This is a genomic window from Microbacterium sp. Se63.02b (genome assembly GCF_014171575.1).
In the GTDB taxonomy this organism is placed as follows: domain Bacteria; phylum Actinomycetota; class Actinomycetes; order Actinomycetales; family Microbacteriaceae; genus Microbacterium.
Genome location: NZ_CP050453.1, coordinates 3510662 through 3620101 on the forward strand (window position 1 = coordinate 3510662; position 109440 = coordinate 3620101).

Here is a 109440-nt window from a genome sequence, read left to right on the forward strand (position 1 = left end):
GCCCCCATCGCCCGTGAGGGCCCACAACCCCGGGATGCCGTCGACCGCTGCGGCCTCCGTGATGAGCCAGTTCGTCGACTCCAGCGCGGAAGGACCGTATTCGGATCCCGCGTAGCGCTCGCGGGATGCGTGCCAGTCCTGCCAGTCCTTGACGAAGCTCATCGGAGCGGATCCTCCCCTGCGAGGGCGGCGCCCGCAGGCGCCTCCTCGCTCATACGCGGATTACTGCCCCGAATCTATTGCGGCACTCCTCGCATCGATGCCGTCTCGTCACACGCCTTCACCGCGCGTAACGCCGCGTCACACCCGCACCGTCGGGGAACATCCGCGCCGATCGGGAGCGGCCGATCCGGAGAGGCCGACCGGGAGAGGTGGTCAGCGCGCGGGGATGTGCGCGTCGAGCCACGCCAGCACGTCGGCGCGCACCTCGGCCTGCTGCAGTTCCGCGAAGATCTCATGCCGCGCGTCGGGATACACGAGCGTCGTGACGTCGGTGAGTCCGGAGCGGCTGCGGTACTCGTCGGCGAGCTTGTGCACGCTGCGCGGCCCGCCGACGGGGTCGTCGCGTCCGACCAGCAGCAGCATCGGGATGTCGTGTCCGAGGTCCTTCGCCGGGCGCCCGTAGAGCCGGGCTGCCTCGATCGGACCGAAGAGTTTGAGGAGGGGGACGTCGGTGGTCAGCGGGTCGTCGGCGAAAGCGGCCCACACCGCGGGGTCGCGGCTGAGCCACTCGAGACCCGTGGCTCCCTCCCCGGACCACCGTGCGTTCAGGGGCGCGGCGTTGAGGGAGCCGGGCATCCGCAGCGCGGAGCCGGAGAGGATCACGGCATCCCAGGCCTCGGGGTGATCGTTGACGAGCATCTGCGCGAGGAACGAGCCCCACGAGTGCCCGAGCAGCACGAGCGGAAGGTCGGGATGCTCCTCGCGGATGAGGCCGGTGAGCTGCCAGACGGCCTCCTTCGCCGCCCGGAGTCCGCCGACGCCCAGTCGACCGAGCCGCTCGGGGCCGCCGTGCTGGCGGATCCCCGTGCGCCCGTGTCCTCGGTGATCGTCGGCGTACACGTGGAACCCGGCGCCGGTGAGGGCCCCGATCAGCGCACCGTACCTGCCGGCGTGCTCGCCGACGCCGTGCAGCAGCTGCACCACGCCGCGCGGCGTCCCTTCGGCGGGATGGACGTCGTAGACGATGTCGACGCCGTAGGCATCGGTGAACTCACGGGTATCCATCACGGTGCGAGCCTACCCACCACGCGTCGCGGCTGCCTACCGGCCGAGGGCATCCTTGATCGCGAAGGCGATGGCGCGATCGGTCACCTCGTAGCCGCCGACTCCGTCCGAGGCGGAGCCCATGCGCACGCCGCCCTCCTCGACCACGGTGCGCTTGGCGGAGAAGTGGATCGCATCGACGCCGGCCGCGGCGAGCACGGGGGCGCTCGTCGCGTCGACACCGCTGCCAGCCATGATCTCGATCTCGCCCTCGGCCGCGGCGACGAGCGCACGCAGGGTGTCGACACCGTCGATCGCGGCGGACGCGCCTCCCGAGGTGAGCACCCGCTGGAGACCGAGCTCGCGCGCACTGCGCAGCGTCGCGACCGGATCGGCCGTGACGTCGATCGCCCGGTGCAGCGTGACCGGGGCCCCTCCGGCCGCATCGCGCAGGCGGGCCATGGCGAACAGGTCGAGCCGCCCGTCCGCATCGAGCGCCCCGATGACGACGCCGGAGGCGCCGAGCGCGATCGCGTGACGCACATCGCGCTCGGCGACCGCCAGCTCGTCCTCCTCGTAGTGGAAGCCGCCCGCGCGCGGACGCACCAGCACGTGCACCTCCGGCCCGTCGGCTCCGGCCGCCTCGACCGCGAGTTCGAGCGTCGCGGGCGACGGGGTCAGGCCACCGAGCGCGAGTGCCGTCCCGAGTTCCACCCGGTCGGCGCCGACCTCCGCGGCGATGCGTACTCCGGCGGGGTCCTGCACGGCGATTTCAAGAGCGAGCGTTCGGGTCACTCCTCCATTGTGCCCGTGCCCGCCCCACCGGCGGTCGCGAAAATTAGATAGGCTATCTAAGTAATGTCTGCGTCCGATGAATCCCTCCACAGCACCGCCACCGATCTGCGTATGGCGACGTTCCGTCTGGCCAGGCGCCTCCGGTGCGTGCGCGCCGCGGACTCCATGAGCGACGCGCAGCTGGCCGTCCTCGCCGATCTGCGCATGAACGGACGCCGGACGATCTCCACGCTCGCACAGCGCGAGCGCGTCACCGCCCCGTCGATGACCAGCACGATCAACGGACTCGAAGAGCAGGGGTTCGTGGTCCGCACCCCGACGAAGACGACCGCCGCCGCGTGCAGGTCGACATCACCGCGGCCGGTGCCGAGCTCGTCGTCGAGACCATCCGCCGACGCGACGAGCTGCTCGCCGAGATGCTGCGCGAGGTCGACTACACCGAGGACGAGCTCGCCACGCTCCGCGAGGCCAGCGCACTGATGCGGCGGGTGGTGGAGCGATGAGCGCGATGTTCCGTTCGTTCGCGAACGTCAACTACCGCATCTGGTTCGCCGGCGCGCTGGTCTCCAACGTCGGCGGGTGGATGCAGGCGACCGCCCAGGACTGGGTCGTGCTCACGGAGCTGACCGACAACGACGCCACCGCGATGGGCATCACCATGGCGCTGCAGTTCGGGCCTCCCCTCGTGCTCGTGAGCCTGACGGGGTGGGTGGCCGACCGTTTCGACCGGCGGCACATCCTGCTCGCGACCCAGACGGCGCTGCTGGCGCTCGCGATCACCGTCGGCGTGCTGCTGCTCGGCGGCGTCATGACCCTGCCGATGATGTTCGGCTTCGCCCTCGGGTTCGGCATCGTGAACGCGTTCGACGCTCCGGCGAGGCAGGCATTCGTCTCCGACATGGTGTCGAAGGGCGACACCTCGAACGCGGTCGCCCTCAACTCGGCGTCGTTCAACCTGGCGCGCATGATCGGGCCGGCGGTCGGAGGGCTGCTGATCGTCGCGATCGGCTCCGGATGGGTGTTCATCGTGAACGCCGCGACCTTCCTCGCGATGATCCTCGCGGTGTCGATGCTGCGCACCGGCCTGCTTGCCCCGCGTCTGAAGAGCCGCAGTCGTGGCGGACTGGCCGCCGGATTCCGCTACGTATGGGGACGCAGCGACCTGCGGGTCGTGTTCGTCACGGTGTTCCTGATCGGGGCGTTCGGCATGAACTTCCCGATCTTCGCCTCGACCATGGCGCTGGAGTTCGGGGCCGGCGCCGACGGCTACGGGGTGCTCAGCTCGGTGCTCGCGATCGGCTCGCTGATCGGGGCCCTGCTCGCGGCTCGACGGGAAAGGGCACGCGTGCGCGTCGTGATCCTCGCCGCCGGCGGTTTCGGCATCGCGGCCTTCGTGTCGTCGGCGATGCCCACCTACGCCTCGTACGCCGTCACGCTCACGTTCACCGGATTCATGATCGTGACACTGCTCACCACCGCCAACGGCTACGTGCAGATCACGACCGACCCGGCGCTGCGCGGGCGCGTCCTCGCCCTCTACATGGCGGTGATCATGGGCTCGACCCCGGTCGGCGCCCCCATCGCAGGGTGGGTCGCCGACACGTTCGGACCGCGGGCCGCGATCATGCTCGGCGGCACGGCCGGATTCGTGGCGTGCGCGATCGGGGTGATCTGGGTCGCGACGTCCGGACGCCTCCGGCGCGCGGAGAACCGCCGCTTCCTGCTCACGCTCGACGAGACCCGACCGCTGAGCATCGTCGAGCAGGTCGATCCGATCGAGTTCAGCGACGAGGCAGCGGTGACCACGCCGATCCGCCGTCCGCGCGAAGGCGATCTCGAGGGCTGACTCCCGGCGCGCGGTTTGTCAACGCCCTCCACGACACAGGGGTCGCGTACATACGGTCGCAGCATGGACGAGAACACAGAACGCACACCCCACCCGCAGGACCCGGCCGAAGGCGCCCCCGGTGCCGGTGTGCCGGATGAGGACTCCGGCCAGGGCGACGGCACAGGCGGCGCGATCCAGGGCGACAGCTCCCGCGGCGAGTCGACCGGCGGGGCGATCCAGGGCGATGCCGGTCAGGGCCACCGCTCGGCGCTGGGCGGCGACGAAGGCACCGAGGATCAGCTCGACGCCGACAACGCCGCCGAGGAAGACACCCTGAAGACGCTCGACCCCGACTCTCCCCGGCCTGACCCACCGGGAGCAGCCCGGCCGCGAGCACCCCCACGAGCACGAAAGGTGTGACGGTCGCGGCCGTCCACGCCAGTCGGGTCCAGCGCGGCGTGGGGGCCACGTCGAGCGGCACGAAGATCGCGCACACGAGCAGGGCCGACCACGCGAGGCCCGCCACCACCACGACGGCGGTGTAGCCGCGCTCGACGCCGTCGAACGTCTCCGACCATCGGCTGAGCAGCAGCGGGGCGGAGGCGGCGATCGTCCACCCCCACGCGTTCAGGAACACCAGCCAGGTGACGGGCGGCGGCAGCGCCGTGGCCTTGCGCCAGCGGAGCACGGCGCGCGGAAGCGACCCGAGGACCATCGCGAGCACCGTCACGGGGATCAGCGCGAGCAGGCCGGGCGACCGAGGCATGAGCAGTCCGGCCAGCGCGGCCAGCACCACCGGCAGGATCACGTTCAGCCCCGACCACCACGACCACGCGGCTCGGTGGATTCCGCGCGCCGCCGTACCGCGGCGCGCTGCTTCGCTCGTGATCATGCTCCCCCGCGATGAGCCTAGCGACCCGCGGCTACACCCCGAGGACGAGCTTGAGCTGTTCGACCGCCCAGTCGAGCTCGGTCGCGCGGATCACGAGGGTGGCGCGATGCGGATCGTCTGGCCGTGGGTGTCCTTCACCAGCACACCCCGTTCGAAGAGCTTCTCGGCGACCTCGCGCCCCGTGCCCTTTGCCGGGTCGATGTCGACACCGGCCCAGAGCCCCCGCGATGCGCACGGCCGTGACCCCGGTGCCGATCAACGGCGCCAGCGCCTGTTCAAGGTGGGCGCCGAGCGCACGCGCCCGCTCCTGGAACTCGCCGGTCTGCAGCAGTTCCACCACGCGCAGCCCGACGGCCGCGGCCAGCGGATTGCCCCCGAAGGTCGACCCGTGCTCGCCGGGACGGATCACACCCAGCACGTCGGTGTTCCCCACCACGGCCGACACAGGGAGGATGCCGCCGCCGAGCGCCTTGCCCAGGAGGTACAGGTCGGGCACGACGCCCTCGCGGTCGCACGCGAAGGTCTCTCCCACGCGTCCGAGTCCCGCCTGGATCTCGTCCGCGATGAAGAGCACGTTCTTCTCGTCGCAGATCTCGCGGATGCGACGCAGGTAGCCCTCCGGCGGGATGACGACGCCCGCCTCGCCCTGGATCGGCTCGACGAGCACGGCGGCCGTGTCGGCGGTGATCGCCGCGGCGATGGCCTCCGCGTCACCGTAGGGCACCACATCGAAACCGGGGGTGTACGGGCCGAAGTCGTCGCGCGCGGACTCGTCGTCGCTGAAGCTGACGATCGTGGTCGTGCGGCCGTGGAAGTTTCCGGCCGCGACGATGATGCGGGCCCGACCCTCGGCGATGCCCTTGACCCGATATCCCCAGGCGCGGGCGACCTTGATCCCGGTCTCGACCGCTTCAGCGCCGGTGTTCATCGGCAGCACGAGCTCCTTGCCCGCGAGCTCGGCGAGGGCGGCGGCGAACGGTTCGAGCCGATCGCTCTGGAACGCACGGCTCACGAGCGTGACGCGGCCCAGCTGCTCGGTGACCGCGGCCACGAGAGCCGGATGCCGGTGCCCGAAGTTCACCGCGGAGTATGCCGCGAGCAGGTCGAGGTAGCGCGCTTGCCCTCGACATCGGTCACCCAGGCGCCCTCCGCCTCGGCGATGGTCACCGGCAGCGGGTGGTAGTTGTGTGCGACGTGCGGCTCGGTTCCCGCCGCGGTCGTCTCGTCGACGGCGGTCACTTCGCGCCTCGCAGTTCGAGCGTGCAGCACTTGATGCCGCCGCCGCCGAGCAGCAGCTCGGACAGGTCGACCGTGATCGGGTTGTAGCCGCGCTCGCGGAGCTGCTTCTCGAAGCCGGTCGCACGCGGCGAGATGATCACGTTGTAGCCGTCGCTCGAGGAGTTCAGCCCGAACACCGAGCCGTCCTCGTCCGACACCAGGATCGCGTCGGGGAAGCGGCGCTCCAGCTCGGCACGGCTGGCGTCGTCGAAGGCGCCGGGAAGGTAGGCGATGTTCGCCCGCTCGGGCCCGCCGTTCTCGACACCCTGCACCGGGTCGAGCACGGCGATCGCGGTGTCGAGGTGGTAGAACCGCGGGTCGACGAGGTTCAGCGACACGACCTCGCGGCCGAAGACCTCTCCGACCTCGCGGTGGCTGTCACCCGTCGACCGGAATCCGGTGCCGGCCAGGATCACGTCGCCGACGAGCAGGAAGTCGCCCTCGCCCTCGTTGACCTCCTGGGGCATCACGGTGTCGTAGCCGGCGGCGCGGAACCACTCCGCGAAAGCGGGGCCTCGCCCTGACGCTCGACGAAGCGGAACTCGGGCACGTACGCGCGGCCGTCGATCAGGAACCCGCCGTTGGCCGTGTAGACCATGTCGGGGTATCCGGCGAGCGGCTCGATGAGCTCGACCTCGTGGCCCAGCTCGACGTACAGGTCGTACAGCTTCTGCCACTGCGCGACCGCGTTCGCGGTGTCGGTGGGCCGTGAGGGCTCCATCCACGGGTTGATGGAGTAGTTGACGGTGAAGTGCTCCGGCTTGCACATCAGGTAATGGCGGCGGTGCGCGGTGCGCACGGGGGCGGTGGAGACGGCGGTTTCCGGCGTCGACATGGATGCTCCTCGAATGGACGGGCGCGGCGGACGCTGTCCAGGGGCCCGGCGGTCCTTCGACCCGCCGCTCGTTCAGAGCCGGCGGCGGGGAAGATGCGACTCGAGCACGCCGGAGTCCATTGTGCCATCCGCGCCCTGTGCGCCGCCAGAGGCCCGAGCCTGAGCCTCAGGACCCGTGGACGACGACCTTGCCCACGGTGTGGCCGGCCTCGAGGTGGGCGAGCGCGGCGGATGCCTCGGCGAAGGGGTACTCCCGCTCGACCACCGGCACCACGCGCCCCTCGGCCACGAGTTCGAGGAGCTTGGCCAGCACCTCGGGCCGGGGCGTCGCGGCGAGGGGACGGATGCGGCGCGCGCCCAGGAGAGAGCCGCCGCCCGCAGCATCCGCGGCACAGGACCGAGCACGTGCCCGCCGTCGCCGGTGACCAGCACGATCGAGCCGCCGTGGACGACCAGCCGCTGCAGCTCGCGCAGCGGTATCCCTCCCGCGATGTCGATGATCGCGTCGAAGCGGCCGGACGGAAGCTCGCTCAGCGGCGACTCCCGGTGATCGAACGTGCGGACCGCGCCGAGGCGCTCGACGAGCGGGGCGTTGCGTCTGCTGCAGGATGCCCAGACTTCCGCTCCGCGGAGCGCGGCCAGCTGCACCGCGAACGTGCCGACACCGCCGGACGCCCCGATGATCAGGACGCGCGGGGTCGCCGCCCTGAGGCCGACACGAGCAAGGTCGAGCGCCTGCCACGCGGTTCCCGCGGCGATCGGCAGGCTCGCGGCGGTCGCCGGCGCGACGTCGGGCGGGATCGGCACGAGGCGCGAGGCGGGCACGCGCACGTACTCCCCAGGCCGCCGCCGCCGACCAGTTCGCCGACGACCTCCTCTCCCACCTCGGCGCTGACCACGTCGGGCGCCACGGCGACAACGGTGCCGGCCACCTCCATGCCCCGCACCGGATGCTTCGGACGGGTGAGCCCGAAGACCGGCCGCACGAGAAGCGGGTCGCCGAGCAGGAGCCGCACATCGCCGGCGTTCAGGCCCGTGGCCCGCACCCGCAGCAGCACCTCGCCGTGGTGCGGCACCGGCACCGGGATCCGCTCGAGTGCCACTCCTTCGGCGGGCCCGTAGGTCTCACGGCGCCAGGCCGACATCGTCTCGGTCATGATGCTCCTTCTGGTGACGGCGGGGCGGGGTACTGGAAGATCTCGTCGAGGCCGACGCCGAAGGCACGGGCGATCTGGAAGGCCAGCTCGAGCGTCGGCGAGTACTTCTGCTGCTCGATCGCGATGAGCGTCTGCCGCGTCACGCCGATCGTGCGCGCGAGTTCGGCCTGGGTGAGCCCCGCCTGCTCGCGGTGCAGTCGGATGCTGTTCGAGACGAGGGTGGGTTTGACCATCAGACGAGCCCCCGCCGGTAGGCGATCACCCTGGCGACGCCGCCGACGAGCGCCGAGACCGCGAACCCGGCGAACATCGTGTTGGCGATCCAGAACACGTCGGCTCCGACTGCGCAGAGCAGGATGACGCCGAGACCGGCGATCACGACGAAGGCCTGCTCGACGCGCGAGCCCATGCGGTTGATGTCGCGGTCGCGGATGTCGGAGCGCCCGACCCCGTCGGGGTCCTTCGCTCCGGCGATCATCCCCCAGACGATGCCGATGACGATCGTCGCGACGATGCCGCCGCCGATCACCCAGAGCATCAGCGGGAACCAGTCGACCGCGGTGAGGGGCCCGCCGGCCGCCTGCTGGAGCACCAGCACGACGTAGACGACCATCGTGATCGGGCTCACGATGAGTCCCGCCCAGGCGTTGCGCTCTTCGTAGACCATGATGCCTCCGATGTAAAAGATTCTTGACACGCACAGCGTACATCCACACACTCGCGGGTGTCAAGAATTCTTTACATGCTCGCTGGAGCTTCGGAATAGTGATGTGCGGTGCGGTACTGGTGGCGGCCTCATTGCCCGCCTCATCCCTCCGAGTGCCGTGGGCATCGCGCAGGAATCAGGAGATCCTTCTCAGAGCAGAGTAGGTCGCCAAGCCAACTACTAGCGCTGCGCAGACGATAAGCAGAAAGGGGATGGCCTGGATGCGTTGGAGTCCCGCGAATGCGGTCAGCGCTACACCAAGGCCGGACTCAATGCTCCACAGGTTGCGCGTTGTGGGAGATTCGCCCGCCCTGGTGAGAATAGTGAGGAGTCGGCCGAGGACTATCACGATCAGGGTGGCGGTGCCGGCGAACATTAGGCCGGGCGCCCGCCACGGGGCGTGTTGATCAGGGGCCCAGTGCAGTACCACTCCTGCGCTTGGCGCGACAAGCGCGCACAACAATCCAGTCCCGATCGCGATCGCAACCTCGGTGCTGATCCGGCGTGCCGTGTTCACTCCGCGACCGGGACGAAGTACAAGCCGGCCAACCTTCCCTCGGCGCTCCACGTGCTCCGGCATGTCACAGTCCCAGCCTCGAACTCAAGCCGCGTCTCTGCCACCACATAGTCCCCAGAAATCACGGCCGCGGAGCCCGTGAAGTCCTCCCACTCGCCGAACGACGCAACCAGATCACCCCAAGCTCTCGCCAGCTTGTCCGGAGTCAGCACGACGGAGATCTCCGCACCGAAGTAGTTCGTGACGGCGTCATCAATCCGCGACTCCACGATCGCGCGGACTACCTCTTTCGCAAGTTCCGGGGCCTCACCCAAAAGCGCTCTCATCATCGCTCCACCTCTCGCTTCTGCTTCCTTGACCTTCGGCCCGAACCGTTGGAACGCGGCTTGCCGGGTCACACCCAGCCCCTGCCCGATCGCAGCCCATGTCACGCCAGCCGACCTGGCCCGCGACACTTCCGCATGGAGGCCCGACTCGGACAGTGACCGCAACGCTTCGAGAGCCACAACGCGATCCACGCTCCCGCGAGCGGAGACTGACACCGCATCGAGCGCGAGCCGCAATAGTTCCTCACGAGGCACGAGTAAACAATACCTTTACGCCAAGCGGCTGCGTCAATAAGTCGAGCATCTGTTCGCTGACGACTGTGCAATGACCCCTGACATGATTTTCTACAGCTTGTTGAGACAGCGACAGGTTCCCGCGGGCCGACGGACGACGACGCAAGGTTCCGGGGCCGGACGCGTCGGTCTTGCTGGTCGGGTTTTCACCGCCGTCTTGCTGGTTCTTGCCACCGGGTGACGGCGACACCCCTCAGATCACGTCGCTGCTCCAGGGATCGAGGTTGCCGTAGCGGTGCGCGGTGATCGAGATCGACTGCTCGTGCACGAACGGCAGCAGTTCGATGCGGGCGGCGGCCGTGACCTCGCCGTCGTACACCGCGAGGTCCGGATCCCCGCCCGAAGCCTCGGCCAGGGCGGTGTGCAGAGCCGCGACGGCCGTACGACCGCCGATCAGGCGCACCCTGTCGCTCGCCGGCAGCGCCGGGACTCCTCGACGACGGCGTCTTCGCGGAGCATCCGCTGCATCCACTCCTCATCGCTCTCGAGGAACACCGGTGCATCGAGGTCGCCCAGTGCGCGACGCACATCGCCGGGCAGTCCGACGGGTGTCGACAGCACGAAGTCGGCCCCTGACCGCACTCCGGCGATGACGACGCGGAGGAGGTCCTGCAGGGCGGCGTCCGCCGTCGCACGGATCTCGACGGGCACCGGGCGGTAGCGGAACAGGTTGCGCTCCACGCCGAGGTGAGAGACATCGCGCACCTGACCGAACTCGCGGTCCCAGGCCAGCGCATCCGACAGGGCGGAACGGCGCAGCCACTCGAACGACTCGTACTCGAGCGACGACTGGGCCGACTCGATCAGCGCGGTGATCCGGGAGTCGAGGCCGCGCAGATGCAAGGTGCTGGAGGCCGGACCACCCGGCTGCGAGCGCCAGGATCCCAGCCCGATCAGGTAGTTCGGGCCACCGGCTTTGGCGCCGGGGCCGACGGCGGAGCGCTTCCATCCGCCGAACGGCTGCCGCTGCACGATGGCCCCGGTGATGCCGCGGTTCACGTAGAGGTTGCCCGCCTGCACCCGGTCGAGCCAGTACGCCAGATCGTCCGGGTCCTGCGTGTGCAGCCCGGCGGTGAGGCCGTACGCGACGGCGTTCTGCATCTCGACCGCGCGGGCGAGCGTCGGTGCGTGCATCACACCGAGCACGGGGCCGAAGAACTCCTCGGTGTGGAAGCGCGAGCCCGGCTGCACACCCACGCGCACACCCGGGGTCCACAGCCGCCCGCTGCCGTCGTCCTCCCGAGACAGGGCGGGTTCGATCAGCCACTGCTCGTCGCCCTCGCGCTCGCTCAGCGCCCAGGCGAGCTTGCCGTGCGGCTGCTCGATCACCGGACCCACCTCGGACAGCGGATCGGTCGGGGGCCGACGTGCAGCGAGCGCACGGCATCCGCGAGCTGCCGGGCGAACCGCGCGGAACGTCCGACCGGACCGACGAGGATCGCGAGCGACGCCGCGGAGCACTTCTGCCCGGCGTGGCCGAACGCGCTCTTGACGAGGTCGGCGACTGCGAGATCGAGGTCGGCCGACGGCGCGATGATCATCGCGTTCTTGCCGCTCGTCTCGGCGAGCAGCGGCAGGTCGGGTCGCCACGAGCGGAACAGCGCCGCCGTGTCCCAGGCGCCGGTGAGGATCACGCGGTCGACCGCCTCATGCGTCACGAGCGCGCGTCCGAGATCACCCTCTTCGATGTCGACGAGTGCGAGCACGTCGCGCGGGATGCCGGCCTGCCACAGCGTCTCGGCGATCACAGCGGCGCAACGGCGCGCCTGCGGGGCCGGTTTGAACACCACGCCGGAGCCCGCGGCGAGCGCGGCGAGCACTCCCCGGCAGGGATCGCGAGGGGAAGTTCCACGGGGGCGTGACGAGCGTGACGGCGGCGGGGACGAAGACGGCGCCCGCGATCGCGTCCAGCTCCCGTGCCTTGGCGGCGTAGTAGCGGGCGAAGTCGACCGCCTCGCTCACCTCGACGTCGGCTTCGGCGAAGACCTTGCCCGTCTCGGACGCGGCGACCTCGATCAGCTCCGCCCGCCGGGACTCCAACGCGGCGGCCGCACGCAGCAGCACGTCGGCACGCTCGGCAGCGGGTCGGCCTCCCCACGTGGGGGCCGCGTGCTGAACTCGCCGCACGGTCTTCTCGAGGGTCTCCGCGTCGTCGATCCGTGCGGCGCCGATCGTCGCGACTCCGAGGTCCGAGACGGGGATGCGCTCGCGCACGCCGCGGGCCCAGTCGCGGTTCGCCGGGAGCGCCGGGTCGCTGTCGGCGGTGTTCCAGAACCCGGGCGCACCGCCCGCGTCCTGCTCGAGCTCTCGGGCGGAGTACACGGCTGTCTCCAGGAACGCTTCCCGACCGGCGTCGTCCGACCCGCGAGAGATCCCGAGCACAGCCTTGGTGAGGTCGGTCTCCGGCATCGGCGCGACCGGGGCGGGTCGCACGGACTCGTGCACCGGAGCGAGCCGATTCTGGGTGCGGCGCGGGCCGCTGCGGAACGTGGGGTCGGTCGAGCGGTCGAGCGCGTCGAGGAAGCGGTCCTGCTCGCGCACGAAGAGACCCTCGTCGTCTCCGAGCCGGAACGCGGCGGAGAGGAAGTTGTCGGACGAGGCGTTCTCCTCCAGGCGCCGCACCAGATAGCTGATCGCGACGTCGAACTCGGCGGGCGCCACCACGGGCACGTAGAGCAGCACGGGGCCGACCTCGCGCGACACGGCCTGCACCTGGCCCTGGGCCATGCCGAGGAGCATCTCGAACTCCACGGCATCCCGCACGCCGCGCTCCCCGGCGAGCAGCCACGCATAGGCGATGCCGAAGAGGTTGTGACCGGCGACGCCGAGCTTCACGGCGGCGGCATGCTCAGGCTGCAGCGCCCAGTCGAGGCAGCGCAGATAGTTCGCATCGGTGTCGACCTTGGCGTCGAAGGTCGCGGGCGTCCAGCCGTGCATCGTCGCCTCGACACGCTCCATCGCGAGGTTCGCGCCCTTGACGAGGCGCACCTTGATGCGGGCGCCCCCGTCGCGACGCGGTCCTGCGCCCAGGCCGTGAGCTCCTGCAACGCGGGGAGCGCATCGGGGAGGTAGGCCTGCAGCACGATGCCCGCTTCGAGTCCGGCGAGCCGCGGATCCTCCAGGATGCGCGTGAAGACCGCGATCGTGAGGTCGAGGTCGCGATACTCCTCCATGTCGAGGTTGATGAACGTGCCGTCGGCGGCCGCAGTGGCATACAGCGGGAGGAGCCGATCGACGACCTCGTCGACCACCTCGTCGAAGGCCCACATCGACAGGTGACTCATGATCGCCGACACCTTGACCGACACGTAGTCGACGTCGGGCCTCTTGATCAGCTCGTGGATGCCGTCGAGCCGGCGCCGCGCCTCCGCCTCTCCGAGCACGGCCTCGCCCAGGAGGTTGAGGTTCAGACGCGACCCCGAGGCGCGGATCCGCTCGATGGCCGCACCGAGCTTCGCGGGGCGCGCGTCGACCACGAGGTGCCCGACCATGTCGCGGAGCACGCGGCGCGCGATCGGCACGACGGGCGAGGGGAGGATCGGGGCGACTCCCCGCCGAGACGGACGACCGAGCGCAGGTACCAGGGCAGGAACTCGGGCACGATGGGGGCGATCCGATGCAGCCGTGAGGCCGCGGCGCTCAGACTCTCCGGCCGCATCACCCCGTCGACGAAGCCCAGCGTGAAGGGCAGTCCGTTGGCGTCCTGCAGCACGCCGGCGAGACGCGCGGCGGCGGGGTCGGGCTCGACGGCTGCGGCCTCGATGACCCAGCGCCGCGCGAGGTCGACGGCACGGTCTGCGAGGGGTGCGGATGCCACGGCATCCGCCGGGGATGACGACGACTCTGCCATGGTCCCACCCTAGGTCTGGATACCCCCGCAGAGCGGGAGCCCGCACCCCTCGCCGCGGCTCACAACGCCGCGATGATGTCCTCCACGCGCTGCTTGGCATCGCCGAACAGCATCTGCGCGTTGTCGCGGAAGAACAGCGGGTTCTGCACGCCCGCGTACCCGGCGGCCATCGAACGCTTGAACACGATCACGTTCTCGGCCTCCCACACCCTGAGCACGGGCATCCCGGCGATCGGGCTGCCCGGGTCCTCGGCGGCGGCAGGGTTGACGGTGTCGTTCGCGCCGATCACCAACACGACCGAGGTCGAGGCGAGGTCGTCGTTGATCTCGTCCATGCTCAGGACGATGTCGTACGGCACCTTGGCCTCGGCCAGCAGCACGTTCATGTGACCCGGAAGGCGGCCAGCGACCGGATGGATGCCGAAACGCACCTCCACGCCCCGCTCACGGAGCCGACGGACGAGATCGGCCACGGGGTACTGGGCCTGCGCGACGGCCATGCCGTACCCGGGGTGATCACGACGCTGCCCGCGGCGACCAGCATCTCCGCCGCACTCTCAGCCGTGATCTCGCGGTGCTCGCCGTACTCGGTGTCGTCTGCGGTCGAGGCCGCGATGCCGAAGCCGCCGGCGATCACCGAGAGGAACGAGCGGTTCATGGCCTTGCACATGACATAGGAGAGGTATGCACCGGACGAGCCGACCAGCGCACCCGTGACGATCAACAGGTCGTTGTTCAGGAGGAAGCCCGCCGCGGCGGCCGCCCATCCCGAGTAGCTGTTGAGCATCGAGACGACGACCGGCATGTCGCCGCCGCCGATCGAGGCGACCAGATGCCAGCCCAGGGCGAACGCGAGCACGGTGACCGCGATCAGGAGCCAGAGCTGCTGGTCGTTCACGAACCAGACGGTGAGCACGACGAACGCGATGAGCGCCCCGATGTTCAACCCGTTCTTACCGGGGAGCATGAGCGGCTTCGACGACATCCGCGCCGAGAGCTTCAGATACGCGACGATCGATCCGGTGAAGGTGACACCGCCGATGAAGATGCCGATGAAGACCTCGGCGTTGTGGATGCCGACCAGCTGCGGCGCGATCTCCGGGTGGGCGAGGTAGCCGTTCCAGCCCACGAGCACCGCCGCCAGGCCGACGAAGCTGTGCAGGAGTGCGATGAGCTCGGGCATCCCGGTCATCTCGACCACGCGCGCACGCCACAGCCCGATGGCCGCGCCGATCAGGACCGCGGCGACGAGCAACCCCAGACCGAGGAAGGCGCCGGTGCTCCAGGCGTCGGCGACCGTGAGAGCCACGGTCGCGAGAAGCGCGATCGTCATGCCGGAGATGCCGTAGACCACCCCGGCGCGGGCGGACTCGTGGCGGCTGAGACCCGCGAGGCTCAGGATGAACAGCAGGGCGGCGACGATGTAGGCCGCCCCCGCGAGGGCGTCGACCGTCATTTCCGGCCGCCCTTCGCCGATGTCCCGAGCGTGAACATGGCGAGCATCCGGCGGGTGACCGCGAACCCGCCGAAGATGTTGATCGATGCCAGCAGCACCGCGACGGCGGCGAGCACCTGCACGATCGGCAGGGGCGAGGTGATCTGGAGCATCGCGCCGACCACGATGACGCCCGAGATGGCGTTGGTCACCGACATCAGCGGGGTGCAGGGCGTGGTGCACCTTGCCGATCACGTAGAAGCCGATCACGACCGACAGCACGAGCACGGTGAAGTGCTGGGGCAGCGGAGCCGGCGCGAACGCGTTCACGGCGAACAGGGCGGCGACGCCGACGACGATGAGCGTGACCTTGCGCGCCGCGGACATCTTCTTCGCCGGAGCGACCTCGACCGGGGTCGCGGGCGCCTTCGCCGAGGGCGCCGCGGCGACCTGCACGGCGGGCGGCGGCCAGGTGACCTCGCCGTCGCGCACGACCGTGACCGAACGCTGCACGACGTCGTCGAAGTCGATCACCAGACGCCCGTCCTTCGCCGGGGTCAACAGGGCGACGAGGTTCGCCAGGTTCGTGCCGTAGAGCTGCGAGGCCTGCGCGGCCAGGCGCGATGCCAGGTCGGTGTAGCCGAGGATGATGACGCCGCCGTCGGTGACGACGCGTTCGCCCGCGACAGAGCCCTCGACGTTGCCGCCCTGACCCGCTGCCATGTCGACGATGACGCTGCCCGGCTTCATCCGCGCGACGTCGGATGCCGTGATGAGGCGAGGTGCCGCTCGTCCGGGGATGAGCGCCGTGGTGATGATGATGTCGACGTCGGCGGCCTGCTCGGTGTAGATCTCGGCGGCTCGACGGTCGTAGTCGGCACTCGTCGCCTTGGCGTAGCCGTCGGTGGAGGCGGCGACCTCGACGTCGACCGGAAGATAGCTGCCGCCGATCGAGGTCACCTGGTCGGCGACCTCGGGGCGCGGGTCGGTCGCGCGGACGATCGCGCCGAGGCTCGACGCCGCGCCGATGGCCGCGAGTCCCGCGACCCCGGCCCCGGCGACGAGCACCTTGGCCGGCGGCACCTTGCCCGCCGCGGTCACCTGACCCGTGAAGAAGCGGCCGAACTCGTGGGCGGCCTCGACGACGGCGCGGTATCCGGCGATGTTCGCCATCGAGCTGAGCACGTCCATCGACTGTGCGCGCGAGATGCGCGGCACGGCATCGAGCGCGAGCGCCGTGATGCCCGCTGCGCGAGCGACTCGACGAGGTCCGGACGCAGCGCCGGCGAGAGCAGCGCGATCAGGGTCGCACCGTCGCAGAGGAGTCCGATCTCCTCATCTCCCGGGGCCGTGATCGCGAGGACCACTTCGCTCCCCCAGGCCTCGGTACGGTCGACGAGCGCCGCACCCGCCGCCTCGTACTCCGCATCGGGGTAGGAGGCTGCCGTGCCCGCTCCCCGTTCGACCCTGACCGTGTGGCCCAGCTTCCCGAGCGACGCGATCGTCGCCGGGGTGGCCGAGACCCGTGCTTCGCCCGCAGGCTCCCGCACGATGCCGATGACTGCCACTGCTTCCTCCTCCGCCCGTCTGCGTCGACGGGATACCGGGCCTTCTGCGCCCCTGACTTTTCGCTCAGAGTACTGAGCGGCGTGCGGGAAACGCCCCCTGTTCGGGTCTGTGACGGGGAAAGAAGCGGAGTTCTTGCGGAAAGCGCAGGAGGAGTCGGTCGAGGTGCTGTCGGTCCTATGCTGTTGCCGTGACCACCCCGCCACCGGAGACCCCGACCCCCGGGCAGGATCCGGCCGTCGCCGCGTCGAACGCGAGCGCGCGGGCGAAGGTCCTCGGCTGGGCGCGGCGCAGCATCGACCTGATCCCGACGTCATGGCTCATCACCGGCGCCGGAGCCGTGCTGCTCGCGACCACCGCCGTCTTCGGCGGACTCGAGGCCGCGGCCGTCGATCCCACCCCGGTCGTCGAGATCGGCGAGACCTTCGCCGGCTCGGATCTGGAGATGACCGTGCTCGGGGTCGAGCTGCGCGACGAGCTGAGCGCGGAGAGCGGCCAGACCCTGGTCTTCCCGGACGAAGAGAAGGGCGAGCGGATCCTGGTCGTCACGGTCGACGTCACCAACACGTTCGACAAGCCACGACCGTCGACGGCGAACCCCCGCAATCCCCGGTCCTCGACGGCATCCGCATCGAGGGTCTCGACGAAAAGGGCGACGTCTTCCGCGCCGACGACGGCGAGCGCGCGCCCCGGATGCAGCCTGACGTCCCCGCCCGCATGCTGCTCACCTGGACCGTCGGGCCGGACGACTTCCACGACGGCGATGAGATCACTGTCACCCTCCCCGAGTCGGACCACTACGTCGGGCAGAGCGTGATGCGCGGCGACTACTGGGTGGACGTCCGCGTCGGAGCGACCCTGCCGGCGACCATCGACGAGGTGAGCGCACCGTGAAGAAGCACATCCTGATCTGGGTCGCCACGGCCGCGCTCCTCGTCTGCGCGTGGGGCGTCTCGAAGGCCACGCTTCCCGACGATGCCCCGAACGCCCCGTTCCCCACGGTCGCGCAGATCGGCGAGCCGGCCTCCACGCGCAATCTGGTCGTGACCGTGACCGACGTGCACCTCGCCGACCGGGTCGCGGATGCGGAGGGCTGGTCGGCCGACGGCACCTGGCTCGTCGTCGATCTCGAGGCCGCCACCGGCGTGACGCAGGATCAGAGCTCGTCCCGGCTTGCGGAGCTCACGATCGGCGACCGTACGTTCAGCGCGACGGATCGCGGAACCACCTTCGTCGATCAGCGCCTGGTCACCGGGGTCCCCCGCTCCGGGAGCCTCGCGTTCGAGCTCCCCGACGACGTGACCGGCGACCGCGCGACGCTCCGACTGGGCATGCCCGGCTCCGGCCTCGGCGACGTGCAGCGCGACACCGTGATCGACCTGCCGATCGACCTCGCCACGCTCCCCGACGAGGCCGAGGTGCTCCTGGACGAGAACGGCTGGGCCCGATGACCATCCCGCCGCCACTCGTGCCGCCCGCGCCCCAGGAAGACCCGGTGCCCGCGGATGCCCCGGCGAAGTCGCGCTCCTGGTGGCGGCGGAACACTCTGGCGCTGGTCGCACTCGTCGTGCTCTGCCGGCGACCGCCGTCGCGGTCGGGTGGCAGGAGTGGTACCAGTACTTCGGATTCGCGGCCCGCGCGGTCACGCCCGTGGTGGTCGCCGAAGGCGAGACGACCGATCTCGCCGGCGCAGGCTGGGGTCCGGTGCGCGGCGGAGAGATCGAAGAGCTCTCGGGTCTCGACGTCCCTCCGGACACGCGCCTGATCGCGGTCGGGGTGCCGGTGGATCCTGACGCCGAGGGGATCGGCTGCGATACGCCGACTCTCGTGGAGCAGTCGACGGGGCGCGAGTGGAGTCCCGTCCGCGCCGAGATCGGGTTGGACTGGAGCGCGGACGAACCGGAGACCTGCCTCAGCGAGCAGGACGGCGCCTACGAGCTGATCGTGCCGTTCGTGGTGCCCGACGAAGTCGAGGGCCCCTTCTGGGTCGACGTGCGCCCCTACGACGCCGGCGGCTCCTTCGTGAGGTTCGAGTTCGAGCCCTGACCCTCGACGCTGTCCCTGGCCGGTGCGGTGACCATCGCGGCGGCGACGGCGTCCACCGACGAGGGCAGGAGGCCGGCGGCATCGGCGACGGCGCGCATCTCCCCTTCCGCCTCGGAGACGCCCACCGTGTCGGTGCGGTCCTGCTGCCGCTTGCGGAGCCGCGCGAGGGTGGCGTCGTACGCCCCGCTGATCACCGCGATGCGCACCGGCTCCATCAGCAGGAGCGGCACGAGCGACACGAGGGGCGCGGCGATCGCCCAGAACACGAATTCCTGCGGCCCCACCAGCCGGGTGATGCCGAAACCGAGGTACGACTCGAGTGCCTTCACGATCACGTAGAGCAGCGCATACGACCCGACGAGCAGCGGGCCGGCGCGCCACATCAGCAGCAGCGCCCGCCCGATCGGCCGGAAGCGGGCACCGAGTTCCTCCCCGAGGTCCTTGAGCCGGCGCACGAGCGGATTCGGGATGACGGCGGCGTGGGCACGCACGCGGGCGATGAGCTCGCTCTCGACCCGCAGCTTCTCAGCGACGATCGCCTGCCCGAAGACCACGCCGGCGATCGTGAGCCAGGCGAGCGGGGCCAGGAGCACCGGGCCCGCCTCGGAGAGCAGCCAGCCGACCCCCTCCCACAACCAGCGCAGCGGGGCGACGGCATCCAGGACCTGCTCCCTGACCGTCTCGAGGAAGGCCATGGCCGCGCGGCTGTCGACCCACCCCTTGATCGCGTCGAAGATGTCGCCGAGCACCATCACCGAGAAGAAGACCCAGACGACCTCGAAGTAGACCGCTACCGGCGACAGCCACTTCGCGAGCTTCGGCGACCACTTCGACCAGGCCCAGCGTCCGGCGAACGCGAGCACGATGATCGAGATGGTCCACACGTTGATCGGCAGGTTCAGCACGGTGTCATCCGAACTCACGGGCGGTTCGCCGTTCGCGCTCGCCGTCCAGATGATGCCGTTGCGCACCTCGAGAGCGCGCATCGAGTAGGCCCGCACGTCCTCGCCCAACAGGCCCTGCGCCCAGTACACGGCGAAGAAGGGGAGGATGCCGGCGAGCAGAGCCGACAGGAACGTGCGACGCCGATCGGCCGCGGCCTCCGGCAGCGGAGCGACCTCCTGCAGGTTGCGCAGCCCGTCGCGCAGCACGAGGAACATCGCGACCAGGCTGATCAGCCGGGCGAGGATCGCGATCGGCAGCACCAGGAATCCGAGCGTCGCCGACGAGGCGCCGATGAACCCGGCGATCTCGGTGACCACGTAGTGCACCAGGACGCCGGCCAGGTACCACGCCATCAGCGCGGGCCAGTGCCGCCAGAGCACACGCCCGGTGGTCGTCAGGATCGCCAGCACACGCCTAAGCTACCGCGCCGGACGCACCACGACGGCGCAGGGCTCAGTTCCAGATGCTCGGCGCCTTCGTCCGCACGGGCGGGAGCGCGGACGCCGCAGCCCAGTCGTGCACCCACGCGTCGATCTCCGGCACGCCCTCGGGCTTGCCCACCGCGGCGAACAGCTCTTCGTTGCTGACGGTGCCGCCGGTGCGGCGCAGCATCCGCGCCCGCACGATCGCCCTGGCATAGACCTCGCCGTCGACCACGGCCCTGTGCTCCATGAACAGCGCCTTGTCGTCGTGGCCGATGAACCGCGACTGCACCTCGAACCGCTGCCACAGCTGAAGCGACTTGCGGAACGTGATGGTCTCGCTCGACACCACCGCGTACCAGCCGCGCTCCTTCATCGCGTCGAAGAGACCGGTGCGGATGAGCTGGTCCCAGCGCCCGAGGTCGAACAGCGACAGGTAGCGGCCGTTGTTCATGTGCCGGAGGATGTCGAGGTCCGTGGGGAGGGTGGTGACGCGCACACTGCCCACCGCGGTCGGATCGAGAGTCTTGCCCTGCCGTACGCGACGGCGAGCGCCGAGGATCACCAAGAGGGTGCGCCAGATCACATTCACGAGGATCGATCGTAGCCAGACGTGTACGAATCGCGAACATCGTTGTGCAGATCCTCCATGCAGCGGTGTCACGTCTCGTCACGTCTCCCCTCGATTTCCCCTTCTCGGACGCCGCGCGTAGAGTCACGACCATGAGCGCCGAAGCCCAGCCTGAAGTCATCGTCCGTCCGGTCCGTGATGTGGATGCGGAAGCCCTCGGTCGCGTGCACGCCCAGTGCTGGCACGAGACCTACGACCACCTGATCAGCAAGGCTGCGCTCGAGAAGGTCTCCCCTCGTCGCATGGCCGAGCTGTGGACGCACTGGGCCGCCCAGGGGCCCGAGTTCAAGATGAACGCCGCGCTCGTCGACGGCGAGATCGTCGGGTTCGTCGGCTCCGGCCCGGCCCGCGACAAGGACGCCCCGGCGTTCCGCGAGCTCTACTTCATCTACCTGCTCGACGCGTACCACTCCACGGGCATCGGCCAGAAGCTGTTCGACGCCGCCGTCGAGAAGGACGAGCCGCTGTACCTGTGGGTCGCCGAGGACAACCCCCGCGCACACCGCTTCTACACGCGCAACGGATTCCGCCTCGACGGCGCGACCCACACCGAGCCCTTCCTCGGGGAGACCCTGACCGAAGTCCGCTTCGTCCGCCCGTGAGGTGAGACTGGTCGCGGTCACCGGCGGCATCGGAGCCGGCAAGAGCACGGTCTCGCGTGCGCTGGCCGCGCGAGGAGCGCAGGTGATCGACGCGGATGCGACGGCTCGCAGAGTGGTGGACCCGAACGACCCCCGAGGACCGCGGGTACTGGAGCAGATCGCCGCCCTGCTCGGCGCCGAGGTGCTCGCCGACCACGGTTCACTCGATCGTGAGCGCGTCGCGGCCGTGGTCTTCCACGATGAAGAACTGCGGCACCGTTACAACGCGATCGTCCACCCGGCGATCATGCGGGCCACGGCCGAGGAGATCGACGCCCACCGCGACACGGAGGCCGTCGTCGTGCACGAGATCCCGCTGCTCACCGCCGACACCGCGGCCCTGCCATGGACGTACGACCTGATCGTCACGGTCGAGGCCGACGCAGAGGCGCGCGTGCGCCGGCTGCAGGACGGTCGCGGGTACACGCGCGAGCACGCGGAAGCCCGGGTGCGGGCTCAGGGCGGCGAGGAACGGCGCCTCGCGATCGCCGACGTCGTGATCCGCACCGACGGCTCGCCAGCCGACACCGAGCACCGCGCCGACGAGCTGTGGCGACGCTTGAGCACCTGATCCGTCACCTGCCGGCGACCGCGCGGCTCACCGGTACTTGCGCAGCTCCTGACGGGCGACCGAACGCAGGTGCACCTCGTCGGGCCCATCGGCGATGCCCAGGATGCGGGCGCTGGCCCACATGCGCGCGATCGGGGTGTCATCCGTCACGCCCTTGCCGCCGAACGCCTGGATCGCCCGGTCGAGCACCGAGCGGGCCGCCCGCGGTCCGACGATCTTCACGGCCGCGATCTCGATCGCCGCACCCTTCGCTCCGACCTCGTCGATCATCCACGCGGCCTTGAGCACCAGCAGGCGCGCCTGCTCGATCTCGAGCCGGGACTCGGCGATCCAGGTCTGGACGACGCCCTGATCCGACAGCGGACCGCCGAACGCCTCGCGCTGCATGACCCGCCGTGCCATCATCTCCAGCCCGCGCTCGGCCATGCCGATGCAGCGCATGGCGTGATGGATGCGTCCGGGTCCGAGCCGCGCCTGAGCGATCGCGAAACCGTCGCCCTCGCCGGCGAGCAGGTTGCCCACGGGCACCCGCACGTCGGTGAACACGATCTCGGCATGGCCCTGCTGGTCGTGATAGCCGAAGATCGGCAGCGAGCGGACGACCTCGACACCCGGGGTGTCGAGCGGCACGAGGATCATCGACTGCTGCCGATGCGCCTCCGCCTCCTGGTCGGTCTTTCCCATCAGGATGAGGATCTCGCAGCGCGGGTCGGCCGCCCCCGTCGTCCACCACTTGCGCCCGTTGATGACGTACTCGTCGCCGTCGCGCACGATCGAGGTCGAGATGTTGCGCGCATCCGAAGACGCGACATCCGGCTCGGTCATCGAGAAGCCCGAGCGGATACGGCCGTCCATGAGGGGGGCGAGCCACCGCTCCTGCTGCTCCGGGGTGCCGAACATGTGCAGGATCTCCATGTTGCCCGTGGACGGCGCCGAGCAGTTCAACGCCTCAGGGGCGATGTACGGCGAGCGGCCGGTGATCTCTGCGACGTGCGCGTAGTCGAGGTGGGTCAGGCCGGAGAGCGCAGGCAGGAACAGGTTCCACAGTCCTCGGGCGCGGGCCTCGACCTTGAGCTCCTCGATGATCGGGGGCACCTCGTGGCTGCGGGGTCCCTGCGCCTCGAGCTGCGCCTGATACACGGGCTCGGCCGGGTACACGGACTCGGTCATGAAGGTGTTCAGACGGTCGATGACCTCGTGTGCCGCGGGACTCGGTGACAGGTGCATCAGCTCTCTTCTCTCTCGTCGTGCTCGACGGCGTCGGTCGTGGTCACCAGGATCACCTTGCCGAGCGCTCCGCGCTCCATCACGATCTCCAGCGCTGCCGCGGCATCCGCGAGGGGATGCACGGCATGGACGTGGGGTCGCAGCTCTGCGCGGGCGTACCACTCGAACATGCGCGCCATGTTCTGCGCGTTGGACGCGGGGTGGCGGCGAGCCCATGCTCCCCACAGCACCCCGAGCAGCGAGCCCGCGCACACCAGGAGCCGGTTCATGCCGACCTTGGGGATCTCGCCGGAGGCGTAACCGACCGTCAGGTAGCGACCGCCCCAGGCGAGGGCACGCACCGCGGTCTGTGCGTGCTCACCGCCGACCGGGTCGTAGACCACGTCCACACCCCCGGCGCGAGTCGTCGCAGCTGCTCCTGCAGTTCGGCCCCGGAATAGTCGATGACCGCGTCGGCGCCGTGCTCGAGGCACAGGCGGCGCTTCTCCTCGCTCGACGCGGCGGCGATCACCCGGGCTCCGAGCGCCGCGGCGATCTCGACCGCGGCCAGGCCCACTCCGCCCGAAGCTCCGAGCACCAGCACGGTCTCGTCCTTCCTCAGGTCGGCCCTGTCGACGAGGGCGTGGAACGAGGTGCCGTACGCCACCGGGAAGCCGGCCGCGTCGACGAACGACATCTCGTCCGGGATCGGGAAGACCATGTCGGCCGCGACGAGCACCCGCTCCGCATACCCGCCCATGCCCGTGAAGGCGAGAACCCTCGCGCCGGGGCCGACGCCCGCGACATCGGCCCCCACCGCGACGACGACTCCGGCCACCTCGGATCCGGGTGTCAGCGGCGGCTCGGTCCTGGTCTGGTAGGTGCCGGCGACGATGAGTCCGTCGGGGAAGTTCACCCCCGCCGCACGGACGTCGATGACGACCTGACCCGGCCCAAGCGTCGGCGCATCGACCTCCTCGAAGCGCAGCACGTGCGGACTCCCCAACCGGTGGGCGACCTGGGCACGCATCAGGAGTCGCCCTCCGGCGCCACGAACGTGGCCCATGCCGTCGCCGCGATGCCGCCGGTCTGGCGGGTGCAGTCGAGCTCGACGTCGATCATCGCGACGCCGTCCTGCTCGTACTCGCGGACGACGCGACCGGTGCAGGTGAGCACGTCTCCCGGCCACACCTGCTCCCTGAACCGCGTCCGGAACGAGCGGACGCGGTCGGCACCCAGCCAGTCGGTGGCGTACGTGCCGAGGAGCCCCGCCTGCAGCATCCCCACCGAGAAGGGCGAGGGGTAGCCGGCGGCCTCGGCATAGGTCTGATCGTGGTGGATCGGGTTCATGTCCCCCGACGCGCCCTGATAGCGGACGAAGTCGGTGCGCGTCTGCGGGTCGATGACCCATGGCGCAGGACTCGGCCGAGCGATCATGACTCCTCCTTCGTGGCATGGGCGGTCTCGACGCCGGTCATGGTGGAGCGCGCGACGAGCACGCCCTCCTCGTCGACGAAATCGGTCACCATGACGACGAAGGTCAGCGCGCCGCCTCGCCGCCCCTTCTTGACGTACATGTCGGCGATCCGCGAGGTGCACTGGAGGCGGGTGCCGGCGGCCGGCGGAGGACCGAAGAACTCGTACTGCTGCTCGGCGTGCAGCACCCGTCTGCCGTCGAGCTCCGCCGCCTCCCACGGGTTGCCGGCCGGCGGCTGCCACAGGTTGGTCACCGTGAGGAAGGTGGGAGGGCTCACCGGGGTCTCGCGCTCGAGATAGGCCGGGTTGTCCGAGCGGGTCGCTCGCGCGAACTCCCGGATCTTGCCCCGCTCGACATCGAGCACATACGTCTCGCCCACGGTTCCCACCGCATCGAGGTTGGCCATGTCCGCTCCTCTCTCAGGCGTGCCGGCTGCGGATCGACACGGGAACGATCTGCTCAGACAAGGTCGACCATCTCCGTCTTCAGCTCTTCGACGGTCCACCGATCACCCTTGTCGATGACCTTGCCGTAGCTCCACGGCAGGAATCGGCGGATCTCCCCGCCCTTGGCGTAGAACACCGCGCCGCTCGCGGGGCAGTCCGCGGTGAGCAGATAGGCCACGAGGGGCGAGACGTTGCCGGGGTGGAACACGTCGAAGGCGTCGGGATCCTCCGGTGCCGCGACGAGCTCCTTGATGCCCGGCACGTCCTGCGTCATCCGGGTGCGGGCCACGGGAGTGATCGCGTTGGCCCGCACGCCGTAGCGACCGAGCTCCTGCGCGATGATCTGCGTGAGCGAGGCGATGCCGGCCTTCGCCGCACCGTAGTTGCTCTGACCCACCGCGCCGATGAGCCCCGACGTGCTCGAGACGTTGACGATCGATGCCGAGACCGCGTCGCCCGCCTTGGAACGGTCGCGCCAGTGGGCGCCGAAGATGCGGCACGGCGCGAAGGTCCCGCGCAGCTGCCCGGTGATCACGTCGTCCCACTCCTCCTCGCTCATGTTGACGAACATGCGGTCGCGCAGGATCCCGGCGTTGTTGACCAGCCCGTGCACCTCGCCGTAGACCTCGAGCGCGGTGTCGAGCACCTGCTGCGCGCCGGCCAGCGTGGTGATGTCGGCGGTGCTCGCCACCGCCGAGCCGCCCGCTGCGGTGATCTCGTCCACGACGGCTGCCGCGATCGTCTCGTCGGTGCCGCTCCCGTCGGCGCCGGTGCCGTTGTCGTTCACGACCACCCGCGCGCCTTCTCGGGCCGCGAGCAGCGCGTGCTCGCGGCCCACGCCGCGGCCCGCCCCCGTGACCACGATCACACGGCCGTCCAGTTGATTCGTCATCGATCTCTCCTCATCGGTGTCTGCGTCGCCGGTGCGGCGCCGTCATTCGGATGCGGTGGGGGCGTCCCGCCCGCGCCGAGTCGTTCGAGAACCGTCTGCGCCTCGGCCATGATCCGGTCGATCAGCTCGGCCACGCTCGGGACGTCGTCGATGAGTCCGACGACCTGCCCCGTCGCCATCACGCCGGTCTCCGCATCGCCGTCCCGCAGCGCCGCGCGATAGAGCATCGGCGCGTTGGCGGCCATGATCACCTGGCTCCAGGTCAGCCCCTCGTCGCGGCGCATCGCGAGCCCTTCGCGGATCATGTGCGCCCAGGGGGTGCCCGACAGCCGCTGGAAGGCGAGCGCGTTGCGCGCGGCGCGCAGCATGCGCTGCGGGCCGCGGGTCGATTCGAGGGCATCGATGGTCCCCGCACGGAGCACGCGCTGCGGCACGCCGTCGATCTCGAGGGTGACGACGGTGTCGGTGACCGACTTCGACAGGTACACGTCTTTCACGGCCTGCGCGACCGGGGAGTCGGAGGTCATCATGAAGCGCGTCCCCATGGCGATGCCGTCGGCGCCGTAGGCGAGCGCCGACACGAGCCCGCGTCCGTCGAAGTAGCCACCGGCCGCGACGACCGGGATATCGACGGCGTCGACCACCTGCGGCAGCAGCAGACTGGTGGGCACGGAGCCGGTATGGCCCCCGCCCTCGCCGCCCTGCACGATGACCGCGTCCACACCCCACTCGGCGACCTTCTCGGCATGCCGACGCGCCCCGATCGATGGCACGACGACCATGCCCGCGTCCTTGAGCCGGTCGATCAGCTCGCGCTTCGGCGCGAGGGCGAACGAGGCGACCTTCACGCCCCTGCGGATGAGGAGAGCGACCCGCTTGTCGACGTCTTCCTGGTTGGCGCGGATGTTCACGCCGAAGGGCTCGGAGGTGTGCTGCTGCACGTGGTCGATGGCCTGCGCGAGCTCGTCGAGCGAGAGCATGCCGCCGGCGATGATGCCGAGTCCGCCCGCGCGCGCAGTCGCCGCGGTGAGCGTGGCATCCGACACGTATCCCATGCCGGTCTGCACGAGCGGATACCGCACGCCGAAGAGGTCGGTGATGCGGGTGCGCAGGACCGGTGCCACCGCCGGGCCGGTCACACCCGCACCTCGTGGTCGCGCAGACCCCGCGGGTCGATCACGGTGCGGATCAGGTCGAGCTCGTCCGCCGTCGGCAGACGGGTCTCGGGCACCACATCGGGAAGCACGAGGTCGAACCCCGTGGCGGCGACCACGTCGTCGACGCTCACCCCCGGATGCACCGACTTCAGGCGCAGCCGCCCCGAGGCCTCCTCGTAGTCGAGCACGGCGAGGTCGGTGATCACATATCGCAGATCGTGGTGCTTCTGCGCCGACGGTCCCGCCGCCCGCGCATTGTCGTTGCCGACGCCCGACACCATGTCGACCGCCGGGACGAACACGCGGGTGCTGTGGGCGGGAACCCAGTAGCTGGTCGGGTGGTACACGGAGTTGCCGGGGCCCCGCGCACGCCCAGCAGCTGCACCGTGGGCTTCGCGTGGTCGCCGATGGCCGAGATGTTGGCGTTGCCGTACGCATCGAGCTGCGTGGGGATCATCGTGATGTGACGCTTGCCGTTCCACACGAGGGTGAAGATCTGGTTGAACGGCAACCAGGCCTCGACCTCGCCGTCGGCCGGACCACCGAGCGCCCAGGTGCCGCGCATCGCGGTGGCCTCCCATCGGAGAGCACGAGGTCCGGAGAGAACGTGGGCGGGCGAGGCGCACGCCGATCGCGGGGACCGTCCCGAACGCACTCGCGATGATCTCGCCGTCGTCGCGATAGGCATCGGCGCAGGCGACGGCGCAGACCTCGGCGCGGGTGGCGTCGCTCATGAGAGTGCTCCGTCCACGGTGACGGCGGGCCGGGCGAGATAGCGGTCGAGGAATCCCTGCCACTGCTCGGGGTCCTTCGCGGCGGCGACGTATTCGCGCTGGAGCTGTTCGTCGCGGTCGTAGTCGGGAACGCACGAGGTGAAGTGCGCACCACCGGGAGCCTCGACGACGCCGCTGACGAGCAGCCGGGGATGCGGATCGTCGCGGGGTGCGCGTCGGCTGTCAGCTCGGCCGTGGCGACGATGCGCTCCGCCGAGACGTAGGCGTTCTCGGCCGCGAGGCAGAAGAGGTCGTCGAAGTACAGGTCGGGCCCGAGGTACTGCGCGTTGCCGTGGATGTCCGCCCGGTTCATGTGCACGAGGGCGGCGTCCAGCGGGATCGCCGGCATCGCCACGAGGGTCTCGCCCTCGTAGGGATCGACGACCGTCTGCAGGTGGGGGTTGACGCGCATCACGTCGGAGCCGAGTCCCGCCCGGGTCGGCAGATACGGAAGCCGTATGCCGGCGGCCTGGAGACCCCACTGCAGCATGCCCTCGTCGTACTCCTCGACCTCGATCGTGCCGTTCTGGCGGGCGGCGCGGAAGTGCGGGTCGAGGGGGATGGAATCGAGCGACACGAAGCCGAAGACGACCTTCCTGACCTTGCCTGCTGCACACAGGATCCCGACGTCCGGCCCGCCGTACGACACGATCGTCAGATCGTCGAGATCGGACCGGACGATCTCTTTGACGAGCGACATCGGCTTGCGCCGTGACCCCCATCCGCCGATTCCGATGGTCATGCCCGACCGCAGCCGGCTGACCACCTCCGCTTCCGTCATCGTCTTGTCCACCACGGCGATCCTCACTGACCCGTCGACACCTAACAAGTGCTTGCTTTTCATCACCGTAGCAAATGCTTGATTGGTTGTATAGTCGGCGGAATGGAGACACCACACGAAGCACGCATGGAGCGGTCGGAGCGCACCGACCTGATCCTCGAGTGCGCCGCCGAGCTGTTCGCCGAGAGGGGCATCGCCGGCACCACCGTGCGTGACATCGCCGGGCGGACGGGGATCCTCTCCGGCAGCCTCTACCACCACTTCCCGTCGAAGGACGCGATCGCCGACCGCATCGTCACGCTCTACCTCGATGAGCTGATCGCGCGTTACGAGAGCGTGCTCGCCGCGGGGGCGACGCCCGCTCCACGCTCGGCGGGCTGGTGCTCGCGTCGTCACGGGTGAGCCGCACGAATCCCCACGCCTCGGAGATCTACCAGCGCGAGACCGCCTACCTGCGTCAGCTCCCCAGCCGCGACCGCATCCGCGAGGCCACCCGCACGATCAGGGAGACCTGGATGACGGCCATCGAGCGCGGCGTCGCCGCGGGAGATCTGCGCCGAGACGTGCCGGTGGAGCTGCTCTACCTGCTGGTACGGGATGCCGTGTGGCTGACCTCCCGCTCCTTCTCCCCTCCTCCGCGCTCGACCAGGACGGGATCGCGCGGTCGATCCTGTCGGTGTTCCTCGACGGAGCCACCGCGCAGCCGCAGGAGAGGACCGGCCGATGAGCGCGCACCCGACCGACCGGGGACTCCGCCCCGACGCCGTGTCGGCCTGGTTCGCCGCTCACATCGACGGGGCGTCCGGCCCCCTCACGTTCGCGCAGATCGCCGGCGGGCGCTCCAACCTCACCTATCTCGTGCAGAACGACTCCGGCGCGCGTTGGGTGCTGCGCCGCGCGCCCCTCGGAATGGGCGACTCCCGCTCGCACGACGTCCTCCGCGAGGCGGGGAGTGCTCACACGACTCGCCCCCACCCCGGTGCCGGTTCCCGCCGTGGCAGGGCGCACCTCGGATGACTCGATCACGGGCGCTCCCTTCTACGTCATGGAGCACATCGACGGCGTCGTCCTGCGCGACCCCGCCACCGTCGACGCGGCCGTGACCCCCGGCGACGCCGCGCCTTCGCCGCCTCGCTCGTGTCGAGCCTGGCCGACCTGCACGCGGTCGACCCCCGGGATGTCGGCTGGGGCGCACTCGCCGAACGCGACGACTACGTCTCGCGCCAGCTGGGCCGATGGCACGCGAACTGGGCCGCCGACCGGGTTCGCGTGCTCGACGACATCGGCCGCGCGCACGAGCGGCTGCGCGAACTCGTCCCCGTCCAGACCTCGGCACGGATCGTGCACGGCGACTATCGGATCGACAACTGCGTGTACGGGCCGGACGGCTCGATCCGCGCCGTGTTGGACTGGGAGCTCACCACCGTCGGCGATCCCCTGGCCGACCTCGGTCAACTCCTGACGTATTGGGCCGAGCCCGACGACGAGGTGCGGGCCCTGGAGAACTCCCCGACCCTCGCACCCGGCTTCCCGACGCGCGAAGAGCTGATCGGGATGTACGTCGCGGCCGCCCCCTCCGCGGACATCTCCCGCCTCGACTTCTACGTCGCCTACAACTGGTGGAAGGTCGCGTGCATCGTCGAGAACGTGTACACACGGATGGCACGCGGGGCGATGGGTGCGAGCGACCGCCCACCGGCCTCGTTCGCCGCGCAGGCCGAGCGCATCGCGGCGGAGGCATGGCGCCTCACGCGCGAGCTCTGACGGCCGGAGCCCTCACGCGGACGCGGCCGACAGGCGCCGGCGCGCTCTCGGTGCGCGCGTACTCGCGATGCAGGGCGGTCTGACGCAGGGCCGAGTGCAGCCAGAATCCGCGCATCCCCGCCCAGCCCGCCGTCCAGGTCATCCGCCGCGCGTACTCCCACACCGGCGCGTCACCCAATTCGTCCTGCAGGGCCGCGACCTCCGCTGTGCGGCGCAGGTGGTGCGCGATCAGCTGGGCCCGCCGCGCGGCGAGGCCACGGAAGCGGTACTCGTGGCCGGGCAGCACCGTGTACCGGTCGTAGGGCGCGAGCCGATCGAGCGAGTCGAAGTAGTCGCCGAGGGGGTCGCTTCCCGGCAGGGTGCCGATCCCGATGCCCGAGTAGATGCGCGGGAGCACGTGGTCGCCGGAATAGAGGAGTCCGCGCTCCTCATCCACGAGACAGACGTGGCCGTCGGTGTGCCCCGGCGTCGCGATGACGCTGAGCCTGTGCCTGCCGAGCTCCAGCACGGAGTCGTGTCCGATCGGCAGATCCGGCGCACCGGACGAGACCAGGCTCGGTCGATCGAACGACGCGAGCAGCTCGTCCCACTCGCTGTCGGGAACACCCCACTCGCGCAGCGTGGAGCGGTAGGTGTCGGCGTCGGTCGCCTCCGGTGCGGTCTCGCTCCGGAGCACGCGCTGCTCGACCGCCGAGAACACCACCCGTGCGCCGACGAGTTCCCGGAGGACGCTCGCAGCCCCCAGATGGTCGGGGTGGAAGTGAGTGGCGATCGCCGTCCGCACATCGCCGAGCCCCGATCCCGCGATGCGCAGCCCCGCCTTCAGCGCCTCGATTCCGGCGTCGTCCCCCATCCGGGATCGATGAGGTGGACGCCCCGATCATCGAGCAGGGCATAGCAGAGCGTGTGCGGGATCGTCCCCGCGGGGATGGGCACCGGGATCGCCCACATCGGGCGCGACCTGCTCCGCCACGGCCGTGGCACCGGCGTCCCAGGCCGTCAGCTGGGGACGCTCAGCGGTTCGACCACGGTCATCGCGCCCACTCCTCCAACCGACGGCGGAAATCCGGAGGGATGGGGATCGCCCGCTGCGCACCGTCCACCAGGACGATCGTGGTGGTCGCCCGGGAGACGAGCGCGTCATCGTCGAGGCGCACCATGCGGTAGTCGAGCGGGAACGACGTCGTGCCCGCCGGTCCGATCCGCAGCTCGAGGCGGATCTCGTCGAACAGTCGCGCGGCGACGAGATACTCGCACTGCGTGGCTCGGGTCACCGTCGTCCATCCGCGGGCCGCGAGCGAGTGGTCCTGTCGAAAGCCGGTGCGGAACAGGAAGTCGCTCCAGAGCGCCTCCATCTTGGGGAACCAGCTCGCGTAGTAGAGGATGCCGGCGGGGTCGGTGTCGGCGTACGTGAGCCGACGAGTGTCGCTGTGCAGCATTGCACCCCTCCCTGCCAAGCAAACGCTTGTCAGGCGATCGTATCGCGACGCGCGGGGCGTCACAAGTCTCGGCTTACCTAGCGTTTGTTTGGTACAGTCGCCCCATTCAGCCCCTCGAAGGAGACGGGAATGGTCGGCACCCACGACGAGCTCGGCGGTCGCAGCATCGCGATCACCGGAGCCGGATCCGGCCTCGGTCGCGCCTACGCCCTGGCAGCCTCGCGCGCCGGCGCTCGAGTGCTCGTCGCCGACATCGACGAGCGCGCCGCCGAGAAGGTCGTCGAGGAGATCGTCGTGCGCGGCGGCGACGCCGTCGCCCTCGCGGCCGACATCTCGGCAGCCGGAGCCGGTACCCGCATCGTCGGCGCGGCCCTCGCTGCGTACGGACGGCTCGACGGCTTCGTCGCGAACGCGGGACTGCTCAGCCCCGGTCCCTTGCTCGATCAGAGCGAAGACACCATCCGCCGCACCCTGGCGGTGAACATCGACGGCACGATCGACACGGTCGTCGCCGCCGCACGGGCGATGCGCGCGGGCGGGAGCATCGTCGTGATCGTCTCGGGTTCCCTCCTCGGCTCGGCGGACCTCGCGCTCTACGGGACGACCAAGGCTGCGGCCCTCGGACTCGTCTACGGCCTCGCCGTCGAACTCGAGGGGACCGGCATCCGCATCACGGGTCTCGCCCCCGCGCCCGCACCGGCATGTCCGGGCAGATGGGCACGGCCGGCGAAGACAAGGGCGGTGCGCCGGAGGGCGTGGCTCCCGCCGTCACGTTTCTGCTCAGCGACGCGTCGAGCGCCCTGCACGGGCACGTGCTCCGCTTCGACGGCGAGCGCCTCGCCCTGTTCCGCCCTCCGCACATCGCGCAGGAGGTCACCGCCGAGCGATGGGATGCCGCCACGATCGCCGCGGCGATCGCCGGACCACTGCGCGACGAGGTCGACGCAGCCCTGCCCGGAGTCGCACGCCGCGCTGGTGGCGGAGCCGACGATGTGCTACACGTTGATACCGCGCTCTCCGGCACCAGCTCGAGCGCAGAGGGGGGCTAGGTGCGTCGAATGCCTGCAGCCACGAAGAGCAAGGCGGAGCAGAGCTCCGAACGACGGGACGAGATCCTCGCGATCGCCGCACGACTGATCGCCCATCACGGGTACTCGGCGACGACCGTCCGCGACATCGCGGACGAAGCGGGCATCCTGTCGGGCAGCCTGTACCACCACTTCTCCTCGAAGGAGGCGATGCTGCAGGAGATCCTGCACGGCTTCATGAGCAGACTCCTCACGAAGTACGAGGAGATCGCCGCAGAGACGACCGATCCCCGCGCGGGGATCGACGCGCTCGTCGAGTGCGCCTTCGCCACGATCGATCGCGAACCCTCCGCCGTCGGGCTCTACCAGAACGAGGCCGCGTTCCTCGCGACCCAGCCCGGCTTCGAGTTCCTGGTCGCCGAGAGCGAGCGCATCGAGAAGATCTGGATCGATCAGCTCAGCTCCGGCGCCGAGCAGGGCATCTTCCACGTCGGAGACCCGTCGGTCACGTACCGTTTCATCCGCGACGCCGTCTGGTCGACCGTCCGCTGGTACCGACCGGGGGACGCCACACGGCAGCCAGCCTGACCGAGCAGTTTCTGCAGCTGCTGCACGGCGGCCTGCTCGCGCGCTGACACCGAGCCTGCTCGCGCGCTGACACCGAGCCGGCTCGCCTGCCGTCCCGAAGACGGGAGGGGCTGCACTCCGGCGACACCTCTCCCGCCTCCGCTGACTCACTCGGCCAGCACGCCCCGCAGATCGGCATCCGCTGCGGTCTGCGCCGCGACGATCTCGCGCACCGCACCCTTGGCCACCTTGCCGCCCGCGGCCCGCGGCAGCTCGTCCAGGACGACGATCCGCTCGGGATACAGGTGCTTGGAGATGCCGCGGTCCGACAGGTACTGCGTGATGTCGGCGACGGTGACCGCCGGGCCGTTCACCGTGACCGCCACGCCGATGCGCTCTCCGAACAGGTCGTCCGGCACCGGCACCGCCGAGGCCATCAGCACGCCGGGGTGCTGCTCGACGAGCTCCTCGACCTCGATCGCGGAGATGTTCTTGCCCCCGCGGATGATCAGGTCGCTCGTGCGACCGACGACACGCAGGTAGCCGTCGCTGTCGACCGTGACGAGATCGGGCATCATGAGGCGCCCGTCGTGGAACAGCTCCTCGTTGGCGGCGGGGTCGCCGTAATAGCCCATGCAGATCGTCGGCCCGCACACTCCGGGGCGACCGGGGCCGCCGGTCTCGGTGATGTCCCTGCCCTGCGCGTCGTAGAGGCGCATGTCCATCACATCGATCACGCGGCCCGCGGTGCGCAGACGCTGGTCGGCCGTGTCGCGCAGGCTCGTGTTGCTGATGGCGCCCGACTCGTTCGAGCCGTAGAACTGCAGCACCTTCGCCCCCACGCGTTCCTCGAACTGCAGCGCCCGTTCGTACGGGACGGCCTCGCCGCCGGTGAACATCGCGCGCAGACTGCCGAGCGACGCCGAGCCCAGCGCCGGCGCATCGAGCATCATCTTGAACTGCGTGCTCACGCACGCGAGGATCGTGACCTGCTCCGCGTCGATCAGACGGAACATCTCGTCGACGGTGAACCGCTCCATCAGGACGGTCTTCATCCCGAGCATGGCGGTCGCGTAGTGCGCGGTCCACAGCCCGAATCCGAACGGCCCCGGCACCGCACCGAGCATCACATCGTCTCGGGTGAAGTCAGCCGCTTCGAACGCCATCTTGGAGAACGCGATCATGCGGTTCGCGAACTGGGTCACGAGTTTCGGCCGTCCGGTGGTCCCCGAGGTCGAGTTCAACATCGCCAACTCGTTCGGCCCCGCCGCGCGCGCCCTGGTCTGCTCGACCGACGCGTGCGGGACCTCTTCGACCGTCGCCGTGCCTCCATCGAACCGGTGGACACGGACAGGGCCGGAGGGTCGACGATGATGAGGGTGTCGACGTTCCAGCCGTCCTCGGCGAGATCGGCGACGTGATCGAGGGCCGCGCGATCACGGTGGCTCTCACGCATCACGAGCACGGTGGCCTCCGACCGCGACATCAGGTGCCTGACCTCGTCGCGGCCGGACCGCGCCCCCATGCCGACCGCGACCGTTCCGCTGCGTTCGGCCGCGCACAGTGCGACGTGGAACTCGGCCGAGTCGGGCAGCAGCATCCCGAAGCGGGCCCCTCGGGGGATCAGGGCGACCAGCGCGGTCGCGAGCAGATCGATCTGCTCGTCGTACTCCTTCCAGGTCAACCGGGTGCCGTCGGCGACGTAGGCGATGCGGTCGGGGATCTCCCGCGCGTTCTCCGCCACGTAGTCGGCGACGGTCAGGTCACCCCACCACCCCTGTGCGACGTACTCGGCCGTCAACTGCGCGTCCTGTGCCGGGATGTTCATTCCGCTCCCATCTCCTGTTGGATGATTCCCATGGCGCGCTGATACCCCTCATCGAGGGCCGCGACGTCTTCATGGGCACCGCTGAGCTGCGCGCGCAGCAGCACGTAGCCGCGATCGATCACGCGCTGCAGCGGCCCGATCGCCGGATCGACGATCAGCACGCTGGCTCCCCGATCGGCGATCTCGCGGATCGCGTCGGCGAGCCCGCTGACGATCTTGGGCGCGAGGCCGGTCATCATCTCGTCGAGCACGAGGCAGTGGGGCTCGCCCATCAGCGCTCGGCTCACGACGAGCATCTGCTGCTCGCCGCCCGACAGCACTCCGGCGAGGCGGCTCTCGCGCTCCCTGAGCACCGGGAAGCGGTCGAGCGCCTCATCGACGGCCGCCTTCTTCAGACGGAGCATCTCTGCCATGACCTGCAGGTTGTCGCGCACGGTGAGCTTGGGGAAGAGCTGACGCCCCTGCGGGACGATCGCCAGCCCGGCCCTCGCACGATCGATCGATGCGAGCGACGACAGGTCGGTGCCTCCGAGGTCGATCCCGCCCGAGGCGGCGACGGCACCGTAGACGCCGAGCGCGAGGCTCGACTTCCCGGCGCCGTTGGGACCGACGACCGCCGTGATGCGCCCGGCAGGCGCGGTCAGCGTCGCCTTCTCGACGGCGGTCGCGGTGCCGTAGCGCACGGTGAGGGCGGTGATGGTGAGATCAGCGCTCATGCGGCGTCCTCCTCCGTCGTTCCGAAGTACACGCGCTGCATCTCCGGGCTCGCGAGGCAGTCCTCCGGCGCCCCCTCGAACACGCGTCGGCCCTGCGCGAGCAGCATGACGCGGTCGGCGAGGGAGGTGAGCAGATCGACGTTGTGGTCGACGAGGATGACCGCATGCCCGCGGGACTGGACCTGTCGGATCGCGTCGATGATACCCGCGATCGAGTCGGCATCGGCTCCCGCGAACGGCTCGTCGAGCAGCATGACCTGCGGGTCCTGAGCAAGAGCCCTGGCGACCTCGACGAGACGCTGCTCGCCCAGGGAGAGGTTGGCGCACAGTTCGTCGAGCCCGGGCACGCCGAGTTCCTGTGCGACCCTCGTGACGCGGTCCTGCTCCTGGTCGCGGTGCCGGATGCCGTCTGTGATCACGCCGGCGGTCATGCGCCACCAGGAGGGGAACCGCTCGGCGGAGGCGCCGACCAGGATGTTCTCCCGCACCGTCAGCTCCAGCGCCAGATGCGGATGCTGGAACGTGCGTGAGAGCCCCTTGCGCGCACGGGCGGCCGTCGGCCCGCTCAACCGCTCCCCGTTCAGGGTGAGCGTTCCCGAATCGGAGCGCTGGATGCCGGTGATGAGATCCACGAGGGTGGTCTTGCCCGCACCGTTGGGGCCGACGAGCCCGAGGATCTCTCCCCTGCCCACATGGAAGGAGACGTCGTCGAGGGCGACGAGACCGCCGTAGGCCTTGCTCAAGCCCTCTCCGCGCAGGACGATGCCGTCCCCGGTTTCGCCGATGTTCATCCGCGTGCCTTTCCGATGCGGCCGCGCACCCAGCCGACGAGCGCCTTCCCGTAGCCGATGAGTCCGGCCGGTGCGATGAGCAGGATCAGCAGCACCCCGATCGCGAGCACCAGCTGGCCGGAGCCCTCGAACGCCGACGGCATGTTCGACGTGAGCTGGATGACGACGATCGCCCCGATCACGCAGCCCCACGCCGTGGCCTGCCCGCCGATCAGCGGAACGAACAGGGCCATGAACACGATGGAGAGCGTGAACGTCTCCGGCGTGATGCTGAGCATGAACGACACGAACAGCGCACCCGCCAGTGAGGCGACGGCCGCGCCGACCGCGAGGGTGACCGTGGTGAGCGTCGTGGTGCGGGTGCCCATCGCCTCGACGGCCGACGGCACGTCGCGCATGGTGCGCACGGTGACGCCCCATGCCCCGGTGCGGATGCGCTCGATGAGCGTCGCGACCACGACCACCAGCAGCAGGGCGATCGCGAGCAGCAACAGTCGCGGCGGCTCCCAGCCGAAGAAGGTCGGCGACGGGATGCCGCCGATGCCGGCCGACCCGCCCGTGATCGGCTCGAGCGCGATCACCCACGGCTCGAACGCCATGCTGAACAGCAGCGTCACCGCGGCGAGGTAGAAGCCGTTGAGGCGTCGGGTGAAAGGCCGAGCACGACCGCGACCGCCGCGGAGATGAGCGGGCCGATGATCCACCCCAGGATCGGCGGCAGTCCGGTCTCGGTGGTGACGATCGCGACGCTGTAGGCGCCGATGGCCGCGTAGGCGGCGTAGGCCATCGACATCGAGCCCGCCATCACGAACGGGATGTACATGCCCAGAGCGATGAGTGCGTACACGGCCACCATGACCAGCAGGTCCTGCCGGAATCCGCTGTTGCCCGCCCAGACCAGGGCGATGGCGCCGACGGCGACCGCCACGGCAGGGACGATCAACGCCCGCGATCCTGCGCGACGTCTGGCGCCGGGAGCAGGCGCGATCATCGAGTTCACGGGCATCTCCTGAGTGGTCATATCCGCACCCGCGTCGAGAACAGGCCCTGGGGGCGGAAGGCGAAGAACAGCAGCGCGATCAGCAGGACCATCGTGGTCGGCCCCATGCTGCCGAAATAGAACGGTGCGAACACCTGGATCGCTCCGAGCACAAACCCGCCGAGCAGCGGAGCCCAGGTGCGCCCGGTGCCGCCGATCACGAGCGCGAGGAAGCCGACGAGTGTCCACGACAGTCCACTGGTGAACGCCACGCCGGTCTTCGGTGCGTACAGGAGCCCTGCCGCGCCCGCGATCAACCCCGCGAGCAGGAAGGCGATGAGCCGGATCCGCCCGACCGGGAGTCCCAGCAGGGCGGCGGCGCCGCGGTTTGTCGCCCACCGCGCGCAGCAGCCGCCCGGTGCGGCTGTGCCGCATCCAGAGCGACACGGCGAGGAAGATCAGCGCCGTCGCGACGATGAGGACGACGGCGGTTCCGGAGACGTACGCCGATCCGATCTGCCACGGCCCGAAGGAGAAGAGCACCTGCCCAGGCAGGGCGGGGCGCCCGAAGATGGCACCCGCGCCCTGCTGGACGATGAACAGCACAGCCGTGACCGCGACGAGGGCGGGCAGCTCGCCGCGCCCCGATCGCTTCTGCACCTGGCGCACGACGAGGAGCTCCGTCAGCCCGCTGGCCACCACGGCGATCACCAGCCCCAGCACGAGACTGAGGGCGATCGGCAGGCCGATCTCGAGCGTGAGCCAGCTGGCGCCGAGAGCAGCCGCCATGGCATACGGCCCGATGGCGAAGTTGAAGAACCCGGCGCCGATGAGGGTGAGTTGATACGCGAGGGCGATGAGTCCGAAGAAGCTGCCGATCTCCAGGACCGAGAGCCACAGCTGAGGGTCGGTCATGTCACTCCGACTCGCAGGCGACCTGGTAGTCCTCCCAGGCACCGCTCGGCTCGTTGTCCTCGTCGAATCCCGAGAGCACGAGACCGCACAGTCCGTCGGCGCCCATGTGCTTGTCCGGACTGAACGAGAGCGTGAATCCGGGCTGCCCGAACGAGGCCTCGAACCCGGTGATCTCGTCCAGCGCATCGCGGACGGCGACGGGGTCGTCGGCCCCTCCGGCCGCCTCGATCGCCGCCTTGAGGAGGTAGACCGAGTCGTAGGCCTGCGCGTCGTAGGCCGTCAGCCGGTAGTCGTCGCCGTTGGCCTCCTTCAGCTTCTTCTCCAGCTCCTGCGTCTTCGGGTTGTCCATGTCGAGCGCGCCCATGTAGACGACATCGGCGAGCGCACCCTTGTTGGTGCGGGCCCACGAGTCCGGCTGGTTGCCGATCGATGCGAGCGAGAAGCGCAGCACTCCGGGGATCTGCTGGTGGAGCGTGTTGTGCGCGAGCACCTCGAAGTTGCCGCCGAGGCTCGAGACCAGGATCGCGTCGGGGTCGGCCTGCTTGATGCGTGCAGCCTGCGCCGTGAGGTCGGCGGCGTCGACCGGGGCCGACTCCTCGGCGACGACCTCGACGCAGTCCTCGAGGATCGGGATGATGAGCTTGTTGATGTTGTCGATGGCCGGGGAGGCGTCGGACAGCACGGCGATGCTCTCGTAGCCCTCGGTCTCCATCGCGCCGCAGTAGGCCTCGGCGAACTGGTCGACGCCGTTGGCGAGCATGTAGGTGAACTCGTTGTCCGGGGCCTCCGCGACCGAGGTGGTCACGGCGGTCGGGGCGATGGCCGGGATGCCCGCCTGCTTGACGACCGACTTGCCCTGCAGCACGGCACCGCTGCCGGTGTCGAGCAGGATCACCTGCGCCCCGTCGTCGACGAGCTTCCGCACGACCGTGGGGGTCTTGGTGGGGTCGGACTCGTCGTTGCCGACGACGATGCGGATCTTCTGGCCGTCGATCCCGCCCGCGGCGTTGATCTCGTCGATGGCGAAGCGGATCGTCTTGCCCGCGATCACCGCGTAGGCGGCGCCGGGGCCGGTGCTGTCCTCGTCGAGACCGAACACGATCTCGCCGTCCGCGGCGCCGGCATCACCCGAGCCGGAGGTGTCATCGGCCGCGCAGGCGGCGAGTGAGACGGCAAGTGTGGCAGCTCCCAACAGGGCGAGCAGTCGCTGTGACTTCACGTGAAACCTCCATTGGTTTCCTCGGTGCCTGGCGCCGCTGTGCGCCAAACAAATGCTTGGTTGCTGCAACCATACCCAGCGCGACGGATGACGTCAACGTCGTCATCGACACGAATCCGGCAGGGGCCGCCGCACCGGACGCACCCGCTGCCGAGCCCTCGTCAGACGTCGGGGATCTCCCGCGCGCGCAGACCCCGCGGGTCGAGCACCGCACGGATCAGATGCAGTTCCCGCTCATCGGGCACGCGGGTGAGCGGGACATCGGCCGGGATGTCGAGGGGAAAACCCGTCGCGGCGACGACCTCGTCGACCCGCACCCCCGGATGCACGCTGACGAGCCTCATGGCGCCGTCGGCGCCGGCGAGATCGAGCACCGCGAGGTTCGTCACCACGCCACGCAGATCATGGAAGGGCATCCCCAGGCGCGCGGCACGATCGACGCCGACACCCGTCACGGTGTCGACCTCCGGCACGAAGACGCGGGTCGAGTGGCGCGGGATGAAATAGCTGGTCGCGTGATTCGCCGTGTTGGTCGCCGCACCTCGCGCACCCACGAGCTGATGCGTCGGATGATCGCGGGGGCCGATCGCCGAGAGGTTCTGGTTGCCGTGCCGGTCGATCTGCGGCGCCCCCATGATCACGTGACGCCGGCCGGTGGCGATCAGCTCGAACAGTTTCGCGTAGGGCAGATGACCCTCCGGACGCGTGAAGGGCCGGTCGACGGCGGGGGTGTCGGCGAACAGGGTCGCATCGCCGTCGCTCAGGAGGAGTTCCGGCGCATGCGTGAGCCGCGCCAGGCGCACCCCGATGGTCGGCACCACACCGAAGGAACTCGCGAGGATCGCCCCGGAGCCGCGGAACAGGTCGGCGCAGGCTGTCGCGGCGACCTCGGAACGCGTGATCATCGCGCTTCTCCTCCCTCCGCGGCCGACACCGCGTCGTCACCGTCGAGATACCGCTCGAGGTACCGCCGCCAGGCCTGCGCATCGCGCGCCGAGTCGGCGTATTCGCGTTGGGCCGCCTCATCACGCGGATACTCCGGGACCAGGGCCGTGAACCCCGCGCCACCGGGAGCCGAGGTCACGACATCCGTCTCGGTGCGGTTCAGGATCAGGGTCGACGGGTGCGCGGCGGCGAGCTGCTCCGTGTCGACGATGCGCTCCGCCGAGACGACCGTGCGCGTCGCCGCCCGCGCCATGAGCTCATCGAAGAAGGGATCGGGCCCAAGGCACTGCGCGTTGCCGACGCGATCGGACTGCTCGACGTGCACGAGCGCGATGTCGAGCGGGATCGCGGGCATCGCGACCAGGGTCTCCCCGTCGTCGTAGGGCGACACGATGGTCAGGATCTCCGGATTCCCGGTCACCGCATCGAGCCGATCCCGTTGCGGAGCACCTCGAAGGGAGGCGCCGCGACGCCGCGCGCAGACCCGCGACCAGCATGGCCTCGTCGAGCTCGGTGGTCGCCACCGCACCGCGCCGTCGTGCGGCGGCGAAGTGGGGTCGATCGGGATCGAGTCGAGCGACACGAATCCGTGCACGATGCGGGAGGCCTGCCCGGTCGCGCAGAGGATGCCCGCATCCGGTCCCCCGAAGGTCACCACGGTGAGGTCGCGCGCCCCGCTGCGCACGAGCTCTCGCAGCAGCGCCATCGGTTTGCGACGCGACCCCCACCCGCCGATCCCCACCGTCATGCCGTCGCGGAAGAGCCCGGCGACCTCCTCGATCGACCGCAGCGCCGCCATCAGGTCTCCAGCGTGCTGCCGGTGGCCACGAACTCGTCGCGGTGCTCGTCGGCGACGCCCGCGAGGTTGAGTTCGAACGTGAAGCCCTGCTCGAAGCGGTAGCTGCGGTTGACGTCGATCGGGTCGATGCCGTTGAGCGCCTCCTTCGCCGCGCGGATCACCCTCGTGTCCTTCGCGGCGATCCGGGCGGCGAACGCGAACGCCGCGTCGTCGAGTTCGGCGCGCGGCACCACCTGATCGACCGAACCGAGCTCGGCCAGACGCTGGGCCGTGACCGTGCGCGCGGAGTAGTACATCGCACGCAGCATGTGGTGCGGCACGAGCCGCGCGAGATGCGTGGCGGCGCCGAGAGCGCCTCTGTCGACCTCCGGAACGCCGAAGTACGCATCGTCCGAGGCGATGATGACATCGGAGTTGCCGACGAGGCCGACCCCGCCGCCGAGACAGAAGCCGTTGACGGCCGAGATCACCGGAACCGGGCACTCGTAGATGGCCTTGAACGCGTCGAAACAGCCGCGGTTGGCCCCGAGCAGACCCCCGAACCCCTCGATCCGCTGCACCTCCTTGATGTCGACTCCGGCGTTGAAGCCCTTGCCCTCTGCGCGCAGGACGACCACGCGGGTCGACCCGTCGGCGCCGGCCTCGCGCATCGCGTCGGCCACATCGAACCACCCCTGCACCGGCAGTGCATTCACGGGGGATAGTTCATCGTGACGACGTGTACGCCCTTGTCCTGCGTGGTGATCTCGATCGACATGAGTGCCTGCCTAACTCTGCTTCCGGTTGTTCTGGTTGTCCTGCCGGTCCGGTGTCGCGGCGATGTGCGCCCGCATCCAGGAGACCGAGCGGCGAAGCGCCGACTCCGCGCCCTCTTCCTCGATCGCCGGGCCGATCAGCTCGGCATCGACGATGCCCTCGTACCCGGCACGGACGACCTGCTCGAGGAGCTGCCGCATCGGCAGGTCCGCATCGCCCGGCACCCATCGGCTGGGGAACGACGATGTGCCGAGCACGAAGTCGGAGACCTGCACGATCTCGATCTGCGCCGTCCGGTCGGCGACGAGCGCGTCGAGGCCGCGCTCCTGCCAGCAGCAGTACAGGTCGAGGCACACGCCCATCCCTGCTCTCTCGGCGAGCGCGAACGCGTCGGCGGCCGTATGGGTGAAGCTGATGTCACTGCGCAGCGACATGGTGTTCTCGACGGCCAGACGCACGTCGAGCGACCCGGCGAGCTGCACGAGAGGGGCCAGGCGTCGGGCGAAGAGGTCTGCCGCACGCTCCCAGTCCAGGTGGCCGGAGGAACCCGAGGTCAGATACACCGTGCCGGCGCCGAGGTCATGCGCTCGGCGCACGCCGTCGGCGAGCACGGCGAGCTGCCTCTCCCACCCCGCGGCATCGTCCGGGTGGGCGCTGAGCGGATGCACCAGGTAACCGAGGCGCACACCGTGCTCCTCGAGCAGCTCCGCCACGCGCACGGTGTCATGCCCTGCCGTCTTCACCGCAGGCAGTCCGACGAGATCCGTGCCGGTGCGCCCGTACATCGCGATCTCCTCGTCGAGGTCCCAGGACAACGCCGCCATGCCGCTCACGCACACGGCAGGACCGGGGATGCGGGCGTCGGTCATGGTCGCGCGTCGACGCCGGCCACGATCTCCGCGAGCGCGCGCTCGACGTCGTCGCGGTCGTATCCGAGCGCCGCGGTCTCGTCGGGGTCCGGCTCGAACGCGATGACGGCTCCCCTCCCTGGACGATGAAGCGGTCCGGCTGGAAGGGGTGCTCTTCGTCGCGTTCCTCGATCACGTGCCGACTGCCGGCGGCCTCGGCCAGGAGCTGGAAGTAGTCGCGGTAGCTGAGGTTGCGATCGCCCACGAGGTAGGCGTGCCCTGCGGCCCCCGAATCGAGCGCCCCTTGCACCGCCTGCGAGAGCGAGCGGACCGACATGTAGTTCGTGCCGCCAGGAGGAGCGAACAACGCAGGGTCTTCGACCTCTCCGCGCACCCACGCCACCATGCGGGCGAAGCGTCGGAGGCCGCGCTCGTCGGCCCCGACGATCGAGGGCGGGTTCAGCGTGATCGCGGAGAAGCCGTCTCCGCTGAGCGCGCGCGCCCCGTCGTCGGCATCCCGGCGCGCCGCCACATAGGGGATGCGCTCCGCCCACTCCGGATGCAGCTGGTGGTAGTAGCTGCCGATCTGCACGAAGCGCGAGACGCCCGCGGCCTTGGCGAGGGCGGCGAACCGCGGGACGCCCCCGCTCTGTGTCCGCTCCCAGAAGTCGGCGTCCTCCTGCTCCGCCGGGACATGACGGATGTCGTTGCCCGCCGAGAACACGATCGCGTCGAAGCCCTCGAGCGCCACGGGAGCGGACTCGGTCTCGGTGTAGTCGCCGATCAGCCGCGGCATGCCCGCCACGGCGCTCGGGTCGCGGTCGGAGGGGCCACGGCGCGACATGACCGTGACCTCGTCGCCCCGCGCCGCGAGGTCGGCCGCGATGCGGCTCCCGATCATGCCGGTCGCACCGACCACGAGCACACGACTCATACGAACACCGCCTTCGCGTCCGAGATCACCGGCGCACCGTCGCGGCGCAGCTCGAAGGCGCCGTCGGGCCAGCTCTCCAGCTCGAGCACATCGCCGGGCACGACGGGACCGGTGAAGCGTCCGTGCAGCGACGTGAGGTCGGCGGGGTGGGCGCCGCGATCACGCGCCATCACGAGCGTCGCGGCGGCGAGGGTGCACAGCCCCTGGAGGATGGGGATCGACTGACCGATGCGCGCCGACGCCTCGGGGTCGATGTGGATGTGGTGGCGGTCTCCGGTGAGTCGGTAGAGCGCGGCCTGCGTGGGGAACGTCGGCACGGCGCCGATCGTCCCGGGCCCGCGGTCGGCGGCCGTTGCGCGTGCCGGCCCTCGTTCTCCGCCGAAACCACCCGTTCCGGGGGCGAACAGCGACCACATCGCGGTGAACTGCGCGCACTCCACGATCACCTCGAAGACCGAGGCAGTGCCTTTGTCCCACACGTCGCCGACGCGAGCGTTCAGGGTGACCTCCCCGACCGGGGCAGGGGGCCATGCACCTCGAGCGTCTGGGATCCGTGCACCGCGGCATCGCCGTATGCACCGGCCTCGGCGAGGACGTCCGGTGCCCATTGCGCGAGTGTGAGGCCGAACGACGGCAGCACGCGCAGGCGATCCTCGAACACGAGGTCGAGATCATCGGCGCGGGCCCCCACCGCGAGGGCGTAGAGGATCGCGTCTCTCTCGTCGTACCCGACGACGCGCGTTCCGAGCGATCGTCCCGCCCATTCGCCGCTGTTCATGCGCCGTACACCGCCTCGGGGTGGGCGCCCTCATCCACGAGTGCGCGGACCGCGTCGCCGATCTCGGCGGCGGCCCAGCGGCGGTCGAGTTCGCGCGCCGGCCCATGGCGCCATCCTCTTCGAGGCAGATCCGACCACCCTCGATCTCGATCACACGGCCGGTGATGTCGCAGTCGGGGCTCGCGAGCCAGGCCACGAGCGGGGAGACGTTGGCGGGGTCCATGCGGTCGAAGCCCTCGACGGGCGCGGCCATCGCGTCGGCGAAGGGCCCCTCGGTCATGCGTGTGCGGGCGGACGGGGCGATCGCGTTCACGGCGACCCCGTAGCGGCCGAGCTCCTGCGCGGCGACGAGGGTGAGCGAGGCGATGCCACCCTTGGCCGCGGAGTAGGCCGCCTGGCCGACGCTGCCCTGGAGCCCGGCGCCCGACGAGGTGTTGATGACGCGGGCGGTGGGGACCCTGCCCTCCTTGGCTTCGGCGCGCCAGTACGCGCCGGCGTGCCGGAGCGGGGCGAAGTGTCCTTTGAGGTGCACGCGGATCACCGAGTCCCATTCGTCTTCGTCGGCGTTGACGAGCATCCGGTCGCGCACGAAGCCCGCGTTGTTGACGAGGATGTCCAGGCGCCCGAACGTGGAGATCGCCTGCGCGATGAGCTCGCCCGCCTCCAGGAAGTCGGCGATGTCGGCACCGTTGGCGACGGCTTCGCCGCCCTCGGCGCGGATCGTGTCGACGACGTCCTGAGCGGGGCCGACCGAGTTCCCCGCTCCGTCGAGCGCCGTGCCCAGGTCGTTCACGACGACCCTGGCGCCCTGCCTGGCGAGTTCGAGCGCGTGCTCACGGCCGAGACCGCGTCCGGCACCGGTCACGATCGCGACCCGTCCATCGAGAATTCCTGCCATGTCCGACTCTCCTTCGAGACCGCGCCGGTGTGTGCGACCGACGGAACACCCCCACCCTAGCAACCAAGCAAACGCTAGGGCAAGTGCGGTAGGCTGCATGCACACGGTCGACGAGCGGCACGGACGCGCGACACGATGCACGACACAGAGAGGTGTTCCGACATGACCACTCCCCCTATGCTCTCGACGGCGCTCACGCGTCTGACCGGCGTCGACCACCCCGTCGTGCAGACGGGCATGGGCTGGGTGGCCGGCGCCCGCCTGGTCTCGGCGACGGCAGAGGCCGGCGGCCTCGGCATCCTCGCCTCGGCCACCATGGACACCGCCGAGCTCGAGCGGCAGATCATCGAGGTCAAGGAGCGCACAGACCGACCTTTCGGCGTGAACCTCCGCGCGGATGCCGGCGACGCCGAGCAGCGTGTCGACATCATGATCCGTCACGGCGTGAAGGTGGCCAGCTTCGCCCTCGCCCCTCGACGCGAGCTGATCGAGAAGCTCAAGGAGCACGGCGTCGTCGTGATCCCCTCGATCGGAGCAGTGCGTCACGCCGAGAAGGTCGCCGCCTGGGGTGCGGATGCGGTCATGGTCCAGGGCGGCGAGGGCGGCGGGCACACGGGCGCCGTCCCCACGTCGATCCTGGTCCCCTCCGTCATCGCGGCCGTCGACATCCCGGTGATCGCCGCCGGCGGCTTCCATGACGGGCGCGGGCTCGCCGCGGCCCTGGCGTTCGGTGCCGCGGGCGTCGGAATGGGCACGAGGTTCCTGCTCACGCGCGACAGCGCCGTGCCCGACGCCATCAAGCAGCGCTACCTGGGCTTCGGGCTCGACGGCACGGTCGTCACCACGAAGGCCGACGGGATGCCGCACCGCCTGCTGCGGACGGAGTACATCGAGGGTCTGGAGCGGCGGGCCGGCATCCGGCAGCTGCTTCCGACGCTGCGCCGCTCGCTCGAGTTCAAGCGCATGTCGGGGATGAGCTGGCGCGACCTCGCCGCAGACGCCGCCTCGATGAAGAAGGCCACCGGCCGCTCGTGGTCGCAGATGACTCTCGCCGCGAACACACCCATGCTGCTGAAAGCGGGCCTCGTCGACGGCGACACCCGCGCCGGGATGCTCGCGGCTGGACAGGTGGTGGGCCTGATCGACGACCTTCCCAGCTGCGAGGAGCTCGTCGACCGCATCGTGCGCGACGCCGTCGTGCACGTGCGCGCCGCAGCATCCTGCATCATCGACTGAGGTATCGGCGTCGAGACACCGGGACCCCGCCGTCCGCGACGGGGTCCACGAGCCGTCAGAGGCGTTCGATGATCGTGACGTTCGCGAGTCCGCCGCCCTCGCACATGGTCTGCAGGCCGTAACGACCGCCGGTGCGCTCGAGTTCGTTGAGCATCGTGGTCATGAGCCGCGTGCCGGTCGCGCCGATCGGATGCCCGAGCGCGATGCCGCCGCCGTTGACGTTGACCTTCTCCCGCGGCACCCCGGTCTCCTTCATCCAGGCGAGCACGACCGACGCGAAGGCCTCGTTCACCTCGAACAGGTCGATGTCGTCGAGGTTCATGCCCGCACGCTCGAGGGCGTACCTCGTGGCGGGGATCGGCGCCGTCAGCATGAACACGGGGCTGTCTCCGCGCACCGACATGTGGTGGATGCGGGCGCGCGGGGTGAGCCCGTGGTCTGCGACGGCCTGTGCGCTCGCGACGAGCACCGCGCTGGAGGCGTCGCTGATCTGCGAGGCGACCGCCGCGGTCAGCCGTCCGCCCGGGGTGAGGGTCTGCAGGCCGGCCATCCGCTCCAACGAAGTGTCCCGCCGCACGCCCTCATCGTGGTCGAGTCCGTTCAGCGGCGCGATCTGGCTCGTGAAGCGGCCCTCGTCCTGTGCGGTCGCAGCGCGCTGGTGGCTCTCCAGCGCGAACTGCTCCATCTCCTCCCGGGTGATGTCCCACTTCTCGGCGATCATCTCGGCGCCGACGAACTGCGAGATCTCCTGGTCGGGGTATCGCTCCTGCCATCCGGGGGACTCGGCGAACGGCGTGGTGAAGCCGTAGGCCTCGCCGGCGACCATGGCCGACGAGATCGGCAGTCGCGACATGTTCTGCAACCCGCCGGCGATCACGAGGTCGTTGGTGCCGCTCATCACGGCCTGCGCCGCGAAGTGCACGGCCTGCTGGCTCGATCCGCACTGGCGATCGATCGTGACACCGGGCACGTGCTCGGGGAATCCGGCGACCAGCACGGCCGAGCGGCCGACGTTGCCCGCCTGGCCGCCGATCGTGTCGGTCGCACCGATGATGACGTCGTCGAGCGCCGCCGGATCGATGCCGGTGCGTTCGACCAGCGCCTTCAGGCTGTGCGCGCCGAGGTCGGCCGGGTGGATGCCCGAGAGCGAGCCGCCGCGCTTGCCGACGGGCGAGCGGACGGCGTCGACGATGTATGCCTCTGCCATGTTCTTCCTTCTTCCTGATCTCACGCGTGCTGACTGCTGACGGCGACGACCTCGCCGGTCATATAAGAGGAGTATGCGCTGGCGAGGAACACCATGACGTTGGCGACCTCCCAGGGTTCCGCCGCACGACCGAAGGCCTCTCGGGCCTTGAGCTGCTCGAGCAGTTCGGGCGTCGTGACCTTCTCGAGGAACGGATGCATCGCCAGACTCGGCGAGACCGCGTTGACGCGGATGCCGTGCGGGGCGAGATCCATCGCCGCGCTGCGGGTGAGCGCCATCACGCCCGCTTTGGCCGCGGCGTAGTGGGCCTGTTCGGCCTGGGCGCGCCAGCCGACGACCGAGGCGTTGTTCACGATCACGCCCGCGGTGCCCGCAGCGACCATGCGACGCCCGACGGCGCGGATGCAGCGGAAGGTGCCGGTCAGCGTCACGTCGAGCACGATCCCCACTGCTCGTCCGTCATGTCGAGGATCGAGACGGAGCCGCCGAGGCCGGCGTTGTTGATCATCACATCGATCGGGCCGCCGTCTTCGGCCAGATCGAGGAACGCGGTGATCTGCTCCTCGACCGTCACGTCGCACACGGCGGTGCGCACCCGGTCGGCGCCGAAGCGCGCGCCCAGCTCCTGCTGCGTCTGCTCCAGACGACCGGCATGCGTGTCGCCGAGCACGACCAGTGCGGCACCCTCCTCCAGACAGCGGACAGCGGCGGCCTGCCCGATTCCCGCTCCGGCGGCCGCGGTGATGACGACGCGCTTTCCGGTCAGGAGGCCGTGGCCGGGGACGTACTCGGGGGTGGTGGAGCTCATGGACGGGCCTCTCGGGGTAGGCCGAGCACACGCTCGGCGATGACGTTGCGCTGGATCTCGTCCGAGCCGCCGTAGATGGTGTCGGCTCGGCTGAACAGGAACAGGGTCTGCAGGTCGTCGAGCGCGTAGTCCGGCCCGACGAGGAGCGATGCGGGGCCGGAGACGTCCATCGCGAGTTCGCCGAGCGAGCGATGCCAGTTCGACCACAGCAGCTTCGTCACCGAGGCGCCGTCACCCTGCTCGCCGCCGAGCGTGCGCAGCGCGTGCTGACGGATCACCTCGAGCTCCATACGCGCCCGCACCAGCCGGTCGCGGAGCACGGCGTCGTCGATCGCTCCGGTGCGCGTGGCCGTGTCGATCACGGCATCCAGCTCCCGTCGGAACGCGATCTGCTGGGCGAGGGTCGACACTCCGCGCTCGAACCCGAGCGTCGCCATGGCGACCTTGAAGCCGTTCCCCTCGCCGCCGACGACCAGATCGGCGTCGGTGCGGGCGTCGTCGAAGAACACCTCGTTGAACTCGCTGGTCGCCGTGAGCTGCAGGATCGGCCGCACCTCGACGCCGGGCTGGGCCATCGGCACGAGCAGGTACGACAGTCCGTGATGACGGGTGGATCCCGGCTCGGTGCGGGCGATCACGAAGCACCAGTCCGCGTGCTGGGCGAGAGAGGTCCACACCTTCTGCCCCGAGATCGACCACTCGTCGCCGACGCGGTGCGCCTTGGTCGACACGGCGGCGAGGTCGGAGCCCGCCCCGGCTCGGAGTAGCCCTGGCACCAGAGCTCTTCGACGGCGACGATGCCGGGGAGGAAGCGGGCTCTCTGCTCGGGGGTGCCGTGGGCGATGAGGGTCGGACCCAGAAGCTCTTCGCCGAGGTGGTTCACCCTGGCCGGAGCATCCGCCCTGGCGTATTCCTCATGGAAGATGACCTGCTGGGCGATGCTGAGTCCGCGACCCCCGTGCTCGACGGGCCAGGCCACGCAGGTCCATCCGGCGGCAGCCATGTGACGGTTCCACTCCAGCCGCGCCTCGAAGTCCTCGTGCTCGCGTCCGGAGCCCCCGCGTCCCCGCAGCGCGGCGAAGCGTCCGGCGAGGTTCTCCTCCAGCCAGCCGCGGATCTCGGCGCGGAAGCGTTCATCCGCGTCGTGCTGCGTCGCGTCCATCTGTGCTCCTCATCGAGTCGTGGTCTTCGGCATGCCGTTCACGTATAGTATCAAGGAAACCAAGCGATTGTTTGGTTTGATGCTGGAGTTCAGAGAGGAACCCGTCATGCCCGTCGAATCCGCCGATGCCGTGGTGACCTACGAAGTGCGCGGGTCGACCGCGATCGTGAGGTTGAACCGCCCCCAGTATCGCAACGCCCAGAACTCGAAGGTCACCTACGCGCTCGACGCGGCCTTCACCAGGGCGGTCGACGACGACACGGTCAAGGTCATCGTGCTCGGCGGCAACGGGAAGCACTTCTGCGCCGGCCACGACATCGGAACCCCCGAACGCGACATCGACGAGAGCTTCGAGCGCAAGGCCGTGATCTGGTGGGACCATGTCGGTGCGCACGGCGTCGACTCCCGGTTCGCCCGCGAGTCCGAGGTGTACCTCGGGATGTGCCGCCGCTGGCGCGAGATCCCCAAACCCGTGATCGCGATGGTGCAGGGCGCCTGCATCGCCGGCGGACTCATGCTCGCCTGGTCGTGCGACTTCATCGTCGCGTCCGACGACGCCTTCTTCCAGGATCCGGTCGTGACGATGGGGATCCCCGGCGTCGAGTTCTTCGCGCATCCCTGGGTGACCAACCCCCGCGCGGCCAAGGAGATGCTCTACACCGGAGACCGGATGCCCGCCGCCCGCGCGCACGAGCTGGGCATGGTGAATCACGTGGTGCCCCTCGACGAGCTGGAGCAGCGGACCCTCGAACTCGCCGACCGCATCGGCCGGATGCCGCGCCTCGGACTCGCCCTCGCCAAGAAGGCCGTCAACCAGGCCGAAGACCTCCAGGGCATGCGGGCCGGCATGGACTCGGTGTTCGGCCTGCACCACGCCGCGCACGCCCACAACGCCGAAGTGGGCGCCGACTCGCTCGCCGGAGTCGATGTGAAGTCCATCAAGGCCGCCACAGAGCAGGGAGCGAAGGGATGAACCTCGACCTCACCCCCGAGCAGGAGGCGTTCGCCGCCGAGGCACGCACCTGGCTCGCGCAGCACGTCCCGGCCACACCGCTGCCCTCGATGGACACCGAGGCGGGATTCGCCGCCCACCGCGAATGGGAGGCGACGCTCGCGGCCGGCCGGTGGTCGGTCGTCTCCTGGCCCGAGCAGTACGGCGGGCGCGACGTCGGCATCACCGAGTGGGTGCTGTTCGAGGAGGAGTACTACCGCGCCGGCGCGCCGACCCGCGTCGCACAGAACGGCATCTCGCTGCTCGCGCCCATCCTGTTCGAGCACGGCACCCCGCAGCAGCACGAACGGTTCCTCGGCCCCATGACCGACGGCTCGCTGATCTGGGCGCAGGCCTGGTCGGAGCCGGGTGCCGGCAGCGATCTGGCCGCGATCCGCAGCACCGCGCGCCGTGACGACGCCCGCGGCGGATGGGTGCTCAACGGTCAGAAGATCTGGAGCTCCCGAGCCGTCTGGGCCGACCGCGGCTTCGGGCTGTTCCGCTCCGACCCCGAGGCACAGCGGCACCACGGGCTCACGTACTTCCTGTTCCCGATGGATGCCGACGGCATCACGGTGCGGGCGATCGCCCAGCTCGACGGCACCACGGGGTTCGCCGAGATCTTCTTCGACGACGTGTTCGTCCCCGATGACGACGTGCTCGGCGCCCCGGGTGACGGCTGGCGCGTGGCCATGAGCACCGCCGGGAACGAGCGTGGACTCTCGCTCCGCGCTCCCGGGCGCTTCCTCGCCGCGACGGATCGGCTGATAGCTCTGCAGTCGGGGTCTGGCCGAGACAGCGAGAACACCGCGGTCGTCGACGCCTGGATCGGTGCGGAGGCCTACCGGCTCTTCACCTGGCAGACGGTCAGCACCCTCCTCGAAGGCGGATCGGTCGGCGCCGAAGGCAGTGTCAACAAGGTGTTCTGGTCGGAGCTCGACGTGCACATCCAGGAGACGGCGCTGCGCATCCTCGGCCCCGAGGGCGAACTGCGCGGGGCCACCGCCGTCGACGGGGGCCGCTGGGTCGACGACTACCAGTTCTCCTCGCCGGCCCCATCTACGCGGGGACGAACGAGGGAGTCCAGCGCAACATCATCGCGGAGCGGATACTCGGTCTCCCCCGCGGCGGAGACGGAAGGCGTGCATGATGCGGTTCCTGCCCACGGAAGAACAGGTCGCCTTCGCGGAGGCGATCGACGAGATCGTCGAAGGGTCGGGCGGAGCGGACATCGCGCGCAGCTGGGCCGACGGCGACACCGCGCCGGGGCTCGCCCTCTGGGAGCAGTTCGCCGAGCTCGGCCTGCTCGGACTGCGTGTGAGCGAGGGGGCAGGCGGCTTCGGGGGCACGGTGAGCGATCTCGTCGTGGTGTTCGAGCGCCTCGGCTACCACGGCGTGCCCGGCCCCTACCTCGAGACGGTCGCCCTGCTGCCCGGACTCGTCGACGATGACACCCGCGGCGAACTCGCCGCCGGTCTGATCGCCACCGCTGCGGTCGACGAGGTTGCCCCTGCGGCCCTCGATGCGGCTCTCGCGAGCAGACGCTACCTCGTGCGAGACGGAGCCCTGCATCGGGGCGACCTCGCCGATGAGCTGACCTCGGTCGCGCCCACCCGGCGCCTCGCGCGCCTGATCCCGAGCGGCGACGCGACGCCCCTCGAACCCGGCGCGCTGGACGCGGCGTTGAACGAGGCCGCGCTCGCTGCGGCGGCCACGCTCGTCGGTGCCGGGGAGCGGATGCTGGCGGAAGCAGTGTCGTACGCGAAGGTGCGCGAGCAGTTCGGCCGCCCGATCGGGGAGTTCCAGTCGCTCAAGCACCAGCTCGCCGATGTGCGCATCGCCCTGAGCTTCGCGCGCCCGCTCGTCTGGAATGCCGCCCTGCGCGTCGATGAGCCCGACGAGGACCGTGCGATCTCCGCAGCGAAGGTCGCTGCAGGCGACGCCGCCCTGCTGGCCGCCCGTGTGTCGCTCCAGGTGCACGGCGCGATCGGCTACACCGCCGAGCACGCTCTCCGCATCTGGCTCGGCCTCGCGCCCGCGCTGGCTGCGGCCTGGGGCACGCCCGACTTCCACCGGGCGCGGATCGCCCGCGACATCCTCACGAAGGAGCGGTGATGTCATTCGACCCCGATGAGGACCAGCGGGAGCTCGTCGCGCTCGTGCGCGGAGTCCTGGACCAGCGCGCCGACAGCGCGGCGACGCGTCGCGCACTCGACACCGACGAGCGTTTCGACGTCGACCTGTGGCGCCTGCTGTGCGAAGAGATCGGGATCGCCGGCATGGCCATCCCCGAGGAGTTCGGCGGCGCCGGATTCACTCTGCGCGAGGCACAGCTGGTGCTCGAGGAGATCGGCGCCTCCCTCGCCCCCTCCCCATACCTCGGCTCCGTCGCCATCGCCGCGCAGGCGATCCTCGCGAGCGGTGACGCCGAGGCTTCCGCGCGACTGCTGCCCGGCATCGCGGAGGGATCGTCTTCGGCCGCCTTGGCCTGGGCGGCCCCGACGGGCGCTTCGCCCCTGAGCGGATGGGCGTGCGCGCCGAGAACCACGACGGCTGGACCCTCACCGGGATGAGCGGCTTCGTGCTCGACGGCGCCTCCGCCGACGTGCTGCTCGTGATCGCCCCCTCGCCCGAGGGCCCTCGCCTGTTCGAGGTGCAGGACGTGTCCGCCGTGCGCCGCGAGGACACCGCGACCATGGATCAGACCCTCCGCCTGACGACTGTGCACTTCGACGCGGTGCCGGCTCGTCCGCTCGGGGCCGCCGATCCGACCGTGCTGGAGACCGTGCGTGCGCTCGCCCTCGCCGCGGTCAGCGCGGTGCAGGCGGGAACGGCCGCCCGAGCCCTCGACGAGACCGTGGCATATGCGAAGCAGCGCGTGCAGTTCGGGCGCACGATCGGCTCGTTCCAGGCCGTCAAGCATCGCCTGGCCGACATGCACGTGCGGGTCGAGGTGGCCCGGACCGCCTCGCGCGCCGCGTCCGACGCCCTCGCCTCGGGCGCCCGCGACCGCCTCGAACTGGCCGCGACCGCGAAGGCCACCTGCTCCGAGGCGCTGGAGCACGTGGCGGCCGAGATGATCCAGCTGCACGGCGGCATCGCCATCATGGGAGCACGACGCGCACCTGATCTTCAAGCGCGCGCATGCCCTGGGGCAGCTCTTCGGCACCGCCGGGGAAGAGCGCGAGCGCGCGGCGGACTGGGCTCTCTGACGAACTCCGCGTCGAGTCCTTCTGCACACACGGTCACTCATCACGCATCCTTCGATCCTCGCGCATCCGACTGCGGCGTTCCGTCGCGTACGGGGACAGCGCCACGACGAGCCCGACGATCGCGGCCACCAGGGCACCGACGAATGCCGCCCGGTGACCGAACGTCATGGCGAGCAGCCCTCCGCCCACCCCCGCCGTCAGGATCCCGAGGTCCCAGAACGAGGTCATACCGGCGACCGCCGTACCGGCGGCATGGCGCGGAGAGCGCGAGATCGCGACACTCACGGCAGCGGGGAACGCCAGGCTGCACCCGCCGCCGACCAGCGCGACACCGATGAGCGCGCCCGCCGCGCTGTCCGTCCCGACGATCACCACGAATCCCAGCGCCTCGACGATCAGACTCGCGGCGGCGACGGTGCGTCCGCCGACCCGGTCGACCACTCGACTCCCTGCTATCCGGATGAGCAGGAACGTGCCCGCGAAGATCGGCAAACCGAGGACGCTCCCACCAGGACCGCTGTCGAGATAGAGCACCAGCACGGCGGAGAGAGTGCCGTACCCGTAGGCGGCGAGCCCGAACATCAACGACGGCGCCGCCGCGCCTCGGACCCGCAGGGTGCGGAGCCGGAGCGGGGGCAGCCGCACAGGGCCAGAGGACGGACAACCGAGCACGAACCCCAGGCTCCCCGTGCCGAGGGCCGCGAGAAGGAGCCAGGCGGCCCTCTCACCGGCGAGGTTCGCCACGCTCGCCACCAGCGGTCCCAGGGCGAGACCCGACCACATCGAGAGGCCGAACAGGCCCGAGGCGCTGCCCCGCCGGTGAGGAGGAAACTGTCGCCAGACCCACGGCAGTGCGCCGGAGAAGACGGCAGCTTCGCCGGCCCCCATCACCACCCTGGATACGAGCACCTGCCACTCTGCACCCGCGAGAGCTTGACCGGTGATTCCCACAAGCGTGAACGTCGCGCCGAGGACGACGACGTGCTTTCCGGCGCCCCGTCGGCGGCCCACCCCGCGATCGGCCGACAGACTGCGGTCGCGGCGAAGGCGATGCCCACGGCGAGACCGGTGAACGCCGCATCCGAGTGGAATCGGAGCGCCAGCGAGAGCGGAAGCAGCTGCAGAGTGCCGCCGAACGCCAGATATGCGAGGAAGACCGCCGCCCACAGGCGACGAACCGGTGGCGCCTTCCTAAGATGAGACCGATCGGTCATCAGGCGACACGCCGAGGAGAGGAGCAGTCGTGCCCGTACCCAAAGGCGCCCGCATCGACCCCGCGGAGACGCAAACGAGGTTGCTGGACAGCGCCGAGCGGCTCTTCGCCGATCGCGCCATGCATTCCGTCGGCGTCAACGAGATCGCTGCCGAGGCCGGAGCGTCGAAGCTCAGCCTGTACCGCTACTTCCCCTCAAGGCTGAACTCGCCGCGCGAGTGGTCGCCCGACGCAGCGACCACATCCACGAGTGGCTCCGCCGGGAGACCGCGGACGCCGAGCCGGGACCGGGTCGGGTTCTCGCGATCTTCGACCTGCTCATCGACTGGTTCTCGCAGCCCCGCTACCGCGGATGCGCCGTGCTCAACACGGTCACCGACCTGCGCGGCGACGATGAGCCACAGGTGCGCGCGACTGCGCGCTCCCACCTCGACAGCTACCGTGACCTGCTCCGCACTCGCATCCTGGATGCCGGAGTCACGGATCTGCCGCGCGCTGACAGCCTCGCCCGACAGCTGCTCCTCCTCATCGAGGGAGCGACGGCCGTGAGCGTGGTGGACGGCGAAGCCTCGTCCGCCGGCTCGGACGCGCGGAAGGCTGCCGAGATCCTGCTCAGCATGGCGCTCTGACGCGCACATCCCTGAAGATGCGAAGGACACCGTTCTGTATGCTCGCATCATTAGATGATACTGATCGGTTTTATCCGAGGAGCTGCGCGATGGACTATCTGATCACCGATCCTGAACCGGGCGACGGCACACCGGCCACCACACGGCACGTCGCGTTGCGCAGCTCTGGCCACGAACTTCACGGTGTGCTGCACCTTCCCGCGGGGCCCGGACCGCACGCGGTCTTGCTTCTGCTGCACGGCTTCCCCGGGTGGGAACGCAACTTCGACATCGCCCATGCGCTCCGCCGGGCAGGCGTGGCGTCGTTGGTCTTCCACTACCGCGGGTGCTGGGGCATGCCCGGCGACTGGTCGTGGGCGAACGCGCTCGCCGACACGGAGGCGGTCCTGGACGCCCTCCTGCGCGGCGACCACCCGCAGATGCCCGAGCTGGATCCGCTCCGTGTCGGCGTCGCCGGGCACAGCCTCGGCGGGTTCCTCGCCCTCTACACCGCATCCACCCGCCCGGACGTGCGTGCGACCGTGTCGATCTCAGGCTTCGATTTCGGCGCCGTCGCGGCGGCCGTCGATGCCGACCCCGCACTCCTCGACGTCTATACAGAGGCCTTCGCCTCCGAGACACCGGTCCTGTCGAACACCGACGGCCGCCGACTCGCTCACGAGATGCGCGACGCCGGCCAGGAGTGGTCACTGCGCGCGTTGGCTGATCGCTTCACCGACCGGGACGTGCTCCTCATCGGCACCAGTCGCGACGAGGTCACACCGTCCTCCCTCCACCACGATCCCCTCGTCGCGGCGTTCGACGAGGCGCAGAGCCGGCTTCGTCACACGGTCTTCCCTTCGGACCACTCCCTGGCAGATCACCGCGTCCGGCTCTCGATCGAGGTGGTCGACTTCGCGCGCGCACGTCTCTCTCGGCCCGTCTCCCTCACGCTCGGGTGCGAGAGTAGCGGCTGATCCACAGGCCGGGAGTCGCTTCGACATCCGACTGGTGCAGGAAGCCGAGGGACTCGTACAACGAGCGTGCGGGAAGGTTCTCTCGCGCGGTCGCCACGACCGTCCGGGGGGCGAGCGCCATGACCTCGATCACCAGTGCTCTGCCGAGTCCTCGTCGATGATAGGCGGGATGGATCATGAGACGGTCGAGGTCGACGATGTCGTGCTCGACCGCATACCCGACGGCCCCGGAGATCAGGCCCCCGTCCCAGGAGGCGATCCACTTCAGACCCGATGACAGCAGATCCCCCTCCGTCTCGTGGAGCGGCGGAATGCGGTCGTCACCGATCCGCGCCGCCTCGACGGCATATGCCTTGTGCTGGAGGTCGAGGAGCTGCGGGGCGTGAAGGCGGAGCTGATCCGCGGTCAACCTCTGCATTCGCGCGGCTCAGCGCTCGTACACGTCGCGACGGTGCCCGGCATGCACGACGACGACGGTGAGCACGCGATCCTCGATGCGGTACAGCACGCGGTAGTCACCCGTTCGAACCCGCCACTCCGGTCGCGCCGTCAGCTTCTTGGCGGCCGGAGGTCGCGGATCGTCGGCGAGCAGCTCGATCACGGCTTCGATCCGCCGCTTCCCCTCGGGTGGGAGCTTGCGGATCGTGCGGACGGCGACGGGGAGGATCCGGACCGCGTAGGTCACGGAATCAGACCGAGGTCGCGCTTGACCTCGTCCCAGGGGACAGGGGTCTCCCCGAGGCGTTCGGTCTCTTCCCACGCGTCATCGACCGCCCGGATGTCGGCGAGCTCCTCGGCGTCCTCCAGCAGCCGCTCGAGGAACGAGGCATCGACGACCGCAGCGACCGCGAGGTTGCGGCGTGTGAGGTAGACGGGCTCGGTCCTCGCCTCGTCGATGATCGACGCGAGGCGTCCGCGGGCATGGGTGATGGCGACCTGGCTCATGTACGCCATCATAGCCGGTAACGTACGTATTGCGCGATAATGTTCGGCACCCGGTCAGCGCCGCAGCGGTGTGGTCTCGGTCCAGTCGGTGTACTTGCGGCGTTCCCGGAAGAGCCAGTCCGTGCCGACGCGTTCGAGCGTGTCGTCGTAGCGATCGGCGAGCGTGAACCGCACCCGACACTCCGAGGTCTCGCTGATGTGATGCGCCATGCAGGAGGTGTGCGCCCGTGCCGTGTCGCCGTCGATCTCGATGTCGCTCGGGGAGAGCACATGGCTGGTGGCCACGAACGCGGCGAGCGCGTCGAACGCCGCGATCAGCTGCGCACGCCCCTGGGGCGACTCGGAGGGCTCGACGGCGCGCGGTCGGAACATCAGCATCCGCCCGTCGACCGTGAACAGGTCGGCCATGTCGGCGGAGCGCCGCTGGTCGGCATGGCGCCCGTACCGGGAGATCGTTCGCGTGATCGCGACCCAGTCGTCGAAGCCCTCGTTCACGATGTGCCCTCGGCGCGCTGCCGGTGCAGCGGTGTCGCGGCATCCGGCGACCAGGAGGTACGACGACGGTCCGGCTCCACCGCGACGAGCGGTTCGACCCGGCGCAGGGTCTCCCGACTGCGCCGGGCGAGGTCCTGATAGATCCGCACCCCGTTGCGCTTCCACGCCAGCGCCTGCTCATCGAGGGCCCCGACCACTCTCGCCGGGGCCCCGAGCACCTTCGACCCTGGAGGGACCACCGTCCCCGCCGTCACGACCGCGCCGGCGCCGACCAGGGAGTCCGCGCCGATCTCCGCACCGTCGAGCACCGTCGAGCCGATGCCGATCAGGGCGAACGACCCGATGCGGCACCCGTGCAGCACGACCCCGTGTCCGACGTGACTGTTCGGCTCGAGCACCGCGTCGGCTCCGGGAAACGCGTGGACGACGCACGAGTCCTGCACGTTCGATCCCTCCCCACGACGATCCGGCCGAAGTCGCCGCGGAGGCTGGCGAACGGGCCGATGTAGCACCCGGGGCCGATGATGACGTCTCCGATCAGGCTCGCGGTCTCATGCACGAACGCGGTCGGATCGACCACGGGCACGACGCCGTCGAAGGCGTAGCTCGGCATCAGGCGACCTGCCCGCCGTCGATGATGAAGTCCTGGCCGGTGCAGTAGCTGCTGGCAGAGCTGGCGAGGTAGGCCACGAGGTTCGAGATCTCCTCGGGGCGTCCGGCGCGCGGGATGGGGATGCGGGAGATGAAGCCGACGCCCGCCCTGGCGTCTTCGCTGATCATGGGCGTGTCCACCGCCCCTGGGCACACCGTGTTCACGCGGATGCCCGTGCCGGCGAACTCGCGGGCGAGCCCCCGGGACACACCCCGCAGGCCCCATTTCGACGCGGAGTAGGGAACGCGGTTCGCGTACCCGGCGACACCGGCGGTGGAGGCGATGTTCACGATCGACGCGCCATCCCCCATGAGGGGCAGCATCGCCTGAACCCCCAGCATCGGTCCGATGAGGTTCACGTCGAGCGTGAGGCGGATGACGCGCTCCGTCGTCTCGGCCAAGGGCCCCTCCGGGCAGAATCCGGCATTGTTGACGAGCACGTCGACGTGGCCGAACTTCTCCTTCGCCGCCGCAGCCACCTGCGCCCAGGCCTCGGCAGACGACACGTCGTGCGCGAGTCCGATGGCGCGGTCGCCGAACTCCGCGGCGACGTCGACGACCGCGGCCCCGTCGAGATCGGTGAGCACGAGGCTCGCGCCGAGTGCGTGGAAAGGGCGGCGTGAGCGGCCCTGACCGCCGGCTGCTCCGGTGATCACGGCGACCCGGCCGGTGAGGTCGATGAGGGGCGTTGCATTCATGAGTGTCCTCCGGGATAGTTATCGAACAAGCGCTAGTTTGAGATGGGAGTGAGGATGCCACGGCTCCACCACATCGGCATCACGGTGAGCGACACGGCCGCGGCGACCGCGTTCTACCTGGCGGCGACCGACGGCGAGGTCATCGGTCCCCTGTCGAAGAGCGGTCCCGCGGTCGACGCCGCCACCGGATATCCCGGAGTCGAGATCCTGCTCACGTTCATCCGCCTCGACGACGGGGTCTTCCTGGAGCTCGCCGAGTACCGCGGCGCCGACAACCCGCATCGACCCCGACAACGGTCACACCGGCGCCGCGCATCCGGCCATGGTCGTGCCCGACATCGAGGCGAGTCTCGCGCGACTGGCGGCGCTCGGCTACGAACCCCTGTCGCAGACCATGACGGCCACGGCCGGGCCGCTCGACGGCTACCGCTACGTCTACGTGAAGGGCCCCGACGACGTGCGGGTCGAACTGCTGCAAGAGCCTCACTGAGCACTCTCCGCCGGCGCGGACACCGCATCGAGCAGACGTCGGTCGTCGTCGTCGAGCACGAGGTCGACCGCGGCGGCCGAGTCCCGCACGCTCTCCGGCCGACTCGCACCAGGGATCGGGATGAGCACGGGCGAGCGTCGGAGCAGCCAGGCCAGCACGACCTGCTGCGGGCTCACCCCGTGCCGGTCGGCGACGAGGGCGACGGACGACGACGACGCGCCGAGCCCCTTGGCCGCGCGCATGCCCCCGAACGGACCCCAGGCCAGGAACGCCAGTCCGTGCACCTCGCAGAGCTGCAGCACGGGATCGCTCGAGCGCTCGAGCAGCGAGTACTCGTTCTGCACACTGACGAGCGCATCGCCGACCACCCGGATCGCCGTGTCGAGCTGGGAGGCATCGACGTTCGAGACGCCGACGCGGATCACGACGCCCTCGTCGACGAGCTGCCGCATCGCCCCCATCGACTCCGCGAACGGCACCTTCACGTCGGGGCGGTGGTGCTGATACAGCGGGAGGGCATCGAGCCCGAGGCGCTGCGCCGAAGCCCTGGCAGCGGCGGCGAGGTGCTCCGGAGAGCCGTCGACCCACCAGGTCGCTGCCGGGCCTCGGGTGTGACCGCCTTTCGTGGCGATGACCACCTGCTCGGCCGCAGACGGATGCCGTCGGAGCGCCTCGACGAGCGCCCGCTCGTTCACGCCCATCTCCCCGACGGCCCATACGAGTCGGCGGTGTCGAACAGGGTGATGCCGGCGTCCACCGCGGCGTGCACGGCGCGGATGCCGCGAGCGGTGTCCGCACCCGGCACCTGGGTCAGGGTCATCGCGCCCATGCCCAGCGCCGAGACCTCGAGGTCGCCGAGCGCGCGGGTCGGCATCATCGTCCGACGGCCGTCCAGCCGCCGTCCACCGGCAGGCACTGTCCGATCACGTGCGTGGCGTCGCGCAGCATCCAGACGATCGCAGCGGCGATCTCGTCGGGGTCGGCGAGGCGTCCGCGCGGGGTGCGCTGCTCGACCGCCGCGAGGTCGTAGCCGTGGTCCACCATGTCCTGCACCATCGGGGTCAGCGTGTGTCCGGGGGCGACCGCGTTGACGCGCACGCCGCGGGGCGCCCATTCGATCGCGAGGTTCTCCATCAGCTGACGTTCGGCGGCCTTGGCGGGCCCGTAGTCGGCCTGGTTGGCCCACCCGCGGTATGCGGTGGTCGACGACACCAGCACGATCGAGGCCGGGGCGGCATCGAGGCGACGCACCAGCGCCCGGGAGACGGCGAGCGTCCCCACCACGTGCACGTCGAACAGCCGCCGCAGCTGGTCGAGGTCGATCTCGAGCGCCGGCACATACGCGCCGCGCACACCGTGGCAGGCGACGAGGCCCCCCACCGGCGCGTCGGCCCATGTCTCGGCCATCGCCTCCTCCACCGCGCCCTCGTCGCGCAAGTCGACGGTGCGGGTGGTCACGCCGGCTCTGGCACTCGGCTGCAGGTCGAACACGGTGACCGCGACACCCCGGTCGAGCAGCTGCGCGACCACGGCGTCGCCGATCCCGCTCGCCCCTCCGGTCACCACGACGTGGTCGGCGATCGACTCTCCGGTCATGCGCGGCCCCCTTGCTGGTCGTCCTTCCGGGCATGCTACTGTGATTCCCAAACAAGCGCTAGGTTTAGCGCCGGTCGCGCGAAGGAGCGGGGATGTCGGACAAGCGGGTGAGCATCGAGGAGGCGGTCGCCACCATCGAGAGCAGGATGACGATCGGCATCGGCGGCTGGGGTTCGCGACGCAAGCCCATGGCCCTCGTGCGCGAGATCCTGCGACGCGACATCACCGACCTCACCGTGGTGGCCTTCGGCGGTCCCGACGTCGGGCTGCTCGCAGCCGCCGGCCGCATCCGCCGCCTCGTCTACGGGTTCGTGTCGCTCGACAGCATCCCGCTCGACCCGCTCTTCACCCGGGCACGCGAACGCGGCGACCTCGAGATCGAGGAGTACGACGAGGGCATGTTCGTCACCGGCCTCCGTGCCGCGGCCTCGCGCCTCGACTTCCTCCCCATCCTCGCCGGTCTCGGGTCGGATGTGCTGCCGGCGAACCCGCGACTGCGCACGGTGGCGTCGCCCTACTCCGACGCGCAGTACGTCGCCATGCCGGCCCTTCCCCTCGACGTCGCGCTCGTGCACGTGAACCGCGCCGATGCGCAGGGCAACGCCCAGTACCTCGGACCCGACCCCTACTTCGACGACCTGTTCGCCATGGCCGCGACGCGCACCATCGTGTCGACGGAGAAGGTCATCCCCACCTCGGCGCTGCTCGACGAGGGCTCGTTCCACACACTGCTGTTCAGCCGCATCTACGCCTCCGCGGTCGTCGAGGCTCCCGGCGGAGCACACTTCACCACCTGCGCCCCCGACTACGAGCGCGACGAGGCCTTCCAGAAGCATTACGTCGCCTCCGCGAAGGATCCGAGCGCCTGGGCGGAGTTCGAGCGCACGTTCCTGCAGACCGACGAGGCCGGTTATCGCTCAGCCGTCGCCCAGTTCCACGCCGACCGAGGAGAGTCATGACCAGCGTCGCCACCCCCGAGACCACGCTCGGCGCCACCACAGCGGAGGTCTGCATCGCAGCCTGCGCCGACACGTACCGCGAGTCGGGCGAGATCCTCGCACACGCCGTCGGCATCATCCCCGCCCTCGGCGCCCGCCTGGCGAAACTCACCACCGCTCCCGAGATCGTCCTCAGCGACGGCGAGGCCTTCTTCCTCTCCGGCCCTCCGATGCCGGGAGACCCCGATGCAGCGGCCCCCGCGGTCGAAGGATGGGCGCCGTTCCGTCGCGTCTTCGACATCGTCGCCACCGGCCGCCGCCAGAGCATGATGGGCGCCAGCCAGATCGACCGGTTCGGCAACCAGAACATCTCGCTCATCGGCGACTGGGCACGCCCCACCCGTCAGCTCATCGGCGTCCGCGGGGCACCGGGCAACACCGCCAACCACCGCGTGGACTACTGGGTCGCTCGGCACAGCACCCGCGTCTTCGTCGACGCGGTCGACATGGTCTCGGGAGTCGGCAACGACCGCGCGCGCGAGGCCGGCCTCGAGCACCACCACCTCGGCGTGATCGTCACGAACCTCGCCGTGCTCGGTTACGGCGCAGACGGCATCGTCACCGTGCTGTCGGTCCACCCCGGAGTCGATCCGCAGACCGTGACCGACAGCACCGGATTCGCGCTCGACGCGACGGATGCGCCGCTCACGCGCACTCCCGATGCCGAAGAGCTGCGGTTGATCCGCGAGGTGCTCGACCCGCGCGGCACCCGCAGCCGAGAGGTCGCTGACTGACGGAGCATGCGCCCCGTCCGCGGTGCACTCAGTCGGCGAGGAGGCCGTTGTGCAGCAGATCCAGGAAGTTGTCGGTCAGGCTCGTCGCCGTGTGACCGCGGCCGGGTCGGTACCAGGCGACCGTCGACCACACCGCGTCGCGGATGAACCGGTAGGCGATCGGAGCGTCGATCGAGTCGCGGAACACGCCGACTTTCTGCCCCTCCGTGATCTGCGAGAGCCAGAGCGCCTCGATGCGCTCGCTGTTCTCGCCGAGGAACTCGAAGCCGGGCTGACGAGCGAGGAACGACAGTTCGTTCTGGTAGAGGCCCACCGCGTCGGGCTGGCTCTCGATGGTCGCGAAGGCGTGCGCGATGAGCTTGTCGAGGATGTCTCGGGGGCTGCCGCCTTCGGCGACGATCTCCTCGAAGCGCCCGAGCAGTCCCGTCATGAAGCTGCGCAGGATCTCCTGGAGGATCGCCTCCTTCGAGGAGAAGTGGTGGTAGAGGCTGCCGGAGAGGATGCCCGCCTCGTCGGCGATGTCGCGGACCGTCGTCGCGGAGTATCCGCGTCTGGCGATGAGCCGAGCGGCGATCGAGATGATCTGGTCGCGTCGCTCGGAACTCTGCTCCTGGCGACCTCCGCTTCTGGTCGTTGCCATCACTGCTCCTTCACCGAAAAAAATCACAAGCGCTTGCTCAGTGTGTCGCACCACACTGTTTTCCCGAAACACCCTCTCGGAGTGTACGCATGATATTGGAAAGGACGACCATGACAGTCTCGGAAGCGACGACAGTGCCTGCCCTCCTCGCGGAGATGGCGGCCCTGGGCGATCATCCCGCCATCGTCGACGGCGAGACGGTCATCGGCTACGCCGACCTGCACGACCGCGTGCGCTCGGTCGCCAGGGCGTACCTCGCCCAGGGAGTACGACCGGGAGACCGCATCGGACTCTGGGCCCCCAACCGGCACGAGTTCATCCTCGCGATGCTCGGCGCCCAGCTCGTCGGCATCGCGGTCGTGCCCCTCAACACCCGCTACACCGGGCACGAGGCCGCCGAGATCCTCGCCCGCTCCCGCGCCACCGCACTGGTGCTCGCCGACGGGTTCCTCGGCAAGTCCTACAGCGCGGCGCTCCGCACGGCTGCGGCCGAACGCGGCACCGACGGGTCGGCCATCCCCGGCCTGCCGCACCTGCGCACCGTCCTGACGCTCGACGAGACACGAGACGCCGGAGTCCTCTGCTGGACCGACTTCCTCGCCGCCGGCGAGGGATCGACGAGAGCCTGGTGTCGGCGGCGGCCGCTGCGGTGACGCCGGACGCCATCATGGACGTGCTGTTCACCTCCGGCACGACCGGCGTCCCGAAGGGGTGCTCAGCGCGCACCGCCAGACCCTCTCCGTCGCCAGGGCCTGGGGTCTCGGAGCGCGCCTGACACCCGAAGACCGCTACGCCGTGGTCAACCCGTTCTTCCACGGCTTCGGCTACAAGGCGGGAATGATCGCCTCGCTGATGGGCGGGTGCACGATCTACCCGCTCGCGGTGTTCGACGTCGACCGGGTGCTCGAGCTCGTGCAGTCGGCGCGCATCAGCGTCCTCCCCGGCGTGCCCACGATCTTCACCTCGCTGCTCGACCACCCCCGCCTCGGCGAGTACGACCTGTCGTCGCTGCGGTTCGCGATCGCCGGGGCCACCGCCGCACCGGCCACGCTCTTCCACGACATGGTGAACGTGCTCGGTTTCGAGACCGTGGCCCAGGCCTACGGACTCACCGAGTGCGTCGTCGCCACCCCCCCGGCCCGGCGAATCGCTCGAACACACCGCGCAGACCACCGGCCCGGCCGTCGAGGGCGTCGAGATCCGCGTCATCGACGAGGACGGGAACGATGCCGGGCTCGACACCGACGGCGAGATCCTGCTGCGCGGCCCCAACGTCATGCTCGGCTACTTCGAGGATCAGGCTGCGACCGACGCGGTGCTCGACACGGACGGCTGGTTCCACACCGGCGATGTCGGACGCCTCGACGAGCACGGTTGCCTCAAGATCACCGACCGACTCAAGGACATGTTCATCGTCGGCGGCTTCAACGTGTACCCCGCCGAGGTCGAGAACGCTCTGCGCAAGCATCCGGCCGTCAACGAGTCCGCCGTGATCGGCGTCGACGACGAACGCCTCGGCACGGTCGGCCGCGCCTACGTGCTGCTGCTGCACAACGCCGACCCTCGTCCGGACGCCGCCGATCTCGAGGCCTTCTGCCGCACGCACCTGGCGAACTTCAAGGTGCCCCGCGAGTTCGTCTTCGTCGACGACTTCCCCCGCAACGCGACCGGCAAGATCCTGAAGTCGGAGCTCCGCGCGCACGCCTGACCCCCTCTTCCCCTTCCTCCCTTCCTCGACACCGAGTGCACGGCATCGTGTCGAGCGCACGGCTTGTCGGCGCAGGCATCCCGTGCACTCGGCACGAACCCGTGCACTCGACGAAGAGACGAACGGGCGAAGGAACGGAGAGGTGCGGAGGCGGAGGGGGGGTCAGCTCAGGCGCTCGAGCACCATGGCCATGCCCTGGCCGCCCGCGGTGCACATGGTCTCGACGGCGAACTGCTCGTCGCGCTCGCGGAGGGCGTTGATCGCGGTGGTCGTGATGCGGGCGCCGGTCATGCCGTAGGGGTGCCCGAGGGCGATCGCTCCTCCGTTGACGTTGACGCGCTCGGGGTCGATGCCGATGTCGGCGATCGAGGGGATGACCTGCGCGGCGAAGGCCTCGTTGATCTCGAGGATGTCGATGTCGCCGATCGACATCCGGGCGTGCGCCAGCGCGCGTTCGACGGCCTGCACGGGGCCGAGACCCATGATCTCGGCCGACAGTGCCGACACCCCCGTCGACACGACACGCGCGAGCGGGGTCAGGCCGAGCTCCGCGGCCCGGGTGTCGCTCATGATCACGAGCGCGGCGGCGCCATCGTTGAGCGGGCAGCAGTTCGCGGCGGTCACGGTCCCGTGCGGACGGAACACCGGCTGCATGCCGCTGATGCCCTCCAGCGTCACACCCGCTCGCGGCCCGTCGTCCTTCGTCACGAGCGTGCCGTCGCCGAGTCGCACCGGCGTGATGTCGGTCTCCCAGAAGCCCCGCGCGGCTGCGGCCTCGGCTCGATTCTGGCTGAGCACCGCCCACTCGTCCTGCTCTCGGCGTGAGACTCCGCGGAACGAGGCCACGTTCTCGGCGGTCTCCCCATCGCGATGTAGATGTCCTCCAGCTCGCCGCGCTCGAGCGGATCCGACCACACGAAGTCGGGGTCCTGCGCCTCCCGCGCCGTGCGCGCGGCGGCATCGGCCCACCGCGGATTCTTCGTGTCGGGCATGCCGTCCGACTTGCCGGACGCGAACTGCGACACGGCCTCGACCCCGGCAGAGACGAACACGTCGCCCTCACCGGCCTTGATCGCGTGGAACGCCATCCGTGTGGTCTGCAGCGACGACGCGCAGTAGCGGTTGACCGTCGTCCCCGGCACGGCGTCCCAGCCCAGCTGCAATGCGAGCATCCGCCCGATGTTGTACCCCTGCTGACCCGCGGGCTGTGCGCAGCCGACCATCAGGTCGACGATCTCGTTCGGGTCGAGGCCGGGCACCGCGTCGACGGCCGCGCGCACCATCTGCGTCGCGAGGTCGTCGCCGCGCATGTCCTTCAGGCTGCCCTTGAACGCGCGCCCGATGGGCGAACGCACGGCGGAGACGATGACGGCTTCGGTCATGAGGGGTTTCCTTCGGTGATGTCGAGACGATCGGCCTGCTGCACGATGTCCGCGTTCGGGGTGTGGGTGAGGAAGGCGGGCCATTCGCCACCGCCGTCCACAGGGACGATGGCGCCGGTGATGTGCGCGGAGAACGGAGAGGCGAGCATGACGCACACGGCGCCGAGCTCCTGCGGCGAAGCCAGTCGCCCCCGGGGGATGGTTCGTGCGATCTCGGCGTACTGCTCCGGAGTGCCGTAGTGGTCGACCGCGCTCTCGGTGTGCACGAGTCCGCTGCTGACCGCATTGACGCGGATCTCCGGCGCCCACTCGACGGCGAGACTGCGGGTCAGGCTCTCGAGCGCGGCCTTCGCGGCCCCGTACACGGCCGTGCCGGGGCTGGGCCGTCGTGCACTGATCGAGGTGATGTTGATCACACTTCCGCGGTGGGCGCGCAGCGGCTCGAATGCGGCTCTGGTCGCGACGGCGGCCGACAGGAAGTTGATCTCGGTGATCGCCTGGAAGTAGCGGGGAGATCCGGCCTCGAAGCGACCGAACGGCGAGCCGCCGACGTTGTTGACGAGGACGTCGAGGCGGCCCCTTCGCTCCGCGATGCCGTCGATCCACGCCTGGTTCTGCGCGGCGTCTCTCACATCGACGGGGCGGAAGGATGCGGTGCGGCCATCGCGCGCAGGCAGGGTCTCCGGCTCGGCTCTGCCGCAGAACTCCACCTCTGCCCCGGCGTCGAGGAACGCCTCGACCACGCCGCGACCGACGCCGCGGGATCCGCCGGTGACCGCGACGACCTTGCCCGCGAAATCCATGACCAGGCTCACTCCGCCTCCTCCGTGAGCGGTGCTCCGATGCACCGACCTGTCCATGCTACCAACCAAATGCTAGGTTAGTCGCATGAGTCACGATGATGTTCCTCCACCGCATCCGCGTACGGTCGTCGTCACCGGCGGCGCTCTCGGCATCGGCGGCGGGATCAGCCGTCGTCTCGCCGCAGACGGAGACCACGTCGTCCTCGTCGACATCGATGCGGATGCCGCTGCCGCCACCTCCGGCGAGATCGAGGCAGCCGGCGGACGCTGCACGGTCCTGGTCGGCGACATCACCCTGGACGAGACGGTCGACCGGCTCGCGACCCTCGTCGAGCGTGAACAGGGTCATGCGGACGTGCTCGTCAACAACGTCGGCGACTTCCGTCCGGCGAAGTCGTTCTTCGCGAAGAGCCCGCCCGAACAGTGGCGCCGCCTGCACGATCTCAACCTGTGGCACGTGTTCACCGTGACCCACGCACTGCTCCCCGGCATGATCGCCGCCGGCGGGGGGAGCATCGTCAACGTCTCGACCGTCGAGGCGTTCCGCGGCATTCCGGGCAACGCCGTCTATTCGGCATACAACGCCGGAGTGTCGGCCTTCACGAAGAGCCTCGCCGTCGAACTCGGTCCCTCCGGCATCCGTGTCAACGCGATCGCCCCCGACCTCGCCGACACTCCGCAGACGCCGGCGGATCTGATGCTGGGCGGTCGCGACCCCGCCCTGCTGCGCTCCTGGCTCCCGGTGGGACGATTCGGTCGGCCAGAGGACTACGCGGGAGTCGTGGCATTCCTCGCCTCGCCGGACGCCGCGTTCATCACCGGTCACACGATCCCCGTCGACGGAGGGACGCTCGCCGCATCGGGCTGGTACGGCAAGGCATCGGGACGCGGATGGACGAACATGCCGGATCAGGCATGAACCCGCTCGGCGAGCTCTCCGACCGCCAGGAGATCCAAGAGCTCGTGCTGCGCTACTGCTCGGCCGTCGATCGGGCCGACTACCTGAACGTCCGCGGCGTCTACGCGCGCGACGGGGTCGACCACCACACCGGCTTCTCGGGAACGGCCGACGACTACGTGGCCTGGCTCCGCGAACGCACGGCCGTGTTCGACGGCACCATGCACATCGTCGGCAACCACCGGGTCGAGCTGTTCGGCGACCACGCCTTCGCCGAGACCTACGGCACCGCCGTGCACTGGGGTCGACCATCGACCGACGAGACCCGCAACTTCACGAGCGGCTTCCGCTACCTCGACCATGTGCGCAGAGACCCCGAGGGCTGGCGCATCGTCGAGCGCACGGCCGTGCGCGAATGGACGCGATCTGATGCCGGTCGTCTGCGCGAGCCCGAGGGCGCGGGGCCGCGCGGGCGACGCGGACCCGACGATCCCTCGACCGCATGCCGCGACCGCGTGCGTCGAGCGGCGACCGCCCACCCCCTCGACCGGACGGAGCGACCATGACCCGCAGCATCGAGCAGCGCCTGCAGGCCCTCGAGGACCGCCTCGAGATCATCGACCTGGAGGCCACCTACGCGCGGACCTTCGACGAGCGCGACGGCGACGCGTGGAGCAGTCTCTTCACCGAGGACGGCATCTACCAGTCGAGACCGATCGGCGAAGCGGCCCCCGTCACGTTCGTACAGGGACGCCCGGCCCTCCGCGCCTTCTGCAGCGACGCCGCGTTCGCCGGCATCCACTTCCTCCATCTGCCGCAGCTCGTCCTCGACGGCGACACCGCGACCGCCCGCATCCATCTGGAGTTCCACGGTGACTACGCCGAGGATGCGGGTGCCCGCGTCTGGCGATGCGGGGCTTCTACGACGTGTCGTACCGTCGCGTCGACGGCCGCTGGCGCATCGCCCACCGGGTGACCTCGGCCTTCAGCCGGGAGCAGTCGACGGTGCTCGGCTACCCGGCGGCCTCCGCGCTGCCGGGCTGAGGCGGAAGCAGCAGGCGGAACCGCTCGCACACCACCGGCATGTCCGGCTCGAAGCCGCGAGGGTTCTCGGAGTGCTCCCGCCAGTACCGCTCGTGCACCTCACGCCAGTGCGAGAGCGTGCGGTCGCCCTCCCCTCGGAGAACGCGTGCTCGGCGCTCACTTCGTCGAAGGGCACGATCGCGATCGCGGTCGTCTCGATCACGGCCCGAGGAACGCCGGCGCCGTCGAGGACGATGCTCAGCTCGCCCGCGGCCGGAAGCGGATCGCCCGTCGCGTCGTAGTCCCACAGCGACGACGCCGTGCCCGTCTTCACGCCGTCGAGCACGAGCGCCAGCAGCTCATCCGCGTGCGCCGGGATCGCCCCGAAGCCCCATGCCTCCGGCAGGGTCTCCGGCAGGTCGGGCAGCGCCGCCCGCGCCTGGCCCCAGAAGGTCTCGATCGCAGCGTTCTCGGTCACCGATCCAGCGTAGGCGACCGACCATCCGTCCTCCGCCTACGCGACGGCGCCGAAGTACGCCTTCTGCAGATCTTCCAGCGAGACATCGGCCGCGGCGCCGGCCAGGGTCGTGCGTCCCATCTCGATCACCGTGACCTCGTCGGCGATGGCGACGGATTCCTGCACCGCCTGCTCCACCAGGAGGATGCCGATGCCGGTGGCCCTGAGCTCATGCACCCGCTCCATGACCTCCTTCACGATGACCGGGGCCAGGCCCTGACTCGGCTCGTCGAGGATGAGCAGCTTCGGCTTCGCCATGAGCGCCTGGCCGATCGCGAGCATCTGCTGCTGCCCGCCCGACATGCTCGCGGCAGGCAGGGCACGCTTGCTCCCGAGGATCGGGAACAGCTGGTAGATCTCATCTGCGGCCGACACGAGTGCGCGCTTGCCCATCCCGCGGGAGAATCCGCCGAGGATGAGGTTCTGTTCGATCGTGAGCTCGCGGAAGACCTTCTTGCCCTCCTGCACGTACGAGATGCCGCGCGCGACGCGCTTGTGCGGAGCATCGGCCAACGGTTCCCCGAGGTACGAGACCGTGCCGCCGGACACCTTGTTCAGTCCCGTGATCGCCCGCAGCGTGGTCGTCTTCCCGGCACCGTTGCGACCGAGCAGCACCGTGATCTCGCCGGTGCGCACCGTCAGCGAGACGTCGCGCACCACCGTCAGGTCGCCGTAGCCGGTCTGCAGGCCCGACACCTCCAGCAGCACATCACTCATGGTCGCCGCCTCCTGCCGCGTTGGTCTCCGCCGTGACACCGAGGTACTCCTCCATGACGCGCGGGTTGCTCTCGATCTGCTCCGGTGTGCCGTGCGCCATGACCGCGCCCTGTGCGAGCACGTAGATGTCATCGGCGACGCGCAGCACCAGCTGGAAGTTGTGCTCCACCAGGATGACCGTCATCCCGGCGTCGCGCAGGCGCATCACCAGGCCCTCGAGGACCTCGAGCTCGTCCTCGTCCAGTCCGGAGGCGACCTCGTCGAGGAGCACGACCTTGGGCGAGGCGGCGAGGCTCCTGGCCACTTCGAGCAGACGCCGGTTGCCCAGGGGCAAGGAATCCGCCGGCTCGTCGCGCTGCGCGCTGAGACCGACGAGGGCCAGCGCCCGCTCCGCCGCGGCGCGGTTCTCGGCGCGGGTGCGCCAGAACGTCGGAAGACGCAGCACCGAGGCGAAGATGGTCGGCCGCTCGGTCGCGTACCTGCCCGCTTCCACCGCCTCGAACACCGTCAGCTTCTCGGGGATGTTCGGCGTCTGGAAAGTGCGCGACACTCCCGCCCTGGCGACCCGGTACGACGACAGTCCCTGGATGGACGTGCCATCGAGCTCGATGGTTCCGGCATCGGTCTTGTAGAAGCCGGAGATCATGTTCAGCAGGGTCGTCTTGCCCGAGCCGTTCGGACCGATGATGGCCGTGACGGCACCAGGTGCCGCGTCGATCGACACCTTCGACAGCGCCTGGTTGCCGCCGAACGCCTTGGAGACCCCTTCGGTGCGCAGCAGCGCTCCGTCGAGCTTCTCGACCTCGGCGGGGGCCGCCTCGATCGGCTTCATCCCGACCTTGGCCTTCGCCGCATTGTCGGCCTTGCGCAGGAGACTCCGCAGGAGCCCGGCCAGTCCGCCGGTGAAGGCCACACCGCCGATGAGGAGGAAGGCGCCCGAGATGATGAGACCGAACTTGCTGAAGTTGGTCGACTGGTTCATGCCGAACTGCAGCACGGCCGCGCCGATCAGAGCTCCGTAGATGCTGGCCGACCCGCCGAAGATCGAGGCCGCGAGCACCGTCATCGCGAAGGAGAACGCGAAGGCCTCCGGCGAGATGAACAGATCGAGGTTGGCGAACAGCACGCCGGCGATGCCCGCGGGGACCGCACCGATCGCGTAGGCGGTGAGCTTGGCCCGGAACACCGAGATGCCCATCGACGACGCCAGCACGGGGCTCTGCTTGAGCACGCGGAGTGCGGTGCCGTGGCCGGAGAGCACGAGGTTGCGGATCAGCGCGAACGCCACGATCGTGACGCCGACGATGATCACGTAGTAGGTGCGCCCGTCGATCATCTGCCCGAACGAGGTGGCGGGCATGATGCCCGCCAGGCCGTTGCGCCCGCCGGTCTCCTCCTTGAAGATCGACAGCACGTCGGGGACGATCAGGATCAGGAAGAACGACGTCATCGCGAGCGACCAGCTGCCGAGGCGAAGACCGGGGATGCCCGAGATGAGTCCGATCACCAGGGCGGCCGCCGCGCCGATGAGCAGCTGCAGCCAGATGTCGGTGACACCCGCCTTGTTCGCGAGGCCGGCGGCGTATGCGCCTGCCGCGTACATGGCGACCTGCCCCATCGCGAGTTCACCGGCGTAGCCGAGGGAGAGGTTCAGGCCCAGCACGATCAGCGCCAGGATGAGCGTGAGCTCGATCTGCCGTGTCGCGGCGTAGCCGAGACCCAGGAAGGGGAGCGCGAGCAGCACGACGCCGACCGCGAGGGGCCAGATCCAGCCGGGGACGGCACGCAGTTTCAGCCAGAGAGCAGCCATGGTCACACCGTCCGTTCCACGCGACGGGTGAAGAGTCCCGTCGGTTTGACCATCAGGATCACGATGAGGATGAAGAAGACCGTCAGGCCCGCGTAGTCCGCGCCGATGTAGCGCGTGGCGAGAGCCTCGGCGAGACCCACGATCAACCCGCCGACGAGCACGCCGCCGAGCGACCCGAAGCCGCCGATCGCGAGGACCACGAAGCCCTTGAGCGCCAGGGACGCACCCAGGGTCGCCACCGCGTAGGTCTTGGGACCGACGAACACCCCGAGGAACCCGGCGAGGATACCGGTGAAGATGAAGGCCATCAGGGCGAAGCGGCGCACATTGACACCGCGCAGCTGAGCGGCTTCCCGGTTCTCGCTCATGCCGAGCAGGGCGATGCCGGTCATGCTCCGTTTGGCGTACTGCGTGAGCACGACGACCAAGACGATGACCAGGACGATCAGCGCGAGCTCGACGGGGTAGACGCGCCCTCCGAGGAACTCCAGCACCTGGTCGCCCATGAAGAAGGGCACCCGCTTGGGCTCGCCGCCCCAGATCACCTGGGCGACACCCTCCATGATGATCGAGGCGCCGAGGGTGGTGACCAGCAGGTTGTGGGGGTCCTTGACGGGGCGGATCGCGACGCGCTCCTCGAGGGCGGCGATGGCCCCGACGATGACGGCGGCGGCGATGGCGACGAGCCACCACGGCAGACCCCAGACGACGATGCCGACGTACGCGATGAAGGCGCCCAGCATCATGAGCGCCGCCTGGGCGAAGTTGAAGGTCTTCTGCGAGAGGAAGACGATGTTGTAGCCGATCGCCACCAGTGCGTAGATCGCACCGAGAGCCAGGCCGGACCAGATGATGGTCATTGCGGTCGGGTTCCTTCCATCACTTTGGCTTGGTGTGCCGACGGCTCGGATCCGAATCGAGATCCGAGCCGTCGGCGGTGTTCACGGCGCCGGCCGGCGTCAGGGCTGGAACTGGCCGTTGACGAGCTCACCCGGCGGGATGAACGCGAACTGGTCGGGGCTCACGTGCGGGCTGTGCGCCTTGTCGTCGAACGCGTAGTTCGCGAGGATGGCCGTCTCGGCCGCTTTCTGCACCTCGGGGTCGATCAGTGCTGCCACCAGGGCGTCCGGGTCGTCGACTCCGCCGGCCTTCTCCGCCGCAGCCTTGAACAGCAGGGCCGAGTCGTAGTTGTAGGCGAGGATCAGCGACGACTTGATGTCGCCGGCGGCGAGCATGCGCTCGACCGCGTCGTTGACCTTGGTGTCGTCGGGGTCGTACTGGGTGCTGGAGTACACCTGCATCGTGAGGTTCTTCACCTGATCGGTGCCGAGCACCCCGTCGGGGGCGGGCGTGGCGATCAGTCCGGTCGCGGCGACCGAGGAGTTGCCCATCACGGGGACGTCCCAGCCGAGCTTCTCGAGGCTCTGCAGGACGTAGCCGAGCGGGGCGCCGTAGGCGTCGAGCACGAGCACGTCGGGGTCGCCCTGCTGGAGGGCGGACAGCTGCGCGGTCATGTCGAGCGCCGCGTTGTCGAAGCCCTCGTTCCCCGTCACGGTGAAGCCCGCGTCGGCGAACGTGGTCTCACCGAGCGAGCCGAACAGCTCGCCGTAGGCGCTGGATCCGTGCAGGATGGCGACGTCCTCGTAGCCGCGGTCCTCCATCTCGGCGACGAACGATCCGAGGTAGTCGGGGACGGAGGCGCTGAGGTCGAAGCTGTAGGGGTTGACCTTCGGGTCGCCCGAGCCGGTGGTGGGGCCGATGTTGAACGAGACGATCTTGTTCTGCGTGAGGATCGGCAGCATCGCTTCGGTGATCGTCGAGGGTCCGGAGTTCATCACGAGATCGGGCTTGCCCTCGGTGGCGATGTATTCGCGGAGCTTGGTGACGGCGACCGTCGGGTCGGCGTTGTCTTCGAGGTGGGTGATCTCGACCTCGCGGTCGAGGATCCCGCCCATGTCGTTCACGGCGTCGACGGAGGCGAGCGCTGCCGTGACGGCGGTCGTCGCGTTGTCCGCGAGGATCCCCTCGGCACCCATGCCACCGAGGACCACGAGCTTGATCGGGTCGCCGCCTTCGCCGTCGCCCCCGTCGCCGGTTCCCTCCGCATCGCCGGCGCAACCGGCGAGCACCACCGTCGAGACCACGATCCCTGCGGCGACTGCCGCGAGTCTGTTGAACCGCATATCCGAACCTCTCTCATCGTTGAGTTAGAGCGACCAAACGCTTGCTTAGTAAATCACAGACCCGGGCCACCGGCAACGCCCAACCGGTCAATTGCTTGGTTACGATCTGGACACCTGTTAGATTCCGGCTCATGGACAGTGCACAGACTCCCGAGAACCGCCGCCTCCGCGACCTGCCCGGCATCGCCGTGGTGACCGGAGGGACCGGCGGGATCGGCTCCGCGATCGCCAGGACCCTCGCGGCGGAGGGGGTCCGGGTCGCGATCACGCACCGCTCCGACCCCGCGCCCGAACTGCTCGCCGCACTCGGCGAGCAGGGTGAGGCGCATCGGCTCGACGTCCGCGACGACGCGGGTGCCGCCGCCCTCGCCGACGACCTCGTCACCCGCCACGGCGCCGTGCACACGGTCGTGCATGCGGCCGGTCCGCACGTGCCGATGGTGCACCTGTCGAAGGTGTCCGTCGAGCAGTTCGCCCGACAGGTCGACGACGACCTCGTCGGCTTCTTCGCCATCGCCAGGGCCTTCCTCCCCGCTCTTCGTGACGCGGCAGGCTCCCTCACCGTGGTCACGAGCGCGGGCACCCGGCGATACCCAGTGCGCGACGGCCTCTCGGTCGCCCCGAAGGGCGGTGTCGAGGCCCCTCGCCCGCGGCCTCGCCGCCGAAGAGGGCCGCTTCGGCGTGCGTGTGAACGCCGTGGGTCCGGGGATGCTGTGGGACGGGATGTCGGCGCGGCTGATGGCGTCCGGCGATCTGGACGAGCGTGCGCTCGAGGTCGCCACCGCCAACATCCCGCTCCGCCGGTTCGGGACCGCGGGCGACATCGCGGCCGCCGTCGCGTTCCTCGCCTCGCCCGCCGCAGGGTTCATCACCGGGCAGAAGCTCGACGTCGACGGCGGGTTCGGGCTCTGATGCCCCCGGTGGACACCCGCGCCGGAACGCTCATCTCATGCCCTTCAGCCGCTCGATGAGCCAGTCGATGCGGGCCGCCTCGTCGCGGTAGAACCGCTCCGCCCACTCGAGGGCGACACCGGAGAACCTCCAGTCCTCCTCACGACGCGCTCCGACCGCATGCGCACCGGACTCCTCCGCGGTGCGCAACGCCTCGTCTCGGTACGCGGCCAGACTCTCCCGCAGCCGGTCGAGGTCGCCGTTGTGCGCCGCCCACAATCGCAGGATCTGCGAGTGCTTGAGCACCACGGGCTCCGCAGCGACCTCGTCGGACCACTGCCGCATGCTCCGACGCCCGAGCTCGGTGATGCCGTACAGCCGACGGCTCTTCGCCGCGTGCGTCTGCTCGACTCGCGAGACCGCCATCCCCAGCTGCTCGAGCCGTCGCAGCTCGGTGTAGATCTGGCTCTGCGACGGCGCCCAGTAGAAGTACGCGAGGCTCTGATCCGCCCATTGCTTGACGTCGTAGCCCGACAGCTCGGTGCCGAACGACAGGATGCCGAGCACGGCCCAGCTCGTCGCCGGCAGTTCTGGCGGTTGGTCGGTGTGTTCGCGGTCGCTCACTTGACCTCCTCGTCGATGAGTGAGATATTCCTGATCGTACTATGACTAACAGTCATACCGCTGCTGATCGAAGGAGATCATGTGGACGAGACGACGCGCATGCTGGACCTGCTGAATGCGACGTTCCCCGCGCTGGCGACGATGGACCCGCTCGCCGGACGCGCAGCCGCCGACGAGCGGATCCGCCCCGCGAGCAACCTCGACGACGTCGCTTCGGCGGAAGACGTCGTGGTCGATGCCGGCACCCACCGCATCCCGATCCGGGTGTACCGCCCGCACGAGTCACGACCGGACGCACCCACGACCGTGTACGCCCACGGCGGCGGCTTCCTGCACGGGTCGATCGCCGGACACGACGGTTTCTGCCGGCGTTGGTCGCGCGCCACGGCGAGCGTGGTGGTCTCGGTCGACTATCGGCTCGCCCCGGAATCGGGGCCCGGCGCCGCCCGCGACGACGTCCTCGCCGCCGTCGACTGGACCGTCACCGCAGGCCTCGCCGATCATGGGGTCGTCCTCGCCGGAGACAGCTCGGGCGGGAACGTCGCGGCGGGCGCGGCGGTCGGCCTCCGCGACCGCGTTGCGAGCCCGGTGGTGGGACAGGTGCTGCTGTATCCCTTCCTCGACCCGACGATGTCGGCGCCGAGCCACCGCACGAGAGCGAGCGGGTACTTCGTGACATCCGAGCTCCTCGCGCACTACTGGCGCACCTTCCTCGGCGACCGCCCCGACCGCTTCGACGCCGACGTCACCCCGCTCGCCGTCGACGACCTGGGCGGTCTCCCTCCGGCGATCGTGGTCACAGCAGGCCTTGATCCCCTCTGCGACGAGGACGCCGCCTTCGCCCGTCGACTGCGCGAGGCCGGAGTCCCGGTCATCCTTCGTCACCACCCCGATCAGTTCCATGGCTTCCTGACCATCCCCGGCTACGGACCGGGCGTCAGCGCCGCCGACATCCTCTGGAGCGACCTGCGCTCCCTGACCACCCTCGACGCGAAGGACCGCACATGATCCCCGAACACGACGTCATCATCGTCGGCGCCGGCTTCGCCGGCCTGTACTCCACCATCCACGCCGCGGCGGCGGGCCTCGACATCCTCGGCATCGAGGCGGGCGACGACGTGGGCGGCACCTGGTATTGGAACCGCTACCCCGGTGCACGCTGCGACGTCGAGAGCATCGACTACTCGTTCTCGTTCGACGACGACCTGCAGCGTGAGTGGCGGTGGAGCGAGCGCTATGCGACGCAGCCCGAGATCCTGCGCTATCTGAACCACGTCGCCGACCGTTTCGACGTCCGCCGGCACTACCGGTTCGGGGAGCGCCTGTCGGCGGCGTCCTGGAACGAGCCGGAGCAACGATGGGACGTGCGCACCGAATCCGGGTTCGAGGCGTCGGCACGCTGGCTGGTCATGGCCACCGGAGGACTGTCGAAGCCGCAGCTGCCCGACCTCGCCGGCCGCGACACGTTCACGGGCACCGTGCTCCAGACGTCGGCATGGCCCGAGGACCCCGTCGACCTGAGCGGCAGGCGTGTCGCCGTGATCGGCACCGGGTCCTCCGGCGTGCAGACCATCCCGCTGATCGCCCGCGAGGCCGCGGAGCTCACGGTGTACCAGCGCAGCGCCAACTACAGCGTCCCGGCGTTCAACCGGATGCTGGACGACGAGGAATGGCAGCGCCAGCAGAAGGAGCTCCCGCGGCGACGCGAACTGTCCTGGAGCGGGGCAGCCGGCTCCCCCTGGACGAGCCACCCCACACCCTTCGCGGAGGCCGACGAGCAGGAGCGTGCCGAGGTGTTCGAGGAGAGCTGGACGCGCGGCGGCGTGCTCTTCGCCAAGGCCTTCCAGGGGTTGACCGTCGATCCGGTGATCAACGATGCGGCCCGCGTCTTCTTCGAGCAGAAGCTCGCGGAGCGGGTACCCGATCCGCAGACGCGAGCCACGCTGACCCCGCAGGACCATCCCGTCGGCACGAAGCGCATCTGCACCGACACGGGGTACTACGAGACGTTCAACGAACCGCACGTCGAGCTGGTCGACCTGCGACGAGAACCCCTCGCAGAGGTCACTCCCTCCGGGATCCGCACCGCCGAACGCCACCGCGAACACGACGTGATCGTTTACGCCACGGGGTTCGACGCCATGACCGGAGCACTCACCGCGATCGACATCCGCGGTCGCGACGGACTCTCGCTGCGCGCGGAGTGGGCGGGCTTCCCCTCGACCTATCTCGGCGTCGCCCTGCCCGGCTTCCCGAACCTGCTCGTGCTCAACGGGCCCGGCAGCCCCAGCGTGCTGTCGAACATGGCGCTCACCTCGGAGCAGCAGGGCGACTACGCGCTGCGGATCATCGCGCACTGCCGCGCCAACGGATACACGTCGATCGAGGCGCGCGCCGATGCGGCGGCGGCCTGGACGGCGCATTCGCTCGAGCTCGCCGACCGCACCCTGTTCGGCGCAGCGCCGTCGTGGTACACGGGCGCGAACATCGCGGGGAAGGCCAGGGGTTTCCTGCCCTACATCGGCGGCTTCAAGAACTACATCGACCACTGCGAAGAGATCGCGGCGGCGGACTACCGGGGGTTCGTGCTGTCGTCCCGATGACGCGGCGTGGCGAGGCGGGGCTGGTCTTCGCCGCGCAGCACCACTAGAGTCAAACAAGCAAATGCTTGGGCAAAGGAGCGCGGGATGGGTGCAGTCGACTTCGGATTCGCAGCAGGAGACACGGTGCTCATCACCGGCGCGGGCAGCGGCATCGGACGGGCGACGGCCCGACATGCCGCGGAGCTCGGTCTCGCGGTCAGCCTGTGGGACCTGAACCCCGCAGGGCTCGCGGAGACCGCGGACGAGGTGCGAACGACAGCCGCCGCCGTGCACACCTGGGCAGCCGACGTCTCCGATGACGCCGCGGTCGACGCCGGCTTCACGGACGCCGTGCGCACGCTCGGACCGATCCGCTACCTGCACAACAACGCCGGGCCCGCCTCGAGCTCCGACATCCCCTTCGACCGGGCGCTGGAGATCTGCGTCGGGAGCGTGCGCCGCATGACCGACACGTGGGCGGCCACCGGTCCGGGCGAGGGTGCGGCGATGGTCGCGACGACGTCGGTCGCGGGCAACCTCGTCGGCACGGACAACGCGTGGTACTCGGCATCCAAGGCCGCGATCATGGGGTACATCCGCCACCTCGCCGCCCATCGCGCCACGGAGTTCCGCTCCAACGGCGTCGCACCCGGCATGACCGACACCCCGCGCCTTGCGGGCTTCGCCGGCAGCGAGACAGGGCAGCGGGTACTCACCCGCATCCCACTGAAGCGCATGGCCACACCCGACGACATCGCCTGGGCGACGCTCTTCCTGCTCTCCCCGCTCGCCGGTTACATCAACGGCGTCTTCCTGCCGGTCGACGGCGGATGGACGGTGACGCAATGACCGAGGTCGACCTGCGGACCATCGGCGACCGCCAGGACATCGCGATCCTCCTCGCCCGCATCGCGCAGCTCGCCGACGCGGGAGACCCCGAGGAGTACATCGACTGCTTCACGGCGGATGCCGTCTGGGACCTCACCGATGCCACGGACCTCCCCATGGACGTGCAGAGCATCACAGGACGCGAGGCGCTCCTGGCCGGCGTGCACGACCGCAGGGCCGCGGGCATCCAGGGGCCGGGCAGTCACACCCGCCACGACGTGTCCAGCATCACGGTCGAGGTGCACGGCGACCGCGCGAGCGCCCGCTCCTACTTCCGCTACTACCGCAGCACAGACGGCATCCCGTCGCTCGCGGCGATGGGCGTCTATGCCGACACGTTCGTGCGCGGAGAGGCGGGGTGGCGGCTGCACCGTCGCACGATCACGCGGGGTTGAGCGGTCCCCTCCTCATCGCCTCTTCCTCCTCGGAGGTCTCGCCAGCTAGACGCGGGGACATCGCTCCCCGAGGGAACGGTGACAGTGAAGTCGGAACGAGAACGCCAGGAGCGCGTGGTGGTGGGACTCCTCGCCGCCTGCGGCATGCTGACGTCGCTGCAGTTCACCCTGATCGTCCCCCTCCTCCCCCTCATCCCCGCCCTGCTCGACACCACCGCCGCCGACGCCTCATGGCTCATCACCGTCACGCTCCTCGCCGGGGTGGTCGGCACCCCGGTCGTCACACGCCTCGCCGACATGCACGGTCGACGCCGCATGCTGCTGCTGTCGATGGGGCTGCTCGTGGCCGGCTCGGTCATCGCCGCCGTGATCCCCGGTTTCACCGCAGTGCTCGTCGGCCGCGCTCTGCAGGGTTTCGGCACCGCGGTCGTCCCGATCGGCATCGGCCTCCTGAGCGCACTCGTCTCGCGCCGCCGCGCCGTCCTCGGCATCGCGCTCATGAGCGGCACTCTCGGCATGGGGTCGGCGCTCGGACTCGTGCTCGCAGGCCCCTTGCTCGACGGAGGAGGGCTGCCGACCGTGTTCTGGTGCTCGGCGATCGTCGGCGCGGTGTTCTGCGCCCTGATCCGCTGGCGCATCCCGGAGGCTCCGGCGGGCGACTCCCGCGGGTTCGACGTCGTGGGAGCCGTGCTCCTCACCGTCGGCCTCACCTCGCTGCTGCTGGCGATCTCCCGCGGACAGTACTGGGGCTGGACCACTGCGCTCACCCTCGGATTCGCCGCTCTCGCCGTCGCGACCCTGGCGCTCTGGACGCTGTGGGAGCGACGACATCCCGCCCCGCTCATCGACGTGCGGACGGCCATGCGTGCCCCGATCCTGCCGATCAACGTCGCGTCGTTCTTCGCGACGTTCGGCATGTACGCGAATCACCTGCTGACGACCCAGGAAGCTCTCGCACCGCGATCCACCGGGTACGGCCTCGACGTCGCCACCGCGGCGGCCGGCATGTTCCTGCTGCCTTCGGCGCTGACCATGATCGTCCTCGCACCGCTCTCCGCGCGGGTGATCACCCGATTCGGCGGGCAGCGGGCCCTCCTTCTCGGGTCGGTGATGATGGCGCTCGCTTTCGTGTTCCGGGTGCTGTTCCACGGCGGTGCCGTGCCCGTGTTGATCGGCTCCGCTCTGGTCGGCGCCGGTGTCGCGTTCGCCTTCGCCGCGATGCCCTCTCATCACGGCCGCCGTCCCCGCCGACGAGGTCGCCACCGCGAACGGCGTGAACTCCGTCATCCGCACCCTCTCCGGAGCCGTCGCAGCCGCCCTGTTCGGGTTCGTGATCGCGGCGCTGCCCTCCGAGGCCGATCCCGCGTTCCTCTCAGAGCAGGCCCTCCAGATCTCGCTCGGTTTCGCGGCGGCCTGCGGTGTCATCACCGCGCTGCTCGCGACATTCCTCCGCCGCCCGCACCCCCAGGAGCCCGCATGACCCTCTTCTCGCCGCTGCACCTGCGCGACGTGACACTGCCGAATCGCATCGGGATCTCCCCCATGTGCATGTACGCCTCACAGGACGGGCAGGTCTCCGACTTCCATGTCGCACACCTCGGCCGGTTCGCCCTGGGCGGGGCGGGACTGGTGATCGCCGAAGCGACGGCCGTGCACCCCCAGGCCGCATCTCCCCCTTCGACACGGGGCTCTGGAGCGACGAGCAGGTACCGGGATGGCGACGCGTCGCCGCCCTCGTCGCCGCGTCGGGATCGGTTCCGGGCGTGCAGCTCGGCCATGCCGGAAGGCGCGCGGCCGTGCGGGAGCCCTGGCGCGCAGGAGCCCCGCTCGACGAGACGGATGCCGCCGCGGGTTTCGCACCATGGCCCCTCGTGGCTCCCAGCGCCCTGTCGGCGGGGCCGGGTCACGCGATGCCCGCGGAACTCACAGCGCAGCAGATCGCCCGATCGGTGCAGGACTGGCACGACGCGGCCGCGCGTGCGGTCTCTGCGGGCTTCCGCTTCATCGAGCTGCACGGCGCGCACGGATACCTGCTGCACTCGTTCCTCTCCCCGGTGTCGAACCACCGCACCGACCGTTACGGCGGCAGCGCCGAGAACCGCCTGCGGTATCCGCTCGAGGTCGTGACAGCCGTCCGCGATGCTCTCGGCGTCGGGATCCCCCTGTCGTTCCGGGTCTCCGCCGTCGACGGCGCCGAGGGCGGCTCCGGCATCGAGGAGACCGTCCACGTCGCCCGCCGTCTCGCCGCGGCCGGGGTCGACCTGATCGACACCTCATCCGGAGGCATCACCACCGACCGTTCCACCGACACCCGCATCCGCCGGGGCTTCGCGTTCCATGCCGACTTCTCCCGTCGGATCCGCGAGGAGGCCGGAGTCCCGACCGCGACCGTCGGCCTCGTCGTCGATGCAGAGCAGGCCGAACGGCTCCTCAACCACGGCGACGCCGACATGGTGCTGCTCGGGCGTCAGGCGCTCGACGACCCGAACTGGCCGCACCACGCACGCATCGCCCTGGGTGACGACAGCCACGACTCCTGGGATGTGCGCTACGGCAGCGCGCTCGGCCCCCGCGCCCGCACGCTCGCCCGCCTCACCGCAGCCGGCGAGACTCCCCTCACCCGCTTCGCCCCCTGACCCCCCGCACCTCCGCGTCAGGGAGCGAGCAACTCCGCGCAGCGGCATCCCCTTCGAGCAGACGGTTCCGACGACGGTGCACACGCCACCCCTCACCCGTGCGACGAAGCTCCCACCTGTTCGCGCTGACCCGCTCGCCGACCCACCGCTCCCCTCGCGCAGCATCACGACCGAGTGCGTCACCGCCACCGCGCGGTCGCCGTCGATGTCGATGCGCGGCGCCGACACGATGTGCGCGCAGCCTCGACGCATGTACTCCCGGTGGGTGGGGATCGTCACGAGCGAGCGGATACCCTCGGCATCGAGCACCGTCTCGTCGAACTGGTAGGTGCCGTCCGACGCCCAGAGCGCCGCCACCGCATCGGCGTCTCCGGCATCGGCAGCCGGGCCGTACCGCGCGATGAGGTCCGCGATCTCCGCACGATCCTCGAGTGCGCGCAGCCGCCGCTCCAGGGCCTCGCTCACCAGTCCTGCCAGGGGATGATCGTCTTCACCGGCGTCGCCAGCATCCGCTCCCCGTCGCCGGGAACCGGTCCTCCACCGCTCGGAGTGCCGGCGTGACCACCGCGGGATCGTCTTCGAGGTAGACGAGGCGGATCCTGATGCTCCCCGGCGCATCGGACGGCGTCTCGTCGAACGGCAGCGAGGAGTGGCGCTGCGGATGACTGTAGGAGAAGGTCCACGCCCCCGCCACGCCATCGACCTCGAGAAGTGCCGGGATGATCTCGCGGTCCTCGCGCTGGTGAGCGGCATGCGTCTCGGAGCTGTGCGGGTCGGCGAACCGGGTCGCGGTGAGGTGCACTCCGCGATTCGGCCGGTACGGCAGCACCTGTGCGTCGACCAGGGCGCGCGGCGCCGCGTACCCCTTCACGGGCCGGAAGAACGCCAGCAGCGGACGGTGGATGCCGGGGATCAGCGGACCACGTCCCCACTGGAAAGAGGCTTCGCCGAGCGCATCCCACGCGGCGACGGACTCCTCCACCGGATCACGGAACCAGTACATGGCGACGAAGTCGACCTCTCCCGCGAGGGAGCCGCTGCCGAGGTCCGCATACTCCGGTCGCACGTCCCACCGGTCACCCCAGGCGACACCGGGGAGGGCGAGGTTCTCCGGCCGATGGTCGAGCTGGTGCCAGCGGTTGTACTCGCCATGCAGGGAGCGGTAGTCGAGGCGGACGAAGGAGAAGAAGGCGAGAGGCGCGAACACACCGCCAGTCAAGCGCTTGCTTGGTCACGTGTCAACACCGACGGCCGGCGTCTACGAGTCCCCCGACGGGGATGCAGCAGCGGGATCCACCGACGACGGCAGACTGAGCGACAGCACCAGACTCACGAAGCCGAGGCCGAAAGTCGCCACGAGAGCCCCGAGCACCCCCAATGCCACGAAGAGATCGGCCGTGTGGATCAACGCGGTGGGCGCCGCAGTTCCGACGACCTGAGGGATGAACCACACCGCGACCTGGATTCCCAGCACCCACAGCGGCACGCGGTTCCACGGGGCCGGGACGACACGAGCGCGAGCGATGTGGGCCGAGACGACCAGCCCGGCTGCCAGCGCGACCAGGGGTGACACATAGTCCCAGGCAACCTCAGCGCGCGCCTCCGCCGGCGTGTCCGGACCGCCGAAGAGGCCCACCAGCGTGTCGACCGTCGGCCACACCGCCAGGACGGCCGACGCCACCAACGCCGACCGCCGACGTCCCACGATGCTCTCCCGACGACGGAGACCGAACGTCAGCGCGAGGACCGCCACTCCCCACAGCACCGCACCCAGAACCGCCAGCGCGGCCGCCGCTGCGGACGAGGCGATCGAGATCCGGACGACCTCGACGGCACCGCTCATCGTGAATCCGACACCACCGATGAGCCCCGAGACACTGCGCAGTTCCATGCATTCATTGTGTAACACGTCAGTCTGAACGCGAAAGGCGTGCTTCCCCGGCAGAGCCTTCATCCGGCGGGCGCGGGCAGGAGACACCCGCCCTGCCCGCCATCAGCGACCCGAGACCTTGCCGAACACCTTCGCGATCGGCGCGAGCACCAGCGGTCGCGCCGCGACCCACCCGATCGCGATCACCACGAGCGACACGATGAAGACCCAGAAACCCGTCCAGGTGACCGCGTCCTGCGACGCGAACATGTGGTTCAGGTTCCGCAGGAAACCGGTCAGCATCACGAGCGCGACGTGAGCGATGATGAACGCGACGAAGTACAGCATGATCGGGAAGTGCAGGGCACGCGCCCACTCGACCGGGTACGCCTTCGACAGCCGCTCGGCCTTCTTCGGCCACAGCCCCGACATGCGGAAGCCCGTGATCGCGGCCAACGGCGCGGCGATGAACACGGTCACGAAGTAGGCGAGCTGCTGCAGGCTGTTGTAGTTGTTCCAGCCGTTCTCGTGCGGCCAGTCGAACGAGACGTATTGCAGCGCAGCGGAGAGCGCGTTCGGGAACACCTCCCAGCTCGTGGGCACGATCCGCACCCAGTGCCCCGTGACGAACAGCAGCACCACGAAGATCACGCCGTTCACGAGCCACAGGATGTCGAGCGACTGGTGGAACCAGAGGTTCAGACTGATCTTCCCCTTGGCGTTGCCGCGGGGCGTCCAGAAGACGGTCGGTCGCTTCTCGGTGCGCACCTGGAGCCCCGAGCGGATGATCAGCACCATCAGGAACATGTTGAAGAAGTGCTGCCACCCGATCCAGGGGGCGAATCCCGGCTCGACGGCGATCGCCGGCTCGTACTCGCCGGGGAACGCCCCGAGGAAGTCCTGCATGAACGGGAAGCTCAGGAGCGTGCGCACGAAAGCGATCGCCGCACCCGCGAGCACGCCGAGCGCGGCGGCGCCGAACAGCACGGCGATGGCCTGCGTCCAGGTGGGGCGACGACGGTCGGATGCGGGGGCCGTGGCGATGTGGCGCGGAGCCCGTCCGTTCCACACCGTGCGACTCCACGGCAGGGGAGCGCTGAGGTCGGCGACGGCGGGGACCGCGACGACGGACGTCGCAGCGGCGGCACTCTCGGCCCCGACGCTCTCCGACGCGGTCGGAGCGGCGGGGGCGAGCGCGGCGTCCGTCGCAGACACCGTCTCAGAAGAAGCCGATGTCTGCTCGACGCCCACGGCCGGAGTTGTGCCCGCGGGCGGCCAGGGCTCTCCCCGACGACGCGCGGCAGGCCGCGACGGACGCCCGCGGCGGCCGAGGCGTGCGCAGCCGGTGCGCCTGTCGCCCCGGAGCAGCCGTCGGCGCCGCAGCGGAGGGAGTCGGCGTCTCGGTCGTCCCGCCGGTCGTCGGAGCGGCAGCGGCGGCCGCAGTCACCGGAGCCGCGGTCGCGGCGGCCGGTGCCGTTTCGGAGACGACAGCCGAGCCGTCGGCTCCGGCCACCGCGTCGACCGGCGGCCACGGCTCACCGCCTGGCACACGCGGGAGGCCCCGACGGACATGCGAGTCGGCCCGAGCGGACCGCCCACCCGCAGACGACGCCGCGACAGACTCGGCACCGACTGCGACGGACGCAGCCGCAACGGACGCCGCGGCAGCAACGGGCTCCGCAGCAACAGGTTCAGCCGCGACCGGTTCAGCCGCGACCGGTTCAGCCGCGACGAATCCGCTCGCGCTGCCCGACTCCGCGGTGAGCGGAGAATCCGCGACCTCGACGGACGCATCCGCAGGGGGCCACGGCTCTCCACCGGGCACACGCGGAAGACCGCGTCGCAGCATCCGCGTCGCCATGCCTACTTCTTCCGTGCCTCGAGGGCCGCGATCACCTGCGGCACCACGGCGAACACGTCGCCGACGATGCCGAAGTCCGCGACCTCGAAGATCGGCGCCTCGGGGTCCTTGTTGATCGCGACGATGTTCTTCGAGGTCTGCATGCCCGCGCGATGCTGGATCGCCCCCGAGATGCCCAGGGCGACGTACAGCTGGGGCGAGACCGAGACGCCGGTCTGCCCGACCTGATGCGACTGCGGGATGTACCCGGCGTCGACGGCCGCCCGTGACGCACCGACCGCGGCGCCGAGCGCGTCGGCGAGCTGTTCGACGAGCACGAACTTCTCCTTCGACGCGAGACCGCGGCCGCCCGACACGACGCGGGTCGCACCGCGCAGCTCAGGACGCGAGGAGGCGGCCTCGACGATCTCGACGGGTCCGGCAGTCGCGGCGGCCGCGCCCGATGCCGTGACGGCGAGCGCTTCGACCGAGTGGTTCGCCACCGCCTCGGCACGCGCCTCCACTGCGCCCTGACGCACCGTGATCACCGGGGTGCCGAACGTGGGGGCGGAGTCGACGAGGTAGGCGCCGCCGTAGACCGAGTGGTGGGCGACGACGCCCTCTTCGTCCCGCGAGACCCCGACCGCGTCGACCGACAGCGCGCTCTTCGTCCGCACGGCGAAGCGCCCTGCCACGTCGCGGCCGGAGATCGAATTCGAGATGAGCACGGCGTCGGGGCGCACCTGCGCGGCGGCGGCCTCGAGGGCATCGACGATCGGGACCGTGAGCGATGCGGCGTCACCGTCGGCTGTCAGCACGACCGCCGCACCCGCCGCACCGACCTGGTCAACGGCCGCCGGGCTGCCGCCGACGATCAACGCGACGGGCGAGCCGATGGTCGCGGCTGCGCCGATCAGGGCCGCTGTGCTGCTCGCGGCAGACCCGGAGGGGTCGATGTCCACGAGGACGAGGATCGGGTTCTCGGACGAGGTCATCTCACACCAGCCTGTTCTGCACGAGGAACTCGACGAGCTTGTCTGCGGCGTCGCCTTCGTCCGTGATCTTCACGCCGGCCGCCCTCGGGGGCTTCTCCGACACCGCCGTCATGATGGTCCGCGGAGCGAGGGACGGATCAGCCGACACCTCGAGGTCCGCGAGGGTGAGCACCTCGAGGGGCTTCTTCTTCGCCGCCATGATGCCCTTGAAGTTGGGGAAGCGCGCATCGGGGAGCGCCTCGGTGATCGAGATCACGGCGGGCAGCGGAGCACTGACCTGCTGCCCTCCCGCGTCGGCGGCCCGTGTTCCGGAGACGCCGTCAGCGGTGATCTCGACAGAGCTCAGCGCCGTCGCCTGCGCATATCCGAGGTGCTCGGCGAGCATCGCCGGGATGACACCGCCGGAGCCGTCTGTCGAGAGGTTGCCCGTGATCACGAGGTCGGGCGCACCGCGACGGATCGCCGCGGCGAGCACCTCGGCAGTGAGACCCAGATCCGCGCCGGCGAGGTCCTCGTCGGCGATGTGCACGGCAGAGGCCGCGCCGATCGCGAGTGCCCGGCGGACGGAGGCCGTCGATCCTGCGGGAGCCATCGACACGGCGACGACCTCGGTGCCGTCGTTCTTGTCGGCATAGCTGAGCGCGACTTCGAGGGCCCGTTCGGTGATCTCATCGAGCACGACATCGCCTGCCGCTCGATCGGCGAGGCCGGTCTCGAGATTCAGTTTGCGATCGCCATAGGTGTCCGGCACCTCTTTGACCAGGACGAAGATCTTCATCGAATGCTCCTCACGACACGGCGAGTCTATCCGCATCGCCCTCTATGTAGCCAAAAGCGAACTTATTCACGGCCGGAGAGCCCGAATCCGGGGGACAATGTATACATAATCGACAACCTGACGGCCGCTTGGCCAGGCGACCTGCCGCACCGTCCCGCGCCGGTACCGTAGAGACGTGACCCGACCCCGCCCTCTCCCCGTGGACCCGCTCGCCGAGGCGAAGAGGCAGTGGATCGCGCACGGATGGGCGGATGCCGCCGACGGCATGGCGGTGGTCACCTCGGTCATGCGCGCCCAGCAGTTGCTGCTCGCCCGGGTGGATGCGGCCCTCAAGCCGTTCGCGCTCAGCTTCGCCCGGTTCGAGGTGCTGCGCCTGCTGGCGTTCAGCCGCGCCGGGCGCCTGCCCCTGTCGAGCGTCGTCGCACGTCTCCAGGTGCACCCGACGACGGTGACCAGCACGGCGGAGCGCCTCGTCCGTGACGGCCTGGTGGTGCGCGAGCCGCACCCGCACGACGGCCGCGCAGCCCTCCTCGCCCTCACGGACGCAGGACGCGAGCTGGTCGAGCGCGCCACCAGCGCCCTCAACACCGAGGTGTTCGCCGATCCGGGGATGGACGACGGCGATGCGGCTGAGCTCGTCGCGATCGTGGCACGGCTGCGCAAGGCTGCCGGCGACTTCGCCGATCCGCGTCCGCAGCCCGACGCTCTCTGACCGGTCTCGGTTCCTCCCGCGACGGGTGCCCTCGGGGCGTACGATCTCGGCATGAGCGAACTGCGCCTGCACACCACCCTCACCGGCCGCGGTCCCGCCGCAGCGATCCTGCTCGACGACGAGCAGGTCGCATCCCTCGGGGCAAGGAAGGCGTTCCCCGTCGCGGTCACGATCGGCGGGCGCACCGCACGCCTGCGACTGGCGCGCATGGGCGGCGAGAACATGATCGGGTTCAGCAAGGCGGTGCGCGCCGAACTGGGCGTCGAGATCGACCAGGAGATCGATGCCGTGATCCGCGTCGACGGCGCGGAGCGCACGGTCGACGTTCCCGCCGAGCTCGCGACGGCGCTCGATGCCGACCCGAAGGTGCGTGCCGCGTTCGACGCGCTCAGCTACAGCGTCCGCAAAGAGCACGCGCGCGCGGTCTCCGACGCCAAGCAGGATGCGACCAGGGAGCGGCGCATCGCGAAGATCGTCGACGGCCTCACCGGCTGAACTCGCACGTCACGCGGTCAGCGGTTCTGGAAGTCGGGCGCCCGCTTCTCACGGAAGGCCGACATGCCCTCCTTCTGGTCCGCGGTGTCGAACAGTGCGGCGAAGGCCTGCTTCTCATGCGCGAGGCCGTCGGCCAGGGTCGTCTCCATCGCGGCATCCAGTGCCGCCTTGGCCGCGTACACAGAGGGCAGCGACTTCGAGGCGATCGTGTCGGCGAGGGTGGTCGCCTCGGTGAGGAGATCGGCTGCCGGCACGACGCGTGACACCAGGCCGGAGCGCTCCGCCTCTTCGGCGCCCATGAACCGGCCGGAGAGCACCAGCTCTGCCGCCTTGTAGTAGCCGACAGCGCGGATCAGACGCTGCGTGCCACCCATGCCGGGGATGACGCCGAGGTTGATCTCCGGCTGACCGAACTTGGCCGTGTCGGCAGCCAGGATGATGTCGCACATCATCGCCAGCTCGCAGCCCCCGCCGAGGGCGAAACCGGACACCGCCGCGATGACGGGCGTGCGCACGGCCGCGAACTCGTGCCAGACGCCGAAGTGGTCTGTCGAGCATCTCCGCTGCGGACATGCCCTCCATCTCCTTGATGTCGGCACCGGCCGCGAAGGCCTTCTCGGATCCGGTCAGCACGATCGCGCCGACGCCCTCGTCCGCATCGAACGCGACGGCGGCTGCGGTGACCTCCTCGGCGAGCCGGCTGTTCAACGCGTTCAGCGCCTCTGGTCGGTTCAGGGTGATCCACCCGACCCGTCCGCGCTGCTCGACCAGGATCGTCTCGTACTCGGTCATATCGCCTGCCTTCGTGTCGTGTCGTGTCGTGTCCAGTATCGTCCTTCGCCTCTCGAGCGCCCCCGCCCCCGCCGCGCGCTGAGGGGTCAGGACACGCCGCAGACCGCACGGGGGCGCGGCGTGTTGTGGCCCCTCACGGCCGGGCTCACACGAGGTTCACACGACGCCGTCGCGGATGTCGGTGATGATGCCGGAGAAGTCCCTGGTCGCACCGTCGCCCGCAGCGAAGGCGGCATAGAGCTCCTGCGCGAGACGGCCCATACGCGCATCCGTCGAGGTCTGCTCGATCGCCTGCAGCGCGAGGCCGAGGTCCTTCGCCATCAGCGCCCCCGCGAAGCCGGGCTGGTAGTCGCGGTTGGCAGGGCTCGTCGGCACGGGGCCGGGCACGGGGCAGTTCGTCGTGATCGACCAGCACTGCCCGGACGCCTGCGACACGACGTCGAACAGCGCCTGGTGCTCGAGCCCGAGCCGCTCACCGAGGACGAATGCCTCGGCCACGGCGATCTGCGACACCGCGAGCACCATGTTGTTGCACACCTTGGCCGCCTGTCCGAGCCCCGAGCCTCCGCAATGCACGATGCGCTTTCCCATGACCTCGAGCAGCGGCAGTGCGGCGGCGTAGTCCTCGTCGGAGCCGCCGACCATGAACGCGAGCGTCCCGTTCTCGGCACCGACGACACCGCCGGACACCGGAGCGTCGACGTTGCGGTGCCCGGCGGCGAGCGCGAGCGCGTGCGCCGCCCGAGCCTCGTCGACGGCGATCGTGGACGACTCGATGAAGAGGGTGTTCGGCCGCGCGGCCGCGAGCAGTTCCGTCCGATAGGCCTCGATCACATGCTTCCCCGCGGGGAACATCGTGATGACGACATCCGCGTGCGCCACGGCATCCGCTCCGCTGGCCGCCACCGGGATGCCGGCCGCCTGCGCCGCCTCGACGGCCGCGGGCACGAGGTCGAAGCCGTGCACCTCGTGGCCGGCCGCGACGAGGTTCTCCGCCATCGGCAGCCCCATGTGCCCGAGGCCGAGGAACGCGACGCGCGTCATGATGCGCTCCTCATCGACGCCGACCCCGCCGGGCGCAGCATCTCGCGTCCGACGATGAGTCGCATGATCTCGTTCGTCCCTTCCAGGATCTGGTGCACCCGGAGGTCGCGGACGACCTTCTCGATCCCATAGTCCTGCAGGTATCCGTAGCCGCCGTGCAGTTGCAGCGCCCGGTTGGCGACGTCGAAGCCGGCGTCGGTCGCGAAGCGCTTGGCCATCGCACAGCGCATCGTGGCGTCCGGCGCCTTCTCGTCGACCGCCTGGGCTCCGTCGCGCACCATCAGACGTGCGGCATGCAGGTCGGTGCGCATGTCGGCGATCGCGAACAGGATCGACTGCTTCTCGGCGAGCGGCTCTCCGAACGCCATCCGCTCGTGCACGTACTGCACGGCCCTGTCGAGCGCCCACTGCGCGCCGCCGAGCGAGCAGGCGGCGATGTTGAGGCGTCCGCCGTTGAGAGCCGACATCGCGATCGCGAATCCTCGCCCCTCATCGCCGAGCATGGCGGATGCCGGAACCCTGACGCCGTCGAAGATCACCTGGCGGGTGGGCTGCGCATGCCAGCCCATCTTCTTCTCGGGAGCCCCGAAGCTCAGCGCCTCCGCATCACCGGGGACGAGGAAGGCGCTGATGCCGCGCGCTCCCGGTTCCCCGGTGCGCGCCATCACGACGTACACGGCGGCCTCGCCCGCACCGGAGATGAACTGCTTCACGCCCGTGAGCACGTAGTCGTCGCCGTCGCGGACGGCGCTGGTGGCGACGTTCGCGGCATCCGAGCCGACGCCGGGCTCGGTGAGAGGCAGTAGCCGCCGAACTCCTGCATCGCCGTCAGCTGCGGCAACCACTGCGCGCTGCGCGTCGTCGCCGTAGGAGTCGATCATCCACACGACCATGTTGTGGATGGAGATGTAGGCGGCGACCGCGGGATCGCCCTTGGCGAGCTCCTCGAAGATCGCCACGGTGTCGGTGCGGCTCAGGCCCGTGCCCCCGAACTCCTCGTCGACGTAGATGCCGCCCAGGCCGAGCTCGCCGGCGCGGTTGAGGGCTTCGCGGGGAACAGGTGCTTCTCGTCGCGCTCGGCGGCGTAAGGGGCGAGTTCGGTCTCGGCGAACTCGCGGACGGCGCCGAGGATCGCCTCGCGCTCCTCGGCGGTGGTGGTGACGGTGGTCATGGTCATCGCGATTCCTTGGGAGATTCCGGGCCTAGTGCATGGTGGGGATGACGAAGCTGGCGCCGTCGCGGATGCCGCTGGGCCACCGGCTCGTCACGGTCTTGGTCTTCGTGTAGAAGCGGAAGGCGTCGGCGCCGTGCTGATTGAGGTCGCCGAACCCGCTGCGCTTCCAGCCGCCGAAGGTGTAGTACGCGATCGGCACCGGGATCGGCACGTTCACCCCGACCATGCCGACCTCGACGCGCGCCGCGAAGTCGCGGGCTGCATCGCCGTCGCGCGTGAAGATCGCGACACCGTTGCCGTACTCGTGCTCCGAGGCCATGCGCAGCGCCTCCTCGTAGTCGGCGGCGCGGGCGATCACGAGCACGGGGCCGAAGATCTCCTCGCGATAGATCGCCATGTCGGTCGTCACGTCGTCGAACAGCGTCGGTCCGAGGTAGAAGCCCTCTTCGTGCCCGTCGACCGTGAAGCCGCGGCCATCGGCGAGCAAGGTCGCGCCTTCGTCGATGCCCTGCTGGATGTACCCCTCGACGCGTTCGACCGCGGCGCGCGTGACCAGCGGTCCGTAGTCGACGTCGGCGGCGAGCGAGGGGCCGACCCGCAGCTGCGCGACGCGCTCGACGAGCTTCGCCGCCAGCGCATCCGCGGTCTCCTTGCCGACGGGGACGGCGACCGAGATCGCCATGCACCGCTCTCCCGCCGACCCGTAGCCCGCGCCGATCAGTGCGTCGACGGCCTGATCGAGGTCGGCATCGGGCATCACGATCATGTGGTTCTTCGCGCCGCCGAAGCACTGGGCCCGCTTGCCGTGCGCCGTCGCCGTCGCGTAGATGTATTCGGCGATCGGTGTGGAGCCGACGAATCCGACCGCACGGATCCGGTCATCGGTGAGCAGGGCATCGACGGCCTCCTTGTCGCCGTGAACCACGTTGAGCACGCCGGCAGGAAGCCCGGCCTCGAGGAACAGCTCCGCCAGGCGCACCGGTACGGAGGGGTCGCGCTCGCTCGGCTTGAGCACGACGGCGTTGCCTGCCGCGAGTGCCGGACCTGCCTTCCAGAGCGGGATCATGGCGGGGAAGTTGAACGGGGTGATCGCCGCCACGACGCCGAGGGGCTGCCGCATCGAATACACGTCGATCCCCGCGCCCGCACCCGTGGAGTACTCGCCCTTGAGCAGGTGCGGAGCTCCGGCGGAGAACTCGATGACCTCGAGACCGCGCTGGATGTCGCCCTTCGCATCGTCGACCGTCTTGCCGTGTTCGCTCGCGAGGAGCTCGGCCAGCGACGTCATCTCCTGCTGCACCAGGTCGAGGAAGCGCAGCAGCACGCGGGCACGCTTCTGGGGGTTCGTCGCCGCCCAGGCGACCTGTGCCTCCTCGGCGTTCGCGATCACGCGCCGTACGTCCTCCGCCGAAGCGAGAGGGACGCGCGCCTGCACGGCTCCGGTGCTCGGATCGAACACGTCTGCGAAGCGTCCTTCTTCCGGCGTCAGAAGCGATCCGCCTACGAAATGGGCGATGGTACGAGTCATTGTGTGACACCCCTCCGTGCCGTCGTTGGCACTTTGACGAGTTTACTCGGATGCCCGGAGATTTACTAGGACATCCTTGCATCGGAGCTCTCCGGACGTTCACTGCGGCCCGTGGGTTGTTCGCGACGCGTTCACCGTTCGTCCATCTCGTCCGACTACAACTGCAAGTGCGCGGACAAAGACTCAGACCGGATCGGGTGTCACGTCATCCGCGCGAAGGTGAGCGCTCTTGCTCCCGTTGCGGCGCCCACGCCGCAAGACCCCCGCCGAATCGGGTCGGCGGGGGTCTTCCTCATGCGGTGCCGGACGGCCGGCACCGCGCGGCCGCCGAACTAGAATCGACGATGCGCCGCCACCCTGGCGCATCCGCCTCGACGCCCCGACCCAGGGCGCCCGTTCCGCCCGAGGAGCGCACCATGTCCGAACCCGTCACGGTCTCCATCCGCCGCGAAGTCGACCCCGGCCGCATCACGGAGGCGACCGCCTGGGTGCAGACCGGCGTGAACCTCGCGACGAAGTATCCGGGCTTCCTCGGCTCCGGCTGGGTGCGCGCCGGCGAGGACTCGCAGGTGTGGCACATGCTGTACCGGTTCGCGAGCGAGGAGTCGCTCGTCGCGTGGGAGCAGTCGGCCGAGCGCACGTGGTGGCTGTCGATGGGCGAGGGATTCGTGCGCAGCGAGCGCTCCAAACGTCGGACCGGGATCGAGGGCTGGTTCGATGAGCCGACGACCGGGACCATCACTCTCCCGGCAGCCGACGGGAGCACCGAGACGGTCACGGTCGCCCCTGCTCCCCCGCGCTGGAAGCAGGCGACCTCGATCTGGCTGGGATTCTTCCCCGTCAACGTGGCCTTCACGTACGCGATGAGCCCCGTCCCGGGGTGGGACGCCCTGCCGATCTGGCTGCGGGTGCTCGTCACGACCCTCGTGCTCACGCCGATCATGGCGTACTGGGTGCTGCCGTTCGTGACGCGTTCGCTGCGGAGCTGGCTCGCCCGCTGATCACCGGCACCGGGATGCCGGGGCCGGTGTCGCGGCGAGGCCCTGAGCGTGGATCCGAGCAGCTCAGATCAGTTCCATCACCGGTCCTTCGTGCAGCGCCCGGTAGATCGAGTTGCGGATCGTGTTGGCCTGCTCTGCGGTGAGGGTGCGGTCGATCGGTCGCAGCACGATCCGCAGCAGGAGATTGACCTGCCCGTCCTGAGTTCCGAGACGAACGCGTGCGGGATCGGGAAGGTCCTGGTGTGCGGTGCGACTGAGCACCTCGACCGATTCGATGACGTCGGCGTCCGCTCCGAGGGCGATGCGGATGCGGTCGCCCAGTGTCTCCTCGTCTTCGTCGGCGGCCAAGACGACGGAGATGTCGCGCCGCGACGCGGGCAGAGGCGAGACGTGCTGCCATGGCTCGAGACTCAACATCTGGGAGGCGATGCGGGCATCCTCTGCGCGGAGGTAGCGGATGTCGGGGATGCCCTTGCGCAACATCAGTGCGCGTTCCAATCCCATGCCGAGCGCCAGCCCGGACCATCGCTCGGGGTCGAGCCCCGATCCGCGCAGCACGTCGGGATGGATGCGCCCGCACTCGGCCAACTCCAGCCATTCGCCGTTGTGGAGGACATCGATCTGGCGGCCGCCCGACGTGTAGGGGTGGGTGACGTCGGTCATGGTCCATTCCGCCCCGGGCAGCACCGCCGCCACCAGCACGCCGATCATGGTCATCATGTCGCTGTCGTCGGTGTCCGGAGTATCGCGGATGCGCCAGAGATCGACTGGTGGGGCTCGCCCACGTGGCTGCGATCGACCGCATCGCGCCGGTAGACGAGGCCCGGCGTCACGATCAGCTCGTCGACGTCGGCCTGCCCCGCGTAGTCCTCGAGGGCGGTCGGCAGCTCGGCGCTGGTGTGGCTGCGCAGCATCACCGTCGAGCTGATGTACCGCGTGTATCGGCGGTCTCGGGTCACGTCGCCAGGGTCGTAGCCGAGGCGGTCGTAGTTCTCTCGCACGGGCACGACCGGCGTGGTGCGCACGTAGCGCACGGTGCTGCGCCACTCGGTCTGCAGCGCGCTCACCACCGAATCCAGAAGCACCTGGACGGCGTGCTCGCCCTGGGCAGGATCGGTGAGGTCGCGCATGTTCAGCGCGCGGCAGAGCTGGTCAGAAGTCAGATGGTCGGCATGCGACATGGGAAGGTCTCCAAAACGATTGCGGGCTGGTAGAGAAGTCGAACTTCCCCCGGCCGCGCCTGCGGAGACCTATGCGCTATCGGCGCGCATCGACGACCCCGCGGCCATTTCCCGGCCGGGGGTGGCGAAATCGCTGCTGCCTGTGCACGACACCAGGTTACAGGTGCAACGACCCGTCGGCCCTGACGTCGACGACGTCAGGGCCGACACCGTCAGCTGCCGTCCGCGCCCCCGGGTGCGACCGGCTTGTCCGCAGGTTCCACAAGAGACAGAGGATCCGCGATGTCCTCGAGCGACTTGCCCGCGGCGCTGACACCGAACACTCCGCACACGACGCCGCCGAACATCATGATGGCGGCCCCGAGCACGTAGCCCCAGAACAGCGGGCCACGATCGCCCGACTCGGCACTCGCACCTATCAACGCGCCATAGAGCACCGGAGCGACCGCGCCCACGAGCTGCCCGATCGAGAAGACGTAGGAGATCACCTGGCTGCGCAGCTCGAGCGGGAAGATCTCGCTGACCGTCAGGTAGGCCGCAGACGCCCCGGCGGAGGCGAAGAAGAACGACGCGCACCAGAACGCGGTGTGCGTCGCCGCGTTCAGCACCCCCGCGTTGAAGAGGAAGGCGCTGACGAGGAGGATCGCGCCCGCGAGCACGTACGTCGAGAACAGCATCCGGCGCCGACCCCACGTGTCGAAGAAGTGGCCGAGGATGAGCGCACCGGCGAGGTTGCCGACCGCGAACACGATGAAGTACTGCGATGCCGACGCCGGAGGCGTGTCGTAGAAGTTCTCGAGCACGAGGGCGTAGGTGAAGAAGATCGCGTTGTACAGGAACGACTGGGTCACCATCATCGTGATGCCGACGAGCGTGCGCCGCGGGTACTTCTTGAACAGCACCTTCGCGATGACGAGGAACGGCACGCTGCCGTACTCCTTGACCGTGATGGCCTTGCTCTCGTCGACCGGGTCGATGGTCTTGCCCTCTCTGCGGATGCGCTCCTCGATCTGATCGACGTTGCGCTCCGCCTCCTCCTCTCGGCCGTGCGTCATCTGCCAGCGCGGGCTCTCCGGGATGTGCCGACGGAGCCAGATGATGAGGATGCCGAGCACCGGACCGACGAAGAAGCTGAGGCGCCACCCGAGGTCGGCGGGAAGGAGGTCGGTGTTCAGGAAGAACATGTTCGCGACGGCGCCGAGAGCCGCACCACCCCAGTAGGTGCCGTTGATCGCGATGTCGACACGTCCGCGGTACCTGGCGGGGATGATCTCGTCGATCGCCGAGTTGATCGCCGCGTACTCGCCCCCGATGCCGGCCCCGGCGACGAACCGCCAGATGTAGAAGAACCAGGGCGCGAAGGCGAGACCCGCGACGGCGGATCCGACGAGATAGACCGCGAGCGACACGAGGAACAGGTTCTTGCGCCCCAGCCGGTCGGCGAGGCGTCCGAACACCAGGGCGCCGAAGACCTGCCCCAGGAGATAGCAGGTGCCGGCGAGGCCCACTTCCGCCGGGCCCATCCCCAGGGTCGCCGCGTACCCGTTCGCCGCGACGATCTGCACCTCGAGCCCGTCGAGGATCCACGAGAACCCGAGGCCGACGATGATCATCCAGTGGAATCGCGACCAGGGAAGGCGATCCATGCGTGCCGGGACGAGAGACCTGACCTCCGTGACGGCGGCGTCGGGAGCAGACATGGATCCTCCTTCGCGGGCGACCCGTTCGCCCCGCATCTGTCTTACTCCCCGGAGGATTTCATCGCATGGTCTTGACCGGGGCGCCGTCCGGGCGCTACAAGACATGCGCAACGGTGCGGACCCGACCCGTGGAAACCGTCGACCGGCACCCGCGGGAGGGCTCAGTCCGCCGCCGCGTCCAGCGCGAGCGACGCCGAATGCGCGTCCGTGATGACGACCTGTGCGATGCCGGAGTCGAGCACCGCCCGCACGGCGCGTGCCTTGTCGGCGCCGCCGCCGACGGCGACGCGAAGCGGGATCGCACGGGTGGCGTCCTCGTCGATCCCGACGATCAGGTCTTCGAAGCCGCCTATCGAGTTTCCTCGGCGGTCGAGGAGCACCGTCCCGATCTCCGCGACCACGTCGCGGTCGGCGAAACGATCCATCTCGCCGACCTCCGCGACCTGCGTCGCCAGCAGCGAGGCGTCCGGCCATCCGCCGATCGTCAGATATGCCGCTGTGACCGCGGAGAAGCGCTGCACCGTGCGGGCGTTCGCAGGGTGGCGGAGAATGCCCTCCTTCTGCCCGTCCGGGACGAAGATCGGCGCATAGAGCGGGAAGGTCGCTCCGCCGCTCACCCGGCCGATGTTGAGGATCGCCTCGATGCCGTTCGCGAGGTTCGGATCCCCGACCCCGGTCAGCTGCACGACGTCCAGCCAGGGCAGCTGTTCCACACACCGGGACATCGCGACGGAAGTCCGGCCGGGGTCATGCCGACCACATCGTCCTCGGCGGCGTGCTCGACGAAGAACCGGGCTGCCACCGCGGCGAGCGCTGCCCGCACGTCGGCCGCGCCGGTGGACGGCGTCGCCACGACGATGGCGGACTCCAGGCCGAAACGTCGCGCGAGACGCGCAGACAGATCGACCTCGACGGGATCATCCACCACGGCCCGGACTTCGATCAGACCGAGCTCCCGCGCGCGCCGCACCATCCGCGCCGCCGCGAATCTCGATATGCCGAGCTCCTCGGCGATCTCGTTCAGGGGTCGCCCTTCGGCGAGGTTCTGCATGGCCACGTACACGTAGGCGACCCTCTGATCGATTCTCGGTTTTGCGCTCATATGTGCACCATACCTTCCAGAGCGAGCGGTCAAGACACAATGATCCGGTGATCCTCCCCACAAGGCCCGATCACCTGCACGACCACATCCCGATGACCAGAGGAGGTCATTTTGCTCGGCTCAGCACACCACCGCCGCCACCGCCGTTTCGCACCCGCCGGCATCGCGCTGCTCTCCGCGGGGCTCGTCCTCAGCGGCTGCGCCGCCGGTGGATCCGCACCGGAGACGCAGGCCCCGCTCGACGGGTTCGACTGGAAGAACTTCAAGGGGCAGGAGCTCAATCTCCTGATGAGCGAGCATCCGTACTCGAACGCGATCAAGGCGCACCTCGACGAGTTCGAAGATCTGACCGGAATCGACGTCAACCTCGAGACCCTGTCCGAGACCGACTACATGGTGAAGCTCCTGACCGAGCTGCAATCGGGCTCGGGCGACTACGACGCGTTCATGACCTCCCAGCCCATGAACTACCAGTACGCGGCGGCGGGATGGGTCGAAGACCTGCGTCCCTGGATCAAGGACAAGACACGCACGTCGCCCGACTGGGACTTCGACGACTTCTACCCCGCGCTCATCGACTCCCTCCGATGGGACAAGACCGAGTACTCCGGCGCCGGCAAGGGCGGGCTCTGGGCTCTGCCGGTGAACGAGGAGGGGTACGCGCTCTTCTATCGAAAAGACATCCTCGACGCCGCGGGCATCGCGGTCCCCGAGACGATCGACGAGCTGCTCGCGGCCGCGAAGCAGTTGAACGGCACCGAATACGACGGACACAAGATCTCCGGATTCGTGAGCCGCGGCGACAAGACGTACCCGACGCTCAACCCGTTCAGCACCTTCCTGCTCGCCCACGGCGCGAAGGACATCGTCGACGGGAAGGCCGCGGTGAACTCGCCGGAAGCCGTGGCTGCGACCCAGCAATGGGTCGATCTCATGCAGTACGCCCCCAAGGCGGCGAGCACCTACACGTGGTACGAGGCTCAGCAGGACTTCATCGCCGGCAATGCCGCCTTCTACATCGACGCCGACCACATGGCGCCCGACTTCGAGAAGAGCGCGATCGGCGGCAAGGTCGGCTACGCGCTGCCTCCCGAGGGTCCGGCGGGCCGCGGCTCGAGCATGTGGGTGTGGTCGCTCGGCATGAACGCCGCCTCGACGCACAAGGATGCGGCCTGGCTCTTCATGCAGTGGGCTTCGTCCAAAGAGACGCTCACCAGCGCCATCGCGAACGGGAACATGAACCCGACACGGCAGTCCGTCGCGCAGAGTCCCGAGATGTCAGACGCCACCGCCGACTGGGCCGGCTACAACGAGACCTGGCAGAAGATCCTCTCCGACTACGCCACGTGGGCGTACACGCCGTCGTCCACGTGGCCGGAGATCGGCGACGCCTGGACCATCGAACTCCAGTCCGCGGTGCTCGGGCAGAAGACCGCGAAGCAGGCGGCAGACGACGCCGCCGACGAGATCGATCAGATCATCTCCGAGTGAAACCACGAGGGGTCGGCCCGGTCCGGGCCGACCCCTCTGCCGGAAAGAAGCCGATGAAACACAGACCGTCCCTGCCCTACCTGCTCGTCCTCCCCGGCCTCGCCGTGCTCGTGGCCATCATGTACCCCTTCCTGACGGGTGTCGCCTGGTCGTTCACCTCCTACCGGCTGAACCGCGGAGCGCCAGAGGTGAACGGCGGGAGGAACTTCCTTGTGCTCTTCAGCTCGGGCGACGGGTGGCATGCGATCCTCGTCACCCTGCTCTACACCGTCGGCGTGGTGGCCGTCGAGCTCACCCTCGGGACCCTCATCGCTCTCGCGCTCAACCACGGTCGATACGGCAGCTTCTTCCGGATCATCGTCGTGCTGCCCCTGCTGATGCCGCCCGTGATCGCGGCGCTGATGTGGAAGGTCATGCTCACCGAGAACGGCGTGACGAACTGGCTCATCGAGGCACTCGGCGGCACGGGGTCGCTGTGGTTCAACGGACCGGACACCGCTCTGCTCTCGGTGATGCTCGTCGACGTCTGGCTCTACACGCCGTTCGTGGTCCTGCTGATGCAGGCGGCCCTCAAGAGCGTTCCTCCCGAGCTCCGCGAGGCCTCAGCGGTCGACGGCGCCAGCAACGTCCGCCACTTCTTCGCGATCACGGTGCCGATGATCACCCCCGTGCTCGTCGTCGTGGTCGCCTTCCGCGGTATCGACTCCCTCAAGATGTTCGACGTCATCTACACGACGACGAAGGGCGGTCCCGTCGACGCCACGACGAACCTCCATGTGCTGGCCTATCTGGACGGCATCCGGAACCTCAACTTCGGAGCCTCGATGGCGGCGCTGGTCGTCCTCTGGGCGATCTGCTACGCGCTCTCGTTCCTGCTCCTCAAAGCCCGCCGGAAGGAGATCTCCGCATGACCAGCCCGGAGGACGCCCGCACGATGACCATCCCGTACGTCTCCCGCAGCACCAGACGCTCTCGGCGCACCACAGCTCACGGACTCGTGGTCGCCGGTCTCGCCCTGTGGTCACTGTTCACCCTGGGGCCGATCGCGTGGATCTTCCTGATGTCGCTCAAGACACCGGATCAGATCGTCTCCAACCCGCCGCTCTTCGTCTTCGCACCCACCCTCGACAACTACATCGAGGTCTTCAGCGGCTCCGAGTTCCTGACCCCGTTCGCCAACTCGCTGATCGTCACCGCCGGCTCGCTCCTCGTCACCCTGGCCATCGGGCTCCCCACCGCCTATGCCCTCGCGCGCTTCTCGTTCCGCGGCAAGGAGAACATCGCCTTCGGCATCCTCTCGCTCCGTTTCGCCCCCGAGCTGTTGATCATCCTGCCGCTGTATCTGATCTTCCAGAAGACGCACCTCGCCGACAGCTACATCGGCCTGATCCTGGCGTACCAGTTGGTGACGCTGCCAATGCTGGTGTGGATGCTGCGCTCGTTCATCGAAGACCTGCCGGGCGAGCTCGAGGAGGCGGTGGCCGTCGACGGCGGCACCCGTTGGACGGCGTTCCGGCACGTGCTCTTCCGCCTGATCGCTCCCGGCCTGGCGGCGAGCCTGATGCTCTCGTTCGTCTGGGCGTGGAACAACTACACGCTGCCGCTCGTGCTGGCCGGTCGCCACACGCAGACGGTGACCACGGGGTTGCAGCAGTACATCGGCTACCAGTCGATCGAATGGGGCCCGATGGCCGCCGCCACCATGGTCTCGATCGTCCCCGGCATCCTCTTCGCGGTGTTCTCGCTGCGGTGGATCGTCGGTGGCCTGACGGCGGGGACCGTCAAGGGCTGACCATCGCACACCCCGTCCCCGAGAAGAAGGAGAGAACCACCATGACCGCCACCCACCCAGAAGACATGCTCGCGAGCGTGCTCACCGCGCCACGCACCGTCGAACTCCGCCGTGTCCCGGTGCCGCCGGTCGGCCCACGCCAGGTACTCGTCCGCGTCGAAGCCGTCGGCGTCTGCGGATCCGACACCCACTTCTACGAGACGGGGCGGATCGGCGACATCGTCGTGCACGGCGACGTCGTGCTCGGACACGAGTCGGCGGGCACGATCGTGGCGGTCGGCTCCGACGTGTCGGCGGAGCGGGTCGGGACGCGTGTCTCCGTCGAACCGCAGACCGTCTGCCGCCGCTGCGAGTACTGCAAACGCGGGGACTATCACCTGTGTCGCGCGGTGGAGTTCTACGGCGCCTGGCCCTGCGACGGGTCCTTCGCCGAGTATGAGGTCATCGATGACGACTTCGCGCACACTCTGCCCGACGGCGTCAGCTTCGAGCAGGGCGCACTGGCGGAGCCCGTCTCCGTCGCCGTCCACGCCGTCCGGAGATCCGGCATCACCGCCTCCTCGCGCGTCTTCATCACCGGCGCAGGGCCGATCGGCGTGCTGAACGCCCAGGTGGCCCGCGCCTTCGGTGCGACCGAGGTCGTCATCAGCGATCCCGTGGCAGGTCGGCGAGAGCATGCCCTCGCGCACGGAGCGACAGCGGCCGTCGATCCGGCTGACGTCGATCCGGCCGCATTTCAGGAGCACTTCGACACGTACATCGACGCCTCCGGCAACGCCGCAGCGATCGTCTCGGCGATCCCGATGCTGCGCCCCGGCGGGACGGCCGTCCTGGTGGGCATGGGGGCGGACCGTCTCGAACTGCCCATCGCGATGATCCAGCACCGGGAGATCACCCTGACCGGCACGTTCCGCTATGTCAACACGTGGCCGACGGCGCTCGACCTCATCGCCACCGGGACCGTGAGCGTCGACTCCCTCATCACCGGTCGGTACGGACTGCAGGACGCAGGCGAGGCGCTCATGAAAGCCAAGACGGACCCCACCGCGATCAAGACGATCGTGGTTCCTGCGCTCACCGCCCGGTGACGTGCACCGCGGGTCGGAGACGCGCTCGACGACTCCGACCCGCGGCGATCTCAGGGGCGCGGCGTCATCGCGGCGACCGCAGCCGCCTCGATCGCGAGACCAGCCTGGTACCGCTCGAGATAGCTCGCGAATCCGGCGGCATCCCGCTCGTCCGGGGCGATCACCACGGCGTCGTTCTCGGGGAAGACGCACTCGTCCAGGTACCTGCCCAGTTCGCTCCGCTCCGCATGGGCGAGATACGACGCCAGGACCGCGATCCCCCACGCGCCGCCCTCTCCGGCGAGACTGCCGACGGCGACAGGAACGTCCAGTGCCCCGGCGAGCAGCCGCTGTGCCACCCGCGCGTGCGGAACAAGCCCCCGTGCGCGAACAGGCGGTCGAGCCGCACGCCCTCCTCCGACAAGACCCGCATGCCGAGGGCGAGCGCCCCGAACACGCCGTAGAGGTGCGACCGCATGAGATTCGCGAGCGTGAAGGAATCCGCGGGCGAACGGACCAGGAGCGGATGGCCGGCGGAGAGACCGGCGATCGGTTCGCCGGCCAGGTAGTGGTAGGAGAGGAGGCCGCCGGCATCCGCTTCACCGTCGAGAGCTTCACGGAAGAGCACGTCGAAGGCGACGTCGTCGTCGACCGGGCGGTCCGCCGCGGCCGCGAACCGTACGAAGAGCCGCGCCCAGGCCGCGATGTCGCTGGCGCCGTTGTTGCAATGGACCATCGCGACCTCGTCGCCCGCCGGGGTCATCACGACATCGAGCTCACGGTGGGCCTTCCCGAGCGGATGCTCCAGGACCACCATGGCGAAGATGCTGGTGCCGGCCGAGATGTTGCCCGTGCGCGGCGCGACGGCGTTGGTCGCGACCATGCCGGTCCCGGCGTCGCCCTCGGGAGGGCACAGCGGGATGCCGGACTGCAACAGCCCGGACGGGTCGAGCAGCAGAGCACCGTCGACCGAGAGCCGGCCCGCGTGCGTCCCGGCGCGCTGCACCTCGGGGAGGAGGTCGCGGAGGGGCGCGGCAGCTGATCGCATACGAGGTCGTCGTACGCCGAAAGCATCCGTTCGTCGTATGTGCCCGTTGCCGGATCGATCGGGAACATGCCGGATGCGTCGCCGACGCCGAGCACGCGATGACCGGTGAGGCTCTCGTGCACGTATCCGGCCAGCGTGTTCAGTGCGGCGATCCGCTCCGTGTGCGCCTCTCCCGCACGCACGGCATGATGCAGGTGCGCCACCGACCAGCGCTGCGGTACGTGCACCCCGAAGAGTTCGGTGAGCTCGGCGGCCGCAGCCGCCGTCCCGGTGTTGCGCCACGTGCGGAAGGGCGTCAGGAGTGCCCCGTCGGCATCGAAGGCCAGGTAGCCGTGCATCATGGCGGAGATCCCGATGGCGCCGAACGTGGTGGGGCGGACGCCGTACCGGTCGTGCACATCGGCCACCAACTCCGTGTACACGGCGCGCAGCCCCTCCCAGACATCGTCGATGGCATAGCTCCAGACGCCGTCGACCAGGCGGCTCTCCCACGAGAACCCTCCGGTCGCCAGCACGTCTGCGGGGTCTTCCCCGACGAGGCAGGCCTTGATGCGCGTGGAGCCGAGCTCGATGCCCAGACTCGTCCGCCCAGCGAGGATGTCTGCGCGTGCCGTTCCCTGCGCCCTCATCGCCGCACGTCCGTGCTCTGCCCGTACACATCCTGATACCGCGTGTAGAGGCGGTCGATCGTGTCCGGGGGCAGGGTCAGGAGCTCACCTCCCGCGCGCGCGTGATGGACCGTGCGCGCGATGTCTTCGACCATGACGGCCGCCTTCACCGCGTCCCTCGCATCCGCTCCGATCGTGAACGGTCCGTGGTTGCGCATCAGAACCGCCCGTGAACGCCGTCCGCTGAGAGTCTCGACGATGCCGCGTCCGATCGAGTCGTCTCCGATGACCGCGAGTGGCCCCACGGGCACCGGCCCACCGAACTCGTCGGCCATGGCCGTCAGCACGCAGGGGATCTCTCCCCCTGGCCGCCCAGGCGACCGCATAGGTCGAGTGCGTGTGCACGACCCCACCCACCTCGGGCATGTTCCGGTATACGTAGGCGTGCGCGGCGGTGTCGCTGGACGGCGCGAGGTCGCTGCCCGGCGTCCCGGCGATCGCGCGGCCATCGAGATCGCACAGGATCATGTTCTCCGGAGCGAGGTCGTCGTACGACACCCCGGAGGGCTTGATCACGAACAGCTCGTGCCCCGGCACGCGAGCGGAGACGTTGCCCCCGGTCCAGACCACGAGTCCGTAGCGCACGAGCTCGTGATGCAGACGCGAGACCTCGACGCGGAGTCCGTGGATCGAGCGACGGAGTTCGGGTGAGAAATGGGGTGTGTCGACACTCAAGAGAGACCTCGGGCTAGGTATCGGTAAGAAACGTCGCCCGTGGGGGCGATCGTGACATGTTACCTTCCACCTCTCCGAGATGGCGAGTCGACCTCCGGGGCCGTCGTGCCGCACTGCGGCCGGGAACCCCTCGCACACGACGAACGCCCCCCCGATCGGGAGGCGCGTTCGTCGAACCGTCGAGATCAGCCCTCGATGTGCCGCTCCTCTGGACCGTCGTAGTGCGAGAGCGGACGGATGAGAGCGTTGGCTCCGGCCTGCTCGATCACATGCGCCGTCCATCCGGTCACGCGCGCCGCCACGAACAGCGGAGTGAAGGTGAGCGTGTCGAAGCCGATGAGGTTGTACGCGGGCCCCGAGGGGTAGTCCAGGTTCGGGTAGATGCCCTTGCGCGCCACGAACTCCGACTCGAGCGCGTCGTACAGCGCGGCGACGTCCGGGCGGTCGTAGTGCTCCACGAGGGTGTCGAGCGCCGCCTTCATGGTCGGCACCCGCGAGTCGCCCTTCTTGTAGACGCGGTGCCCGAAGCCCATGATCTTGCGCTTCTCGGCGAGCGCCTTGTCGAGCCAGGGCCCCACGTTCTCGGCCGAGCCGATGTCGTCGAAGATGTGCAGCACGGCCTCGTTCGCACCGCCGTGCAGCGGCCCCTTGAGCGCACCGATCGCGCCGACGACCGCCGAGTAGATGTCGCTCAGGGTCGAGGTGATGACGCGCGCGGTGAACGTCGAGGCGTTGAAGGAGTGCTCGGCGTACAGGATCATCGACCGGTTGAACGCGTCCACCACGACGTCGTCCGCCTCCTCGCCGAACGTCATCCAGAGGAAGTTCGCGGAGTAGTCGAGGTCGTCCCGCGGGGCGATGATCTCCTGCCCGCGACGGCGACGCTGACCGTAGGCGACGATCGCGGGCAGTGCCGCGAACAGGCGGATGCTGCGCTCGAGGTTCTGCTCCGGGCTGCCGCCGGCGTCGAGCACCGAACCGCCCGCACCGGGGTCGGAGGCGCCGATCAGGCTGACCGCGGTGCGGACCTCGTCCATCGGATGCGCCTCCAGCGGCACGAGGTCGATCGCGGCCTTGACGTTGTCGGCGAGCGCGCGGTGCTTCCGCTCGTCGAGACGGAACGCCGCGAGCTCTTCGGGCGTCGGCAGCTCGCCGTTCCAGAGGAGGTAGGCGACGGCCTCGAACGGCTGCGTATCGGCCAGCTCCTGCACGGGATATCCGCGGTACAGCAGGCTGTTGGTGTCGGGGTTGACCTTCGAGATCGCGGTCGTGTCGACGACGACGCCCGCAAGGCCTTTCTTGATGTCCGGCTCGGTCATGGTCACTCCTTCGTGATGGTGAAGTTGAAGACGCCGGAGTCGAAGTGGTTGTACGACTCGTAGTCGATCAGGTCGTAGAGATCGGCGCGATGCTGCATCTCGCCGAGCTTCGAGGTCAGATGTCCCTCGTCGTTCAGCGTATCGAGCGCACGGCCTGCCGCCCCCATCGAGATGCGCAGCAGCGACACCGGCCAGATGACGAGGTTCACACCCGCGTCCCGCAGCTGATCGACGGAGAACAGCTCGCTCTTGCCGAACTCGGTCATGTTCGCCAGGATCGGCACCTCGAGCGCCTCTGCCATGGCCTCGAACTCGGCGAGCGTGCGCATGGCCTCGGGGAAGATCGCGTCCGCCCCCGCATCGACCAGTGCCTTGGCGCGGTCGATCGCGGCGTCCAGACCGTCGATCGCGCGGATGTCGGTGCGCGCCATGATGAGGAAGTTCGGGTCGCGCCGGGCGTCAGCGGCGGCCCGGATGCGCTTGATCGCGGTGTTCTCGTCGACCACGGCCTTGCCGTCGAGGTGGCCGCACCGCTTGGGATTGATCTGGTCCTCGATGTGCGTGCCCGCGAGACCCGCGTCTTCGAGCTCCTGGATCGTGCGGGCGACGTTCATCGGCTCGCCGAAGCCGGTGTCGGCGTCGACGATCGCGGGAAGGTCGGTCATGCGGGCGATCTGCTTCGCCCGACCGGCGACCTCGGTCAACGTCGTGAGGCCGATGTCGGGCAGCCCCAGGTCGGCGGAGAGCACGGCGCCGGAGATGTAGACGCCGTCGAAGCCCTTCTGCTCGATCAGGCGGGCGCTCAGCGGGTTGAAGGCGCCGGGGAAGCGCAGCAGCTCCCCCGCTGGCCAGACGCTCACGGAACAGCCTCCGCTTGTCGGCCGGTGTGACGGTGGAGTACAGCATCAGAACAGCCCCTGGGGAGCCGGAGCGGCATCGAGCACGCCGGGCTTCGCGACGATCGAGAGCTCTCCGACCTCGGCCGCCGTGAGTTCGGGCAGGCGCTGCACGAGGGCGAGGAACCGCTCGATCTCGGCGGGTTCGAGCACGGGTTCTGCGAGCAGACGGAACTTCGCGATGTAGTTCTCGCGCGCGAACGGACGAGCTCCCAGCGGATGCGCGTCGGCCACGGCGATCTCGTCGACCACGGTCGAGCCGTCGGTCAGCCGGATCTCGACGCGACCGCCGAACGCCTTCTCATCCGGGTCCTCGGGTGGTAGCGGCGCGTCCACTCGGCATCCTCGGCCGTGGTGATCTTGTGCCACAGCGCGACCGTGTCGGCACGGCCGGCGCGCTCGGGGGCGTAGGAGTCGACGTGGTGCCAGCCGCCGTCCTGCAGTGCCACCGCGAAGATGTACGGCACCGAGTGGTCGAGCGTCTCGCGCGACGCGGTCGGGTCGTACTTCTGCGGGTCGTTCGCGCCGGAGCCGATCACGTTGTGCGTGTGGTGGCTGGTGTGGATGACGATGGACTCGATGTTCGCGGGGTCGCGCAGCGCCGGGTTCTCGATCCCGAGCTTGCGGGCGAGGTCGATCAGCGCCTGGGCCTGGTACTCGGCCGAGTGCTCCTTCG

General features: G+C 69.7%; 119 protein-coding genes and 20 pseudogenes (2 of these 139 only partly in view). 46 read left to right on the top strand and 93 right to left on the bottom strand.

Annotation, left to right across the window (positions count from 1 at the left end; all coding sequences use genetic code 11):
* The 3 genes from G4G29_RS22770 to G4G29_RS17495 all read right to left on the bottom strand — a co-directional run.
* On the bottom strand, positions 1-162 hold the 5' portion of the coding sequence (locus G4G29_RS22770) for a hypothetical protein (RefSeq protein ID WP_244632156.1). It extends 126 nt beyond the left edge of the window; 162 of the gene's 288 nt are visible here — the first part of the coding sequence; it begins with the start codon at positions 160-162; the stop codon falls past the left edge of the window.
* A gap of 213 nt (positions 163-375) precedes the next feature.
* Complete coding sequence (locus G4G29_RS17490) at positions 376-1227, bottom strand: alpha/beta hydrolase (protein ID WP_183152886.1); 852 nt, start codon at positions 1225-1227, stop codon at positions 376-378.
* A 36-nt stretch (positions 1228-1263) separates the two neighbouring features.
* Positions 1264-2001: a copper homeostasis protein CutC gene (locus tag G4G29_RS17495; protein ID WP_183150995.1), complete on the bottom strand. Its 738-nt coding sequence runs from the start codon at positions 1999-2001 to the stop codon at positions 1264-1266.
* Positions 2002-2205: 204 nt separating this feature from the next.
* Here G4G29_RS17495 and G4G29_RS24220 point away from each other — a divergent pair.
* From G4G29_RS24220 to G4G29_RS17510, 4 genes and pseudogenes are all read left to right on the top strand, one after another.
* Positions 2206-2265 (top strand): annotated as a pseudogene (locus G4G29_RS24220) (MarR family transcriptional regulator); the annotation flags it as partial.
* A 74-nt stretch (positions 2266-2339) separates the two neighbouring features.
* Positions 2340-2504: a hypothetical protein gene (locus G4G29_RS24225; protein ID WP_309491672.1), complete on the top strand. Its 165-nt coding sequence runs from the start codon at positions 2340-2342 to the stop codon at positions 2502-2504.
* 5 nt (positions 2505-2509) lie between these two features.
* Entirely contained in the window at positions 2510-3847 is a 1338-nt protein-coding gene (locus G4G29_RS17505) for an MFS transporter (RefSeq protein WP_183152887.1), read from the top strand.
* 63 nt (positions 3848-3910) lie between these two features.
* Positions 3911-4249: a hypothetical protein gene (locus G4G29_RS17510; RefSeq protein WP_183150996.1), complete on the top strand. Its 339-nt coding sequence runs from the start codon at positions 3911-3913 to the stop codon at positions 4247-4249.
* Between the two features lie 503 nt (positions 4250-4752).
* Here G4G29_RS17510 and rocD read toward each other — a convergent pair.
* From rocD to G4G29_RS17555, 16 genes and pseudogenes are all read right to left on the bottom strand, one after another.
* A pseudogene (rocD, locus tag G4G29_RS17515) lies at positions 4753-5960 on the bottom strand (ornithine--oxo-acid transaminase).
* Positions 5957-6834, bottom strand: a pseudogene (gene ddaH / locus G4G29_RS17520) (dimethylargininase). Before ddaH ends, rocD begins: the two co-directional pseudogenes overlap by 4 nt.
* 166 nt (positions 6835-7000) lie before the next feature.
* Entirely contained in the window at positions 7001-7147 is a 147-nt protein-coding gene (locus tag G4G29_RS22775) for a zinc-binding dehydrogenase (protein WP_244632616.1), read from the bottom strand.
* A 164-nt stretch (positions 7148-7311) separates the two neighbouring features.
* Positions 7312-7482: pseudogene (locus tag G4G29_RS22780) on the bottom strand (NAD(P)-dependent alcohol dehydrogenase); the annotation flags it as partial.
* Positions 7483-7517: 35 nt separating this feature from the next.
* Positions 7518-7991 (bottom strand): alcohol dehydrogenase catalytic domain-containing protein, encoded by a 474-nt coding sequence (locus G4G29_RS22785; protein ID WP_244632157.1) that lies wholly within the window; start codon positions 7989-7991, stop codon positions 7518-7520.
* Positions 7988-8224 (bottom strand): helix-turn-helix transcriptional regulator, encoded by a 237-nt coding sequence (locus G4G29_RS17530; protein ID WP_183150997.1) that lies wholly within the window; start codon positions 8222-8224, stop codon positions 7988-7990. Before G4G29_RS17530 ends, G4G29_RS22785 begins: the two co-directional genes overlap by 4 nt.
* Positions 8224-8688: a hypothetical protein gene (locus tag G4G29_RS17535; protein WP_244632158.1), complete on the bottom strand. Its 465-nt coding sequence runs from the start codon at positions 8686-8688 to the stop codon at positions 8224-8226. Before G4G29_RS17535 ends, G4G29_RS17530 begins: the two co-directional genes overlap by 1 nt.
* A 522-nt stretch (positions 8689-9210) precedes the next feature.
* Positions 9211-9612 (bottom strand): DUF3887 domain-containing protein, encoded by a 402-nt coding sequence (locus tag G4G29_RS17540; protein WP_210274197.1) that lies wholly within the window; start codon positions 9610-9612, stop codon positions 9211-9213.
* Between the two features lie 415 nt (positions 9613-10027).
* Complete coding sequence (locus G4G29_RS22790; protein ID WP_244632159.1) at positions 10028-10237, bottom strand: hypothetical protein; 210 nt, start codon at positions 10235-10237, stop codon at positions 10028-10030.
* Positions 10228-11163 carry an aldehyde dehydrogenase family protein gene (locus tag G4G29_RS22795; RefSeq protein WP_244632160.1) on the bottom strand — a complete coding sequence of 312 codons (936 nt, stop codon included), beginning with the start codon at positions 11161-11163 and terminating at the stop codon, positions 10228-10230. The genes G4G29_RS22790 and G4G29_RS22795 overlap by 10 nt, the downstream gene beginning before the upstream one ends.
* Complete coding sequence (locus G4G29_RS23625; RefSeq protein WP_258566918.1) at positions 11160-11624, bottom strand: aldehyde dehydrogenase family protein; 465 nt, start codon at positions 11622-11624, stop codon at positions 11160-11162. The genes G4G29_RS22795 and G4G29_RS23625 overlap by 4 nt, the downstream gene beginning before the upstream one ends.
* Entirely contained in the window at positions 11509-12822 is a 1314-nt protein-coding gene (locus G4G29_RS24230) for a proline dehydrogenase family protein (protein WP_345941106.1), read from the bottom strand. The genes G4G29_RS23625 and G4G29_RS24230 overlap by 116 nt, the downstream gene beginning before the upstream one ends.
* A gap of 86 nt (positions 12823-12908) precedes the next feature.
* Positions 12909-13325 (bottom strand): annotated as a pseudogene (locus G4G29_RS24235) (proline dehydrogenase family protein); the annotation flags it as partial.
* Positions 13241-13684: a hypothetical protein gene (locus tag G4G29_RS24240; protein ID WP_345941107.1), complete on the bottom strand. Its 444-nt coding sequence runs from the start codon at positions 13682-13684 to the stop codon at positions 13241-13243. The pseudogene G4G29_RS24235 and the gene G4G29_RS24240, both read right to left, overlap by 85 nt.
* A gap of 59 nt (positions 13685-13743) precedes the next feature.
* A pseudogene (pntB, locus tag G4G29_RS17550) lies at positions 13744-15140 on the bottom strand (Re/Si-specific NAD(P)(+) transhydrogenase subunit beta).
* Positions 15137-16687 (bottom strand): annotated as a pseudogene (locus G4G29_RS17555) (Re/Si-specific NAD(P)(+) transhydrogenase subunit alpha). The pseudogenes pntB and G4G29_RS17555 overlap by 4 nt, the downstream one beginning before the upstream one ends.
* Positions 16688-16875: 188 nt before the next feature.
* On the opposite strand from G4G29_RS17555, the gene G4G29_RS17560 reads away from it, so the two are divergent.
* The 3 genes from G4G29_RS17560 (at position 16876) to G4G29_RS17570 (ending at position 18731) form a co-directional block, all read left to right on the top strand.
* Entirely contained in the window at positions 16876-17502 is a 627-nt protein-coding gene (locus G4G29_RS17560; RefSeq protein ID WP_202045340.1) for a hypothetical protein, read from the top strand.
* Positions 17503-17575: 73 nt separating this feature from the next.
* The gene (locus G4G29_RS17565) at positions 17576-18136 is read left to right on the top strand and encodes a DUF4352 domain-containing protein (RefSeq protein ID WP_183151000.1); all 561 of its coding nucleotides are present in this window, start codon (positions 17576-17578) and stop codon (positions 18134-18136) included.
* Positions 18137-18215: 79 nt separating this feature from the next.
* Complete coding sequence (locus tag G4G29_RS17570) at positions 18216-18731, top strand: hypothetical protein (RefSeq protein ID WP_183151001.1); 516 nt, start codon at positions 18216-18218, stop codon at positions 18729-18731.
* On the opposite strand, the gene G4G29_RS17575 is transcribed toward G4G29_RS17570, so the two are convergent.
* Both G4G29_RS17575 and G4G29_RS17580 read right to left on the bottom strand, forming a co-directional pair.
* The gene (locus G4G29_RS17575) at positions 18686-20086 is read right to left on the bottom strand and encodes a hypothetical protein (protein ID WP_183151002.1); all 1401 of its coding nucleotides are present in this window, start codon (positions 20084-20086) and stop codon (positions 18686-18688) included. The two genes, G4G29_RS17570 and G4G29_RS17575, sit on opposite strands and share 46 nt — an antisense overlap.
* A 43-nt stretch (positions 20087-20129) precedes the next feature.
* A complete protein-coding gene (locus G4G29_RS17580) occupies positions 20130-20690 on the bottom strand; it encodes an acyl-CoA thioesterase (protein WP_183151003.1) in 561 nt (186 codons plus the stop codon).
* 131 nt (positions 20691-20821) lie between these two features.
* Here G4G29_RS17580 and G4G29_RS17585 point away from each other — a divergent pair, with 131 nt between their 5' ends.
* Together G4G29_RS17585 and coaE are read left to right on the top strand one after the other, a co-directional pair.
* Positions 20822-21331 carry a GNAT family N-acetyltransferase gene (locus tag G4G29_RS17585; protein ID WP_183151004.1) on the top strand — a complete coding sequence of 170 codons (510 nt, stop codon included), beginning with the start codon at positions 20822-20824 and terminating at the stop codon, positions 21329-21331.
* A 1-nt stretch (position 21332) separates the two neighbouring features.
* Entirely contained in the window at positions 21333-21941 is a 609-nt protein-coding gene (coaE, locus tag G4G29_RS17590; RefSeq protein WP_183151005.1) for a dephospho-CoA kinase, read from the top strand.
* A 27-nt stretch (positions 21942-21968) separates the two neighbouring features.
* On the opposite strand, the gene G4G29_RS17595 is transcribed toward coaE, so the two are convergent.
* From G4G29_RS17595 to G4G29_RS17630, 9 genes are all read right to left on the bottom strand, one after another.
* The gene (locus G4G29_RS17595) at positions 21969-23168 is read right to left on the bottom strand and encodes an acyl-CoA dehydrogenase family protein (protein WP_183151006.1); all 1200 of its coding nucleotides are present in this window, start codon (positions 23166-23168) and stop codon (positions 21969-21971) included.
* Positions 23168-23551, bottom strand: a complete 384-nt coding sequence (locus tag G4G29_RS20755) for a zinc-binding dehydrogenase (RefSeq protein ID WP_220173639.1) — start codon at positions 23549-23551, stop codon at positions 23168-23170. The genes G4G29_RS17595 and G4G29_RS20755 overlap by 1 nt, the downstream gene beginning before the upstream one ends.
* A complete protein-coding gene (locus G4G29_RS17600; RefSeq protein WP_202045344.1) occupies positions 23476-24177 on the bottom strand; it encodes a zinc-binding dehydrogenase in 702 nt (233 codons plus the stop codon). The genes G4G29_RS20755 and G4G29_RS17600 overlap by 76 nt, the downstream gene beginning before the upstream one ends.
* A complete protein-coding gene (locus G4G29_RS17605) occupies positions 24177-24584 on the bottom strand; it encodes a MaoC/PaaZ C-terminal domain-containing protein (RefSeq protein ID WP_183151007.1) in 408 nt (135 codons plus the stop codon). Before G4G29_RS17605 ends, G4G29_RS17600 begins: the two co-directional genes overlap by 1 nt.
* A complete protein-coding gene (locus G4G29_RS17610; protein WP_183151008.1) occupies positions 24581-25030 on the bottom strand; it encodes a MaoC family dehydratase N-terminal domain-containing protein in 450 nt (149 codons plus the stop codon). Before G4G29_RS17610 ends, G4G29_RS17605 begins: the two co-directional genes overlap by 4 nt.
* A 53-nt stretch (positions 25031-25083) precedes the next feature.
* Positions 25084-25962: an SDR family oxidoreductase gene (locus G4G29_RS17615; RefSeq protein WP_183151009.1), complete on the bottom strand. Its 879-nt coding sequence runs from the start codon at positions 25960-25962 to the stop codon at positions 25084-25086.
* Positions 25959-27101, bottom strand: a complete 1143-nt coding sequence (locus tag G4G29_RS17620; protein WP_244632161.1) for a nitronate monooxygenase family protein — start codon at positions 27099-27101, stop codon at positions 25959-25961. The genes G4G29_RS17615 and G4G29_RS17620 overlap by 4 nt, the downstream gene beginning before the upstream one ends.
* Complete coding sequence (locus G4G29_RS20760) at positions 27098-27466, bottom strand: hypothetical protein (protein WP_202045345.1); 369 nt, start codon at positions 27464-27466, stop codon at positions 27098-27100. The genes G4G29_RS17620 and G4G29_RS20760 overlap by 4 nt, the downstream gene beginning before the upstream one ends.
* A 106-nt stretch (positions 27467-27572) precedes the next feature.
* The gene (locus G4G29_RS17630; RefSeq protein WP_244632162.1) at positions 27573-28688 is read right to left on the bottom strand and encodes a CoA-transferase; all 1116 of its coding nucleotides are present in this window, start codon (positions 28686-28688) and stop codon (positions 27573-27575) included.
* Positions 28689-28775: 87 nt separating this feature from the next.
* Here G4G29_RS17630 and G4G29_RS17635 point away from each other — a divergent pair, with 87 nt between their 5' ends.
* From G4G29_RS17635 to G4G29_RS17640, 4 genes and pseudogenes are all read left to right on the top strand, one after another.
* The gene (locus tag G4G29_RS17635; RefSeq protein WP_183151010.1) at positions 28776-29075 is read left to right on the top strand and encodes a helix-turn-helix domain-containing protein; all 300 of its coding nucleotides are present in this window, start codon (positions 28776-28778) and stop codon (positions 29073-29075) included.
* A gap of 202 nt (positions 29076-29277) precedes the next feature.
* Positions 29278-29400 carry a hypothetical protein gene (locus G4G29_RS23635; protein WP_274601198.1) on the top strand — a complete coding sequence of 41 codons (123 nt, stop codon included), beginning with the start codon at positions 29278-29280 and terminating at the stop codon, positions 29398-29400.
* Positions 29397-29690, top strand: a complete 294-nt coding sequence (locus tag G4G29_RS20765; protein WP_202045347.1) for a hypothetical protein — start codon at positions 29397-29399, stop codon at positions 29688-29690. Before G4G29_RS23635 ends, G4G29_RS20765 begins: the two co-directional genes overlap by 4 nt.
* Before the next feature lie 63 nt (positions 29691-29753).
* Positions 29754-30437: pseudogene (locus G4G29_RS17640) on the top strand (phosphotransferase family protein); the annotation flags it as partial.
* On the opposite strand, the gene G4G29_RS17645 reads toward G4G29_RS17640, so the two are convergent.
* Positions 30421-31290, bottom strand: a complete 870-nt coding sequence (locus tag G4G29_RS17645; RefSeq protein ID WP_183151011.1) for an MBL fold metallo-hydrolase — start codon at positions 31288-31290, stop codon at positions 30421-30423. The pseudogene G4G29_RS17640 and the gene G4G29_RS17645 overlap by 17 nt on opposite strands.
* Positions 31291-31468: 178 nt before the next feature.
* On the bottom strand, positions 31469-31876 hold the full coding sequence (locus tag G4G29_RS17650; protein ID WP_183151012.1) for a thioesterase family protein: 408 nt from the start codon (positions 31874-31876) through the stop codon (positions 31469-31471).
* A gap of 129 nt (positions 31877-32005) precedes the next feature.
* On the opposite strand from G4G29_RS17650, the gene G4G29_RS17655 reads away from it, so the two are divergent.
* The gene (locus G4G29_RS17655; protein ID WP_183151013.1) at positions 32006-33013 is read left to right on the top strand and encodes an SDR family oxidoreductase; all 1008 of its coding nucleotides are present in this window, start codon (positions 32006-32008) and stop codon (positions 33011-33013) included.
* Complete coding sequence (locus G4G29_RS17660) at positions 32935-33492, top strand: TetR/AcrR family transcriptional regulator (protein WP_202045349.1); 558 nt, start codon at positions 32935-32937, stop codon at positions 33490-33492. The genes G4G29_RS17655 and G4G29_RS17660 overlap by 79 nt, the downstream gene beginning before the upstream one ends.
* Before the next feature lie 146 nt (positions 33493-33638).
* On the opposite strand, the gene G4G29_RS23640 is transcribed toward G4G29_RS17660, so the two are convergent.
* From G4G29_RS23640 to G4G29_RS17730, 15 genes are all read right to left on the bottom strand, one after another.
* Complete coding sequence (locus G4G29_RS23640; RefSeq protein WP_258566922.1) at positions 33639-34718, bottom strand: fatty acid--CoA ligase family protein; 1080 nt, start codon at positions 34716-34718, stop codon at positions 33639-33641.
* Entirely contained in the window at positions 34712-35299 is a 588-nt protein-coding gene (locus G4G29_RS23645) for an AMP-binding protein (RefSeq protein ID WP_183151015.1), read from the bottom strand. The genes G4G29_RS23640 and G4G29_RS23645 overlap by 7 nt, the downstream gene beginning before the upstream one ends.
* The gene (locus G4G29_RS17675) at positions 35296-36015 is read right to left on the bottom strand and encodes an ATP-binding cassette domain-containing protein (RefSeq protein WP_183151016.1); all 720 of its coding nucleotides are present in this window, start codon (positions 36013-36015) and stop codon (positions 35296-35298) included. Before G4G29_RS17675 ends, G4G29_RS23645 begins: the two co-directional genes overlap by 4 nt.
* On the bottom strand, positions 36012-36806 hold the full coding sequence (locus G4G29_RS17680) for an ATP-binding cassette domain-containing protein (RefSeq protein WP_183151017.1): 795 nt from the start codon (positions 36804-36806) through the stop codon (positions 36012-36014). Before G4G29_RS17680 ends, G4G29_RS17675 begins: the two co-directional genes overlap by 4 nt.
* Positions 36803-37423 carry a branched-chain amino acid ABC transporter permease gene (locus tag G4G29_RS20770; protein ID WP_202045351.1) on the bottom strand — a complete coding sequence of 207 codons (621 nt, stop codon included), beginning with the start codon at positions 37421-37423 and terminating at the stop codon, positions 36803-36805. Before G4G29_RS20770 ends, G4G29_RS17680 begins: the two co-directional genes overlap by 4 nt.
* Positions 37420-38700 (bottom strand): branched-chain amino acid ABC transporter permease, encoded by a 1281-nt coding sequence (locus G4G29_RS17690; protein WP_202045353.1) that lies wholly within the window; start codon positions 38698-38700, stop codon positions 37420-37422. Before G4G29_RS17690 ends, G4G29_RS20770 begins: the two co-directional genes overlap by 4 nt.
* A gap of 1 nt (position 38701) precedes the next feature.
* Positions 38702-39919 carry an ABC transporter substrate-binding protein gene (locus tag G4G29_RS17695; RefSeq protein WP_202045355.1) on the bottom strand — a complete coding sequence of 406 codons (1218 nt, stop codon included), beginning with the start codon at positions 39917-39919 and terminating at the stop codon, positions 38702-38704.
* A gap of 161 nt (positions 39920-40080) precedes the next feature.
* Positions 40081-40824 carry a CoA-transferase gene (locus G4G29_RS17700; RefSeq protein ID WP_183151018.1) on the bottom strand — a complete coding sequence of 248 codons (744 nt, stop codon included), beginning with the start codon at positions 40822-40824 and terminating at the stop codon, positions 40081-40083.
* Complete coding sequence (locus G4G29_RS17705) at positions 40821-41663, bottom strand: CoA transferase subunit A (protein WP_183151019.1); 843 nt, start codon at positions 41661-41663, stop codon at positions 40821-40823. The genes G4G29_RS17700 and G4G29_RS17705 overlap by 4 nt, the downstream gene beginning before the upstream one ends.
* Positions 41663-42358, bottom strand: coding sequence for an enoyl-CoA hydratase family protein (locus tag G4G29_RS17710; protein WP_220173650.1), 696 nt, complete (start codon positions 42356-42358; stop codon positions 41663-41665). The genes G4G29_RS17705 and G4G29_RS17710 overlap by 1 nt, the downstream gene beginning before the upstream one ends.
* 72 nt (positions 42359-42430) lie before the next feature.
* Complete coding sequence (locus tag G4G29_RS17715; protein ID WP_202045357.1) at positions 42431-43204, bottom strand: sugar phosphate isomerase/epimerase family protein; 774 nt, start codon at positions 43202-43204, stop codon at positions 42431-42433.
* Positions 43143-44201, bottom strand: a complete 1059-nt coding sequence (locus G4G29_RS17720; protein WP_202045359.1) for an NAD-dependent epimerase/dehydratase family protein — start codon at positions 44199-44201, stop codon at positions 43143-43145. The genes G4G29_RS17715 and G4G29_RS17720 overlap by 62 nt, the downstream gene beginning before the upstream one ends.
* Positions 44198-44680 (bottom strand): MaoC/PaaZ C-terminal domain-containing protein, encoded by a 483-nt coding sequence (locus tag G4G29_RS22820; protein WP_244632163.1) that lies wholly within the window; start codon positions 44678-44680, stop codon positions 44198-44200. The genes G4G29_RS17720 and G4G29_RS22820 overlap by 4 nt, the downstream gene beginning before the upstream one ends.
* Before the next feature lie 17 nt (positions 44681-44697).
* On the bottom strand, positions 44698-44892 hold the full coding sequence (locus G4G29_RS22825; protein WP_244632164.1) for a hypothetical protein: 195 nt from the start codon (positions 44890-44892) through the stop codon (positions 44698-44700).
* Entirely contained in the window at positions 44873-45877 is a 1005-nt protein-coding gene (locus tag G4G29_RS17730) for an SDR family oxidoreductase (RefSeq protein ID WP_220173653.1), read from the bottom strand. The genes G4G29_RS22825 and G4G29_RS17730 overlap by 20 nt, the downstream gene beginning before the upstream one ends.
* 162 nt (positions 45878-46039) lie before the next feature.
* Here G4G29_RS17730 and G4G29_RS17735 point away from each other — a divergent pair, with 162 nt between their 5' ends.
* Positions 46040-47113, top strand: a complete 1074-nt coding sequence (locus G4G29_RS17735; RefSeq protein ID WP_183151021.1) for a nitronate monooxygenase — start codon at positions 46040-46042, stop codon at positions 47111-47113.
* Between the two features lie 55 nt (positions 47114-47168).
* On the opposite strand, the gene G4G29_RS17740 is transcribed toward G4G29_RS17735, so the two are convergent.
* From G4G29_RS17740 to G4G29_RS22835, 5 genes are read right to left on the bottom strand one after another with little or no spacing between them, the layout of a single operon-like run.
* Positions 47169-48320, bottom strand: coding sequence for an acetyl-CoA C-acetyltransferase (locus G4G29_RS17740; RefSeq protein WP_183151022.1), 1152 nt, complete (start codon positions 48318-48320; stop codon positions 47169-47171).
* A gap of 20 nt (positions 48321-48340) precedes the next feature.
* Entirely contained in the window at positions 48341-48760 is a 420-nt protein-coding gene (locus G4G29_RS23650) for an SDR family oxidoreductase (RefSeq protein ID WP_274601199.1), read from the bottom strand.
* Complete coding sequence (locus tag G4G29_RS23655; protein ID WP_274601200.1) at positions 48748-49128, bottom strand: SDR family NAD(P)-dependent oxidoreductase; 381 nt, start codon at positions 49126-49128, stop codon at positions 48748-48750. The genes G4G29_RS23650 and G4G29_RS23655 overlap by 13 nt, the downstream gene beginning before the upstream one ends.
* Positions 49125-49859: an acyl-CoA dehydrogenase family protein gene (locus tag G4G29_RS22830; protein WP_244632165.1), complete on the bottom strand. Its 735-nt coding sequence runs from the start codon at positions 49857-49859 to the stop codon at positions 49125-49127. Before G4G29_RS22830 ends, G4G29_RS23655 begins: the two co-directional genes overlap by 4 nt.
* A complete protein-coding gene (locus G4G29_RS22835) occupies positions 49763-50290 on the bottom strand; it encodes an acyl-CoA dehydrogenase family protein (protein ID WP_244632166.1) in 528 nt (175 codons plus the stop codon). Before G4G29_RS22835 ends, G4G29_RS22830 begins: the two co-directional genes overlap by 97 nt.
* Positions 50291-50396: 106 nt before the next feature.
* On the opposite strand from G4G29_RS22835, the gene G4G29_RS17755 reads away from it, so the two are divergent.
* The 5 genes and pseudogenes from G4G29_RS17755 (at position 50397) to G4G29_RS20775 (ending at position 53854) form a co-directional block, all read left to right on the top strand.
* Entirely contained in the window at positions 50397-51263 is an 867-nt protein-coding gene (locus G4G29_RS17755) for an enoyl-CoA hydratase (RefSeq protein WP_183151023.1), read from the top strand.
* Positions 51260-52219, top strand: a pseudogene (locus G4G29_RS17760) (acyl-CoA dehydrogenase family protein); the annotation flags it as partial. The gene G4G29_RS17755 and the pseudogene G4G29_RS17760, both read left to right, overlap by 4 nt.
* A 211-nt stretch (positions 52220-52430) precedes the next feature.
* A pseudogene (locus tag G4G29_RS22840) lies at positions 52431-52622 on the top strand (acyl-CoA dehydrogenase family protein); the annotation flags it as partial.
* Positions 52623-52631: 9 nt separating this feature from the next.
* Positions 52632-53396, top strand: a complete 765-nt coding sequence (locus G4G29_RS17765; protein WP_244632618.1) for an acyl-CoA dehydrogenase family protein — start codon at positions 52632-52634, stop codon at positions 53394-53396.
* Positions 53396-53854, top strand: coding sequence for an acyl-CoA dehydrogenase family protein (locus tag G4G29_RS20775; protein WP_202045361.1), 459 nt, complete (start codon positions 53396-53398; stop codon positions 53852-53854). Before G4G29_RS17765 ends, G4G29_RS20775 begins: the two co-directional genes overlap by 1 nt.
* A 672-nt stretch (positions 53855-54526) precedes the next feature.
* Here the strand turns inward: G4G29_RS20775 and G4G29_RS22845 are convergent.
* Entirely contained in the window at positions 54527-55504 is a 978-nt protein-coding gene (locus G4G29_RS22845) for an MFS transporter (protein WP_183151025.1), read from the bottom strand.
* Between the two features lie 420 nt (positions 55505-55924).
* Here G4G29_RS22845 and G4G29_RS22850 point away from each other — a divergent pair, with 420 nt between their 5' ends.
* Together G4G29_RS22850 and G4G29_RS17785 are read left to right on the top strand one after the other, a co-directional pair.
* On the top strand, positions 55925-56335 hold the full coding sequence (locus G4G29_RS22850) for a hypothetical protein (RefSeq protein WP_244632167.1): 411 nt from the start codon (positions 55925-55927) through the stop codon (positions 56333-56335).
* Positions 56336-56424: 89 nt separating this feature from the next.
* Positions 56425-57291, top strand: coding sequence for an alpha/beta hydrolase (locus G4G29_RS17785; protein WP_183151027.1), 867 nt, complete (start codon positions 56425-56427; stop codon positions 57289-57291).
* Here the strand turns inward: G4G29_RS17785 and G4G29_RS17790 are convergent.
* The 6 genes from G4G29_RS17790 to G4G29_RS17815 all read right to left on the bottom strand — a co-directional run bounded on the left by G4G29_RS17790 (position 57263) and on the right by G4G29_RS17815 (position 60081).
* Positions 57263-57709, bottom strand: a complete 447-nt coding sequence (locus tag G4G29_RS17790; RefSeq protein WP_183151028.1) for a GNAT family N-acetyltransferase — start codon at positions 57707-57709, stop codon at positions 57263-57265. The genes G4G29_RS17785 and G4G29_RS17790 overlap by 29 nt on opposite strands.
* Positions 57710-57718: 9 nt before the next feature.
* Positions 57719-57976: a type II toxin-antitoxin system RelE/ParE family toxin gene (locus tag G4G29_RS17795; RefSeq protein WP_183151029.1), complete on the bottom strand. Its 258-nt coding sequence runs from the start codon at positions 57974-57976 to the stop codon at positions 57719-57721.
* Positions 57973-58236 carry a type II toxin-antitoxin system Phd/YefM family antitoxin gene (locus G4G29_RS17800; protein WP_183151030.1) on the bottom strand — a complete coding sequence of 88 codons (264 nt, stop codon included), beginning with the start codon at positions 58234-58236 and terminating at the stop codon, positions 57973-57975. Before G4G29_RS17800 ends, G4G29_RS17795 begins: the two co-directional genes overlap by 4 nt.
* 54 nt (positions 58237-58290) lie before the next feature.
* A complete protein-coding gene (locus G4G29_RS17805) occupies positions 58291-58731 on the bottom strand; it encodes a nuclear transport factor 2 family protein (RefSeq protein ID WP_183151031.1) in 441 nt (146 codons plus the stop codon).
* Complete coding sequence (locus G4G29_RS17810) at positions 58728-59174, bottom strand: hypothetical protein (RefSeq protein ID WP_202045365.1); 447 nt, start codon at positions 59172-59174, stop codon at positions 58728-58730. Before G4G29_RS17810 ends, G4G29_RS17805 begins: the two co-directional genes overlap by 4 nt.
* A 169-nt stretch (positions 59175-59343) precedes the next feature.
* Positions 59344-60081, bottom strand: a complete 738-nt coding sequence (locus G4G29_RS17815) for an SDR family oxidoreductase (RefSeq protein WP_183151032.1) — start codon at positions 60079-60081, stop codon at positions 59344-59346.
* A gap of 322 nt (positions 60082-60403) precedes the next feature.
* Here G4G29_RS17815 and G4G29_RS17820 point away from each other — a divergent pair, with 322 nt between their 5' ends.
* Positions 60404-60571: a hypothetical protein gene (locus tag G4G29_RS17820; RefSeq protein ID WP_183151033.1), complete on the top strand. Its 168-nt coding sequence runs from the start codon at positions 60404-60406 to the stop codon at positions 60569-60571.
* Here the strand turns inward: G4G29_RS17820 and G4G29_RS17825 are convergent.
* From G4G29_RS17825 to G4G29_RS17830, 3 genes are read right to left on the bottom strand one after another with little or no spacing between them, the layout of a single operon-like run.
* Positions 60565-61266, bottom strand: a complete 702-nt coding sequence (locus G4G29_RS17825; RefSeq protein ID WP_244632168.1) for an aldo/keto reductase — start codon at positions 61264-61266, stop codon at positions 60565-60567. The genes G4G29_RS17820 and G4G29_RS17825 overlap by 7 nt on opposite strands.
* Positions 61263-61448, bottom strand: a complete 186-nt coding sequence (locus G4G29_RS22855) for an aldo/keto reductase (protein WP_244632169.1) — start codon at positions 61446-61448, stop codon at positions 61263-61265. The genes G4G29_RS17825 and G4G29_RS22855 overlap by 4 nt, the downstream gene beginning before the upstream one ends.
* Positions 61445-62167: an SDR family oxidoreductase gene (locus tag G4G29_RS17830; protein ID WP_183151034.1), complete on the bottom strand. Its 723-nt coding sequence runs from the start codon at positions 62165-62167 to the stop codon at positions 61445-61447. The genes G4G29_RS22855 and G4G29_RS17830 overlap by 4 nt, the downstream gene beginning before the upstream one ends.
* 92 nt (positions 62168-62259) lie before the next feature.
* On the opposite strand from G4G29_RS17830, the gene G4G29_RS17835 reads away from it, so the two are divergent.
* A complete protein-coding gene (locus G4G29_RS17835) occupies positions 62260-63126 on the top strand; it encodes a CoA transferase subunit A (protein WP_183151035.1) in 867 nt (288 codons plus the stop codon).
* Positions 63123-63899: a CoA-transferase gene (locus tag G4G29_RS17840; protein ID WP_183151036.1), complete on the top strand. Its 777-nt coding sequence runs from the start codon at positions 63123-63125 to the stop codon at positions 63897-63899. The genes G4G29_RS17835 and G4G29_RS17840 overlap by 4 nt, the downstream gene beginning before the upstream one ends.
* A gap of 28 nt (positions 63900-63927) precedes the next feature.
* Here G4G29_RS17840 and G4G29_RS17845 read toward each other — a convergent pair whose 3' ends face one another.
* Positions 63928-64539 (bottom strand): TetR/AcrR family transcriptional regulator, encoded by a 612-nt coding sequence (locus G4G29_RS17845; RefSeq protein ID WP_183151037.1) that lies wholly within the window; start codon positions 64537-64539, stop codon positions 63928-63930.
* Between the two features lie 110 nt (positions 64540-64649).
* On the opposite strand from G4G29_RS17845, the gene G4G29_RS22860 reads away from it, so the two are divergent.
* Positions 64650-65192, top strand: coding sequence for an AMP-binding protein (locus tag G4G29_RS22860; RefSeq protein WP_244632170.1), 543 nt, complete (start codon positions 64650-64652; stop codon positions 65190-65192).
* Between the two features lie 216 nt (positions 65193-65408).
* Here G4G29_RS22860 and G4G29_RS24245 read toward each other — a convergent pair whose 3' ends face one another.
* A complete protein-coding gene (locus tag G4G29_RS24245; protein ID WP_345941109.1) occupies positions 65409-65603 on the bottom strand; it encodes a hypothetical protein in 195 nt (64 codons plus the stop codon).
* An 89-nt stretch (positions 65604-65692) separates the two neighbouring features.
* Here G4G29_RS24245 and G4G29_RS24250 point away from each other — a divergent pair.
* Positions 65693-65818: pseudogene (locus G4G29_RS24250) on the top strand (hypothetical protein); the annotation flags it as partial.
* A complete protein-coding gene (locus G4G29_RS22870; RefSeq protein ID WP_345941188.1) occupies positions 65816-66247 on the top strand; it encodes a hypothetical protein in 432 nt (143 codons plus the stop codon). The pseudogene G4G29_RS24250 and the gene G4G29_RS22870, both read left to right, overlap by 3 nt.
* 162 nt (positions 66248-66409) lie before the next feature.
* Here the strand turns inward: G4G29_RS22870 and G4G29_RS17855 are convergent.
* Positions 66410-67629, bottom strand: a pseudogene (locus G4G29_RS17855) (acetyl-CoA C-acetyltransferase).
* Positions 67626-68444: an SDR family oxidoreductase gene (locus G4G29_RS17860; protein ID WP_244632171.1), complete on the bottom strand. Its 819-nt coding sequence runs from the start codon at positions 68442-68444 to the stop codon at positions 67626-67628. Before G4G29_RS17860 ends, G4G29_RS17855 begins: the two are co-directional and overlap by 4 nt.
* A 73-nt stretch (positions 68445-68517) precedes the next feature.
* Here G4G29_RS17860 and G4G29_RS17865 point away from each other — a divergent pair, with 73 nt between their 5' ends.
* Genes G4G29_RS17865 through G4G29_RS17875 form a run of 3 tightly spaced genes read left to right on the top strand, consistent with a single transcriptional unit; the run spans position 68518 to position 70306 of the window.
* The gene (locus G4G29_RS17865; RefSeq protein WP_183151039.1) at positions 68518-69351 is read left to right on the top strand and encodes an SDR family NAD(P)-dependent oxidoreductase; all 834 of its coding nucleotides are present in this window, start codon (positions 68518-68520) and stop codon (positions 69349-69351) included.
* The gene (locus G4G29_RS17870; protein WP_183151040.1) at positions 69348-69896 is read left to right on the top strand and encodes a nuclear transport factor 2 family protein; all 549 of its coding nucleotides are present in this window, start codon (positions 69348-69350) and stop codon (positions 69894-69896) included. Before G4G29_RS17865 ends, G4G29_RS17870 begins: the two co-directional genes overlap by 4 nt.
* Positions 69893-70306, top strand: a complete 414-nt coding sequence (locus G4G29_RS17875) for a nuclear transport factor 2 family protein (RefSeq protein WP_183151041.1) — start codon at positions 69893-69895, stop codon at positions 70304-70306. The genes G4G29_RS17870 and G4G29_RS17875 overlap by 4 nt, the downstream gene beginning before the upstream one ends.
* 37 nt (positions 70307-70343) lie before the next feature.
* Here G4G29_RS17875 and G4G29_RS17880 read toward each other — a convergent pair.
* From G4G29_RS17880 to G4G29_RS22875, 6 genes and pseudogenes are all read right to left on the bottom strand, one after another.
* Positions 70344-70831, bottom strand: a pseudogene (locus G4G29_RS17880) (ASCH domain-containing protein).
* A gap of 36 nt (positions 70832-70867) precedes the next feature.
* Entirely contained in the window at positions 70868-71587 is a 720-nt protein-coding gene (locus tag G4G29_RS17885; RefSeq protein WP_183151042.1) for an ABC transporter ATP-binding protein, read from the bottom strand.
* Positions 71580-73397 carry a branched-chain amino acid ABC transporter ATP-binding protein/permease gene (locus tag G4G29_RS17890; RefSeq protein ID WP_183151043.1) on the bottom strand — a complete coding sequence of 606 codons (1818 nt, stop codon included), beginning with the start codon at positions 73395-73397 and terminating at the stop codon, positions 71580-71582. The genes G4G29_RS17885 and G4G29_RS17890 overlap by 8 nt, the downstream gene beginning before the upstream one ends.
* A gap of 2 nt (positions 73398-73399) precedes the next feature.
* On the bottom strand, positions 73400-74257 hold the full coding sequence (locus tag G4G29_RS17895; RefSeq protein WP_183151044.1) for a branched-chain amino acid ABC transporter permease: 858 nt from the start codon (positions 74255-74257) through the stop codon (positions 73400-73402).
* Between the two features lie 99 nt (positions 74258-74356).
* Positions 74357-75580, bottom strand: a complete 1224-nt coding sequence (locus G4G29_RS17900; protein WP_183151045.1) for an ABC transporter substrate-binding protein — start codon at positions 75578-75580, stop codon at positions 74357-74359.
* Between the two features lie 53 nt (positions 75581-75633).
* On the bottom strand, positions 75634-76011 hold the full coding sequence (locus G4G29_RS22875) for a hypothetical protein (protein ID WP_244632172.1): 378 nt from the start codon (positions 76009-76011) through the stop codon (positions 75634-75636).
* A gap of 199 nt (positions 76012-76210) precedes the next feature.
* Between G4G29_RS22875 and G4G29_RS20785 the strand changes: the two genes are divergently transcribed.
* Positions 76211-76492, top strand: coding sequence for an SDR family oxidoreductase (locus G4G29_RS20785; RefSeq protein WP_202045367.1), 282 nt, complete (start codon positions 76211-76213; stop codon positions 76490-76492).
* Between the two features lie 30 nt (positions 76493-76522).
* Here G4G29_RS20785 and G4G29_RS17910 read toward each other — a convergent pair whose 3' ends face one another.
* A complete protein-coding gene (locus G4G29_RS17910) occupies positions 76523-77095 on the bottom strand; it encodes a PadR family transcriptional regulator (protein WP_183151046.1) in 573 nt (190 codons plus the stop codon).
* Between the two features lie 99 nt (positions 77096-77194).
* Here G4G29_RS17910 and G4G29_RS17915 point away from each other — a divergent pair, with 99 nt between their 5' ends.
* From G4G29_RS17915 to G4G29_RS20790, 6 genes and pseudogenes are all read left to right on the top strand, one after another.
* Positions 77195-78103: an alpha/beta hydrolase gene (locus G4G29_RS17915; protein ID WP_210274199.1), complete on the top strand. Its 909-nt coding sequence runs from the start codon at positions 77195-77197 to the stop codon at positions 78101-78103.
* Positions 78100-79698: an NAD(P)/FAD-dependent oxidoreductase gene (locus G4G29_RS17920; protein ID WP_183151048.1), complete on the top strand. Its 1599-nt coding sequence runs from the start codon at positions 78100-78102 to the stop codon at positions 79696-79698. Before G4G29_RS17915 ends, G4G29_RS17920 begins: the two co-directional genes overlap by 4 nt.
* Before the next feature lie 84 nt (positions 79699-79782).
* On the top strand, positions 79783-80526 hold the full coding sequence (locus G4G29_RS17925) for an SDR family oxidoreductase (RefSeq protein ID WP_183151049.1): 744 nt from the start codon (positions 79783-79785) through the stop codon (positions 80524-80526).
* A complete protein-coding gene (locus tag G4G29_RS17930) occupies positions 80523-80960 on the top strand; it encodes a nuclear transport factor 2 family protein (RefSeq protein ID WP_183151050.1) in 438 nt (145 codons plus the stop codon). The genes G4G29_RS17925 and G4G29_RS17930 overlap by 4 nt, the downstream gene beginning before the upstream one ends.
* Positions 80961-81080: 120 nt before the next feature.
* Positions 81081-83596, top strand: a pseudogene (locus tag G4G29_RS22880) (MFS transporter).
* Between the two features lie 76 nt (positions 83597-83672).
* On the top strand, positions 83673-83924 hold the full coding sequence (locus G4G29_RS20790) for a hypothetical protein (protein WP_202045694.1): 252 nt from the start codon (positions 83673-83675) through the stop codon (positions 83922-83924).
* Between the two features lie 162 nt (positions 83925-84086).
* On the opposite strand, the gene G4G29_RS17950 is transcribed toward G4G29_RS20790, so the two are convergent.
* The 6 genes from G4G29_RS17950 to G4G29_RS17975 all read right to left on the bottom strand — a co-directional run bounded on the left by G4G29_RS17950 (position 84087) and on the right by G4G29_RS17975 (position 89079).
* Entirely contained in the window at positions 84087-84803 is a 717-nt protein-coding gene (locus G4G29_RS17950; RefSeq protein ID WP_202045369.1) for a hypothetical protein, read from the bottom strand.
* A gap of 51 nt (positions 84804-84854) precedes the next feature.
* Positions 84855-85487 carry a hypothetical protein gene (locus tag G4G29_RS17955; protein WP_183151051.1) on the bottom strand — a complete coding sequence of 211 codons (633 nt, stop codon included), beginning with the start codon at positions 85485-85487 and terminating at the stop codon, positions 84855-84857.
* A 102-nt stretch (positions 85488-85589) separates the two neighbouring features.
* Complete coding sequence (locus G4G29_RS22885; RefSeq protein ID WP_183151052.1) at positions 85590-86681, bottom strand: cytochrome b/b6 domain-containing protein; 1092 nt, start codon at positions 86679-86681, stop codon at positions 85590-85592.
* A 4-nt stretch (positions 86682-86685) separates the two neighbouring features.
* Positions 86686-87327, bottom strand: coding sequence for a hypothetical protein (locus tag G4G29_RS22890; protein ID WP_183151053.1), 642 nt, complete (start codon positions 87325-87327; stop codon positions 86686-86688).
* Positions 87328-87329: 2 nt separating this feature from the next.
* Entirely contained in the window at positions 87330-88301 is a 972-nt protein-coding gene (locus tag G4G29_RS17970) for an electron transfer flavoprotein subunit alpha/FixB family protein (protein WP_183151054.1), read from the bottom strand.
* A 1-nt stretch (position 88302) separates the two neighbouring features.
* Positions 88303-89079, bottom strand: coding sequence for an electron transfer flavoprotein subunit beta/FixA family protein (locus G4G29_RS17975; protein ID WP_183151055.1), 777 nt, complete (start codon positions 89077-89079; stop codon positions 88303-88305).
* A gap of 175 nt (positions 89080-89254) precedes the next feature.
* Between G4G29_RS17975 and G4G29_RS17980 the strand changes: the two genes are divergently transcribed.
* Both G4G29_RS17980 and G4G29_RS17985 read left to right on the top strand, forming a co-directional pair.
* Entirely contained in the window at positions 89255-89791 is a 537-nt protein-coding gene (locus G4G29_RS17980) for a MarR family transcriptional regulator (protein WP_183151056.1), read from the top strand.
* A gap of 51 nt (positions 89792-89842) precedes the next feature.
* Entirely contained in the window at positions 89843-90286 is a 444-nt protein-coding gene (locus G4G29_RS17985; protein ID WP_183151057.1) for a YdeI/OmpD-associated family protein, read from the top strand.
* A 17-nt stretch (positions 90287-90303) separates the two neighbouring features.
* On the opposite strand, the pseudogene G4G29_RS17990 reads toward G4G29_RS17985, so the two are convergent.
* From G4G29_RS17990 to G4G29_RS18005, 4 genes and pseudogenes are all read right to left on the bottom strand, one after another.
* A pseudogene (locus G4G29_RS17990) lies at positions 90304-91078 on the bottom strand (enoyl-CoA hydratase-related protein).
* Positions 91079-91234: 156 nt separating this feature from the next.
* Positions 91235-92122, bottom strand: a complete 888-nt coding sequence (mmsB, locus tag G4G29_RS17995) for a 3-hydroxyisobutyrate dehydrogenase (protein ID WP_183151058.1) — start codon at positions 92120-92122, stop codon at positions 91235-91237.
* A pseudogene (locus G4G29_RS18000) lies at positions 92119-93299 on the bottom strand (acyl-CoA dehydrogenase family protein). Before G4G29_RS18000 ends, mmsB begins: the two are co-directional and overlap by 4 nt.
* A gap of 25 nt (positions 93300-93324) precedes the next feature.
* On the bottom strand, positions 93325-94824 hold the full coding sequence (locus G4G29_RS18005) for a CoA-acylating methylmalonate-semialdehyde dehydrogenase (RefSeq protein WP_183151059.1): 1500 nt from the start codon (positions 94822-94824) through the stop codon (positions 93325-93327).
* A gap of 416 nt (positions 94825-95240) precedes the next feature.
* Between G4G29_RS18005 and G4G29_RS18010 the strand changes: the two genes are divergently transcribed.
* Positions 95241-95825, top strand: coding sequence for an antibiotic biosynthesis monooxygenase (locus tag G4G29_RS18010; protein ID WP_183151060.1), 585 nt, complete (start codon positions 95241-95243; stop codon positions 95823-95825).
* Between the two features lie 63 nt (positions 95826-95888).
* On the opposite strand, the gene G4G29_RS24255 is transcribed toward G4G29_RS18010, so the two are convergent.
* The 5 genes from G4G29_RS24255 to G4G29_RS23660 form a co-directional block, all read right to left on the bottom strand.
* On the bottom strand, positions 95889-96545 hold the full coding sequence (locus G4G29_RS24255) for a hypothetical protein (RefSeq protein ID WP_309491598.1): 657 nt from the start codon (positions 96543-96545) through the stop codon (positions 95889-95891).
* A complete protein-coding gene (locus G4G29_RS24260) occupies positions 96542-97006 on the bottom strand; it encodes a hypothetical protein (RefSeq protein ID WP_309491599.1) in 465 nt (154 codons plus the stop codon). Before G4G29_RS24260 ends, G4G29_RS24255 begins: the two co-directional genes overlap by 4 nt.
* Before the next feature lie 212 nt (positions 97007-97218).
* Positions 97219-98706 (bottom strand): MFS transporter, encoded by a 1488-nt coding sequence (locus tag G4G29_RS18020; RefSeq protein ID WP_183151061.1) that lies wholly within the window; start codon positions 98704-98706, stop codon positions 97219-97221.
* 161 nt (positions 98707-98867) lie between these two features.
* On the bottom strand, positions 98868-99419 hold the full coding sequence (locus G4G29_RS18025; RefSeq protein ID WP_183151062.1) for a sugar-binding domain-containing protein: 552 nt from the start codon (positions 99417-99419) through the stop codon (positions 98868-98870).
* Positions 99383-99808 (bottom strand): helix-turn-helix domain-containing protein, encoded by a 426-nt coding sequence (locus tag G4G29_RS23660; RefSeq protein ID WP_183151063.1) that lies wholly within the window; start codon positions 99806-99808, stop codon positions 99383-99385. The genes G4G29_RS18025 and G4G29_RS23660 overlap by 37 nt, the downstream gene beginning before the upstream one ends.
* A 111-nt stretch (positions 99809-99919) precedes the next feature.
* On the opposite strand from G4G29_RS23660, the gene G4G29_RS18035 reads away from it, so the two are divergent.
* The 4 genes from G4G29_RS18035 to G4G29_RS18050 are packed head-to-tail and all read left to right on the top strand — an operon-like array spanning position 99920 to position 104179.
* Complete coding sequence (locus G4G29_RS18035) at positions 99920-101299, top strand: sugar ABC transporter substrate-binding protein (RefSeq protein WP_183151064.1); 1380 nt, start codon at positions 99920-99922, stop codon at positions 101297-101299.
* A gap of 53 nt (positions 101300-101352) precedes the next feature.
* Positions 101353-102210: a sugar ABC transporter permease gene (locus G4G29_RS18040; protein ID WP_183151065.1), complete on the top strand. Its 858-nt coding sequence runs from the start codon at positions 101353-101355 to the stop codon at positions 102208-102210.
* On the top strand, positions 102207-103091 hold the full coding sequence (locus G4G29_RS18045; protein WP_183151066.1) for a carbohydrate ABC transporter permease: 885 nt from the start codon (positions 102207-102209) through the stop codon (positions 103089-103091). Before G4G29_RS18040 ends, G4G29_RS18045 begins: the two co-directional genes overlap by 4 nt.
* Positions 103092-103132: 41 nt before the next feature.
* Entirely contained in the window at positions 103133-104179 is a 1047-nt protein-coding gene (locus G4G29_RS18050) for an NAD(P)-dependent alcohol dehydrogenase (protein ID WP_183151067.1), read from the top strand.
* Between the two features lie 50 nt (positions 104180-104229).
* Here the strand turns inward: G4G29_RS18050 and G4G29_RS18055 are convergent.
* The 5 genes and pseudogenes from G4G29_RS18055 to G4G29_RS18075 form a co-directional block, all read right to left on the bottom strand.
* Positions 104230-105835: pseudogene (locus G4G29_RS18055) on the bottom strand (FGGY-family carbohydrate kinase).
* Positions 105832-106549 (bottom strand): annotated as a pseudogene (locus G4G29_RS18060) (L-ribulose-5-phosphate 4-epimerase). Before G4G29_RS18060 ends, G4G29_RS18055 begins: the two co-directional pseudogenes overlap by 4 nt.
* 185 nt (positions 106550-106734) lie before the next feature.
* Positions 106735-107868, bottom strand: coding sequence for a bifunctional 2-methylcitrate synthase/citrate synthase (locus G4G29_RS18065; RefSeq protein WP_183151068.1), 1134 nt, complete (start codon positions 107866-107868; stop codon positions 106735-106737).
* A gap of 2 nt (positions 107869-107870) precedes the next feature.
* Positions 107871-108774: pseudogene (prpB, locus tag G4G29_RS18070) on the bottom strand (methylisocitrate lyase).
* A pseudogene (locus G4G29_RS18075) lies at positions 108774-109440 on the bottom strand (MmgE/PrpD family protein) (it continues 859 nt past the right edge of the window). Before G4G29_RS18075 ends, prpB begins: the two co-directional pseudogenes overlap by 1 nt.

What these genes read in the sequence shown, in the direction of transcription:
- G4G29_RS17490 (WP_183152886.1), bottom strand. Translation starts at nt 1,227, where the DNA reads ATGGATACCCGTGAGTTCACCGATGCCTACGGCGTCGACATCGTCTAC.
- G4G29_RS17505 (WP_183152887.1), top strand. Translation starts at nt 2,510, where the DNA reads ATGTTCCGTTCGTTCGCGAACGTCAACTACCGCATCTGGTTCGCCGGC.
- G4G29_RS17510 (WP_183150996.1), top strand. Translation starts at nt 3,911, where the DNA reads ATGGACGAGAACACAGAACGCACACCCCACCCGCAGGACCCGGCCGAA.
- G4G29_RS22785 (WP_244632157.1), bottom strand. Translation starts at nt 7,991, where the DNA reads ATGACCGAGACGATGTCGGCCTGGCGCCGTGAGACCTACGGGCCCGCC.
- G4G29_RS17530 (WP_183150997.1), bottom strand. Translation starts at nt 8,224, where the DNA reads ATGGTCAAACCCACCCTCGTCTCGAACAGCATCCGACTGCACCGCGAG.
- G4G29_RS24240 (WP_345941107.1), bottom strand. Translation starts at nt 13,684, where the DNA reads ATGGCAGAGTCGTCGTCATCCCCGGCGGATGCCGTGGCATCCGCACCC.
- G4G29_RS17585 (WP_183151004.1), top strand. Translation starts at nt 20,822, where the DNA reads ATGAGCGCCGAAGCCCAGCCTGAAGTCATCGTCCGTCCGGTCCGTGAT.
- G4G29_RS17595 (WP_183151006.1), bottom strand. Translation starts at nt 23,168, where the DNA reads ATGCACCTGTCACCGAGTCCCGCGGCACACGAGGTCATCGACCGTCTG.
- G4G29_RS17600 (WP_202045344.1), bottom strand. Translation starts at nt 24,177, where the DNA reads ATGCGTGCCCAGGTCGCCCACCGGTTGGGGAGTCCGCACGTGCTGCGC.
- G4G29_RS17605 (WP_183151007.1), bottom strand. Translation starts at nt 24,584, where the DNA reads ATGATCGCTCGGCCGAGTCCTGCGCCATGGGTCATCGACCCGCAGACG.
- G4G29_RS17610 (WP_183151008.1), bottom strand. Translation starts at nt 25,030, where the DNA reads ATGGCCAACCTCGATGCGGTGGGAACCGTGGGCGAGACGTATGTGCTC.
- G4G29_RS17615 (WP_183151009.1), bottom strand. Translation starts at nt 25,962, where the DNA reads ATGACGAATCAACTGGACGGCCGTGTGATCGTGGTCACGGGGGCGGGC.
- G4G29_RS17635 (WP_183151010.1), top strand. Translation starts at nt 28,776, where the DNA reads ATGGAGACACCACACGAAGCACGCATGGAGCGGTCGGAGCGCACCGAC.
- G4G29_RS20765 (WP_202045347.1), top strand. Translation starts at nt 29,397, where the DNA reads ATGAGCGCGCACCCGACCGACCGGGGACTCCGCCCCGACGCCGTGTCG.
- G4G29_RS17645 (WP_183151011.1), bottom strand. Translation starts at nt 31,290, where the DNA reads ATGGGGGACGACGCCGGAATCGAGGCGCTGAAGGCGGGGCTGCGCATC.
- G4G29_RS17650 (WP_183151012.1), bottom strand. Translation starts at nt 31,876, where the DNA reads ATGCTGCACAGCGACACTCGTCGGCTCACGTACGCCGACACCGACCCC.
- G4G29_RS17655 (WP_183151013.1), top strand. Translation starts at nt 32,006, where the DNA reads ATGGTCGGCACCCACGACGAGCTCGGCGGTCGCAGCATCGCGATCACC.
- G4G29_RS17660 (WP_202045349.1), top strand. Translation starts at nt 32,935, where the DNA reads ATGCCTGCAGCCACGAAGAGCAAGGCGGAGCAGAGCTCCGAACGACGG.
- G4G29_RS23640 (WP_258566922.1), bottom strand. Translation starts at nt 34,718, where the DNA reads ATGTTGAACTCGACCTCGGGGACCACCGGACGGCCGAAACTCGTGACC.
- G4G29_RS23645 (WP_183151015.1), bottom strand. Translation starts at nt 35,299, where the DNA reads ATGAACATCCCGGCACAGGACGCGCAGTTGACGGCCGAGTACGTCGCA.
- G4G29_RS17675 (WP_183151016.1), bottom strand. Translation starts at nt 36,015, where the DNA reads ATGAGCGCTGATCTCACCATCACCGCCCTCACCGTGCGCTACGGCACC.
- G4G29_RS17680 (WP_183151017.1), bottom strand. Translation starts at nt 36,806, where the DNA reads ATGAACATCGGCGAAACCGGGGACGGCATCGTCCTGCGCGGAGAGGGC.
- G4G29_RS17690 (WP_202045353.1), bottom strand. Translation starts at nt 38,700, where the DNA reads ATGACCGACCCTCAGCTGTGGCTCTCGGTCCTGGAGATCGGCAGCTTC.
- G4G29_RS17700 (WP_183151018.1), bottom strand. Translation starts at nt 40,824, where the DNA reads ATGATCACGCGTTCCGAGGTCGCCGCGACAGCCTGCGCCGACCTGTTC.
- G4G29_RS17705 (WP_183151019.1), bottom strand. Translation starts at nt 41,663, where the DNA reads ATGGCGGCGCTGCGGTCGATCGAGGAGGTCGCCGGGCTCTTCCGCGAC.
- G4G29_RS17715 (WP_202045357.1), bottom strand. Translation starts at nt 43,204, where the DNA reads ATGTACGGGCGCACCGGCACGGATCTCGTCGGACTGCCTGCGGTGAAG.
- G4G29_RS17720 (WP_202045359.1), bottom strand. Translation starts at nt 44,201, where the DNA reads ATGAGTCGTGTGCTCGTGGTCGGTGCGACCGGCATGATCGGGAGCCGC.
- G4G29_RS17730 (WP_220173653.1), bottom strand. Translation starts at nt 45,877, where the DNA reads ATGGCAGGAATTCTCGATGGACGGGTCGCGATCGTGACCGGTGCCGGA.
- G4G29_RS17735 (WP_183151021.1), top strand. Translation starts at nt 46,040, where the DNA reads ATGACCACTCCCCCTATGCTCTCGACGGCGCTCACGCGTCTGACCGGC.
- G4G29_RS17740 (WP_183151022.1), bottom strand. Translation starts at nt 48,320, where the DNA reads ATGGCAGAGGCATACATCGTCGACGCCGTCCGCTCGCCCGTCGGCAAG.
- G4G29_RS23655 (WP_274601200.1), bottom strand. Translation starts at nt 49,128, where the DNA reads ATGAGCTCCACCACCCCCGAGTACGTCCCCGGCCACGGCCTCCTGACC.
- G4G29_RS22835 (WP_244632166.1), bottom strand. Translation starts at nt 50,290, where the DNA reads ATGGACGCGACGCAGCACGACGCGGATGAACGCTTCCGCGCCGAGATC.
- G4G29_RS17755 (WP_183151023.1), top strand. Translation starts at nt 50,397, where the DNA reads ATGCCCGTCGAATCCGCCGATGCCGTGGTGACCTACGAAGTGCGCGGG.
- G4G29_RS20775 (WP_202045361.1), top strand. Translation starts at nt 53,396, where the DNA reads ATGTCATTCGACCCCGATGAGGACCAGCGGGAGCTCGTCGCGCTCGTG.
- G4G29_RS17785 (WP_183151027.1), top strand. Translation starts at nt 56,425, where the DNA reads ATGGACTATCTGATCACCGATCCTGAACCGGGCGACGGCACACCGGCC.
- G4G29_RS17790 (WP_183151028.1), bottom strand. Translation starts at nt 57,709, where the DNA reads ATGCAGAGGTTGACCGCGGATCAGCTCCGCCTTCACGCCCCGCAGCTC.
- G4G29_RS17800 (WP_183151030.1), bottom strand. Translation starts at nt 58,236, where the DNA reads ATGAGCCAGGTCGCCATCACCCATGCCCGCGGACGCCTCGCGTCGATC.
- G4G29_RS17815 (WP_183151032.1), bottom strand. Translation starts at nt 60,081, where the DNA reads ATGAATGCAACGCCCCTCATCGACCTCACCGGCCGGGTCGCCGTGATC.
- G4G29_RS17820 (WP_183151033.1), top strand. Translation starts at nt 60,404, where the DNA reads ATGGTCGTGCCCGACATCGAGGCGAGTCTCGCGCGACTGGCGGCGCTC.
- G4G29_RS22855 (WP_244632169.1), bottom strand. Translation starts at nt 61,448, where the DNA reads ATGATGCCGACCCGCGCGCTCGGCGACCTCGAGGTCTCGGCGCTGGGC.
- G4G29_RS17830 (WP_183151034.1), bottom strand. Translation starts at nt 62,167, where the DNA reads ATGACCGGAGAGTCGATCGCCGACCACGTCGTGGTGACCGGAGGGGCG.
- G4G29_RS17835 (WP_183151035.1), top strand. Translation starts at nt 62,260, where the DNA reads ATGTCGGACAAGCGGGTGAGCATCGAGGAGGCGGTCGCCACCATCGAG.
- G4G29_RS17840 (WP_183151036.1), top strand. Translation starts at nt 63,123, where the DNA reads ATGACCAGCGTCGCCACCCCCGAGACCACGCTCGGCGCCACCACAGCG.
- G4G29_RS17845 (WP_183151037.1), bottom strand. Translation starts at nt 64,539, where the DNA reads ATGGCAACGACCAGAAGCGGAGGTCGCCAGGAGCAGAGTTCCGAGCGA.
- G4G29_RS22860 (WP_244632170.1), top strand. Translation starts at nt 64,650, where the DNA reads ATGACAGTCTCGGAAGCGACGACAGTGCCTGCCCTCCTCGCGGAGATG.
- G4G29_RS24245 (WP_345941109.1), bottom strand. Translation starts at nt 65,603, where the DNA reads ATGTCGTGGAAGAGCGTGGCCGGTGCGGCGGTGGCCCCGGCGATCGCG.
- G4G29_RS22870 (WP_345941188.1), top strand. Translation starts at nt 65,816, where the DNA reads ATGCTCGGCTACTTCGAGGATCAGGCTGCGACCGACGCGGTGCTCGAC.
- G4G29_RS17865 (WP_183151039.1), top strand. Translation starts at nt 68,518, where the DNA reads ATGAGTCACGATGATGTTCCTCCACCGCATCCGCGTACGGTCGTCGTC.
- G4G29_RS17870 (WP_183151040.1), top strand. Translation starts at nt 69,348, where the DNA reads ATGAACCCGCTCGGCGAGCTCTCCGACCGCCAGGAGATCCAAGAGCTC.
- G4G29_RS17875 (WP_183151041.1), top strand. Translation starts at nt 69,893, where the DNA reads ATGACCCGCAGCATCGAGCAGCGCCTGCAGGCCCTCGAGGACCGCCTC.
- G4G29_RS17885 (WP_183151042.1), bottom strand. Translation starts at nt 71,587, where the DNA reads ATGAGTGATGTGCTGCTGGAGGTGTCGGGCCTGCAGACCGGCTACGGC.
- G4G29_RS17890 (WP_183151043.1), bottom strand. Translation starts at nt 73,397, where the DNA reads ATGGCTGCTCTCTGGCTGAAACTGCGTGCCGTCCCCGGCTGGATCTGG.
- G4G29_RS17895 (WP_183151044.1), bottom strand. Translation starts at nt 74,257, where the DNA reads ATGACCATCATCTGGTCCGGCCTGGCTCTCGGTGCGATCTACGCACTG.
- G4G29_RS17900 (WP_183151045.1), bottom strand. Translation starts at nt 75,580, where the DNA reads ATGCGGTTCAACAGACTCGCGGCAGTCGCCGCAGGGATCGTGGTCTCG.
- G4G29_RS17915 (WP_210274199.1), top strand. Translation starts at nt 77,195, where the DNA reads ATGCTGGACCTGCTGAATGCGACGTTCCCCGCGCTGGCGACGATGGAC.
- G4G29_RS17920 (WP_183151048.1), top strand. Translation starts at nt 78,100, where the DNA reads ATGATCCCCGAACACGACGTCATCATCGTCGGCGCCGGCTTCGCCGGC.
- G4G29_RS17925 (WP_183151049.1), top strand. Translation starts at nt 79,783, where the DNA reads ATGGGTGCAGTCGACTTCGGATTCGCAGCAGGAGACACGGTGCTCATC.
- G4G29_RS17930 (WP_183151050.1), top strand. Translation starts at nt 80,523, where the DNA reads ATGACCGAGGTCGACCTGCGGACCATCGGCGACCGCCAGGACATCGCG.
- G4G29_RS17955 (WP_183151051.1), bottom strand. Translation starts at nt 85,487, where the DNA reads ATGGAACTGCGCAGTGTCTCGGGGCTCATCGGTGGTGTCGGATTCACG.
- G4G29_RS22890 (WP_183151053.1), bottom strand. Translation starts at nt 87,327, where the DNA reads ATGGCGACGCGGATGCTGCGACGCGGTCTTCCGCGTGTGCCCGGTGGA.
- G4G29_RS17970 (WP_183151054.1), bottom strand. Translation starts at nt 88,301, where the DNA reads ATGACCTCGTCCGAGAACCCGATCCTCGTCCTCGTGGACATCGACCCC.
- G4G29_RS17975 (WP_183151055.1), bottom strand. Translation starts at nt 89,079, where the DNA reads ATGAAGATCTTCGTCCTGGTCAAAGAGGTGCCGGACACCTATGGCGAT.
- G4G29_RS17985 (WP_183151057.1), top strand. Translation starts at nt 89,843, where the DNA reads ATGAGCGAACTGCGCCTGCACACCACCCTCACCGGCCGCGGTCCCGCC.
- mmsB (WP_183151058.1), bottom strand. Translation starts at nt 92,122, where the DNA reads ATGACGCGCGTCGCGTTCCTCGGCCTCGGGCACATGGGGCTGCCGATG.
- G4G29_RS18005 (WP_183151059.1), bottom strand. Translation starts at nt 94,824, where the DNA reads ATGACTCGTACCATCGCCCATTTCGTAGGCGGATCGCTTCTGACGCCG.
- G4G29_RS18010 (WP_183151060.1), top strand. Translation starts at nt 95,241, where the DNA reads ATGTCCGAACCCGTCACGGTCTCCATCCGCCGCGAAGTCGACCCCGGC.
- G4G29_RS24255 (WP_309491598.1), bottom strand. Translation starts at nt 96,545, where the DNA reads ATGATGACCATGATCGGCGTGCTGGTGGCGGCGGTGCTGCCCGGGGCG.
- G4G29_RS24260 (WP_309491599.1), bottom strand. Translation starts at nt 97,006, where the DNA reads ATGTCGCATGCCGACCATCTGACTTCTGACCAGCTCTGCCGCGCGCTG.
- G4G29_RS18020 (WP_183151061.1), bottom strand. Translation starts at nt 98,706, where the DNA reads ATGTCTGCTCCCGACGCCGCCGTCACGGAGGTCAGGTCTCTCGTCCCG.
- G4G29_RS23660 (WP_183151063.1), bottom strand. Translation starts at nt 99,808, where the DNA reads ATGAGCGCAAAACCGAGAATCGATCAGAGGGTCGCCTACGTGTACGTG.
- G4G29_RS18040 (WP_183151065.1), top strand. Translation starts at nt 101,353, where the DNA reads ATGAAACACAGACCGTCCCTGCCCTACCTGCTCGTCCTCCCCGGCCTC.
- G4G29_RS18045 (WP_183151066.1), top strand. Translation starts at nt 102,207, where the DNA reads ATGACCAGCCCGGAGGACGCCCGCACGATGACCATCCCGTACGTCTCC.
- G4G29_RS18050 (WP_183151067.1), top strand. Translation starts at nt 103,133, where the DNA reads ATGACCGCCACCCACCCAGAAGACATGCTCGCGAGCGTGCTCACCGCG.
- G4G29_RS18065 (WP_183151068.1), bottom strand. Translation starts at nt 107,868, where the DNA reads ATGACCGAGCCGGACATCAAGAAAGGCCTTGCGGGCGTCGTCGTCGAC.